The 112,635-nt window shown below is 70.0% G+C and carries 112 protein-coding genes and 4 pseudogenes (2 of these 116 cut by a window edge); 47 read left to right on the forward strand and 69 right to left on the reverse strand.

Features of this window, described 5'->3' with window-relative positions:
• A protein-coding gene (acnA, locus tag ACFWN2_RS15040) for an aconitate hydratase AcnA (protein WP_382427869.1) crosses the window boundary here: on the forward strand, window positions 1-2,393 show its 3' portion. It extends 436 nt beyond the left edge of the window; 2,393 of the gene's 2,829 nt are visible here — the last part of the coding sequence; its start codon lies beyond the left edge, outside the window; the stop codon is at window positions 2,391-2,393.
• A gap of 118 nt (window positions 2,394-2,511) precedes the next feature.
• On the forward strand, window positions 2,512-2,937 hold the full coding sequence (locus tag ACFWN2_RS15045; protein ID WP_382427871.1) for a DUF1761 domain-containing protein: 426 nt from the start codon (window positions 2,512-2,514) through the stop codon (window positions 2,935-2,937).
• Here ACFWN2_RS15045 and ACFWN2_RS15050 read toward each other — a convergent pair.
• From ACFWN2_RS15050 to ACFWN2_RS15110, 13 genes are all read right to left on the reverse strand, one after another.
• Window positions 2,934-3,365: a PH domain-containing protein gene (locus ACFWN2_RS15050; protein ID WP_382427873.1), complete on the reverse strand. Its 432-nt coding sequence runs from the start codon at window positions 3,363-3,365 to the stop codon at window positions 2,934-2,936. The two genes, ACFWN2_RS15045 and ACFWN2_RS15050, sit on opposite strands and share 4 nt — an antisense overlap.
• On the reverse strand, window positions 3,365-3,862 hold the full coding sequence (gene ribH / locus ACFWN2_RS15055; protein WP_382427875.1) for a 6,7-dimethyl-8-ribityllumazine synthase: 498 nt from the start codon (window positions 3,860-3,862) through the stop codon (window positions 3,365-3,367). Before ribH ends, ACFWN2_RS15050 begins: the two co-directional genes overlap by 1 nt.
• Window positions 3,859-5,121 (reverse strand): bifunctional 3,4-dihydroxy-2-butanone-4-phosphate synthase/GTP cyclohydrolase II, encoded by a 1,263-nt coding sequence (locus tag ACFWN2_RS15060; RefSeq protein WP_382427876.1) that lies wholly within the window; start codon window positions 5,119-5,121, stop codon window positions 3,859-3,861. The genes ribH and ACFWN2_RS15060 overlap by 4 nt, the downstream gene beginning before the upstream one ends.
• The gene (locus ACFWN2_RS15065; RefSeq protein WP_382427878.1) at window positions 5,118-5,738 is read right to left on the reverse strand and encodes a riboflavin synthase; all 621 of its coding nucleotides are present in this window, start codon (window positions 5,736-5,738) and stop codon (window positions 5,118-5,120) included. The genes ACFWN2_RS15060 and ACFWN2_RS15065 overlap by 4 nt, the downstream gene beginning before the upstream one ends.
• Window positions 5,739-5,746: 8 nt before the next feature.
• The gene (gene ribD / locus ACFWN2_RS15070; RefSeq protein WP_382428726.1) at window positions 5,747-6,730 is read right to left on the reverse strand and encodes a bifunctional diaminohydroxyphosphoribosylaminopyrimidine deaminase/5-amino-6-(5-phosphoribosylamino)uracil reductase RibD; all 984 of its coding nucleotides are present in this window, start codon (window positions 6,728-6,730) and stop codon (window positions 5,747-5,749) included.
• A gap of 14 nt (window positions 6,731-6,744) precedes the next feature.
• Window positions 6,745-7,410, reverse strand: a complete 666-nt coding sequence (gene rpe, locus ACFWN2_RS15075; RefSeq protein WP_382427880.1) for a ribulose-phosphate 3-epimerase — start codon at window positions 7,408-7,410, stop codon at window positions 6,745-6,747.
• 26 nt (window positions 7,411-7,436) lie between these two features.
• Entirely contained in the window at window positions 7,437-7,934 is a 498-nt protein-coding gene (locus ACFWN2_RS15080) for a flavoprotein (RefSeq protein WP_382427882.1), read from the reverse strand.
• A gap of 10 nt (window positions 7,935-7,944) precedes the next feature.
• The gene (locus ACFWN2_RS15085; RefSeq protein ID WP_382427884.1) at window positions 7,945-8,421 is read right to left on the reverse strand and encodes an AAA family ATPase; all 477 of its coding nucleotides are present in this window, start codon (window positions 8,419-8,421) and stop codon (window positions 7,945-7,947) included.
• 113 nt (window positions 8,422-8,534) lie between these two features.
• Window positions 8,535-9,971, reverse strand: coding sequence for an RsmB/NOP family class I SAM-dependent RNA methyltransferase (locus ACFWN2_RS15090; RefSeq protein ID WP_382427885.1), 1,437 nt, complete (start codon window positions 9,969-9,971; stop codon window positions 8,535-8,537).
• Window positions 9,968-10,450, reverse strand: coding sequence for a hypothetical protein (locus ACFWN2_RS15095; RefSeq protein WP_382427887.1), 483 nt, complete (start codon window positions 10,448-10,450; stop codon window positions 9,968-9,970). The genes ACFWN2_RS15090 and ACFWN2_RS15095 overlap by 4 nt, the downstream gene beginning before the upstream one ends.
• On the reverse strand, window positions 10,447-11,373 hold the full coding sequence (gene fmt, locus ACFWN2_RS15100; protein ID WP_382427889.1) for a methionyl-tRNA formyltransferase: 927 nt from the start codon (window positions 11,371-11,373) through the stop codon (window positions 10,447-10,449). The genes ACFWN2_RS15095 and fmt overlap by 4 nt, the downstream gene beginning before the upstream one ends.
• 2 nt (window positions 11,374-11,375) lie before the next feature.
• Complete coding sequence (gene def, locus ACFWN2_RS15105; protein ID WP_089912292.1) at window positions 11,376-11,924, reverse strand: peptide deformylase; 549 nt, start codon at window positions 11,922-11,924, stop codon at window positions 11,376-11,378.
• A 46-nt stretch (window positions 11,925-11,970) separates the two neighbouring features.
• The gene (locus ACFWN2_RS15110; protein WP_382427891.1) at window positions 11,971-12,120 is read right to left on the reverse strand and encodes a hypothetical protein; all 150 of its coding nucleotides are present in this window, start codon (window positions 12,118-12,120) and stop codon (window positions 11,971-11,973) included.
• A gap of 120 nt (window positions 12,121-12,240) precedes the next feature.
• On the opposite strand from ACFWN2_RS15110, the gene ACFWN2_RS15115 reads away from it, so the two are divergent.
• From ACFWN2_RS15115 to ACFWN2_RS15125, 3 genes are read left to right on the forward strand one after another with little or no spacing between them, the layout of a single operon-like run.
• Window positions 12,241-12,843, forward strand: a complete 603-nt coding sequence (locus ACFWN2_RS15115) for an RNA polymerase sigma factor (RefSeq protein WP_382427893.1) — start codon at window positions 12,241-12,243, stop codon at window positions 12,841-12,843.
• Window positions 12,843-14,000, forward strand: a complete 1,158-nt coding sequence (locus ACFWN2_RS15120) for a hypothetical protein (protein ID WP_382427895.1) — start codon at window positions 12,843-12,845, stop codon at window positions 13,998-14,000. Before ACFWN2_RS15115 ends, ACFWN2_RS15120 begins: the two co-directional genes overlap by 1 nt.
• Before the next feature lie 4 nt (window positions 14,001-14,004).
• Window positions 14,005-14,523: a DinB family protein gene (locus tag ACFWN2_RS15125; RefSeq protein WP_382427897.1), complete on the forward strand. Its 519-nt coding sequence runs from the start codon at window positions 14,005-14,007 to the stop codon at window positions 14,521-14,523.
• Between the two features lie 69 nt (window positions 14,524-14,592).
• Here the strand turns inward: ACFWN2_RS15125 and ggt are convergent, their stop codons facing one another.
• On the reverse strand, window positions 14,593-16,362 hold the full coding sequence (gene ggt / locus ACFWN2_RS15130) for a gamma-glutamyltransferase (protein ID WP_382427899.1): 1,770 nt from the start codon (window positions 16,360-16,362) through the stop codon (window positions 14,593-14,595).
• A gap of 65 nt (window positions 16,363-16,427) precedes the next feature.
• Between ggt and ACFWN2_RS15135 the strand changes: the two genes are divergently transcribed.
• The gene (locus ACFWN2_RS15135; RefSeq protein WP_382427900.1) at window positions 16,428-16,895 is read left to right on the forward strand and encodes a hypothetical protein; all 468 of its coding nucleotides are present in this window, start codon (window positions 16,428-16,430) and stop codon (window positions 16,893-16,895) included.
• On the opposite strand, the gene ACFWN2_RS15140 is transcribed toward ACFWN2_RS15135, so the two are convergent.
• The 3 genes from ACFWN2_RS15140 to ACFWN2_RS15150 are packed head-to-tail and all read right to left on the reverse strand — an operon-like array spanning window position 16,896 to window position 22,635.
• Window positions 16,896-19,445, reverse strand: coding sequence for a hypothetical protein (locus ACFWN2_RS15140; protein ID WP_382427902.1), 2,550 nt, complete (start codon window positions 19,443-19,445; stop codon window positions 16,896-16,898).
• 30 nt (window positions 19,446-19,475) lie between these two features.
• Window positions 19,476-20,678 carry a hypothetical protein gene (locus tag ACFWN2_RS15145; protein WP_382427903.1) on the reverse strand — a complete coding sequence of 401 codons (1,203 nt, stop codon included), beginning with the start codon at window positions 20,676-20,678 and terminating at the stop codon, window positions 19,476-19,478.
• 10 nt (window positions 20,679-20,688) lie between these two features.
• Entirely contained in the window at window positions 20,689-22,635 is a 1,947-nt protein-coding gene (locus ACFWN2_RS15150; protein WP_382427905.1) for a phosphocholine-specific phospholipase C, read from the reverse strand.
• Window positions 22,636-22,776: 141 nt separating this feature from the next.
• On the opposite strand from ACFWN2_RS15150, the gene ACFWN2_RS15155 reads away from it, so the two are divergent.
• The gene (locus ACFWN2_RS15155; protein WP_382427907.1) at window positions 22,777-23,265 is read left to right on the forward strand and encodes a calcium-binding protein; all 489 of its coding nucleotides are present in this window, start codon (window positions 22,777-22,779) and stop codon (window positions 23,263-23,265) included.
• Here ACFWN2_RS15155 and ACFWN2_RS15160 read toward each other — a convergent pair.
• The 13 genes from ACFWN2_RS15160 to pyrR form a co-directional block, all read right to left on the reverse strand.
• Complete coding sequence (locus tag ACFWN2_RS15160; RefSeq protein WP_382427909.1) at window positions 23,252-26,140, reverse strand: hypothetical protein; 2,889 nt, start codon at window positions 26,138-26,140, stop codon at window positions 23,252-23,254. The two genes, ACFWN2_RS15155 and ACFWN2_RS15160, sit on opposite strands and share 14 nt — an antisense overlap.
• Before the next feature lie 84 nt (window positions 26,141-26,224).
• Complete coding sequence (metK, locus tag ACFWN2_RS15165; RefSeq protein WP_382427911.1) at window positions 26,225-27,427, reverse strand: methionine adenosyltransferase; 1,203 nt, start codon at window positions 27,425-27,427, stop codon at window positions 26,225-26,227.
• Window positions 27,428-27,464: 37 nt separating this feature from the next.
• A complete protein-coding gene (gene coaBC / locus ACFWN2_RS15170) occupies window positions 27,465-28,718 on the reverse strand; it encodes a bifunctional phosphopantothenoylcysteine decarboxylase/phosphopantothenate--cysteine ligase CoaBC (protein ID WP_382427913.1) in 1,254 nt (417 codons plus the stop codon).
• A gap of 424 nt (window positions 28,719-29,142) precedes the next feature.
• A complete protein-coding gene (rpoZ, locus tag ACFWN2_RS15175; RefSeq protein ID WP_045313812.1) occupies window positions 29,143-29,421 on the reverse strand; it encodes a DNA-directed RNA polymerase subunit omega in 279 nt (92 codons plus the stop codon).
• Window positions 29,422-29,423: 2 nt separating this feature from the next.
• Window positions 29,424-30,020: a guanylate kinase gene (gene gmk / locus ACFWN2_RS15180; RefSeq protein WP_382427915.1), complete on the reverse strand. Its 597-nt coding sequence runs from the start codon at window positions 30,018-30,020 to the stop codon at window positions 29,424-29,426.
• Window positions 30,017-30,334, reverse strand: a complete 318-nt coding sequence (mihF, locus tag ACFWN2_RS15185; protein ID WP_030471603.1) for an integration host factor, actinobacterial type — start codon at window positions 30,332-30,334, stop codon at window positions 30,017-30,019. The genes gmk and mihF overlap by 4 nt, the downstream gene beginning before the upstream one ends.
• A gap of 295 nt (window positions 30,335-30,629) precedes the next feature.
• On the reverse strand, window positions 30,630-31,445 hold the full coding sequence (gene pyrF, locus ACFWN2_RS15190; RefSeq protein ID WP_382428727.1) for an orotidine-5'-phosphate decarboxylase: 816 nt from the start codon (window positions 31,443-31,445) through the stop codon (window positions 30,630-30,632).
• A gap of 5 nt (window positions 31,446-31,450) precedes the next feature.
• Window positions 31,451-34,753, reverse strand: coding sequence for a carbamoyl-phosphate synthase large subunit (gene carB, locus ACFWN2_RS15195; protein ID WP_382427916.1), 3,303 nt, complete (start codon window positions 34,751-34,753; stop codon window positions 31,451-31,453).
• A complete protein-coding gene (gene carA / locus ACFWN2_RS15200) occupies window positions 34,753-35,865 on the reverse strand; it encodes a glutamine-hydrolyzing carbamoyl-phosphate synthase small subunit (protein WP_382427918.1) in 1,113 nt (370 codons plus the stop codon). Before carA ends, carB begins: the two co-directional genes overlap by 1 nt.
• On the reverse strand, window positions 35,862-36,350 hold the full coding sequence (locus tag ACFWN2_RS15205; protein ID WP_382427920.1) for a transporter: 489 nt from the start codon (window positions 36,348-36,350) through the stop codon (window positions 35,862-35,864). Before ACFWN2_RS15205 ends, carA begins: the two co-directional genes overlap by 4 nt.
• Window positions 36,347-37,627, reverse strand: coding sequence for a dihydroorotase (locus tag ACFWN2_RS15210; protein WP_382427922.1), 1,281 nt, complete (start codon window positions 37,625-37,627; stop codon window positions 36,347-36,349). The genes ACFWN2_RS15205 and ACFWN2_RS15210 overlap by 4 nt, the downstream gene beginning before the upstream one ends.
• Window positions 37,624-38,556: an aspartate carbamoyltransferase catalytic subunit gene (locus ACFWN2_RS15215; RefSeq protein ID WP_382427924.1), complete on the reverse strand. Its 933-nt coding sequence runs from the start codon at window positions 38,554-38,556 to the stop codon at window positions 37,624-37,626. Before ACFWN2_RS15215 ends, ACFWN2_RS15210 begins: the two co-directional genes overlap by 4 nt.
• A complete protein-coding gene (pyrR, locus tag ACFWN2_RS15220; protein ID WP_382427926.1) occupies window positions 38,553-39,125 on the reverse strand; it encodes a bifunctional pyr operon transcriptional regulator/uracil phosphoribosyltransferase PyrR in 573 nt (190 codons plus the stop codon). The genes ACFWN2_RS15215 and pyrR overlap by 4 nt, the downstream gene beginning before the upstream one ends.
• Window positions 39,126-39,382: 257 nt before the next feature.
• On the opposite strand from pyrR, the gene ACFWN2_RS15225 reads away from it, so the two are divergent.
• Both ACFWN2_RS15225 and ACFWN2_RS15230 read left to right on the forward strand, forming a co-directional pair.
• The gene (locus ACFWN2_RS15225) at window positions 39,383-39,871 is read left to right on the forward strand and encodes a transcriptional regulator (RefSeq protein WP_030471611.1); all 489 of its coding nucleotides are present in this window, start codon (window positions 39,383-39,385) and stop codon (window positions 39,869-39,871) included.
• Window positions 39,872-39,969: 98 nt separating this feature from the next.
• Window positions 39,970-41,154, forward strand: a complete 1,185-nt coding sequence (locus ACFWN2_RS15230) for an MFS transporter (RefSeq protein ID WP_382427928.1) — start codon at window positions 39,970-39,972, stop codon at window positions 41,152-41,154.
• Here the strand turns inward: ACFWN2_RS15230 and ACFWN2_RS15235 are convergent.
• Both ACFWN2_RS15235 and ACFWN2_RS15240 read right to left on the reverse strand, forming a co-directional pair.
• Window positions 41,093-41,833 carry an RNA polymerase subunit sigma-70 gene (locus ACFWN2_RS15235; protein ID WP_382427930.1) on the reverse strand — a complete coding sequence of 247 codons (741 nt, stop codon included), beginning with the start codon at window positions 41,831-41,833 and terminating at the stop codon, window positions 41,093-41,095. The genes ACFWN2_RS15230 and ACFWN2_RS15235 overlap by 62 nt on opposite strands.
• Window positions 41,834-41,920: 87 nt before the next feature.
• On the reverse strand, window positions 41,921-42,730 hold the full coding sequence (locus tag ACFWN2_RS15240; RefSeq protein WP_382427931.1) for a sigma-70 family RNA polymerase sigma factor: 810 nt from the start codon (window positions 42,728-42,730) through the stop codon (window positions 41,921-41,923).
• 88 nt (window positions 42,731-42,818) lie between these two features.
• On the opposite strand from ACFWN2_RS15240, the gene ACFWN2_RS15245 reads away from it, so the two are divergent.
• The 3 genes from ACFWN2_RS15245 to ACFWN2_RS15255 all read left to right on the forward strand — a co-directional run bounded on the left by ACFWN2_RS15245 (window position 42,819) and on the right by ACFWN2_RS15255 (window position 44,127).
• Window positions 42,819-43,001 (forward strand): NAD-dependent epimerase/dehydratase family protein, encoded by a 183-nt coding sequence (locus tag ACFWN2_RS15245; protein ID WP_382427934.1) that lies wholly within the window; start codon window positions 42,819-42,821, stop codon window positions 42,999-43,001.
• A gap of 214 nt (window positions 43,002-43,215) precedes the next feature.
• Complete coding sequence (locus ACFWN2_RS15250) at window positions 43,216-43,485, forward strand: hypothetical protein (protein WP_382427936.1); 270 nt, start codon at window positions 43,216-43,218, stop codon at window positions 43,483-43,485.
• A 12-nt stretch (window positions 43,486-43,497) separates the two neighbouring features.
• Complete coding sequence (locus tag ACFWN2_RS15255) at window positions 43,498-44,127, forward strand: HD domain-containing protein (protein WP_382427937.1); 630 nt, start codon at window positions 43,498-43,500, stop codon at window positions 44,125-44,127.
• Window positions 44,128-44,173: 46 nt separating this feature from the next.
• Here ACFWN2_RS15255 and nusB read toward each other — a convergent pair whose 3' ends face one another.
• Genes nusB through ACFWN2_RS15270 form a run of 3 tightly spaced genes read right to left on the reverse strand, consistent with a single transcriptional unit; the run spans window position 44,174 to window position 46,264 of the window.
• The gene (nusB, locus tag ACFWN2_RS15260) at window positions 44,174-44,593 is read right to left on the reverse strand and encodes a transcription antitermination factor NusB (RefSeq protein WP_382427939.1); all 420 of its coding nucleotides are present in this window, start codon (window positions 44,591-44,593) and stop codon (window positions 44,174-44,176) included.
• Window positions 44,593-45,162, reverse strand: a complete 570-nt coding sequence (efp, locus tag ACFWN2_RS15265) for an elongation factor P (protein WP_382427941.1) — start codon at window positions 45,160-45,162, stop codon at window positions 44,593-44,595. The genes nusB and efp overlap by 1 nt, the downstream gene beginning before the upstream one ends.
• Window positions 45,163-45,193: 31 nt before the next feature.
• Window positions 45,194-46,264 (reverse strand): M24 family metallopeptidase, encoded by a 1,071-nt coding sequence (locus ACFWN2_RS15270; protein WP_382427943.1) that lies wholly within the window; start codon window positions 46,262-46,264, stop codon window positions 45,194-45,196.
• A 35-nt stretch (window positions 46,265-46,299) separates the two neighbouring features.
• Between ACFWN2_RS15270 and ACFWN2_RS15275 the strand changes: the two genes are divergently transcribed.
• Window positions 46,300-46,710: a B-4DMT family transporter gene (locus ACFWN2_RS15275; protein ID WP_382427945.1), complete on the forward strand. Its 411-nt coding sequence runs from the start codon at window positions 46,300-46,302 to the stop codon at window positions 46,708-46,710.
• Here the strand turns inward: ACFWN2_RS15275 and ACFWN2_RS15280 are convergent.
• Together ACFWN2_RS15280 and ACFWN2_RS15285 are read right to left on the reverse strand one after the other, a co-directional pair.
• Window positions 46,694-47,299, reverse strand: coding sequence for a hypothetical protein (locus tag ACFWN2_RS15280; protein ID WP_382427947.1), 606 nt, complete (start codon window positions 47,297-47,299; stop codon window positions 46,694-46,696). The two genes, ACFWN2_RS15275 and ACFWN2_RS15280, sit on opposite strands and share 17 nt — an antisense overlap.
• 19 nt (window positions 47,300-47,318) lie before the next feature.
• On the reverse strand, window positions 47,319-47,696 hold the full coding sequence (locus ACFWN2_RS15285) for a VOC family protein (RefSeq protein ID WP_382427949.1): 378 nt from the start codon (window positions 47,694-47,696) through the stop codon (window positions 47,319-47,321).
• A 70-nt stretch (window positions 47,697-47,766) separates the two neighbouring features.
• Here ACFWN2_RS15285 and ACFWN2_RS15290 point away from each other — a divergent pair, with 70 nt between their 5' ends.
• Window positions 47,767-48,702, forward strand: a complete 936-nt coding sequence (locus ACFWN2_RS15290; RefSeq protein ID WP_382427951.1) for a hypothetical protein — start codon at window positions 47,767-47,769, stop codon at window positions 48,700-48,702.
• Window positions 48,703-48,855: 153 nt separating this feature from the next.
• Window positions 48,856-49,044, forward strand: coding sequence for a hypothetical protein (locus ACFWN2_RS15295; protein WP_382427953.1), 189 nt, complete (start codon window positions 48,856-48,858; stop codon window positions 49,042-49,044).
• 140 nt (window positions 49,045-49,184) lie between these two features.
• Here ACFWN2_RS15295 and aroQ read toward each other — a convergent pair whose 3' ends face one another.
• The 7 genes and pseudogenes from aroQ to ACFWN2_RS15330 all read right to left on the reverse strand — a co-directional run bounded on the left by aroQ (window position 49,185) and on the right by ACFWN2_RS15330 (window position 53,688).
• The gene (gene aroQ, locus ACFWN2_RS15300) at window positions 49,185-49,616 is read right to left on the reverse strand and encodes a type II 3-dehydroquinate dehydratase (protein WP_382428728.1); all 432 of its coding nucleotides are present in this window, start codon (window positions 49,614-49,616) and stop codon (window positions 49,185-49,187) included.
• Window positions 49,613-50,677: a 3-dehydroquinate synthase gene (gene aroB / locus ACFWN2_RS15305; protein WP_382427955.1), complete on the reverse strand. Its 1,065-nt coding sequence runs from the start codon at window positions 50,675-50,677 to the stop codon at window positions 49,613-49,615. Before aroB ends, aroQ begins: the two co-directional genes overlap by 4 nt.
• A gap of 25 nt (window positions 50,678-50,702) precedes the next feature.
• Window positions 50,703-51,228: pseudogene (locus tag ACFWN2_RS15310) on the reverse strand (shikimate kinase); the annotation flags it as partial.
• On the reverse strand, window positions 51,225-52,424 hold the full coding sequence (gene aroC / locus ACFWN2_RS15315; protein ID WP_382427957.1) for a chorismate synthase: 1,200 nt from the start codon (window positions 52,422-52,424) through the stop codon (window positions 51,225-51,227). The gene aroC and the pseudogene ACFWN2_RS15310, both read right to left, overlap by 4 nt.
• Before the next feature lie 13 nt (window positions 52,425-52,437).
• A complete protein-coding gene (locus ACFWN2_RS15320; protein WP_382427959.1) occupies window positions 52,438-52,890 on the reverse strand; it encodes a prepilin peptidase in 453 nt (150 codons plus the stop codon).
• A gap of 109 nt (window positions 52,891-52,999) precedes the next feature.
• Entirely contained in the window at window positions 53,000-53,455 is a 456-nt protein-coding gene (locus tag ACFWN2_RS15325; protein WP_382427960.1) for a PTS glucose transporter subunit IIA, read from the reverse strand.
• Complete coding sequence (locus ACFWN2_RS15330; protein ID WP_355304106.1) at window positions 53,452-53,688, reverse strand: PTS glucose/sucrose transporter subunit IIB; 237 nt, start codon at window positions 53,686-53,688, stop codon at window positions 53,452-53,454. The genes ACFWN2_RS15325 and ACFWN2_RS15330 overlap by 4 nt, the downstream gene beginning before the upstream one ends.
• Window positions 53,689-53,799: 111 nt before the next feature.
• On the opposite strand from ACFWN2_RS15330, the gene ACFWN2_RS15335 reads away from it, so the two are divergent.
• From ACFWN2_RS15335 to ACFWN2_RS15345, 3 genes are read left to right on the forward strand one after another with little or no spacing between them, the layout of a single operon-like run.
• A complete protein-coding gene (locus ACFWN2_RS15335; protein WP_382427961.1) occupies window positions 53,800-54,555 on the forward strand; it encodes a GntR family transcriptional regulator in 756 nt (251 codons plus the stop codon).
• The gene (locus ACFWN2_RS15340) at window positions 54,552-55,832 is read left to right on the forward strand and encodes a PTS transporter subunit EIIC (protein ID WP_382427963.1); all 1,281 of its coding nucleotides are present in this window, start codon (window positions 54,552-54,554) and stop codon (window positions 55,830-55,832) included. The genes ACFWN2_RS15335 and ACFWN2_RS15340 overlap by 4 nt, the downstream gene beginning before the upstream one ends.
• Window positions 55,833-55,862: 30 nt before the next feature.
• A complete protein-coding gene (locus ACFWN2_RS15345; protein WP_159460507.1) occupies window positions 55,863-56,129 on the forward strand; it encodes an HPr family phosphocarrier protein in 267 nt (88 codons plus the stop codon).
• A gap of 198 nt (window positions 56,130-56,327) precedes the next feature.
• Here ACFWN2_RS15345 and ACFWN2_RS15350 read toward each other — a convergent pair.
• Window positions 56,328-56,864: pseudogene (locus ACFWN2_RS15350) on the reverse strand (phosphatase PAP2 family protein); the annotation flags it as partial.
• A 57-nt stretch (window positions 56,865-56,921) separates the two neighbouring features.
• Here ACFWN2_RS15350 and ACFWN2_RS15355 point away from each other — a divergent pair.
• From ACFWN2_RS15355 to ACFWN2_RS15365, 3 genes are all read left to right on the forward strand, one after another.
• The gene (locus ACFWN2_RS15355; RefSeq protein WP_382427965.1) at window positions 56,922-57,596 is read left to right on the forward strand and encodes a response regulator; all 675 of its coding nucleotides are present in this window, start codon (window positions 56,922-56,924) and stop codon (window positions 57,594-57,596) included.
• Window positions 57,593-58,945, forward strand: coding sequence for an ATP-binding protein (locus ACFWN2_RS15360; protein WP_382427967.1), 1,353 nt, complete (start codon window positions 57,593-57,595; stop codon window positions 58,943-58,945). The genes ACFWN2_RS15355 and ACFWN2_RS15360 overlap by 4 nt, the downstream gene beginning before the upstream one ends.
• Before the next feature lie 107 nt (window positions 58,946-59,052).
• The gene (locus ACFWN2_RS15365; RefSeq protein ID WP_382427969.1) at window positions 59,053-59,331 is read left to right on the forward strand and encodes a hypothetical protein; all 279 of its coding nucleotides are present in this window, start codon (window positions 59,053-59,055) and stop codon (window positions 59,329-59,331) included.
• A 34-nt stretch (window positions 59,332-59,365) separates the two neighbouring features.
• Here ACFWN2_RS15365 and ACFWN2_RS15370 read toward each other — a convergent pair whose 3' ends face one another.
• The 8 genes from ACFWN2_RS15370 to ACFWN2_RS15405 all read right to left on the reverse strand — a co-directional run bounded on the left by ACFWN2_RS15370 (window position 59,366) and on the right by ACFWN2_RS15405 (window position 66,590).
• Window positions 59,366-59,866 (reverse strand): DUF6985 domain-containing protein, encoded by a 501-nt coding sequence (locus ACFWN2_RS15370; protein WP_382427971.1) that lies wholly within the window; start codon window positions 59,864-59,866, stop codon window positions 59,366-59,368.
• 233 nt (window positions 59,867-60,099) lie between these two features.
• Window positions 60,100-60,915, reverse strand: coding sequence for a shikimate dehydrogenase (locus ACFWN2_RS15375; RefSeq protein WP_382427973.1), 816 nt, complete (start codon window positions 60,913-60,915; stop codon window positions 60,100-60,102).
• A complete protein-coding gene (mltG, locus tag ACFWN2_RS15380) occupies window positions 60,915-62,147 on the reverse strand; it encodes an endolytic transglycosylase MltG (protein ID WP_382427975.1) in 1,233 nt (410 codons plus the stop codon). Before mltG ends, ACFWN2_RS15375 begins: the two co-directional genes overlap by 1 nt.
• Window positions 62,144-62,632 carry a Holliday junction resolvase RuvX gene (ruvX, locus tag ACFWN2_RS15385; protein ID WP_382427978.1) on the reverse strand — a complete coding sequence of 163 codons (489 nt, stop codon included), beginning with the start codon at window positions 62,630-62,632 and terminating at the stop codon, window positions 62,144-62,146. The genes mltG and ruvX overlap by 4 nt, the downstream gene beginning before the upstream one ends.
• Window positions 62,619-65,288: an alanine--tRNA ligase gene (gene alaS, locus ACFWN2_RS15390; protein ID WP_382427980.1), complete on the reverse strand. Its 2,670-nt coding sequence runs from the start codon at window positions 65,286-65,288 to the stop codon at window positions 62,619-62,621. The genes ruvX and alaS overlap by 14 nt, the downstream gene beginning before the upstream one ends.
• A gap of 58 nt (window positions 65,289-65,346) precedes the next feature.
• The gene (locus ACFWN2_RS15395) at window positions 65,347-65,616 is read right to left on the reverse strand and encodes a hypothetical protein (RefSeq protein ID WP_382427983.1); all 270 of its coding nucleotides are present in this window, start codon (window positions 65,614-65,616) and stop codon (window positions 65,347-65,349) included.
• On the reverse strand, window positions 65,613-66,005 hold the full coding sequence (locus ACFWN2_RS15400) for a DUF948 domain-containing protein (RefSeq protein WP_382427985.1): 393 nt from the start codon (window positions 66,003-66,005) through the stop codon (window positions 65,613-65,615). The genes ACFWN2_RS15395 and ACFWN2_RS15400 overlap by 4 nt, the downstream gene beginning before the upstream one ends.
• Window positions 66,006-66,098: 93 nt before the next feature.
• On the reverse strand, window positions 66,099-66,590 hold the full coding sequence (locus ACFWN2_RS15405) for a DinB family protein (protein ID WP_382427987.1): 492 nt from the start codon (window positions 66,588-66,590) through the stop codon (window positions 66,099-66,101).
• Window positions 66,591-66,724: 134 nt separating this feature from the next.
• On the opposite strand from ACFWN2_RS15405, the gene ACFWN2_RS15410 reads away from it, so the two are divergent.
• Genes ACFWN2_RS15410 through ACFWN2_RS15420 form a run of 3 tightly spaced genes read left to right on the forward strand, consistent with a single transcriptional unit; the run spans window position 66,725 to window position 69,273 of the window.
• Window positions 66,725-67,303 (forward strand): GNAT family N-acetyltransferase, encoded by a 579-nt coding sequence (locus tag ACFWN2_RS15410; protein WP_382427989.1) that lies wholly within the window; start codon window positions 66,725-66,727, stop codon window positions 67,301-67,303.
• A 46-nt stretch (window positions 67,304-67,349) separates the two neighbouring features.
• On the forward strand, window positions 67,350-68,570 hold the full coding sequence (locus ACFWN2_RS15415) for an MFS transporter (protein ID WP_382427992.1): 1,221 nt from the start codon (window positions 67,350-67,352) through the stop codon (window positions 68,568-68,570).
• The gene (locus ACFWN2_RS15420) at window positions 68,557-69,273 is read left to right on the forward strand and encodes a MerR family transcriptional regulator (protein ID WP_382427994.1); all 717 of its coding nucleotides are present in this window, start codon (window positions 68,557-68,559) and stop codon (window positions 69,271-69,273) included. Before ACFWN2_RS15415 ends, ACFWN2_RS15420 begins: the two co-directional genes overlap by 14 nt.
• Here ACFWN2_RS15420 and ACFWN2_RS15425 read toward each other — a convergent pair.
• Together ACFWN2_RS15425 and ACFWN2_RS15430 are read right to left on the reverse strand one after the other, a co-directional pair.
• Window positions 69,270-69,905, reverse strand: a complete 636-nt coding sequence (locus ACFWN2_RS15425; protein WP_382427996.1) for a maleylpyruvate isomerase N-terminal domain-containing protein — start codon at window positions 69,903-69,905, stop codon at window positions 69,270-69,272. The two genes, ACFWN2_RS15420 and ACFWN2_RS15425, sit on opposite strands and share 4 nt — an antisense overlap.
• 20 nt (window positions 69,906-69,925) lie before the next feature.
• Complete coding sequence (locus ACFWN2_RS15430; protein WP_382427998.1) at window positions 69,926-70,831, reverse strand: alpha/beta hydrolase; 906 nt, start codon at window positions 70,829-70,831, stop codon at window positions 69,926-69,928.
• A 104-nt stretch (window positions 70,832-70,935) separates the two neighbouring features.
• On the opposite strand from ACFWN2_RS15430, the gene ACFWN2_RS15435 reads away from it, so the two are divergent.
• Window positions 70,936-71,343 (forward strand): MarR family winged helix-turn-helix transcriptional regulator, encoded by a 408-nt coding sequence (locus tag ACFWN2_RS15435; protein WP_382428000.1) that lies wholly within the window; start codon window positions 70,936-70,938, stop codon window positions 71,341-71,343.
• Window positions 71,344-71,459: 116 nt separating this feature from the next.
• Here the strand turns inward: ACFWN2_RS15435 and ACFWN2_RS15440 are convergent, their stop codons facing one another.
• Together ACFWN2_RS15440 and ACFWN2_RS15445 are read right to left on the reverse strand one after the other, a co-directional pair.
• Window positions 71,460-71,606 (reverse strand): hypothetical protein, encoded by a 147-nt coding sequence (locus ACFWN2_RS15440; protein WP_382428002.1) that lies wholly within the window; start codon window positions 71,604-71,606, stop codon window positions 71,460-71,462.
• Between the two features lie 31 nt (window positions 71,607-71,637).
• Entirely contained in the window at window positions 71,638-72,987 is a 1,350-nt protein-coding gene (locus ACFWN2_RS15445; RefSeq protein WP_382428004.1) for a replication-associated recombination protein A, read from the reverse strand.
• Between the two features lie 37 nt (window positions 72,988-73,024).
• Between ACFWN2_RS15445 and ACFWN2_RS15450 the strand changes: the two genes are divergently transcribed.
• The 8 genes from ACFWN2_RS15450 (at window position 73,025) to ACFWN2_RS15485 (ending at window position 79,629) form a co-directional block, all read left to right on the forward strand.
• Window positions 73,025-73,603, forward strand: coding sequence for a uridine kinase (locus tag ACFWN2_RS15450; RefSeq protein ID WP_382428006.1), 579 nt, complete (start codon window positions 73,025-73,027; stop codon window positions 73,601-73,603).
• 70 nt (window positions 73,604-73,673) lie between these two features.
• Complete coding sequence (locus tag ACFWN2_RS15455) at window positions 73,674-74,675, forward strand: YciC family protein (RefSeq protein WP_382428008.1); 1,002 nt, start codon at window positions 73,674-73,676, stop codon at window positions 74,673-74,675.
• A complete protein-coding gene (locus tag ACFWN2_RS15460) occupies window positions 74,662-75,261 on the forward strand; it encodes a DUF4129 domain-containing protein (protein ID WP_382428011.1) in 600 nt (199 codons plus the stop codon). Before ACFWN2_RS15455 ends, ACFWN2_RS15460 begins: the two co-directional genes overlap by 14 nt.
• Window positions 75,258-76,289 carry a DUF4350 domain-containing protein gene (locus ACFWN2_RS15465; protein WP_382428013.1) on the forward strand — a complete coding sequence of 344 codons (1,032 nt, stop codon included), beginning with the start codon at window positions 75,258-75,260 and terminating at the stop codon, window positions 76,287-76,289. The genes ACFWN2_RS15460 and ACFWN2_RS15465 overlap by 4 nt, the downstream gene beginning before the upstream one ends.
• Window positions 76,286-77,248 carry an AAA family ATPase gene (locus ACFWN2_RS15470; RefSeq protein WP_382428015.1) on the forward strand — a complete coding sequence of 321 codons (963 nt, stop codon included), beginning with the start codon at window positions 76,286-76,288 and terminating at the stop codon, window positions 77,246-77,248. The genes ACFWN2_RS15465 and ACFWN2_RS15470 overlap by 4 nt, the downstream gene beginning before the upstream one ends.
• Window position 77,249: 1 nt before the next feature.
• The gene (locus ACFWN2_RS15475) at window positions 77,250-78,539 is read left to right on the forward strand and encodes a DUF58 domain-containing protein (RefSeq protein ID WP_382428017.1); all 1,290 of its coding nucleotides are present in this window, start codon (window positions 77,250-77,252) and stop codon (window positions 78,537-78,539) included.
• 89 nt (window positions 78,540-78,628) lie between these two features.
• Entirely contained in the window at window positions 78,629-79,459 is an 831-nt protein-coding gene (locus tag ACFWN2_RS15480; protein ID WP_382428019.1) for a helix-turn-helix domain-containing protein, read from the forward strand.
• A gap of 14 nt (window positions 79,460-79,473) precedes the next feature.
• Window positions 79,474-79,629, forward strand: coding sequence for a DUF397 domain-containing protein (locus tag ACFWN2_RS15485; protein WP_382428021.1), 156 nt, complete (start codon window positions 79,474-79,476; stop codon window positions 79,627-79,629).
• Here the strand turns inward: ACFWN2_RS15485 and ACFWN2_RS15490 are convergent.
• On the reverse strand, window positions 79,626-80,633 hold the full coding sequence (locus tag ACFWN2_RS15490; RefSeq protein ID WP_382428023.1) for a stage II sporulation protein M: 1,008 nt from the start codon (window positions 80,631-80,633) through the stop codon (window positions 79,626-79,628). The genes ACFWN2_RS15485 and ACFWN2_RS15490 overlap by 4 nt on opposite strands.
• Window positions 80,634-80,652: 19 nt before the next feature.
• On the opposite strand from ACFWN2_RS15490, the gene ACFWN2_RS15495 reads away from it, so the two are divergent.
• The gene (locus tag ACFWN2_RS15495; protein ID WP_382428025.1) at window positions 80,653-81,384 is read left to right on the forward strand and encodes an RDD family protein; all 732 of its coding nucleotides are present in this window, start codon (window positions 80,653-80,655) and stop codon (window positions 81,382-81,384) included.
• On the opposite strand, the gene ACFWN2_RS15500 is transcribed toward ACFWN2_RS15495, so the two are convergent.
• Both ACFWN2_RS15500 and ACFWN2_RS15505 read right to left on the reverse strand, forming a co-directional pair.
• Window positions 81,381-82,286 carry a phosphotransferase gene (locus ACFWN2_RS15500; RefSeq protein WP_382428028.1) on the reverse strand — a complete coding sequence of 302 codons (906 nt, stop codon included), beginning with the start codon at window positions 82,284-82,286 and terminating at the stop codon, window positions 81,381-81,383. The two genes, ACFWN2_RS15495 and ACFWN2_RS15500, sit on opposite strands and share 4 nt — an antisense overlap.
• On the reverse strand, window positions 82,283-82,699 hold the full coding sequence (locus ACFWN2_RS15505; RefSeq protein WP_382428030.1) for a nuclear transport factor 2 family protein: 417 nt from the start codon (window positions 82,697-82,699) through the stop codon (window positions 82,283-82,285). Before ACFWN2_RS15505 ends, ACFWN2_RS15500 begins: the two co-directional genes overlap by 4 nt.
• A gap of 73 nt (window positions 82,700-82,772) precedes the next feature.
• Between ACFWN2_RS15505 and ACFWN2_RS15510 the strand changes: the two genes are divergently transcribed.
• Window positions 82,773-83,285 carry a TetR/AcrR family transcriptional regulator gene (locus ACFWN2_RS15510; protein WP_382428032.1) on the forward strand — a complete coding sequence of 171 codons (513 nt, stop codon included), beginning with the start codon at window positions 82,773-82,775 and terminating at the stop codon, window positions 83,283-83,285.
• Here ACFWN2_RS15510 and ACFWN2_RS15515 read toward each other — a convergent pair.
• The 4 genes and pseudogenes from ACFWN2_RS15515 to ACFWN2_RS15530 form a co-directional block, all read right to left on the reverse strand.
• Window positions 83,264-84,010 carry an energy-coupling factor ABC transporter ATP-binding protein gene (locus tag ACFWN2_RS15515; protein WP_382428729.1) on the reverse strand — a complete coding sequence of 249 codons (747 nt, stop codon included), beginning with the start codon at window positions 84,008-84,010 and terminating at the stop codon, window positions 83,264-83,266. The genes ACFWN2_RS15510 and ACFWN2_RS15515 overlap by 22 nt on opposite strands.
• A 30-nt stretch (window positions 84,011-84,040) precedes the next feature.
• Window positions 84,041-84,679: pseudogene (gene cbiQ, locus ACFWN2_RS15520) on the reverse strand (cobalt ECF transporter T component CbiQ); the annotation flags it as partial.
• Window positions 84,679-84,960 carry a PDGLE domain-containing protein gene (locus ACFWN2_RS15525; RefSeq protein WP_382428034.1) on the reverse strand — a complete coding sequence of 94 codons (282 nt, stop codon included), beginning with the start codon at window positions 84,958-84,960 and terminating at the stop codon, window positions 84,679-84,681. The pseudogene cbiQ and the gene ACFWN2_RS15525, both read right to left, overlap by 1 nt.
• Window positions 84,957-85,643 carry an energy-coupling factor ABC transporter permease gene (locus ACFWN2_RS15530; RefSeq protein ID WP_382428035.1) on the reverse strand — a complete coding sequence of 229 codons (687 nt, stop codon included), beginning with the start codon at window positions 85,641-85,643 and terminating at the stop codon, window positions 84,957-84,959. The genes ACFWN2_RS15525 and ACFWN2_RS15530 overlap by 4 nt, the downstream gene beginning before the upstream one ends.
• Window positions 85,644-86,008: 365 nt before the next feature.
• Between ACFWN2_RS15530 and ACFWN2_RS15535 the strand changes: the two genes are divergently transcribed.
• A complete protein-coding gene (locus ACFWN2_RS15535; protein WP_382428036.1) occupies window positions 86,009-88,039 on the forward strand; it encodes a glycoside hydrolase family 95-like protein in 2,031 nt (676 codons plus the stop codon).
• Between the two features lie 51 nt (window positions 88,040-88,090).
• Entirely contained in the window at window positions 88,091-89,440 is a 1,350-nt protein-coding gene (locus ACFWN2_RS15540; protein ID WP_382428037.1) for a pyridoxal phosphate-dependent decarboxylase family protein, read from the forward strand.
• Between the two features lie 257 nt (window positions 89,441-89,697).
• Here the strand turns inward: ACFWN2_RS15540 and ACFWN2_RS15545 are convergent, their stop codons facing one another.
• The gene (locus ACFWN2_RS15545; RefSeq protein ID WP_030474059.1) at window positions 89,698-90,273 is read right to left on the reverse strand and encodes a MarR family winged helix-turn-helix transcriptional regulator; all 576 of its coding nucleotides are present in this window, start codon (window positions 90,271-90,273) and stop codon (window positions 89,698-89,700) included.
• 303 nt (window positions 90,274-90,576) lie between these two features.
• On the opposite strand from ACFWN2_RS15545, the gene ACFWN2_RS15550 reads away from it, so the two are divergent.
• Window positions 90,577-91,926, forward strand: a complete 1,350-nt coding sequence (locus ACFWN2_RS15550) for a glutamine synthetase family protein (protein ID WP_382428038.1) — start codon at window positions 90,577-90,579, stop codon at window positions 91,924-91,926.
• 10 nt (window positions 91,927-91,936) lie between these two features.
• The gene (locus ACFWN2_RS15555) at window positions 91,937-94,423 is read left to right on the forward strand and encodes a DEAD/DEAH box helicase (protein WP_382428039.1); all 2,487 of its coding nucleotides are present in this window, start codon (window positions 91,937-91,939) and stop codon (window positions 94,421-94,423) included.
• Here ACFWN2_RS15555 and ACFWN2_RS15560 read toward each other — a convergent pair.
• On the reverse strand, window positions 94,401-99,467 hold the full coding sequence (locus ACFWN2_RS15560; RefSeq protein WP_382428040.1) for an NACHT domain-containing protein: 5,067 nt from the start codon (window positions 99,465-99,467) through the stop codon (window positions 94,401-94,403). The two genes, ACFWN2_RS15555 and ACFWN2_RS15560, sit on opposite strands and share 23 nt — an antisense overlap.
• Before the next feature lie 545 nt (window positions 99,468-100,012).
• Here ACFWN2_RS15560 and ACFWN2_RS15565 point away from each other — a divergent pair.
• The 5 genes from ACFWN2_RS15565 to ACFWN2_RS15585 all read left to right on the forward strand — a co-directional run bounded on the left by ACFWN2_RS15565 (window position 100,013) and on the right by ACFWN2_RS15585 (window position 104,762).
• Window positions 100,013-100,300, forward strand: a complete 288-nt coding sequence (locus ACFWN2_RS15565) for a hypothetical protein (RefSeq protein ID WP_382428041.1) — start codon at window positions 100,013-100,015, stop codon at window positions 100,298-100,300.
• A gap of 244 nt (window positions 100,301-100,544) precedes the next feature.
• On the forward strand, window positions 100,545-101,438 hold the full coding sequence (locus ACFWN2_RS15570; RefSeq protein WP_382428042.1) for a LytR/AlgR family response regulator transcription factor: 894 nt from the start codon (window positions 100,545-100,547) through the stop codon (window positions 101,436-101,438).
• Window positions 101,435-101,836, forward strand: a complete 402-nt coding sequence (locus ACFWN2_RS15575; RefSeq protein WP_382428043.1) for a hypothetical protein — start codon at window positions 101,435-101,437, stop codon at window positions 101,834-101,836. Before ACFWN2_RS15570 ends, ACFWN2_RS15575 begins: the two co-directional genes overlap by 4 nt.
• Complete coding sequence (locus tag ACFWN2_RS15580) at window positions 101,833-103,572, forward strand: cation acetate symporter (RefSeq protein ID WP_382428044.1); 1,740 nt, start codon at window positions 101,833-101,835, stop codon at window positions 103,570-103,572. The genes ACFWN2_RS15575 and ACFWN2_RS15580 overlap by 4 nt, the downstream gene beginning before the upstream one ends.
• A gap of 14 nt (window positions 103,573-103,586) precedes the next feature.
• Entirely contained in the window at window positions 103,587-104,762 is a 1,176-nt protein-coding gene (locus ACFWN2_RS15585) for a sensor histidine kinase (protein WP_382428045.1), read from the forward strand.
• 491 nt (window positions 104,763-105,253) lie between these two features.
• Here the strand turns inward: ACFWN2_RS15585 and ACFWN2_RS15590 are convergent.
• Window positions 105,254-105,661: pseudogene (locus ACFWN2_RS15590) on the reverse strand (transposase); the annotation flags it as partial.
• Window positions 105,662-106,407: 746 nt separating this feature from the next.
• Here ACFWN2_RS15590 and ACFWN2_RS15595 point away from each other — a divergent pair.
• Together ACFWN2_RS15595 and ACFWN2_RS15600 are read left to right on the forward strand one after the other, a co-directional pair.
• Window positions 106,408-107,226, forward strand: coding sequence for a metallophosphoesterase family protein (locus tag ACFWN2_RS15595; RefSeq protein WP_382428046.1), 819 nt, complete (start codon window positions 106,408-106,410; stop codon window positions 107,224-107,226).
• Entirely contained in the window at window positions 107,223-107,870 is a 648-nt protein-coding gene (locus tag ACFWN2_RS15600) for a 4'-phosphopantetheinyl transferase (RefSeq protein WP_382428047.1), read from the forward strand. Before ACFWN2_RS15595 ends, ACFWN2_RS15600 begins: the two co-directional genes overlap by 4 nt.
• Here the strand turns inward: ACFWN2_RS15600 and ACFWN2_RS15605 are convergent.
• Window positions 107,867-109,558, reverse strand: a complete 1,692-nt coding sequence (locus ACFWN2_RS15605) for a BTAD domain-containing putative transcriptional regulator (protein WP_382428048.1) — start codon at window positions 109,556-109,558, stop codon at window positions 107,867-107,869. The two genes, ACFWN2_RS15600 and ACFWN2_RS15605, sit on opposite strands and share 4 nt — an antisense overlap.
• A gap of 421 nt (window positions 109,559-109,979) precedes the next feature.
• Between ACFWN2_RS15605 and ACFWN2_RS15610 the strand changes: the two genes are divergently transcribed.
• Entirely contained in the window at window positions 109,980-111,458 is a 1,479-nt protein-coding gene (locus ACFWN2_RS15610) for a glutamate--cysteine ligase (protein WP_382428049.1), read from the forward strand.
• Between the two features lie 39 nt (window positions 111,459-111,497).
• Here ACFWN2_RS15610 and ACFWN2_RS15615 read toward each other — a convergent pair whose 3' ends face one another.
• Window positions 111,498-112,635, reverse strand: partial view of a cellulase family glycosylhydrolase gene (locus ACFWN2_RS15615; protein WP_382428050.1) — the 3' portion only. It continues 551 nt past the right edge of the window; 1,138 of the gene's 1,689 nt are visible here — the last part of the coding sequence; its start codon lies off the right edge, out of view; its stop codon occupies window positions 111,498-111,500.

The following is a 112,635-nucleotide window of genomic DNA, read 5'->3' on the forward strand; positions in this document are numbered from 1 at the left end:
GCCGTCCGGACGCGTTCGAGCTGAACGTCGACCTGGAGTACGAGCGCAACCGCGAGCGCTACCAGTTCCTGCGCTGGGGCCAGACCGCGTTCGACGAGTTCAAGGTCGTCCCGCCCGGCACCGGCATCGTGCACCAGGTCAACATCGAGCACCTGGCCCGCGTCGTCATGGTCCGGGGCGGCCAGGCGTACCCCGACACGCTCGTCGGCACCGACTCGCACACCACGATGGTGAACGGCATCGGCGTGCTGGGCTGGGGCGTCGGTGGCATCGAGGCCGAGGCCGCGATGCTCGGCCAGCCGGTCTCCATGCTGATCCCGCGGGTCGTGGGCTTCAAGCTCTCCGGTGAGCTGCCCCCCGGCGCCACCGCGACCGACCTCGTGCTCACGATCACCGAGATGCTGCGCAAGCAGGGCGTCGTCGGCAAGTTCGTCGAGTTCTACGGCGAGGGCGTCAGCGCCGTGCCGCTGGCGAACCGCGCCACGATCGGCAACATGTCGCCGGAGTTCGGCTCCACGGTCGGCATCTTCCCGATCGACGGCGAGACCATCGACTACCTGCGCCTGACCGGCCGTTCCGAGGAGCAGATCGCGCTCGTCGAGGCCTACGCCAAGGAGCAGGGCCTCTGGCACGACCCGTCCCGCGAGCCGGTGTTCTCCGAGACGCTGGAGCTCGACCTGGCGACGGTCGTCCCGTCCATCGCCGGCCCGAAGCGCCCGCAGGACCGCATCGAGCTGACCTCGGCGAAGGAGTCGTTCCGCTCCGCGCTGAGCGCCTACGTCTCCGGTGAGACCAAGGGCGAGGTCGACGAGGCCATCGACGAGACGTTCCCGGCGTCCGACCCGGCCGCGCTGCACGAGGGCATGACCAACGGCGCCCCCGTCCACTCCGCCGCCGAGGGCGCGCAGGGCCGCACGTCGAACCCGATCAAGGTCACCCTCGACGGCAACGAGTTCGAGCTGGACCACGGCGCCGTCGCGATCGCCGCGATCACGTCGTGCACCAACACCTCGAACCCGTCCGTGATGCTGGGTGCCGCTCTGCTGGCCAAGAAGGCCGTCGAGCGCGGCCTGGAGCGCAAGCCGTGGGTCAAGACGACCCTGGCGCCGGGCTCGAAGGTCGTCATGGACTACTACGAGCGCGCCGGCCTCATGCCGTACCTGGAGAAGCTCGGCTTCCACCTGGTCGGCTACGGCTGCACCACCTGCATCGGCAACTCGGGCCCGCTGCAGGAGGAGATCTCGGCGGGTGTGCAGGAAGGCGACCTCGCGGTCGTCTCGGTGCTGTCCGGCAACCGCAACTTCGAGGGCCGGATCAACCCGGACATCAAGATGAACTACCTCGCGTCGCCGCCGCTCGTCGTGGCGTACGCGCTGGCCGGTTCGATGGACAAGGACATCACCACCGAGCCGCTCGGCTTCGACACCGACGGCAAGCCGGTGTACCTCTCCGAGATCTGGCCGTCGCCGGCCGAGATCGCCGAGGTCATCTCGACCTCGATCTCCGCGGAGGGCTTCACCAAGGGCTACACGAACGTGTTCTCCGGTGACGAGCGCTGGCAGTCGCTGCCCACGCCGACCGGCAACACGTTCGAGTGGGACTCCGAGTCCACCTACGTGCGCAAGCCCCCGTACTTCGAGGGCATGGAGATGGAGCCGAAGCCGGTCACCGACATCTCGGGCGCTCGCGTGCTCGCGCTGCTGGGCGACTCGGTCACCACGGACCACATCTCCCCCGCCGGTTCGATCAAGGCCGACTCGCCCGCGGGCAAGTACCTGACCGAGCACGGCGTGGAGCGCAAGGACTTCAACTCCTACGGCTCGCGTCGTGGCAACCACGAGGTGATGATCCGCGGCACGTTCGCGAACATCCGCCTGCGCAACCTGCTGCTCGACGACGTCCAGGGCGGTTTCACCCGCGACTTCCTGGCCGACGGCGCCCCGCAGACCACCATCTACGACGCCTCGGTGTCGTACGCGGAGGCCGGCGTTCCGCTGGTCGTGCTGGCGGGCAAGGAGTACGGCTCGGGTTCGTCGCGCGACTGGGCGGCCAAGGGCACCTCGCTGCTCGGCGTCCGCGCGGTCATCGCCGAGTCCTACGAGCGCATCCACCGCTCGAACCTGATCGGCATGGGCGTTCTGCCGCTGCAGTTCCCGCAGGGCGACAACGCGTCGTCGCTGGGCCTCGACGGCACCGAGACGTTCGACTTCGGTGGCGTCACGGAGCTGAACAACGGCACCACGCCGTCGACGGTGCACGTGACCGCCACCAAGGCGGACGGCTCGAAGGTCGAGTTCGACGCGGTCGTCCGCATCGACACGCCCGGTGAGGCCGACTACTACCGCAACGGCGGCATCATGCAGTACGTGCTGCGCAAGATGGTCCGCAGCTAGTCACGCTGGACCGAAAGGGCCGTTCACCACCGGTGAGCGGCCCTTTCGCCGTCTATGGGTTCGTAACGGCGAACCTCCACCCCGCGATGCCAAGTCACCTGATCATTGCGGAGAACCCATGAACCTGAGCGTGCTCGGCGACCTCAACTGGCTGGCCGTCGTCGTTGCCACCATCGCGTACTTCGCGCTGGGCATGGTCTGGTACGCGGAGTTCGCCTTCGGCAGGGCCTACCAGCGCGCGTCCGGCCAGGACCTGAGCCCGCCGGAGAAGGTCAACGCGGCCGTCTACGCCATCCCGTTGCTGACGTGCTTCGTCATCACGCTCGCGACGGCGATGGTCGGCAACGCGTCGAACACCGACACCATCATGGAAGGCCTGCTGCTCGGCCTCGTCGTGGGTGTCGGCGTCGCGGTGCCCGTCCGGATGGTGACAGGTGCCTACGACATGACGAAGCCCGCTCCGATCACCTTCGCGGCCATCGGAGCGGGCTATCACGTCGTCGGACTCACGCTCGCGGGCGCGATCCTCGGTCAGTGGACCTAAACGCGCGCGGCCTTGTGCAGCTCACGCAACGCGCGCACGGACGAGACGGCGTAGTCGCGGTCCGTCGCCTGCACCGCCATGATCGACACGTACTCGTCGTCCGGCAGCTCCAGGCGGGCCCACGCGGCACCGTCCGGGAAGCTGACCGACAGCACGTCGTTCCAGTCGTAGTGGTGCGACGTCACGACGTTGCGCACGTCGACACCCGCCTCGTCGGCGGTGACGCGCGGACGGGTCAGCAGCAGCACACCGCCCGCCAGCAGGAAGCCCAGCAGGATCATGGCGACCTGGTCGGAGGTCCGGAAGATCACGCCGGTCGGGGTGTCGCCCAGCAGCAGGCCCACCACCGTGAAGACGGCGACGAGGCCGACCGCGCACGCCCACGCGACTCGGCGGATCTTCTTGGGGCGCAACACGATGGACGTCATCACTCGAAATCTCGCTCGGTCCAGGGCTGACGGAGGCCGCGCAGCACCAGTGCGGTGTCGATCGCGGCGACGGTCGCCTCGTAGCCCTTGTCCTCCACCGAGTCCGGCAGACCGGCGCGGGCCAGGGCCTGCTCCTCGGTGTCGGTCGTCAGCACGCCGTTGCCGACGGGCGTGGACTCGTCCAGCGCGACGCGCGTGAGCCCGTCGGTCACCGAGTCGCACACGTACTCGAAGTGCGGGGTGCCACCGCGGATGACGACGCCCAGCGCGACCACGGCGTCGTGGTGCCGCGCGAGTTCCTGCACCACGACGGGAAGCTCGATCGCTCCCGCCACGCGCACGACGGTCGTGTCGGCGCAGCCCGCGTCCTGCGCGGCCTTGAGGGCGCGCTCGACGAGCTGGTTGGTGATCTTGGTGTGCCAGCGCGTCGCCGCGATGGCGACGCTCAGGCCCTTGCCGTCGAGCTTCGTCTGCTCTGGACGGCCCTCGCCGCTCATTCCTGGTCCTCCGTAGCGGAAACAACGGCCTCGTACTGCTCCAGCTGAGACAGTTCGTGGCCCATCCGGTCGCGCTTGGTGCGCAGGTACCGCAGGTTCTCCGGGTTCGGGGAGATCGGCAGCGGCACCCGGTCCAGCACACGGAGACCGTATCCGGCCTCCAGTCCGACGCGCTTGGCCGGGTTGTTCGTCAGCAGCCGCATGGACTTGATGCCGAGGTCCACGAGGATCTGCGCACCCGTGCCGTAGTCGCGCGCGTCGGCGGGCAGGCCCTGCACGAGGTTCGCGTCCACGGTGTCCGCGCCCTGGTCCTGCAGCTGGTACGCCTGCAGCTTGTGCATCAGGCCGATGCCACGGCCCTCGTGACCGCGCATGTACAGCACGACGCCACGGCCTTGTGCCGCAACGGCTTCCAGCGCCGCGTCCAGCTGCGGGCCGCAGTCGCAGCGCAGCGAGCCGAGCACGTCACCGGTGAGGCACTCGGAGTGCACGCGCACCAGCACGTCCTCGCCGTCGCCGATCTCGCCGTAGACCATCGCGACGTGCTCGATGCCGTCGAGCAGGCTGTCGTAGCCGAACGCGGTGAACACGCCGTGCGCGGTCGGGATTCGCGCCTCGGCGGCGCGTTCGACCTGGGTCTCGACCCGGCGGCGGTACGCGATGAGGTCGGCAATCGTGATCAGCGCGAGGTCGTGGTCGGCCGCGAACACCTCCAGCTCGTCGCGGCGGGCCATGTCCTCCTCGACCTTCTGCGACACGATCTCGCAGAGCACGCCGGCGGGCGACAGGCCCGCGAGACGCGCCAGGTCGATGGACGCCTCGGTGTGGCCGGGGCGGCGCAGCACGCCACCGTCCCTGGCGCGCAGCGGAACCACGTGACCGGGCCGGTTGAAGTCGTTGGCCTTCGACGTCGGGTCGGCGAGCAACCGGATCGTGCGGGCGCGGTCGGCGGCCGAGATGCCGGTGCTGATGCCCTCGCGGGCGTCCACGGTGACCGTGTACGCGGTGCCGCGCTGGTCCTGGTTCGTGTGGTACATCGGCGGCAGGTCGAGGCGGTCGCAGTCGGAGTCCGTCAGCGCCACGCAGACGTAACCGGACGTGTAGCGGACCATGAACGCGAGCAGTTCCGGCGTCGCCTTCTCGGCGGCGAAGATCAGGTCGCCCTCGTTCTCGCGGTCCTCGTCGTCCACGACGACCACGGGCCGTCCGGCGGCGACGTCCTTGATCGCGCGCTCGATCTCGGCGAAGTCGGTGCTCACTGGGCCTCCTCGCCCGCGATGGCCCGCAGGTGCGGGATCGCCAGTCGTTCAACGTACTTCGCCAGCACGTCGACCTCCAGGTTCACCAGGTCGCCGGGCAGGCGGTGCCCGAGCGTGGTGAGTTCGAGGGTGGTCGGGATCAGGCTCACGGTGAACTGGTCCTCGGAGACGGTGACCACCGTCAGCGAGACGCCGTCGACCGTGATCGACCCCTTCTCCACGATGTAGCGGGCGAGGCTGGGCGGGAGTCCGATGTGGACCATCTCCCAGTGCTCGGCCTTCTCCCGCGCGAGGATCGAGCCCGTGCCGTCGACGTGACCCTGCACGATGTGGCCACCGAGGCGCTGGCCGACCGCGGCCGCGCGCTCCAGGTTGACCTTGTCGCCCTCGGCGAGCTTCGCGAGGCTGCTGCGGTTGAGGGTCTCGCGCATCACGTCGGCGGTGAACGCGCCGTCCCGCACCTCCACGACGGTGAGGCAGACGCCGTTCACCGCGATGGAGTCGCCGTGCTTCGCGTCGCTGGTGACGATCGGCCCGGCGATGCGGACCCGTGCCGCGTCCGGCAGGTCCTCCGTCGCTACGACGTGGCCGAGTTCCTCGACGATCCCGGTGAACACCGCTCCTCCTAAGTTTGCGGAACCGCGCTGATCCGCAAGTCCGGCCCGCTCATGGTGAACTCTTCCACGGCCAACCGGACAGCGTCCGTGATGGTCGACACGCCCGCGTCCAGCACCGCGGCGGGACCCGCCCCGAGCAGCGCGGGCGCGATGTAGGCGAGCACGCGGTCGACCCTGCCGGCCCGCCAGAACGCGCCTGCCAGCGTCGGGCCGCCCTCCAGCAGCACGTCGACCACCCCCTGCTCGGCGAGAGCGTCCAGCACGTCGTCCGGTTCGTGCGTCCGAAGGTGTAGCGCGGTGTGCTGGAGCTTCGCTCCAACCGGCAGGTCGCTCATGCCCACGACCACCGGCAACGGCTGACGGGCCAACGGCATTCCTGCGGCGTCCCTGGCGGTCAGCGCCGGGTCGTCGAGCCTGACCGTGTTCGAGCCGACGACGATCGCGTCGAGCTTCGCGCGCAGGTCGTGGACCTCCGTGCGGGAGGTCTCCGAGCTGATCCACTGGCTGGTGCCGTCCTGGGCGGCGATCCGGCCGTCGAGCGAGGCCGCGTACTTCCACGTGACGTGCGGACGGCCCGTGCGCGCGTAGTGCAACCACGCCCTGAGGGGTCCCCTGCTGACTTCCTGCGCGAGAACGCCGCTCTCGACCGTGACCCCGGACTGCCTCAGCAGGTCCGCGCCGCCTGACGCCCTCGGGTTGGGGTCGCTGATGGCGTGGACGACGTGCTTGATGCCCGCCGCGATGAGTGCTTCGGCGCACGGCGGTGTGCGGCCGTAGTGCGCGCACGGCTCAAGGGTGACCACGGCCGTGCCGCCCTGCGCCTTCGTGCCCGCCTCTTTGAGAGCCATGACCTCGGCGTGCGAACCGCCGACGGGCTGCGTGCCGCCGAAGCCGACCGCTTCGCCGCTTTCGTCCAGGATCACGCAGCCGACCGGCGGGTTGGGACTGGTGGTGCCCCGCACCCGTTCGCTCTCCGCGATGGCGAGCACCATCGCGTCCTCGGGAGTCACGTCGTCCGATCCCCTTGGGCACGGGCCGCCGAAGCACGCAGTGCCTCGACCGCCTTGCCGGGGTCGGCGGCGTCGTACACCGCGGAGCCCGCGACGAAGCAGTCCACACCGGCCTGCGCGGCCTGTTCGATCGTGTCGGCGTTGATGCCGCCGTCGATCTCCACGACCAGCTTGAGGTGCCCGGTGTCGACGAGGTGGCGGGCCTGGCGGACCTTGTCCAGCACGTCCGCCATGAAGCTCTGGCCGCCGAAGCCGGGCTCGACCGACATCACCAGCAGCGTGTCGTAGTGCTTGAGGACCTCGACGTACGGCTCCAGCGGGGTGCCGGGCTTGATGCTCAGACCGGCCTTGCTGCCCGCCGCCCTCAGGTTCTTGGCCAGTGCGACCGGGTCGTTCGCCGCCTCGACGTGCACGGTGACGTTGTACGCGCCCGCCTCCGCGTAGCCGATGGCCCAGCGGTCGGGGTCCTCGATCATCAGGTGGCAGTCGATCGGGATGTCGGTCACCTTGAGCAGCGACTTCACCACCGGCAGGCCGAGGGTCAGGTTCGGCACGAAGTGGTTGTCCATGACGTCGACGTGGATCCAGTCCGACGTGGGCACCGCGGCGAGCTCGTCGGCGAGGCGCGCGAAGTCGGCGGACAGGATGCTGGGGGCGATCATCGGCGTGTGGACCACAAGGGTGAAGTCTAGGTGTCCAACAGGTCGAGCAGCCTGCCGGGAGGCACGTCCGAGACCACGACGACACCCGCCTCGGTGAGCGTCGTGACGTGCGTCTCCCACATCGGGTGACGGCGCTTGTCCGCGTTGGCCTGGGGCAGGACGACGACCCTGCAGTCCTCGACGCCGATGGCCTCGTTCAGCGCGGTCAGGGCCTGGTTGTCGCCGATGCCCAGGGCCAGCTTGGCCACGGAGTTCGCGCTGGCGGGGGCGAAGATGAACGCGTCCGGCGTCCGGTAGGGCTTGGGCTGGCCGGGCATCCTCGGCTCCCAGCGGATCGGGAGGTCGGTGAGGGCTTGGAGCTTCTCCAACTCTCCGGCCTCCTCGAACCACGGGGCGACCGCCGGCGTGAAGGTGATGGCGAGCTGCCAACCCCTGTCCCTGGCCGGTTGCGCCAGTTCGGTGCGGAACCAGCTTTCGACGCCACCGCAGCCGCTGGCGACCAGTCCGAGCAGCCCACGTGTCATGTGGACGATCCTAGGCCGGGCGTCCCGGCGGCCCGGCGAGCGCTGCCAGACGGTCCGCGACGAGATCCGGTGGCAGCCGCGTGTCGATCTCGGCGGTGGCGGACTCGCGCAGCAACGGCTCGACCTCGCGGGTGTTCGCGATGATCCGTTCGCGGTCCTCGGCGGTGGTGCCGAACGGGTTGGTCGTCCTGGTCGCGACGCGGTCGAGGAGGGTGCCGATCGGTGCGCTGAGCAGCACGACCTCGTCGAACCTGGGGTAGAACACCGCCTGGTTGACCACCGTGCCCGCGAGGAACAACGGCTCCTTCGACTTCTCGTGCCCGGCGATCAGGGCGTCGATCCGGTCCTCGCGCCACCGCGGTTCGCCGGTGCGGTCGATCCAGTCGCCGTAGTCGGTGTCCACGGTGCGATATCCCCTGCGCGCCAACAGTTCCAGCGCGGTCGACTTCCCCGTGCCCGACATCCCGGTCACCAGGACGATGGGCATCCCGCACCCCCTGCCGTCACCCGACTCAGTGAATCCCGGAGCCGTAGTGCCCCTTTGCGGGCCGACGGGGCCCTTTGCTGTCAGACCCCGTCGCTAGCGTCCTTCACGAGCGCTCAAACAGGGCGTCGCAGCACCGCGCAGAACATCGCGTCGGTGCCGTGCAGATGGGGCCAGAGCTGGACGTGCGGGCCTTCCCCGAGGTCCGGAACTCCCGGGAAGAGCTCCCGCGTGTCCAGCACTTCGGCCCCGGTCCGCTTCGCGACGTCCGTCACCACCCCCACGGTCTCCGAGAGATGAGGTGAGCACACGACATAAGCCACGACGCCGCCAGGACGCACCAGTCGCAACGCCTCGGTGAGCAGCTCCCGCTGCAGCTTCGTGAGCGTGCCGACGTCGGCGGGCTGGCGCCTCCACCGCGCCTCCGGGCGCCTGCGCAGGGCACCGAGACCGGTGCAGGGCGCGTCGACGAGAACGCGGTCGAACGCCCCTTCCAGGAAGTCGGTCTCGCGGCCGTCGGCCACCTCCACGGTGACCGGCAGGCCGGAGGTGATCTTGCGCACGAGCTCGGCGCGGTGGGGCGCCTTCTCGACGGCGATCAGCTCGCCACCTTCGAGGCCGACCAGTGCGGCCAGCAGGGCGGCCTTGCCGCCAGGGCCCGCGCAGAGGTCCAGCCAGCGGTCATCAGTGCCCTCAAGCGACGCGCGCGTCAGGGCCAACGCACACAGCTGGCTGCCCTCGTCCTGGACGTTGGCGAGGCGCTCCCGGACGGGCTCGAGATCGCCCGGGTCGCCCGCGCCCGCCTCCAGGTGCACCCCGTAAGGCGAGTACGGCGCCACGTCGCCGCCCGTGATGGCGGCGAGCTCGTCGGAGCTCACCTCGCCGGGCCGTGCGACCAGATGCACGGCCGGGCGGGCGTCGTCGGCCTCAAGGGCAAGCTTCAGCGGCTCCTCGCGGCTGCCGAGGGCCTCCGCGAACGCCTGCGCGATCCAGCGCGGGTGCGCGTGGGTGAAGGCCAGGTTGCCGATCGGGTCGGTGTCCGGGTCCGGTGCCAGCTCGTCGACCCAGGCGGCCTCGTCCTGCTCCGCCACACGGCGCAGGACGGCGTTCACGAAGCCGGCGATGCCGGACCCGAGCTCGGCCCGCACGAGGTCGACGGTCGAGGCGACCGCGGCGTGGGACGGAATCCGGGTGCGCAGCAGCTGATACGCACCCAGCCGCAACGCGTCGAGCGCCGAGCCGTCCACTTCGGACAGCGGGCGGTCCGAGCAGGCCTCGATGACGGCGTCGAGCAGCCCCTGGGCTCGCGCCGCACCGTAGGTGAGCTCGGTGGCCAGCGCCGCGTCACGACCGGTGATGCGACGGTCGCGAAGCATCTGCGGCAGCACAAGGTTCGCGTACGCGTCACGCTGCCGCACAGCGCGCAAGGTCTCCAGCGCGGCAAGGCGCGCCGGGTCCTCCACGGGTGGCCGGGAGGGCCCGGTGCGCCGGCGCGGCGGGTGAGGCCTGCTCGGGCGGGACGGCTTGGAAGCGCCTCGCGAGTGGTTGGTCATGCGGTGTACTCCACTGTCTCGGGCTCCCCTGCGACGGCACGGTGCACCCATGCCGCATTCATGTCCTGCCGCTCACGCACAACGCGCACCACGGCCGTGTCCTGCAACTCCCGGCCAACACGCACCACGGCCGTGCCCCGCGGCTCTCGACCAACGCGCACCACGCCCGTGCCCTGCGGCTCTCGGCCGACACGCACCACGGCCGTGTCCTGCGCCACCCGCACCACACCCGTGCCCAGCCACTCGTTCGCGGCGCGCACCACGCCCATGTCCCGCAGTTCACGACCGGCACGGAGCACGTCCGCTACCCGGCGCCCACCAGCGACGCGCGCCGCGATCGTGCCCGGCCACCCGCGCGCAACGCGCACCAGGTCCGTCCCCAACCGCCCGGAGGCACCGTGCAACACGTCCGAGCCCCGTCTCACGTCCGCGCCCCGCCCACCGGCAACACCGGCCAGGCTCGGGCGGAGGGCCGTCATGCGATGCGCTCCCCTGCTTCGATCCGCACGCCACGCGCCCAGTCGGTGGCGGCCATGCGCTTCTTGCCCTGCGCCTGCACCTCACCGAGGGCCACAGCGGTGGTCGCGGTGCCGACGAGCACGCGCTTGCGCTCGACGAGCACCTCGCCCGCCGGCAGCGTCACGTCGGCCACGGGCGTCACGGGGCCGAGCTTGAGCCGCTCGCCGCGGAACTCGGCCCACGGGCCGGGGTCCGGCGTCACGGCGCGCGCCAGGCGGTCGACGGCCGTGGCGGGCGTGGTGAAGTCGAGGCGCGCGTCCTCGACGGCGATCTTCGCGGCGTAGGTGACGCCGTCGGAGGGCTGCTCGACGGCACGCAGAGTGCCGTCCTCAATTCCGTCCACAGTGGACAGCAGCAGGTCGGCTCCCGAGATCGACAGGCGGGTCAGCAGGTCGCCGGAGGTGTCGCGCTCGCGCACCTTCTCGGTCACCACGCCGAACACCGGGCCCGCGTCGAGCTCCTTGACGATGCGGAACGTCGAGGCGCCCGTGATGTCGTCGCCGTTGCGCACGGAGGCCTGCACCGGCGCGGCGCCGCGCCACGCGGGCAGCACGGAGAAGTGGAGGTTGACCCAGCCGAACTTCGGGACGTCGAGGGTGCGCTGCGGGAGCAGGTTGCCGTAGGCGACGACCGGGCAGAGGTCGGGTTCCAGCGCGCGCAGGCGCTCCAGGAACTCGGGGTCTCCCGCCTTGGCGGGGGTGAGGACCTCGATGCCGTGCTCGTCGGCGAGCGCGCCGACCGGGGAGCGTTCGAGTCTGCGGCCGCGGCCGGAGGGGGCGTCGGGGCGGGTGACCACGGCGACGACGTCGTGGCGGGAGGAGTCGATGAAGGCGCGCAGCGAGGGCAGTGCGACCTCGGGCGTGCCGGCGAACACGAGTCGCATGGTCAGCTGGACCTGCCGAAGAGTGGGTGCGGGCTCTGCTTCAAGGTGGGAACCGTACCGTCGAACCACTCGGCCTGCCGGATTTCCCGCATGGCCTTCTTGCGGGTCTCGGCGTCGAGGCGGTCGAGGAACATCACCCCGTCGAGGTGGTCCGACTCGTGCTGGATGCAGCGGGCCAGCGTCTCGGTGCCTTCGACCTCGACGGGCTCACCGTGCATGTTCCAGCCCTTGGCCACGACGTGCAGGTGGCGCTTGCAGTCCCACGACATGCCGGGGATGGACAGGCAGCCCTCGGAGCCGTCCTGCATCTCCTCGCCCACGACGTCCCACGTGGGGTTGACGAGGTGGCCGGCGAAACCGTCGCAGTGGTAGGTGAACACCCGCAGTCCGACACCGAGCTGGGGCGCGGCGAGGCCCGCTCCGCCCGCGTTCTGCATCGTGTCCCACAGGTCCTTGACCAGGGTGCGCAGTTCCTTGTCGAAGTCGACGACCTCGGTGGCCGCTGTGCGCAGCACGGGGTCGCCGAACAGGCGGATGGGTTGGACGGTCACGCAGTGCTCCTCGTGTGGACTGGGGGCCAGTCTACGAGGAGCGCGGTCAGTGCTCGGACGCGCTGCCGAGGAAGATCACGCCCACCAGTGCCAGGACGAAGTGGCCGGTGAAGCGCAGCGCCGTCAGCACGGGACGCAGCAGCGCGTGGAAGTCGATGTGGGCAACCGGGGCGCTGGAGGCGGTAGTCGTCGTCATGGCGTCAACTGTGCCGTTCGCGCAGGTCAGCCCACATCGTCTCGCAGTATCGAGACAGCATCAGCCCGAGGTAGGAAGATCGGGTGCAACACTCGGCCGGAAGGTGGACACCTCCAGGTCATGAGGCTGATGCGACCGATCTGGGAGGGGGCGGCCGGCGTGCGTGAGGACGCCCCGTCGGACGCCGACCTGTGGGCACGCGGCGACGAGCACGCGTTCAGCGTGCTCTACGACCGCTACGCCGAGGCGGTGTGGAACCACGCTTACCGGCTGACCGCGTCGTGGTCGACGGCGGAGGACCTGACGTCGGCGACGTTCATGACCGCGTGGCGCCGCCGCGCCGAGATGACACTCGTGCGTGACAGCGCGCTGCCGTGGCTGTTCACCGTCGCGGGTTTTTTGGCACGTTCGGAGTTCCGCCGCAAGGCGCGGTTCACCCGGCTGCTGCACCGCGTGCCGCGCAACGACGTGCAGCGCGACCACGCCGACGACGTCGCCGCGTCCCTCGACGACGAGGCCCGTCTGCGCGAGGTGCTGGAGGCCGTCGAACGCCTCCCCCGCGCCGAACGCGAGGCCGTGGAACTGGTCCTGTTCGGCGAGCTGTCCACCGCGCAGGCCGCCGAGGTTCTGGGGGTCGCGGAGGCGAGCGTCCGGTCCCGCATCTCGCGCGCCCGTTCCCGCCTGCGCAAGCAACTGTCCTACGACACCTTGGAGGTGCAGTGATGGCCTTCGACCTGCCACCCCGCCGCACACTGCCCGCCGACGTCAAGGAGCGCATGCGCCCGGACTTCACCGAGGCCGCCGGCTCCTCCGCACGCCGAGGCCGCGCCCCGCTGGCCGTGGCGGCCGTGGTGCTCCTGATCGCGGGCGGTGTCGCCGCCGCCCAGTTCGTCACGCAGCCGTTCATGCAGCACGCTCGTCCCGGCAGCGAAGGCGTGATCACACCGTCCGGCATGGACCTGGCGCGCTGCCGGACCGCCCTGGGTGACCAGGACTGGCAGTCCTCCGAGATGGTGGAACTCGGCCTGAGCAAGGTCCTGGCAGGCAGGGACGGGCGCTTCTGCGAGCTCACCCGGTCCAAGGCGTTCGTCGCGTCCCAGAGCTTCCGGCCCGCCGCTCTGCAGGAGGGCACGGTCACCTTCCGCACCTTCGGGATCATCGCGGGGGTTCCGCCGAAGGGCGCGCGAACGGTGCAGGCCCGCTTGAGGCAGGACATCGCCTCCCCAGGCGCCAAGACCACGGTCGGTGTGGTCACACCGCACTTCTTCGTCGTGGACACCAGTTACAAGGACATCTACACCGATCTCGTCTTCGACGACCGGATCATCCCCATGGCGGACGTCCCCGAGGGGTCTATGGCCCAGTCCCAGAGCTTCGAGAGCGGTGACCCCGATCCCTGGACGGCGACGAACGTGATCGCCAGGTGCACCGACTCCTCGTACCGGAGCGGAGCGAACGCCGAAGACCTCCAGAACTGGTCACCACTTCTGATATCGGGTCTCGATCAGCGAGAGGGCGTGCTGCTCGCCCACCGCGAGCACGACGCGTGGGCCACCTGCGTCTTCGGGCCCGGCGTTCCCGAGCCCCACTGGGAACACCTCCCCAGCCTCCCGAAACCCGAGAAGCCCGTCCTGATCACGTCCCACGGCTCCAAGTCGGCGCTTGTGGTCGTTGGACGCATCAAGCGTTCGATCGACACCGTCGAGGTGTCGATCGAAGAAGGAGAAGCGGTGACCGCGGACGTGGTGGACGGGCACTTCCTGGCTGCTGTCCCCGTCGTCGCGGGGGACAGCAGCCTCAACTACGAGGACCGTCTGCACCTCGTGGGGCGCAACTCCGCCGGAGAGGTCGTCTACGAGGGTGGTCTGGAGCGATCATGAGGTCATGACCTGGACGGCACCCGAAGTCGACATCACCGAGGAACCGCTCGTCGGTCCGGAGCGCCCGATGCTGGAGGCGTGGCTCGACCGTCATCGGGCCACGTTCCTGCACAACTGCGCGGGCCTCACCGGTGAGCAACTGGCCGAGGCGTCCGCGCCGCCGTCGAACCTCACCCTGCTGGGCCTGGTCCGCCATCTCGCCGACGTGGAGCGGATGTGGTTCCGCGTCCGCCTGGCCGGCCAGGACGTGAAGCCCCGCCACAGCGCGCCGGGCAGCCAGGACGGCGCCTTCGAGGACCTGGACCCGGCCCGCGCCGAGGCCGAGTACGCCGAGCTCGTCGCCGAGATGGCGGAGGCCCGCGTGGCGGCCGCCACGCGGGACCTCGACGACACCTTCGTGCACGCGAGGTGGGGCGAGATGTCGGTGCGCTGGCTCTACATCCACCTGATCGAGGAGTACGCGCAGCACAACGGCCACGCCGACCTCATCCGCGAACGCATCGACGGCCGCACGAACAACTGATCGCGACACAGCTGAAGGGGCCGGACCGACGTGCGGTACGGCCCCTTCGGCGTTCTGGAGTGCGGTGGCTCAGCCCACCTTCACCACGCGGGCCGCACCGCCTCCGCGGCGCGTCGGCTCGGCGACCGCGCGCCAGCGGCCGTCCTTGGTGCGTTCGACCGCGGTGGCGGCGCCGATCTCGGCGTTCTGGCTGAACCTGTGGCCGATGGCCTGCAGGCCCGCTGTGGTCGAGGCGGCGATGAACGCCGCTTCCGCCGGGGTGGTGGCGGCGTTGCGCTGGGAGGCTCGCGGGGCCGCCACGGCGTCGAGCAGGGACAGCTTGCGGTCCAGGCGTCCGGTCAGGATCTGGGTGACCGTGGTGAGGATGGTGGCGCCGCCCGGTGAACCGACGGCGAGCACGACCTTGCCGTGGTCGAGGACGATCGTCGGGGCCATGGACGAGCGCGGGCGCTTGCCGGGGCCGGGGAGGTTCGGGTGCGGGACGGCCGGGTTCGGGGCGACGAACTCGAAGTCGGTGAGCTCGTTGTTGAGCAGGAAGCCGCGGTTCGGCACGACGATGCCGCTGCCGCCCTCCGCCTCGATGGTCAGGGTGTAGGCGACGACGTTGCCCCAGCGGTCGGCCGTGGTGAGGTGCGTGGTGCGTTCGGCGTCCTCGCGCTGGGCGGACGTTCCGGCGGTGGCTTCGCAGGCCTTGGGGTCGCGCGGGTCGGCGGCGGGCTGCGGGGCGGGCAGCACGGCGTCGGGCTTGATCAGGCACGCGCGGCTGTCGGCGAACTTCTGCGAGAGCAGGCCCTCGGTCGGCACGCGGGAGAAGGCCGGGTCGCCGACCCAGCGCAGGCGGTCGGCGAAGGCGAGCTTGGTCGACTCGATGAAGCGGTGCAGGTACTGGACGTCGGAGGCCTTCGAGAGGTCGGTCGACTCCAGGATGTTGAGCGCCTCGCCGACGGTCGTGCCGCCGGACGACGGCGCGGCCATGCCGTAGACGTCGAGGCCGCGGTAGCGGGTGTGCGTCGGGTCGCGGCGTTCGACCTGGTAGCGGGCCAGGTCGGAGAGCTGCATGTCGCCGGCGCGGACGTTGCGGGTGGAGCCGGGCACGACCGGGGGCTTGCGCACCGTGTTCACCAGGTCGCGGCCGACCGCGCCGCCGTACAGCGACGCAAGCTCGGTGCGGGCGAGCTCTCGGTAGGTGTCGGCGAGCTGCGGGTTGCGGAACGTGCTGCCGACCGCCGGCGGCTGACCACCGGGCAGGTAGAGGTCGCGCGTCGAGGTGAAGTCGGCGAAGCGGGCGGCGTTGTTCGCGATCTGCGAGTTGAACGTCTGGTCGACGACGAAACCGCGCCGCGCCAACGCTTCCGCGGGCGCCATGGCCCCGCGCAGGTCGAGCGTGCCCCACTTGCGCAGCGCCTGCTGCCACGTCTTGGGCGTGCCGGGAACGCCGACGGACTTGCCGCTGGTCATGGCCTCGGCGAACGGCAGCGGCTGGCCGTTCTCCACGAAGAGCTGGTCGGTCGCGGAACGCGGCGCCGTCTCACGGCCGTCCAAAGTGGACACGCGGCCGGTGCGGGCGTCGTAGTGGACGAAGAACCCGCCGCCGCCGATGCCCGCGCTGAACGGGTCGGTGACGCCGAGCGCGGCGGCGGTGGCGACGGCGGCGTCGACGGCGTTGCCACCGCGGCGGAGCACGTCGATGCCGATCTGGGACGCGTCGGGGTCGACGCTCGAGACGGCGCCTCCCCAGCCCACCTGTTCGGGAACGCGTGGCGATGGTTCCGCCGCGCCTGCCGGAGCAGGAGCGACCATTACGACGGAGAGTGTCAACACAGCGACCGTTCGCAACATGCGGAAACTTCTACTCCGTTGTGACCGGATGGCAACACCCCTTGAGGAAGGCCTAAGGTGCGGGCGTGTCGATCGATCTTGACCAGTTGCGAACCGATTTCACGAACACCCCGCTCGACGAGGCCGACCGCGAGGAGGCGCTGCACCTCCTGCTGCGCGAACGCCGCGAGGGCGACGCCGATCTGCTGCGCCACCTCCTCGCCGAGGAGACCGCCTCGCACCAGGAAGGCTGGGGCGTGCGCGAGGCGTTGGTGCTCGCCGCGCTGCTCCTGGCCGAGTGCGGCCGCGAGGACGACGTCTGGACGCTGTGGGAGGCCAAGAACGCCTCCTTCGACACCATGGCGGGCCTCGACGGCTTCCTGCTGTTCCCGGCGGGCATCGCGGGCACGACGGCGCACGTGATCGCGGGCGAGCAGCACCCCGAGCGCAACGAGCTCATGACGTACATGAGCGAGTACCTCGAGTACGAGAAGCTCACCGACGAGGACATCCGCGAGAACGTCGCGGGCCTGCGCTCCCACTTCTGGAGCTGACTACAGCACCTCCAGCGGGTCGAGCTTGATCCGCACCAGCTCCTGCTCCTTGCGCGCCGTCCGCACGGCCTGCGCGTCGGCCAGCACGGCGGCCAGCTGACGGCCCTCGGCGCGCGAGACCCGGACCAGCGCGCGTTCCTTCGTCTCGTCGTCGCCCAGCGGCACGGGCCCGAGGACCTCGCCGGTGGGCGGCAGCCGCAGCTCGTCGAGCATGGCGTTCACCGCGTCCGGGGTGCCGTCGACGGTCGCCATCCTGACCGCCGGCGGAAACCCGAGCTCGGTGCGCGCGGCGAGCTCGGTGGCCGCGTGCCACACCGGGTCCCAGCGGACGAGGGCCTGCACCGGCGTCAGACTCGAGTCCGCGATCACGACCACGCGCCCGTTGCCGGGCCGCACCAGTCCCGCGGCCGTCATCCACCTCCGCAGCGCCTCCTCGGAGGCCCTGAGGTCGGCCCTGCCCAGCAACGCCCACCCGTCGAGCAGCAGGACCGCGCCGTAGCCGCCCTCGGCCACGGGTTCGGCGCCCGGCGTGGCAACCACGAGCGCGGGCTTGCCCGGCACCTTCGTCAGCACCTCGTCGGCACCGCTGGTCCGCACCGGATGCCCGGGAAACGCCCGCCCGAGCTCCTCCGCCGTGCGCCTGGCCCCGATGATCTGCCCGCGCAGCTTGCGCGACCCGCACGTCGGACACCGGAACCCGGCCTCCGTCGCGGCGCACCACCGGCAGTACGCGGGCTTCGGCAGCCCGTCCTGGGTCCCGCCGGGCAACGCCAGCGGCCCCGCGCACCGGCGGCACCGCGCCGGCCCCCGGCACTGACCGCAGGCGAGCGACGGCACGTACCCGCGACGCGGCACCTGGATCAGCACCGGCGAGTCGGCGAGGGCGAACCGCGCCGCGTCGAACGCGATGGACGGCAACCGCGCCGTGCGGGCGGCCGAGTCCTTGACGTCCTGCCACTCGTTGTCGCCCACCGCCACCACGCGCGGCGCCACGGACCTCAACGTCTCGCGCGACGCCACGATCTCGTGCGCCCAGCCCGTCTCGACCAGCAGCTGCGCCTCGGCCGTCCGCGCGAACCCGCCGATCAGCAACGCCGCACCCGTCATGTGCGCGCGTTGCACCAGCACGTCGCGCACGTTCGGATACGGCGACCGCTGCTCGACGTGCAGGTCGTCCCCGTCGTCCCACACGACGAGCAGCCCGGGATCCCGAACCGGCGCGAACGCCGTGGCACGCGTGCCGACCACCACCCGCGCCACACCGCGCCGCACGGCCAGCCAGCGCTTGTAGCGCTCCGACGGGCCGAGATCGGCCGACAGGGTCACCACGCCTTCGATGAGCCTGCCGCACGCCTCGGCGACACGGGCGAGGTCGCGGTGGTCGGGCACCACGATCGCGACACCACGCCCGGACGACGCGACCGCGGCGGCGGCCTCGGCCAGGCGGGCGGGCCAGTCCTCGGAGGGCAGGGCCTGCCAGACGGCGTGGGCGGGGCGGCCCTCGCGCAGGGCCTCCAGGTACTTGGGGCCGCGGGGGTAGCGGGACCAGGCGTCAGCGGGGACGGGCGGCAGCTGCGAGCGGGGAGGCGAGGGAAGGGAGGCGGTGTGCTCGGCGGCGGGCTCGGAAGCAGAGGTGGAGGGGGACTCGGTGGCGGGCTCGGGGGCGGCCGGGGTGGGCTGAGCGGCCGGGGTGGGCTGAGCGGAGTCGGCGGGGGTGGGCTGGGCGGCCGAGGTGGGTTGAACGGAGTCGGCGGCGGCCGATGTGGGATGGGCAGCCGGGGTGGGCAGGGCGGAGTCGGCGGGCAGGACGGGGTTGGGGGGCGGGGTGAGGGCGGAAGCTGAGGGTCCGGAGGCGGGGGCCGCCAAGTCTGGGGACTCGGCGGTGTGGGAGGACTCGGCGGTGTGGGACGAGTCGGCGGTGTGGGACGAGTCGGCGGGCGGGGTGGAGTCGGGAGCCGAGGGTCCGGCGGTCGAGGCTTCGGCGACGGAAGGCTCAGCGGGGTCGGCGGGCGGGCGCGCGTCGAGCGTCGGTGCGAGCACGACGGCAGCCGGCACCTCGTGCGGCGTGCCCTCCGCGGCCTCGTCCGACGGTGGCGCCAGGTCCGGCGTTTCGGGCACCCACGCCGGGAGTTGTGGGAGCGGAGGTGGTTCCGGTGACGCGGCGGCCTCCGCTCTGGCGTGGCGGGGCGGGATGGCCAGGCGCAGCACGTCGATCATGCCGCCCGCGTACCTGTCGGCGATCGCGCGGGCCAGTGCGGCGATCTCGGGGGCCAGCACCGGTTCCGCGGACACGACCTTCTCGATGAAGGCGAGTTTCTTGCCGTACTCGGACTTCTCGGCGCGCTGCAGGAGGTAGCCGTCGACCAGCTGGCCCGCGAAGCGCACTCGGACTCGGCAGCCGGGGACGGCGGTTTCGTCCAGTTCGGACGGAACCGCGTAGTCGAAGGGGCGGTCCAGGTGGGCCAGGGGGACGTCCACCACGATCCGGGCGACCGGCAGCGACTCCGCGGGGACCCGCTCCCCTTTTCTCGCTCCGGTCTTCGCGCTCATGCCTCCTGGTGTATCAGACACCCCCGACAGTCACGCGTTGCGCCTCACCAAACCGGTGAAGCCCGCCACGAACAGGGTGGCGAAGGCCCAGGCCAGGATCTGCAGCAGCCAGGTGACGCCGAGGACGAACTGGCCGGTGGGCGCGGCGGTGTCAACGGTGCAGCGGGCGGCGTCCACCTTGACCAGCGGCGTCGCCACGTTGAGGGCGTAGCCGACCTGCTCCACGACGGAGCAGCGGACGGCGCCGGAGGTCAGGACCACGCCGACCGCTGCGGCGAGCACCCCGGCCAGCCACACCAGGGCCAGGCCTGGTCGGTAGCCGTGGCCGACTGTCACGCCGCGGACCAGGTGCCAGAGGCGTCCCCATCGCGAGAGCTGGCCCCGGCGGCGCAGATCGCGTTGCTGGGCAACGCGGATCCGTCGCACGTCGCGCTCGTGGCCGGCCGCCTGGTGCGCCTGGGCCAGTTGTGCCCACGGCTGGGCCGAGTAGCGGAGGGTGCGTGACGACAGCAACGACAGCCATTCGTCCACAGTGGCGTCGCGCGGCAGGCCCTCGTAGGTCAGCCCTTCGAGCTGCACGTTGCCGTCGATCCCGCCGAACGGCATGAGCAGGTCCTTGCCGACGCGCAGGTGACGCAGGTCCAGCGCGACGCCGGAGGAGAAGCGGCCCTCGCGGAGGATGATCTGCCCGTCGATCCGGGTGCCGCGCAGCCGCACCGCCGCGTGCCTGCCGCCGCCGGAGACGTCGCAGCCCTCGTTCAGGAAGATGCCGTCGCCGATCTGCAGGTCGACCAGGGTCAGGCCCGCCTCGAAACGCCCGCTGCCGCACATCAGCACGCCGGAGATGCGGGATCCGCTCAGCGTCACGGAGCCGGCGGCGTGGAAGCCCTCGTCCAGGTAGACACTGCCGCCGATGCGCATGTGCAGCGCGTCGATCGACTCCCCGGCGCCGAGCCGGGCGCCGCTCAGCCTGAGGTGGTGGTCCACGGCGAGACCGCGGGCCTCGACGGACGGGGCGACGAGGCCCCGCAGGTCCAGCAGGGTGAACTGGGCGCGGCTGAGCAGCACCGGCTGTTCGGTGGTGCAGTCCCGCAGCACCAAGGGCTTCTTCGCCACCACGTCGGTCAGGTCGAGCTGACCGGTGATCGTCGCTCCGGTCAGGCGGAAGCCCGACGGGTCCAACGACTCGTGATCGACCATCCGCTTCCGGATCTCATCCCCCGTGATCTCCACGGGACAGACGTTAGCCTGAGATCGACTCGCGGCCGTTCTCGATGTGACCGCAGAGACGGCGGCGGAACTTCGGTTCCTCCTCCACGGTCACCGTGAGGTCGTACCAGCCGGAGTTCATGACTGTCAGCCACGGGATCACGTGCCGATGTCCTGGCCTCACGACGTAACGACGCCGCCCCAGCACGAACGTCAGGCGCGACGAACCGCTGTTCTCGAACGTCAACGTCAGCACACGGCTGTATCCGCGCACCGACGACGAGACTCGCGCATGACCGGAGGAGGTACCGGCGAACTCACGGCGGAAACCGTTGGGGCCCAGCAACACGAGGTCGTGGTCACCCGCGATCTCGAACGACTCGGACGAGGCGACGTCGAAGTGCTGCGGGAGCGCGAACTGGCCCGAGTACGGGTACAGCGCGAAGTGCGCGGACGCCGATCCGGAGTTCGACATCTCCAGCAGAGAGCCGCGCAACGAAGCGTCCGGTTGGTACGGAAGGGCGCGCGCACGCCGCCGTCCGGGCTCCTGCTCCGGCATCTTCTGGTCGGACGGAGGTGCGGGACGCCAGCGCGGTGTCGCGGACGGCACGGCGGCGGGCTCGCCGACCTCGGGCCACGTCCGGCGCCGGTCGAAGTCGAACGCCGAGGTCAGGTCTCCAGCGACGGTCCGGCGCCACGCGGAGATCTCCTCCGACCGCACGCCGGTCCACGTCTCAAGGAACCGCGTAATCGACGTGTGGTCGAACACCTGCGAGTTCACGTAACCGCCTACGGACCACGGCGAGACGACGGTCATCGGCACGCGCGCGCCGAGCCCCAACGGCCGGTCGCCCACGTACTCGTCCGTCACGGACAACGGCGGGCGCGGCGGCGGCACGTGGTCAAAGAAGCCGTCGTTCTCGTCATAGGTGATGAACAGGACCGTGGACTCCCACACCTCCTGGTTCGACGCCAGCGCGTCCAGCACCTGGTAGGTGATCGACGCGGAGGCGGCGGGCGACGACGCCCCGGGGTGTTCGGAGTCCACAGAGGACGGAACCAGGTACGACACAGCGGGCAACCGCCCCTCGGTGACGTCCGCGCGGAACGCCTCCCCGAGCCCGCCCGGCCTCACCCGCTGCAACCCGCGCGAGTACAACGACTTCTCGGCCGCGGAGAGCTTCGAGAGGTCGAGCGAGCCGATCAACGCCGGGTCGCCCGTGCCGTACAGCTTGTCGAGCGACTTGAACCCCGCCGGCAGCACCTTGCGCGCGATCTCCTTGAACCGCACGTAGAACTCCAGGTTGTTGTCCTGGAAGTTGTCCCACTCCTGGTAGACCCGCCACGACTTCCCCGCCGCCTCAAGGCGTTCCGGGTACGTCTTCCACGTGTAGCCGGTGTGCGTGTCCTCGCTGTAGGCCGCGTTGCCGGTCGCACGGCCACCCGACGGCTCGAAGCCCGTGTACCCGGACACCCAGTAGTTCCGGTTCGGCGAGGTCGAGGACGGCACCGAGCAGTGGTAGGCGTCGCACAGCGTGAAGGTGTCCGCGAGCTCGTGGTGGAACGGGATGTCCTGACGCGTGTAGAACGCCATCGTCGCCGCGGTCTTCGCCGGCACCCAGTTGTCGTTCCACCCACCGCGCAACGCCGAGTGCCCGCCGTTCCAGCTGTGGTCCAGGTCACCGATGTACTGGATGTCGCGACCGGACGCCGCCTCACGCACCGGGAACGGCAGTACACCCGACTGGTCGAACACACCCTTCAGCGCGTTGCGGTCCGAGAACCCGCGCACGCCGCGGAGGGTGCCGTAGTAGTGGTCGAACGAACGGTTCTCCTGCATCAGCATCACGACGTGCTTGATCGCCCGCAACCCTCCCGCACGGGGCTCACGGGCCAACGCGGCGTACACCGACGGTGGCAGCAGCGTGCCCGCACCTGCTGCGGCGACGGCAGCCATGAACCCACGACGAGAGAGCGACATGACCACAGTTTGTAGTCGTGGCACATGGCGGGGAACCGACTCTCGTATGAACAAAGCCTCCTGACCTCCGGTTAGCGTTCGGGCAACGCCCGGTTGTGACGCTTCTGCCCGTTGGCAAGACACGGAAGAGGGGAAGCAACCATGAGACTGCGCATCGCTGCCGCAGCGCTCGCCATCGGCCTGTGCACCGCGGGGGTCGCATCAGCCGACGAGGTGCCGCCGGAGTTCCAGAACAGACCGACGCAGGCGGACTGCTACAACGCCGTGCCCACGATCGTCGGCTCGGGTGTCATCTTCGGCGGCCCGGGACCGGACGTGATCGTCGGCAGCAACGGGCCGGACGTCATCTACGGGCTCACCGGTGCGGACATCATCCTCGGCCTCGGCGACAACGACGTCATCTACGGCGGCCAGGGCGACGACCTGGTCTGCGCCGGGGCGGGCGCGGACTACGTCCAGGGCGGCGGCGACCGGGACACCGTCTACGGCGAGCCCGGCAAGGACAACCTGTTCGGTGGCGACGGGGAGGACCTGCTGTCCGGCGACCTGCACCCCGACGACTACGGCGACGGCCAGGCCGGACTCGACTTCTGCACGCCGTCCACGGAGAACCCGGTCAGCTGCCCCTGACCGTCTGCCGCAGCAGGATCTCGGTGGCGGGATCGGGCCGAACTCCGATCTGCCGCAACGAGTCCAGCACGCGCGCACGGGTCTCCGAAGTCCTTTGTGGATTCCGTGCGCGCAACGCGGCCGCGAGCGCCAGCCGGTGCCCGCGCGGTTCGAACGGCTCCAGCTCCCACGCCCGATCGGCGAGCTGGTGCGCCTCGGCCGGATCTCCCGTGACGAGGCGGAGCTCGCCCAGTGCCAGCAGGTTGCGCACGTGCCGCGACCTGATCCGGGCGATCTCCGCCTCGCACACCCCTGCCAGGTCCGGCAGCGGATCTCCGCGCCACAACGCCACCGCGTCTCCCAGGTCCGCCTCGCCGAGCTCGTGGAACGACCACAGGTCCGCGGTCAGCAACCCGCCTCGGACCAGCCTGATGCTGTCGCCGTCGCTGCGCAGGCAGTAGCTGGCCTCCCCACCGGCACGTCCCGGCTCCAGCAGCCGCCGGAGGTGGGTCATGGTGACCCGCAGGTTCCGCGCGGCACCGGCGGGATCGTGGTCGGGCCACAGCAGGTCCACCGCCTGGTCGCGGGTGACGACGGGTCGCAGCACCAGCAGGCCCAGCAACTGGCGGACGCGGACGCGGCGCAGTTCCGGCGCGTCGGCGGCGAGGCCGTTCCTGGTGACCCGCATCGGCCCGATGACCTCGATGCCGATCGGGTGGTCCGGTGGTGCGGGCACGGTGGCGAGCAGCCTGGTGGCACCGGCGGCGAGGTCCGGATCCCGCGTGAGCTCGCGGAACCGGCGATGGACCGCCGGTCCCACGCGGTCGGCCAGCCAGGTGCCCAGCTTCGTCCTGCCCACCGCCGCGAGACGGGCCGCCAGTTCCACCGACCACGGCAGCGGCAGGAAGCACAGGGCGTGTTCCTCGTCGAGGTCGTCGCGGAGATCGCCTTGCCGTGCCTGGAGAAACGCTCGCCCGGCCGCCCGCGCCCTGCGGTGCGACGGGCCCAGATCCGTGTCGTCCCAACGCTCCCGGAGCTCGTCGCTGAGCACGTAGCCGAGCGTGAGGAAGCGCCTCAGGTGCCGTTCGGCGACCCTGATCTCCAGCGGCCACCGGGCCAGGTGCCGCGCGTAGACGTTGCGTGCCAAGTCTTCTTCGCCGCGCGTGACGGCGACGGCCGCGTGCGACGCGCAGGCTAGCACCGCGTCACGGGGGTTGTCCTGGCCGGCGGGCAGTTCGGTCGTGGTCTCGCCGAACGACGCGGCGATGACGGTGTGCAGGGCACGCGCCACGAACTCACCGCGCGCGGTGCTGTCGGCGTCCTCCCCTGGGAACTCGACGGCCTGACCGTCGAACCAGCGCGCCGCGGCAGCGTGCCGGCGGGCCAGGTCGTCGTCCAGCATGCGTTCGGCCAGCTCGGCCGCCTCCTGCCCGCGTCCGCACATCGACAGGCAGTGCACGTGGAACCTCGTGGTGGACACGGCGAACGTCTTCGGCACCTCGGTCGTGGGCGCCTGGACGAGGTGGGACAACGCCGTCTCCGGATCACCGGCCAGCTCGGCGACCACCGCGGCGGCGCTGTGCTTGAGCACCTTCAGAAGCGGGGTCGTGGCGTCGAGCTGTTGTGCGCGTTGAGCCACCAGGGCCAGCCTGACCAGATCTCCCCTGGAGTGCGCGGTGATCACGGCCTGGCCGAGCGCCGCGGCGGCCTGCTCGTGGTCGCCGGCGTCGAGCATGGCGGCGCAGGCCTGGTCCACCAGGCGGTCGATCGACGGGTCGGTGAAGTCGTCCGCGTGCACGACAGCCGCTTCGAGCAACAGGAACGCGGGCTCTCGCCGGTGCCGCGCGGGCACCGCGTCGAGCCACCGCCGGGCCGTCGCGCCGGGCAGCACCGACAGGGTCGTGCGCACCAGTTCGACCGCCAGGCGTGCCAGCAGGGGCCAGTCGTGCGCCTCGTAGGCCACCCGCCCTGCTGCTGCAAGGTCTCCTCGTGCCGTGAGCACCTCGACGGCCTTGTCCCGCAGGTGTTCGGTGGGCACGAGGCTCGTCCACAGGTCGTGGGCGCGATACCGGCCGTCGTCGAGCCGGTCGACCAACGGCACCTCGCGGACGAGGTGCTCCATCTCGGCGTTGGCCGCCAACGCTCCCACTTCCTCGGCGGTCGCGGACCTGAGAACCACCAGCGCGGCCAACGTGTCGCGCAGCCGTGGCGGCAGGCGGCTCAGCACCTCCTCGGCGGCGTAACGCCACGACGCGGCGGGCCCGGCCGTGAGGGACAGCCTGACGAGCGCGGGCCAGCCGTGGAGGTCTCCGGCGGGTTCGCGGCCGAAGCTCCTGGCCAGTGCGGCGGTCTCGGCGCCGGTGAAGGCGAGTTCGGCCGTCTCGATCGCGGCCACCTCCCCCGCCGCCTGCCTGCGGGCCAGTGGCAGCGCGGGCGTGGTGCGGCCCGACAGGACGAGGTGTGCGGTGTCCGGCAGTGCGCGTGCGACGGCCTCCAGCAGCTGTGCGCCCGGTGATCCGTCCGGAACCTCGTGCACGTCGTCGAGCAGCAGGCAGACGTCGAGCGGCGCTGTGCGGCGCAGGGCGACCAGGACCTCTCGTGCGCCGGGCTCGGAACCGGGGGCCGCGCCGAGGGCGTCCAGGATCGCGGTGGCGAGCCGAACGGCGTCCTCGTGGCCGGGACCGCACGTCACCCAGGCGTCGACGCCCTGTGGCTCCAGGAGGTTCGCACGGACCGCCTGCGCCAGCGCCGTGGTCTTGCCGAAGCCCGCGCCAGCCGTCACCAGGGTGATCGGACGGCACCACCGCGCGCTGAGCCGGTCCACAAGACGCAGGCGCGGCAGCTCGACGTCGAGCGGGCGCGGCACCGCGCGCAGACCGGTCGTGTTGTCCCCCACGCAGAGCGGAGACCCTCACCGGGACCGAAATACGCGGAACGGCCCGCCTCCCCGAAGGGACGCGGGCCGTTCGTGCGTGCTGGATCAGGCGCCGGCGGCGTTGCGCAGGGCCTCCGCGCGGTCCGTCGACTCCCACGGCAGGTCGACGTCGGTGCGGCCGAAGTGACCGTACGCGGCCGTCGGGCCGTAGATCGGGCGGAGCAGGTCGAGGTCGCGGATGATCGCGGCGGGCCGGAGGTCGAACACCTCGGTGATGGCCTGCTGGATCTTCTGCGGGTCGACGGTCTCGGTGCCGAACGTCTCGACGAACAGGCCCACCGGGGCTGCCTTGCCGATGGCGTAGGCGACCTGGACCTCGACGCGGGTGGCCAGGCCCGCCGCGACGGTGTTCTTCGCGACCCAGCGCATGGCGTAGGCGGCCGAGCGGTCGACCTTCGACGGGTCCTTGCCGGAGAACGCGCCACCACCGTGACGGGCCATACCGCCGTAGGTGTCGACGATGATCTTGCGGCCGGTCAGGCCCGCGTCACCCATCGGGCCACCGATGACGAAGCGGCCGGTCGGGTTCGTCAGCAGGCGGACACCCGAGGTGTCGATGCCCAGCTCGGCGATCTCCGGCGCCACGACGTGCTCGCGCAGGTCAACACCGAGCAGCTTCTCCAGGTCGATGCCGTCCGCGTGCTGCGTGGAGATGACGACGGTGTCGAGGCGCACGGGCTGGTCGCCCGCGTACTCGATGGTGACCTGCGTCTTGCCGTCCGGGCGCAGGTACGGGACCGTGCCGTCCTTGCGGACCGCGGTCAGACGACGCGACAGGCGGTGGGCCAGCGCGATCGGCAGCGGCATCAGCTCGGGCGTGTCGGTGCACGCGTAGCCGAACATCAGGCCCTGGTCGCCGGCGCCCTGCTTGTCGATCTCGTCGTCAGCGCCCTCGACGCGGTTCTCGAACGCCGTGTCGACACCCTGCGCGATGTCCGGGGACTGCGCGCCGATCGCCACGTTCACACCGCACGAGTGGCCGTCGAAGCCCTTCGCCGACGAGTCGTAACCGATCTCCAGGATCTTCTCGCGCACGATCGTCGGGATGTCCGCGTAGGCCTCAGTCGTGACCTCACCCGCGACGTGGACCTGACCCGTGGTCACCAGCGTCTCCACGGCGACACGAGAGCGCGGGTCCTTGGCGAGCAACGCGTCCAGGATCGAGTCGCTGATCGCGTCACAGATCTTGTCCGGGTGTCCCTCGGTCACCGACTCACTCGTGAACAGCCTGCTGCTGTGCTGGCTCACGGACACTCCTTCGTTGCGGGTTGGACTCGGGAAAATACTACTGAGGCTGAGTCAAGCGAGCGGTAACCGCGTCCCACACAGCGGACGCCACTTGAGTTTTCGGTCCGTGCGGTATAGGCGTCTCGGAACCGTCCGGGGACAGCAGCCAGCCGGCGTTGTCCTCCTGCTCGAACGCCTTGCCGTCCCCGACCGCGTTCAGCACCAGGAGGTCGCACCCCTTGCGCTTCAGCTTCGCCCGTCCGTAGTCGAGCACCGACGTCGTCTCGTCCCCGGTCTCCGCGGCGAACCCGACGATCAGCTGGCCGCTCCTACGTGCGGAAACGAGCTCCACGAGGATGTCGGGGTTCTTCGTGAGGGCGATCGGGTCGGGGTCGCCGTCGGTCTTCTTGATCTTGTGCCCGGTGAGCGACAGCGGCCGGAAGTCGGCCACCGCGGCGGCCATCACGACCACGTCCGCGTCCGCCGCGACCTCGTGCATGGCGTCGCGCAACTCGACCGCCGAGCCGACCTTCACGAGGTCCACACCCGCCGGCGTCGTGAGATCGGCGGTGTTTCCCGCGACTAAAGTCACGCGTGCGCCGCGCTGGGCAGCCACCCGAGCGAGTGCATATCCCTGCTTGCCGGACGACCGGTTGCCGATGAACCGCACCGGATCGAGCGGTTCCCGCGTGCCGCCGGCGGAGATCGCGACGTGCACGCCTTCGAGGGTCCGCTGAAGCCCGTCCGGCTGCACGAGGAGGAGCTTCGCCAGCTCGACGATCTCGGCCGGGTCCGGGAGGCGACCCTTGCCGGTGTCCTTGCCGGTCAGCCTGCCGGACGCCGGTTCCGCGACGACCACGCCACGGCCGCGCAGCAGCTGGACGTTGTGCTGGGTGGCCGGGTGCTCCCACATCTCTGTGTGCATCGCCGGCACCAGCAGGACCGGGCAGCGCGCGGTCAGCAGGGTGTTCGTCAGCAGGTCGTCCGCGAGGCCGTGCGCGGCCTTCGCGATGAGGTTCGCCGTCGCCGGCGCCACCACCACCAGGTCCGCGTTCTGCCCGAGCTTGACGTGCGGCACCTCGTGCACGTCGTCGAACGGGTCGGCGGACACGACCTGGCCGGACAGCGCCTCGAACGTGGCGGCGCCCACGAACTTGAGCGCGCCCTCGGTCGGGATGACGCGCACGGAGTGACCGGACTCGGTCAGGCGGCGCAGGACCTCACAGGCCTTGTACGCGGCGATGCCCCCGCCGACGCCCAGGACGATCTTGGGCTTGGCGGGGGCATCGGCGTCAGGTGCGGCGGGGTTCAAGGACTCTCCTGTGAGGAACGACCGGCCAGGGTCACGCCTCCGCGGAGGAGGAGCCCCGCTGGGGTCCGGGGACGGATCCCCGGTAGAGCTGTGGAGCCACGGGACTCGGCTGAGCCGAGGGCCCGTTGGAGCTGTGAGCCGCGAGTCTCGGCCTCAGGTGGGGCTGCAGGCCTTCGACCTGGGCCGAGGTGCGGGCCTTGGTGGAGCTGCAGGCCGCGAGCCTGGGCCAGGTGCGGCCCGAAGTCCCCATCAGACGAGGGAGAACCCCTGGTGGTTCGAGAGCCACGTCAGACGACGGAGCACCCGCCCTGGGGGTCCGGGGGCGCAGCCCCCGGCTGGGGTGTGGGGGCTTGGCCCCCACAAGACACGCCGAGACGACCCGGTTCGCGCTTTCCGCGAACACACGTCACCCCAGAGTGTCGGCTCACTCGCCCTCGGTGTGCTCCAGGAGACCGGCGTGGATCTCGCGGAGCGCGATCGAGAGGGGCTTCTCACGCGGGCCCGGCTCGACGAGCGGGCCGACGTACTCGAGCAGGCCCTCGCCGAGCTGCGCGTAGTAGTCGTTGATCTGGCGGGCACGCTTCGCGGCGTAGATCACCAACGCGTACTTCGAGCTCACCTGCTCAAGCAGGTCGTCGATCGGCGGGTTGGTGATGCCCTCCGGGGAACCGGTCAGGTGACCGAGCTCGGTGTGGGTGATCACTTTCAGACTCCTGAAATTCGTGGTCCGACCATCAAGGATAGCAAGTCGGCCGCGGCCGACTGCACGTCGGCGTTCACGACGACCTCGTCGAACTCCTTCTCGGCCGCCAGCTCCTCGCGGGCGATCTCGAGCCGGCGTGCGACGACGTCCGGGTGTTCGGTACCTCTGCCGGTCAGCCGGCCGACCAGGTGCTCCCAGGACGGGGGCGCCAGCATGACCAGCCGGGCTTCCGGCATGGCCACTCGGACCTGCCGCGCGCCCTGCAGTTCGATCTCCAGCAGGGCGGGGCGGCCGGAGGCCAGTGCTTCCTCGACGGGCCTGCGAGGGGTTCCGTAGCGGTTTCCGGCGAAGTCGGCGTGTTCGAGGAACTCGCCCGCGTCTACCATCTGCTGGAACTTCTCGTGGTCCACGAAGTGGTAGTGCACCCCGTCGACCTCGCCCGGCCTCGGCTTCCTGGTGGTCGCCGAGACGGAGAAGTAGACATCGGGCTGCTGCCTGCGCAGCTCCGTCAGGACGCTGGACTTGCCAACTCCGGACGGCCCGGACAAGACGGTGAGGCGGGGACGGGCAGAGCCCGCCCCCGCCTCGGTGCCAATCACTCTCCGCTGAACTCGGAGAGCAGGGCCTTGCGCTGACGGTCACCGAGACCGCGCAGGCGACGGCTGGGAGCGATCTCGAGGCGCTCCATGATCTGCTGCGCGCGAACCTTGCCGACGCCCGGGAGGGCCTCGAGCAGCGCGGACACCTTCATCTTGCCCAGGACCTCGTCGCTCTCGGCGGCCTTGAGCACGTCCGTCAGGGTCGTGCCGCCGCGCTTGAGGCGCTCCTTGAGCTCAGCCCGAGCGCGACGAGCGGCAGCAGCCTTCTCCAGCGCTGCGGCCCGCTGCTCCTCGGTAAGCTGGGGAAGAGCCACGATTTCCTCCGTGGTGTGGATTCTTTTCGGATCGGTGCCGCGACCGTACCGACCGCAATTGCCTGAGTACAACGTGACCCAGTCAGGTAAATCTTCAGCGGTCATGAGTGATGCGGCGGGTGGTAGTAGTACCAACACCCTCCGGCGGCCTGATCACCGCCCTCCGGCGACTCATCCCACACGTTACGTGTGCTATGAGGCCGGTGACCAGCGGGGCAGCCGGTGCGTGGACCCTACCAACACATGTTTCCCCAGGTGAGCGCGCCACACCCCAAAAGTTGTGGCGCGCCCCTCCTCAGAGGCTCTCCTGGACCCTCCGCACGGCGCTGACCAGCGAAGACACGTCCGGCCCGTGCTTGAGAACATCTCGTGAAGAAGTCGGAAAGACGTTGCGCATGTCGGGCCCGAAGAGCCGTTTTAGATCAGCCGCGGAGCCACCCTGAGCGCCGAAACCGGGCGCCAGAACCGGCCCGTTGAACCCGGCGAGGTCTACATCCGTTTCCCCGATCGTGGCACCCACGACGAGACCGACATCGCCGCACGGGGAAATGCCTGAATTCCGAGCGGAGGCGAAATCGATGATCGTCTGAGCCACGGTTCGCCCGTCCGGAGCAACCGACCGCTGGACCTGCGCACCCTCCGGGTTCGAGGTGAGGGCGAGCACGAACACGCCCCTGCCCGTCGCCCGCGCCGTGTCGAGCGCGGGCTGCAGCGATCCGAAGCCGAGGAACGGCGACACCGTCACGGCGTCACCGGCCAGCGGCGAGCCGTCACCCAGGTACGCCTGGGCGTAGGCGGCCATGGTCGAGCCGATGTCGCCGCGCTTGGCGTCCACGAGCACCAGCGTGCCCGAGTCGCGCAGCTCCGCGATCACCCGCTCCAGCACGGCGACGCCACGCGACCCGTGGGCCTCGAAGAACGCCGCCTGCGGCTTCACCATCGCCACGTTGCCGCCGAACGCCTCCACGGCCGTCAGAGCGAACCTTTCGAGGCCCTCCGCGGTCTGGGACAGGCCCCACGCCTCCAGCAGGCTCGGGTGCGGGTCGATCCCGACGCACAGGGGTCCGTGCGCCGCAACGGCTTTCGCGAGCTTCTCCCCGAAGTTCACCACCGGCGTCACGCGTCACCCCGCAGCGCCGCCTGGAGGGCCTGCAGCGGCTGGACCCCGATGTCACCCCGGATGAGCGCCTCGATGCCGTGCACGGCCGCGGCAGCGCCCTGGATCGTGGTCACACAAGGGATGTCCTTGGCCACGGCGGCGGTGCGGATCTCGTAACCGTCCACACGGGGACCGCTGTTGCCGTACGGCGTGTTGAAGATCATGTCGATCTCGCCGGCCAGGATCATGTCGACGACGTTGCCGTCGCCCTCGAAGTGCTTGCGCACCTCGGTGCACGGGATCCCGTTGCGCTTCAACACCTCCGCCGTGCCCGCGGTCGCCAGGATCTGGAAACCGAGGTCGGCGAGGCGCTTGACCGGGAAGATCATCGCGCGCTTGTCGCGGTTCGCGAACGACACGAAGACCTTGCCCTTGGTCGGCAACGAGCCGTAGGACGCCGTCTGCGACTTCGCGAACGCCTTGCCGAACGACGAGTCGATGCCCATGACCTCGCCGGTGGACTTCATCTCCGGGCCCAGCAACGAGTCCACGCCGTGGCCTTCCGGCGTGCGGAAGCGGTGGAACTGCATGACCGCTTCCTTCACCGCGACCGGCGCGTGCTCGGGCAGCCGGGCGCCGTCACCGGTGGCCGGCAGGATGCCCTCGACGCGCAGTTCGGCGATCGTGGCGCCGAGCATGACGCGCGACGCGGCCTTGGCCATCGACACGGCCGTCGCTTTGGACACGAACGGCACCGTGCGCGACGCACGCGGGTTTGCCTCCAGGACGTACAGAACGTCGTCCTTGAGGGCGTACTGGACGTTCAGGAGGCCCTTCACGCCGATGCCGCGCGCGATGGCCTCGGTGGAGCGGCGGACGTTCTCGATGTCCGAGGCGCCCAGGGTGATCGGGGGCAGCGCGCACGACGAGTCGCCGGAGTGCACACCGGCTTCCTCGATGTGCTCCATCACGCCGCCGATGAACACCTCCTCGCCGTCGCACAGCGCGTCGACGTCGATCTCGATGGCGTCGTCGAGGAACCGGTCGACCAGCACCGGGTGCTCGGGCGTCACCTCGGTCGCGCGGGCGATGTAGCCCGACAGCGACTCCTCGTCGTACACGATCTCCATGCCGCGCCCGCCGAGCACGTAGGAGGGGCGCACGAGGACGGGGTAGCCGATCTCGTCCGCGATCTCCTTCGCCTCGTCGAACGACGTGGCGGTGCCGAACTTCGGCGCGGGCAGCCCGGCCTCGGTCAGCACCTTGCCGAACTGGCCGCGGTCCTCGGCGAGGTGGATCGCTGCGGGCGTCGTGCCCACGACGGGCACGCCGGCGTCGGCCAGGCGCTTCGCCAGGCCCAGCGGCGTCTGGCCGCCCAGCTGCACGATGACGCCCGCGACGGTGCCGGAGCGCTGCTCGGAGTGCACGACCTCCAGCACGTCCTCGAACGTCAGCGGCTCGAAGTACAGGCGGTCGGAGGTGTCGTAGTCCGTCGACACCGTCTCCGGGTTGCAGTTGACCATGACGGTCTCGTACCCGGCCGCCCGCAACGCCATCGCCGCGTGCACGCACGAGTAGTCGAACTCGATGCCCTGGCCGATGCGGTTCGGGCCGGAGCCCAGGATCAGCACCTTCGGCTTCTCCCGCTGCTCCGCGACCTCCGTCTCGGCGTTCGGGTCGAGCTCGTAGGCGGAGTAGTGGTACGGCGTCTCGGACTTGAACTCCGCCGCGCACGTGTCGACCGTCTTGTAGACCGGACGCACGCCCAGACGGTGCCGCAACGCGCGCACACCGTCCTCACCGGCGAGCTCCGAGCGCAGGACGGAGATCTGCCGGTCGGACAGGCCGGCGCGCTTCGCCTTGCGCAGCAACGGTTCGTCGAGCACGGGAGCCTCCAGGAGCTCCGTGCGCAACGTGCCGAGCCAGGCGATCTGCTCGATGAACCAGGGGTCGATCTTCGACGCGTTGTACACGTCCTCAATGGACGCACCGAGCCGGAGAGCGCGCTCGACGGTGTAGATGCGGCCGTCGTGGCCGCGCTCCAGCTGCTTCAGCGTGGACTCCAGAGTAGAGCCCTCCGGGTCCGGCTGCGTCCAGAAACCGACCGATTTCGTTTCCAGCGAACGCAGCGCCTTGCCCAGCGCCTCCACGAAGTTCCGGCCGATCGACATGGCCTCGCCGACCGACTTCATCGTGGTCGTCAGCGTGGGGTCGGCACCGGGGAACTTCTCGAACGCGAACCGCGGCGCCTTCACGACGACGTAGTCGAGCGTCGGCTCGAACGACGCCGGGGTCTCCCCCGTGATGTCGTTGGTGATCTCGTCGAGCGTGTAGCCGATGGCGAGCTTCGCGGCGATCTTGGCGATCGGGAAGCCGGTCGCCTTGGACGCCAGCGCCGACGAACGCGACACGCGCGGGTTCATCTCGATGACGACCATGCGGCCGTTGTCCGGGTGGATCGCGAACTGGATGTTGCAGCCGCCGGTGTCGACGCCGACCTCGCGGATGACCTGGATGCCGACGTCGCGCATGTGCTGGTACTCGCGGTCGGTCAGCGTCATCGCGGGCGCGACCGTGACCGAGTCACCGGTGTGCACGCCCATCGGGTCGATGTTCTCGATCGAGCAGATAACGACCACGTTGTCGTTGCGGTCGCGCATGAGCTCGAGCTCGTACTCCTTCCACCCGAGCACGCTCTCCTCGATGAGCACCTCGGTGACGGGAGACTCCTCCAAGCCGATCGCCGCGAGCCGCTCCAGCTCCTCCGGCGTGTACGCCATGCCGGAACCCAGGCCGCCCATGGTGAACGACGGCCGGATGACGACCGGCAGGCCGAGCTCGGCGACGGTCGCGCGGACCTCGTCCATCGTCTTGCAGACAGCGGAACGCGGGACGTCGGAACCGATCTTGCGGACCAGGTCCTTGAAGATCTGCCGGTCCTCGCCGCGCTGGATGGCGTCGATGTCCGCGCCGATCAGCTCGACGTCGTACTTCTCCAGCACACCGCGCTCGTGCAGCGCGATGGCCGTGTTGAGCGCCGTCTGGCCGCCCAGCGTCGCCAGGATCGCGTCCGGGCGTTCCTGCGCGATGACCTTCTCCACGAACTCGGCCGTGATCGGCTCGATGTAGGTGGCGTCGGCGAACTCGGGGTCGGTCATGATCGTCGCCGGGTTGGAGTTCACCAGGCTGACCCTGATGCCCTCCTCCCGCAGCACGCGGCACGCCTGGGTGCCCGAGTAGTCGAACTCGCAGGCCTGACCGATGACGATCGGGCCGGAGCCGATGACCAGGATGTGCTTGAGATCAGTCCTCTTCGGCATCAGCGGGCCTCATTCATCATGGTCACGAAGTCGTCGAACAGGGGCGCGGCGTCGTGCGGGCCCGCCGCGGCCTCGGGGTGGTACTGCACGGAGAACGCCGGCGCGTCGAGCAGCCGGACGCCCTCGACGGTGCCGTCGTTCGGGCAGTAGTGCGACAGCACGGCGCGGCCGAACTCCGAGGAGAACTCCTCGCCCGGCGTGCCCTCCAGCGCGAACCCGTGGTTCTGCGAGGTGATGGCGACCTTGCCGGTGGTCACGTCGATGACCGGGATGTTGATGCCGCGGTGGCCGTAGCGCATCTTGTACGTCCCGCGGCCGACCGCGCGGCCGAGGATCTGGTTGCCGAAGCAGATGCCGAACAGCGGCAGCTTGCGGCCCAGTGCCTCCCTGGTCAGCGCGATGGCGTGGTCCTGCGTCGCGGGGTCGCCGGGGCCGTTGGAGAGGAACAGGCCGTCCGGGCTGACCTTCAGGACGTCCTCGAACGAGCTCGTGAGCGGCAGGACGTGCACCTCGATGCCGCGCGCCGCCATCATCCGCGGGGTGTTCGACTTGATGCCCAGGTCGAGCGCCGCGACGGTGAACTTCTTCTCGCCGATGGCTTCCACGACGTACGGCTTGTCGGTGGTGACGTCGACCGCGAGATTCGCGCCGACCATCTCGGCAGACGCCTTGACCTGCTCGACCATCGACGCGTCGTCGGTGAGGTCGGAGCCGGAGAAGACACCGGCGCGCATCGCGCCCTGCTCGCGGATGTGACGGGTCAGGGTGCGGGTGTCGAGGCCCGCGATGCCGACGACGCCCTGGTTCGCGAGCTCCTCGTCGAGACCGCGCTTGGACCGCCAGTTCGACGGCGTGCGCGCGGGGTCGCGGACCACGTAACCGGCGACCCAGATCTTCGACGACTCGTCGTCCTCGTCGTTCCAGCCGGTGTTGCCGATCTGCGGCGCGGTCTGCACCACGATCTGGCGGTGGTAGGAGGGGTCGGTCAGGGTCTCCTGGTACCCGGTCATGGCCGTGGAGAACACGACCTCGCCGAGCGAGACGCCGGTCGCTCCGTACGCCTCACCGCGGAAGACACGTCCGTCTTCCAGCACCAATGCCGCGTTCGTCACGCCTTGCCTCCCACTAGAGCTTCAAGCCATTCGTCGTAAACGTCTTTGTCGTCACCGCGAAAGCCAGTGTCGAACAGGTGGCCATCGTTTTCCCACTGCACCACCAACAAGCCCTCGTCGCTGAACATGACCTTCCCCGCGAGGCCTCGGTCCGTGCGGGCGTCCCGGATGGACTCGGCGGGGATGAACAGGGGCGAGGCACCGACGCGGTCGATCGCGATGCCCTCCGGCACCAGGCTCAGCGTGGCCTCCGCGCGGTGGCCGACGTCGCCGACCTGGATGCGGTCCTGCCAGTTGCCCGCGTTCGTCGTCCCGATGTAGACGCCCGTGGTCGCGAGCCTCGCCGCGCCGAGCTTGTCCGGTGTCGAGGGGAACGCGGGCAGGTCGGCCTGCTTGCGCTGGCGTCGCCTCCAGCCGTGCCACATGCCGTAGACGCACAGGGCGAAGAAGAGGAAGACCGCCAGGGAAAGGAGGATCCGGGTCATCGCGCAATCCTCCCCGCCAGCGCGGTCACCCGGCCACGCAAGATGGTGGCCGTCACCGCGGCGGGCAGCTCCATGCCCTCGAACGGGGTGTTGCCCGCGATGCTCGCGAGCTCGGCGCCGTTGACCGTCCAGGACGCGTCCGGGTCGACCAGCACGAGGTTCGCGGGCTCGCCGACGGCGATCGGACGGCCCTGGTCGGTCAGCCCGGCGATCTCGGCGGGCTTCTCGCTCATGACCCGTGCGACACCGCGCCAGTCCAGCAGGCCGGTCCTGACCATGGTCTCGACGACGATGCCGAGCGCGGTCTGCAGGCCGAGCATGCCAGGACGGGCCGCCGACCACTCGCAGTCCTTGTCCTGGATCGCGTGCGGGGCGTGGTCCGTGGCGACGCAGTCGATCGTGCCGTCTGCCAGCGCCTGGCGCAGCGCGTCCACGTCGGCCTGCGTGCGCAGCGGCGGGTTGACCTTGTTGACCGGGTCGTAGGTGGCGAGCCGGTCGTCGGTCAGGATCAGGTGGTGCGGGGTGACCTCGGCGGACACCTTGGTGCCGCGCGCCTTGGCCCACTTCAGGACGTCCGCCGTGCCGGTGGTGCTGACGTGGCAGACGTGCAGCCTCGCGCCGACCTGCTTCGCGAGGATGCAGTCGCGGGCGACGATCGACTCCTCGGCCGCGGCGGGCCAGCCCTGCAGGCCGAGCCTGGAGGCGTTCTCGCCCTCGTGCGCCTGGGCACCGACCGTGAGGCGCGGTTCCTCGGCGTGCTGGGCGATGACGGCGTTGAGCGCCTTCGAGTACTCCAGCGCGCGGCGCATGATCAGCGGGTCGTGCACGCAGTGGCCGTCGTCGGAGAAGACCCTGACGCCCGCCTTCGAGTTCGCCATCGTGCCGAGCTCGGCGAGCTTCTCGCCCTTGAGCCCGACGGTGACGGCGCCGACCGGGTGGACGTCGACCAGGCCGACCTCCTGGCCGCGGCGGGCGACGTGCTCGACGATGACGGCGTTGTCGGCGACCGGATCGGTGTTGGCCATGGCGAAGACGGCCGTGTAGCCACCGAGCGCGGCGGCCTTCGAGCCCGTCTCGATGGTCTCGGTGTCCTCGCGACCCGGCTCACGCAGGTGGGTGTGCAGGTCGACGAAGCCCGGAAGCAGAACCGCGCCGTTGCCTTCGATGATCTCGGCGTTCTCGTCCGATCCTTCTGCGATCACGCCGTCGCGGATCAGCAGGTCGATCGGTTCTCCCTCGCCGTAGGGCCTAACTCCCTTGAGAAGCAAGGGTTTCACGCGTTCTCCTCCTCATGGGCAAGCAGGTGGTACAGCACGGCCATGCGCACGTGGACACCGTTGCGGACCTGCTCGGTGATGGCGGCCTGCGGGCTGTCGGCGACGACGGAGGCGATCTCCATGCCGCGCAGCATCGGGCCGGGGTGCAGCACGACGGCGTGCTCTGGCAGCAGCTTGAGGCGCCGCTCGTTGAGGCCGTAGGCGATCGAGTACTCGCGCGAGCTCGGGAAGAACCCGCCGGTCATCCGTTCGGCCTGCACGCGCAGCAACATCACCGCGTCCTGCGAGGCCAGCTCGGAGTCGATCTCGTGCGAGACCGTGACCGGCCAGTTCTCGACGCCGGTGGGCAGCAGGGTCGGCGGCGCGACCAGCGTGACCTCGGCACCGAGCGTGGTGAGCAGGTGCACGTTCGACCGGGCGACCCGGCTGTGCAGGACGTCACCGACGATGGCGACGCGGCGGCCGTCGAGGCTGCCCAGGCGGTCGCGCAGCGTGGCGGCGTCGAGCAACGCCTGCGTGGGGTGCTCGTGCATGCCGTCGCCGGCGTTCACCACGGACGTGCTGGTGTGCTTGAGCCAGCCCGCGAGCCGGTGGGCGGCACCGGACGCCGGGTGGCGCACGATCACGCAGTCGGCGCCCGCGGCCTGCAGGGTCAGCGCGGTGTCCCGCAGGCTCTCGCCCTTGCTGACGCTGGAACCAGAGCTGCTGACGTTGATCACGTCCGCGGACATCCACTTGCCGGCGATCTCGAAGCTCACGCGGGTGCGCGTGCTGTTCTCGTAGAACATCGTGATCACCGTGCGGCCGCGCAGCGTCGGCAGCTTGCGGACCTCGCGGCCGAGCAGCGCCTGCTTCAGCCGGTCCGCGGTGTCGAGGATCGCGATCGCCTGGTCGCGGTCGAGGCCGTCGGTGGAGAGCAGGTGCTTCACTTCAGCACCACTCCGTCGCGGCCGTCGAACTCCTCGAGCATCACCACTACGTCCTCGGTCTTCGACGTCGGCAGGTTCTTGCCGACGTAGTCCGCGCGGATCGGCAGCTCGCGGTGACCGCGGTCGACCAGCACGGCGAGCTGGACGGCGCGGGGCCGGCCGTGGTCGCGCAGCGCGTCGAGGGCGGAGCGGATCGTGCGGCCGGAGAACAGCACGTCGTCCACGAGCACGACCAGCTTGTCGTCGATGCCGCCGTCGGGCAGCTTCGTCGCTTCGAGGGGCCTGGTGGGGCCTCTGCGCAGGTCGTCGCGGTAGAGGGTGATGTCGAGCGTGCCCTCGTGCACCGTCCGGCCGGAAAATTCGGCGATCTTAGCGGCAAGGCGCCGTGCGAGGGGGGCTCCCCGGCTGGGAATACCCATCAAGACGACGTCGGGTGCGCTGGGTGCATCGAGAGCGGTCTTCTCGATGATCTGATGGGCCATTCGGGCGACAGTGCGCGCGACGTCACCGGCCGAGAGAATCTCGCGATCCCCGGCCGGATCCGTCGCGCCACGTTGACGTGACGCCACGGCTGGACCTCCTTCCCCGCCTCACTGGACGGGTCCTTAAAGGACGTCGGACACCTAGCTGCAACTAGGCTGACCTGCACCGTATCACCTACGGACGGTCAACCATCCGAGTGGTAGGCCAGGCGTGGCGCGCGTCTCTCCTTGAGATCAGCTTGACCTGCCGACCACGGCGAGTAATCATTACTCTGCGTATCGATCTAAGCCTCCCCGCAGCACGCCCGTACTGCTGACGGGGCGAATGAACGGAGAACCGCCACATGGGCGACTACGCCAAGGCGCTGGGGGCCAAGCTCCGCGCTATCCGCCAGCAGCAGGGTCTGTCCCTGCACGGCGTCGAGCAGAAGTCCGGCGGTCGTTGGAAGGCCGTGGTCGTCGGCTCCTACGAGCGCGGCGACCGCGCGGTGACCGTGCAGAAGCTGGCCGAGCTGGCCGACTTCTACGGGGTTCCCGTCGCCGAGCTCCTGCCCGAGGGCCGCGTGCCCTCCGGCGCCGAGCCGGCCACCAAGATCGTGATCAACCTCGAACGGCTGCAGCAGCTGCCGGTCGAGAAGGTCGGACCGCTGGCCCGCTACGCCGCGACCATCCAGTCGCAGCGCGGTGACTACAACGGCAAGGTCCTCTCCATCCGCACCGAGGACCTGCGTTCGCTCGCGATCATCTACGACATGACGCCGGGCGAGCTCACCGAGCAGCTCATCGACTGGGGTGTGCTGCCTCCCGAGGCCCGTCCCGCGAAGGAAGACTGAACTCTTCCGTCCAGGAGCAGTGGCTCCCCTGACGTCCTGCCAGTCGCCCTGAGGACGTCGGGGGAGCCACTGCTGCTTTTGCGCCGGAGCGACGCCGCGTGACCGGGAGTCCGACCTACCGCCAGGTACTGCTGACGCCGCGGGTCGCGCCGTTGCTCGGCGCGGCGCTGTGCTCACGGCTCGCCGAGCAGATGTTCACGTTCGTGCTGGTCCTGCACGTGCTGGAGCTGTTCGACTCGGCCGCGCTCGCGGGTCTGGTGGTGTTCGCCGCCGTCGCGCCCGGCCTGCTGGTGAGCCCGGTGGCGGGCGCCCTGCTCGACCGCGCCGGGGTGGTCCGCTCGATCGTGGCCGACCTGGTCGCGAGCGCGGCGCTGGTGGCCGCGCTGGCGTTCGTCCCCGCCGCCGTCGTGCCGGTCGTGGTGCTGGCCGCGCTGTACTCGCTCACCAGTCCGCTCAACATCGCCGGTGTCCGCGTGCTGCTGCCCAGGCTGGTGCCGCGACATGCCGCCGAACGAGCCAACGCGCTCGACTCCGCCCTGTTCAACCTGGTCGAGGTGCTGGGGCCGGTGCTGGCCGGCACGGTGTTCCTGGTGGCCGGCGGGCGGACCGCCCTGCTGGTGATCGCCGCGCTCTACTGCGTGGCCTGCCCGCTCATGCTTTTGCTGCCTCCGGACCGTTCCGCGCGGGCCGGGCATCCGCCGCTGCTGCGGTCCACCGTCGACGGCGTGCGTTACGTCCTGACGCATCCGGTGCTGCGCGCGCTGGTCGTGTCCTACGGCCTCTACCAGGTCGCATGGGGTGTGCTGGTGGTGGCGGTACCGGCGGTGGCCGGTGAGGCGCGGGCGGGGTGGCTGTGGGGTGCGGCCGGACTGGCGGGTCTCGTCGGCGCGCTGGTCGCGGGGCACGTGCTGCGCGAAGGCCGGGAACGCGCGGCGATGATCGCCGGCACCGCGGCCACAGCGGTCGCGCTGCCGGTCGCGAGTGCCGGCGTCACCGGGCTCGCCCTCGGCCTGGCCCTGATCGGGCTGGTGTCCGGCCTGGTCAACGTGGGTCTGCTGACGCTGCGTCAACGCCGCACCGACCCGGCTCGGCTGGGACGCGTGCTGGCGGTGTCGATCAGCCTCAACGTGCTGGGCATGCCGATCGGGTCGGCCGTCGGCGGGCTGCTGTTCGAGAGGTCGCCCGCGCTGGCGTTCGCGGCCGCGGGGGTCGCGGCGTCGCTCAGCGCGGTGGCGGTGTGGGTGCTGGTGCCACGAGCCGCCGGACGTGCTCCCGGTCCGTGATCGCGTGGATCGCCGCGATCTTCTTGTCGCGCACCGTGAACGCCACCAGTGCGGCCGGCTGACCGTCCGCGGTCGACACCAGTCCCGCCTCGCCACCGACGACCGCCGGCTCCATGCACGGTGCCCGCAGCAACGCCGCCCTGGGCGCGACCATTCCGGTGCCGCGCAACCAGATCTCCTCCGACCGCAGCGTGACCTCGGCGTCCAGGACGTCCTCACCGGCCATGAACGCGTCGACGACCTCGCGCTGCCCCGCCAGGTCCACATCGGACACCGGCCTGCCCGCCACCCGTTGCCGCGCCCGCGCCCCGACCTGCGCCGCGCCGGGCGGTGTGCGGCCGATCAACGGCGCCACCTGCTCGAACGGCTCGCCGAACATGTCGTGCAGCACGTACGCGACGCGTTCGTCGGGGGTCAGCGCGTCGAGCGCGGTCAGCACGCCGAGGCCCGGTTCGTGGTTCGGCTCCCTGCTCACCACCGGGTCCGGCATCTCGAAGCCGTTCTTCGCCCGCGCGCGCAGCATCGTGAGACTCACGCGCGCGACCACCGTGCTCAGCCAGCCCGGCTCACCGGTCTTCTCGATCTTGCGCTGCGCCTGCCTGACCGCGTCGGCCGCGTCGGCGAACCTGCCGAGCATGCGGTAGGCGAGCCCGTCCCCCTGGTCCCACTGCCGGATCATCACCGGTTCCCCTGTCGATTCGTGCGCCCACCTCCCAATAGACACCCGATCGGCGTCCGATGTGACCAGCGACGGCAGTGGTACTGCTCACGGAACAAGCGCGGCCAGTTGTTGTTGGTCCTGGATCACGTGGATCGCGACGATCCGGCCGTCGCGCACGGTGAACGCCATGATCGAGAACGGCACGCCGTCCACCCGAGCGATGAAGCCGATCTCGTTGCCGACGACGGCGAACTGCTCCGTGGCCCTGGCCGCGAACTTCCGGAACAGGCTGGCGCGCCCGGCGACGTTCCGGCCGCCGATGACTTCGAGGGCACCCGCGCGCAGCACCACGTCCGGGTGCAGCACCGACACCAGTCCCTCCAGGTCGCCCTCCCGGGAGGCTTTCAGGAACGCCCGCACCACCTCGCGCTGCTTCGGCAGGTCGACGTCGGGCCGCGGCTTGTCCTGCACGCGCCTGCGGGCCCGCGACGCCAGCTGACGGGTCGTGGCCGGCGTCTTGTCGATCAACGGCGCGATGTCGTCGAACGGCACGGCGAACAGGTCGTGCAGCACGAACGCCAGCCGCTCGTCGGGCTTGAGCGAGTCGAGCACGATCAGCATCGCGAGCCCGACCTGGTCGTTCGCGACGGCCCTGTGCTCGGGTTCCTCGCTGACGTCGACCACGGGGTCGGGCATCTCGAACGCGTGCTCGCGCCGGTCGCGCAGCATGTTCAGGCACACCCGGCCGACCACGGTCGTGAGCCAGGCGGCCGGGTTGTCGACCTCGCTCGTGTCGGCGCGTTCGACGCGGAGCCAGGCGTCCTGCAGCGCGTCGTCCGCCTCGGCGAACGAGCCCAGCATGCGGTGGGCGATGGCACGCAAACGCGTGCGCTCCTGCTCGAACTGCGCGATCACGACTTCCCCCTGTGGCCTGGCACACACCCTGTCACGTTCCCGAGCGCTGCCGGGTCGAGCGGGCAACGGACTCAACCGGAGGGTAATCATGAAGATCGTCGTCACGGGTGGAACCGGCACTCTCGGCCGGCACGTCGTCCCGCTGCTGCGCGAGGCCGGTGCCGAGGTGACGGTGCTGAGCCGGCACGAGCGGGCAGAACTGTCAGACCTGCTCGCTATTGTTGATTTTGGGGGAACCCGGCGGGGTCGTGTGTGTGGTGCGACGCCATAGGGCGCACGACGCACATGCAGCATCCTGGCAGCACGCGAGGCTCGGCCAACGCGTCTCCGGCCTCGGCCGGCGTCGTCAGCAAGCCGCGACCCGAAGCGCGCACCGCAGGCGGGTGCGGCGCGCTCAGCCCGCCGCTCGTTCGCCGCCCAGGCCCTCGAACCGAGGTGGAGCAGGGCACGGTCTCGTCGAACTTCCGATCGGCCGGGCGCAGCGGATGCCACAGGTCACCCAGGGCGTGGCCGTCCGGCTGGCCGAACTGGCGCCGGGTCGGCCCGCCTGCCGGGTGACCGATCTCGCCGGGCCCGCCGACTTCGACCTCCGCGACCTCGTGCGGGGCTACCTGATCGCCGAGGGCAAGCGCCGGCTCACCGTGCCGATGCCGTTGCCGGGCAAGGCGGGGAAGGCCTACCGGGGCGGGCTCACCCTGAGCCTGGACGGCGACCGCGGCGCCCGCACCTGGGAGGAGTTCCTCGCCGCCCGGTAGCATCCTGGCACCGTGACGGAACTTCTCGCTGATCAGAACCCGCTGCCGTCCGGTGTGGACTCCCGGCTGCGCGACCACCTCACGTTCCTGATCGAGGTCGACCGGCTCAAGACCGTGCTGCGCGCATCCCCTCTCGCGGCGGCCGACAGGCGTGAGAACGACGCGGAGCACTCGTGGCATCTCGCGCTGATGGTCATGACGCTCGCCGAGTACGCCGACGAGCCGATCGACGTCGGGCACACCATGAAGCTCGTGGTGGTGCACGACCTCATCGAGATCTACGCGGGTGACACGCCGATCTACGACGCCGAACTGGCGGCGAGCCAGCAGGAACGGGAAGAGGCGGCCGCTGACCGGTTGTTCGGCATCCTGCCCGAGGACGCGGGGCGCACGATGCGGGCGTTGTGGGACGAGTTCGAGGCTCGTGCGACGCCCGAGGCGAGGTTCGCCAAGGCCATGGACCGGCTGCAACCGTTGCTGCTCAACTGGATGGCCGAGGGCGGGACCTGGCGGACGCCCGGTGTGACCGCGAACGACGTGCGGGCGCGCAAGGCCGTCATCGGCGAGGGGTCCGCGAGGCTGTGGGACGCTGCCCTGGAGATCATCAACGAGGGCGAGCGGCGGGGCTGGGCCCGGAGCTGAGACCGCAGGGCGTCACATCGGTCGACGTGACGCCCTGCGGGAAGTGCTACAGAACAGCGCGCAGCTGGTCCGCGATCACCGCGATCCGGCCGAGCACGCCGTTCACGAACCGCGGCGAGTCGTCCGTCGATAGGCCCTTGGCGAGCTCGACGGCCTCGTCGATCGCGACGGCGTCCGGCACGTCGGCCGCCCACAGCAGCTCGTACAGGCCGAGGCGCAGGATCGCGCGGTCGACCGCCGGCATGCGCTGCAGGGTCCAGCCCTCGGCGTGTTCCGAGATGAGGTCGTCGATGCGCGAGCGGTTCGCGGTGACGCCCTCGACCAGTGAGACGGTGTAGTCGTTCACCGGCGGGACGTCGGGCGAGCCGACCCGTTGGGCCAGCAGCGTCACCGGGTCGGTGCCCAGCAGGTCGGCTTCGTAGAGGAAGTCGACCGCGCGCTTGCGGGCCTTGCTCCGAGCACCCATCAGGACTTGTCGCTGATGCGGCCGAGGTAGCGGCCGTCGCGGGTGTCGACCTTGATCTTCTCGCCGGTCGTGACGAACAGCGGGACCTGGATCTCGGCGCCGGTCTCCAGCGTCGCGGGCTTGGTGCCGCCGGTGGAGCGGTCGCCCTGCAGGCCGGGGTCGGTGTGCTGGATGACGAGCTCGACCGACGTCGGGAGCTCGATGAACAGCGGGACGCCCTCGTGCGTGGCGACCATCGCTTCCTGGTTCTCCAGCATGTAGTTCGCGGCGTCACCGACGGTCTCGGTCGGAACCGGGATCTGGTCGTAGGTGTCACCGTCCATGAAGATGAAGTCGGTGCCTTCCTTGTACAGGTAGGTCATGCCGCGCTTGTCCACGGTGGCGGTCTCGACCTTGGTGCCCGCGTTGAAGGTCTTGTCGACGACCTTCCCGGTCAGCACGTGCTTGAGGGTCGTGCGCACGAAGGCGCCACCCTTGCCGGGCTTGACGTGCTGGAACGCGGTGACGGTCCAGAGCTGGCCGTCGAGGTTCAGCACCAGGCCGTTCTTCAGGTCGTTCGTGGTGGCCACGGTGGGATTTCTCCTGTGTAGGACGGGGGTGTCAGACGACCACGAGTTCTTTCGTGGTCAGGGTGAGGAGCTCCGGCCCGCTCTCGCGGACCACGAGGGTGTCCTCGATGCGGACCCCGCCCCGCCCCGACAAGTAGACGCCGGGCTCGACGGTGACCGCCATACCGGCCGAAAGTGTACCGGCACCCACCTTCGACAACGCCGGTGCCTCGTGGATCTCCAGCCCGACGCCGTGGCCGAGGCCGTGCAGGAACTCGTCGCCGTGCCCGGCCTTCTCGATCACCTCGCGCGACGCGTGGTCGACTTCGCTCACCTTCACGCCGGGCCGCAGGGCGGTGCGGCCCGCCGCCTGCGACCGCGCGACCAGGTCGTACAGGTCGCGCTGCCAGTCTGCGGGCTTGCCGAGGACCAGCGTGCGTGTCATGTCGGAGTGGTAGCCGTCGACCAGCGCGCCGAAGTCGAGCTTGATGAAGTCCCCGGTGTGCAGCGTCGCGTCCGTCGGCGAGTGGTGCGGCACGGCGGAGTTCGCGCCGAACGCCACGATCGAGGAGAACGACGGGCCCGCGGCGCCGTGGTCGAGCATCCGGCTCTCCAGCTCGCGCGCGACCTCGCGCTCGGTCCGGCCCGCACGCAGCCCGCCGTGCCCGATCAACGCGGCCAGCGCCCGGTCTGCCGCCGCGCACGCCATCCGCAGCGCCTCGATCTCGACCTCGTCCTTGACCAGCCGCAGCTTCTCCACCAGGCCACCCGCCTTGACCAGTTCGGCCTTGCCTGCGGCCGCGATCAGCTCGTCGAGGCCGTCGACCGTGACGTGGTGGCTCTCGAACCCGAGCCTGCCCTTGGCCCGCTTGGCGAGCGTGGTGTCGCACGGCCGGTCGATGAGGCGTTCCAGGTCGGGCACCTGCTTCGCCGACTGCGTGAGGTAGCGGCCGTCGGTGCAGAACACGTCGTCGCCGTCCGCGCCGACCAGCACGGCGGCGTTCGACCCGGTGAACCCCGTGAGGTACCGGACGTTCAGCAGGTTCGTCACGAGCAACGCGTCCAGGTTCGTGGCCTGGAGCGCCTGGCGCAGTGCGGTGCGGCGTGCGGCGTACGACGACATGTCTCGCAGCGTACGGCCAGTCCTAAGCTGTCCGCATGGCTCCTTGGTTCGTCCGTGCGTTGTGGATGGGGCTCCTGCACGGAGCCGTGCAGACCGGTGTGGCGGCCGTGGGCGTGCGCAGCCCCGAGGCTTCGTCGGTCCGGCCGATCGCACTCGTGCTGCTCATCGTCGCGGCCGTGCTGTGGGGCGCCGTCGACACGCTGCGCGAGCTGGACGGGCGCGGCATGCAGTGGTTCGTCGCGTCGCTGGTCGCGGGACCGTTCGCGGGCGCGCTGGGCGTGATCGGGGCGGCGTTGCTGGTGGACCAGACCGGTCAGGAGGCGCTGTGGGTCGCGCTGACGGGCGGGGCGGCGTTCACGGCGTTGCTGGTGCTCGCGCCCGCAGGGCTCGGAATGCTGCTGGGCGGGTTCCTCGCGAAGAAGGACTCGGCTAGTCCGCAGCCCTGACGGTGAGCAGGTAGCGCGCCGAGTTGCTGAACGTGCCCGAGTCCCCCTTGACCAGAAGCTCGTGCTCGCCGGGCTGAAGCGGCGGGATCCACGCCCACAGGCCGCACCCCTGCCCCGTCACGCGTCCCTCGCGCTGCCCCACCACGTTCCCGCGCGCGGCCTGGTAGGAGATCGCGATCGGCGCGATCCGCCGCACCTCGACCAGTCGCCCGTCGAGCGTCACCGAGCCCTTCGCGTCCTCCAGGAACCGCGCGCAGGCGTCGGACGTGGACGCGAGGGTGAGCGCGGGACCCGCGAGCGGACGACCGGCGGGTACCTCGCACCGGCGGTCGACGGCCCCGCCGAACGTGCCGGCGAAGAACCACACGCCCTCCGGCTGGTTCTCCGCGCACCACTGGCCGGTGTCGTCGAGGACGGGGTTGCGGTTCTCCGGGCTCGACGCCGCCCACGTCCACCACTGGGCCTGGAGGTCCTGATCGGACAGCCGCTCGCTCACCGCGGTCGTCGTGCCGCTCACGGGCGCGGGCTGCGGCGCGGCCGCGCACCCGGCCAGGAGCAGGGCGAACACGGCGATCACGGGTCTCGGCACGATCGGAATCTTTGCACGGTCAGGCGGCCACCAGCTCGATTTCGAACCCGTCCTCGTTCTCCATGAACGCCGCGTAATGGTCTGGTCCTCCCGCGTGAGGATGCCTGTCCGCGAACATGAGCTTCCAGCCGCGGGCCTCGGATTCCGCGGTGAGCCGGTCGACATCCGCGCGGGTACCGGCGTGCAGGGCGAGGTGGTTCAGGCCGGCCCTCATGCGGTCGTGCGGACCGGTGACGGCCGGAGACTGCTCGGCCACGACGTAGGTCCCGCCGAGCTTCCAGCTGACGCCGGCGGGCCAGCGCTGGTGTTCGGCCCAGCCCAGTTCGGTGAGGATCCAGCCGAGGGTGGCCTCGGCGCGGGCGAGGTCCGGAACCCATAGCTCGATGTGGTGAAGCATTCCCCAGGCCCCCTGCGGTGTCCGTTATTTGGCAATTGATCGACGTTCGATCCCTGCCGAAATCGAATACATGTGCAACCACGTCTCCGGTGCGGTCCGCGACGGTGGCACGGTGCTGCAGGTCCACGAGGTCACCGGCGACATCGTGCTCCACCCCGGACCGGTCCGTCGCGACCGGACCGCCCTGGCGAAGGCGGTGGCGGCGCGGTTGCTCGTGCTGCTCCTGGTCACCGGCGGCGAACAGCACGCCCTGACCGCGCTCGCCGACACCACGTTCCCCGACGCCGCGACCGTCAGGCCCATCGGAGCCGACGAGCGGGAGCTCAAGGCGCTGACCGACCTCAAGCTGCGGCAGTGCACCCAGGTGCCCGTCACGACACCCGTGAACTGCCCCCAGCGCAGCGCCGCTCCCCGCACGCACGGGCTGAAGTGGGCGATCGTCGGCGAACCGGTCGACGGCATGCGCGTGACCTGGCGCGGGAGGCGGGCCTACGTCACCGGCACCGCGGTCATGACCATCGGTTACGTGGGCCACGACAGCGTGGGCAACGACCTGGACGAGGTGCGGTTCACCGCCGAGGTGCGGTGGCGCGGCACCGGCGAGGAGACAACGCTCGCGGACGTGACGATGCTGCCGTCACCCCACACAGGCGAGATCGTCAAGCAGGGGTTCGCGGCGCCCGACGCGGTCGTCCTCCAAGCGGTCAAGAACCAGTTCGAGCTCTGCGCGGCGGGCACCGAGTCGCCGATGCCCGCCGGATGTCCCCGCGCCGACGACACGCCACGGCTCAAGGGCGTGAACTGGCGGATCAACACGAGCCCGCTGCCCCTCGCGAGCGTCGACGCGGACGCCGAGTTCGGGCTCGTCCGGGTCAGGGGGAACTACTCGATCACGGCGTCGCTGGTCGACGGGCAGAACTTCGCTCCGCCGCAGCACACGCAGAGCGGCAGCTACACGGCGACCGTGTTCCGGTCGCGGGTGCTGGAGATCAGGCACGTGTCGTGATGGGGCGATCGGGGCGCGAGCGGTGGGGGTGCTTCGGGGGCGAGGCTTCGACGCTGCCGGGATGGGGTGAGGAACGGCGGGGGCGGTGAGGAGTGACGGGGCGAGCGAACGGCGGCGGGTGGCGGGTGGCGGGCGACCGGTGAGGGGTGAGGGGTGAGGGGTGAGGGTGCCGTGGTCGCGGCCGGTACCGAGCACGGGGTGGGAGGTGCGGCGCGGGCAGTGCTGCCCGGCGCGGGTGGCGCACGCGGCCCGAGGCGGTCCGAGGGCGGGCGGAAGTGGCGCGCGGCGGAGGTGGCGTTGCCCGGCGGAGGTGACGTGGGCGGGAATGGCGCACGCGGCTGAGGTGGCGTCAGCGCGCCAGCTGGCGTGAGCGCAGCAGGTGGCGTGAGCGCAGCAGGTGGCGTGAGCGCAGCAGGTGGCGTGAGCGCAGCGGAGCCGGTTTCCCCTGGCCCCGGCCGCGCTCGCCGCCTGCCGGGCCCGCGCTACTTCTTCTTGAGCGACAGCCAGCGCAGGGCGAGGAGGTAGCCCTCCACGCCCAGGCCGACGATCACGCCGCTGGCGATCGCCGAGATGACGCTGTGGTGCCGGAACTCCTCGCGCTGGTGGATGTTCGAGATGTGCACCTCGACCAGGGGTGCGGTGAGCTGCGAGCAGGCGTCGCGGACCGCGATCGAGTAGTGCGTCCAGGCGGCGCCGTTCAGCACCACCGGGGTCTTGGCGTCGGCGGCCTCGTGCAGCCACCCCACCATCTCGCCCTCGTGGGCGGTCTGGCGGACCTCCACCTCGTAGCCGAGGTCGCGGCCCTCGGCCTCGCACATCTCGACGAGGTCGGCGTAGGTGGTGCTGCCGTACACGTCCGGCTCGCGGGTGCCGAGGCGGTCGAGGTTCGGGCCGTTGAGGACCAGGACCTTCACAGCAGCACCGTCCCGCCCGAGGAGGCCTTCGGCTCCGCGGCGACGGCCGAGTAGGCGGCGGCGATCAGGGCCGGGTCCGGGCCTTCGAGGCGGCCCGGCTTGGCGAGGCCGTCGAGGACCACGAAGCGGAGGACGCCTGCCTTGTTCTTCTTGTCGACCTTCATGCCCTCCATGAGCTGCGGGAGGGCGTCCGGGTCGTAGGTGGTCGGCAGGCCGAGGAGGTCGAGGACTCGCTTGTGGCGGTCTGCGGTCTCGTCGTCCAGGCGGCCCGCCAGGCGGGCGAGCTCTGCGGCGAAGACGAGGCCGACGCTGATGGCGGCGCCGTGGCGCCAGCGGTAGCGCTCGCGGCGTTCGATCGCGTGGCCGAGGGTGTGGCCGTAGTTCAGGATCTCGCGCAGGGACGACTCGCGCAGGTCGTTCGTGACGACGTCGGCCTTGATCTGGATCTTGCGGCGGACCAGTTCGGCGAGCACGTCGCCGGTCGGGTCCAGGGCGGCTTCGGGGTCGGCCTCGATCAGGTCGAGGATCACCGGGTCGGCGATGAAGCCGCCCTTCACGACCTCGGCCATGCCGGCGATGAGCTCGTTGCGCGGCAACGTCTCCAGCGTCGCGAGGTCCACGAAGACGACCTCGGGCTCGTAGAACGTGCCGACGAGGTTCTTGCCCGCGTCGGTGTTGATGCCGGTCTTGCCGCCGACGGCCGCGTCGACCATGCCCAGCATGGTGGTCGGGATGTTCACCAGGCGCACGCCGCGCATCCAGGTGGAGGCGACGAACCCGGCGAGGTCGGTGACCGCGCCGCCGCCGAGGCCGACCACGACGTCGCTGCGGGACAGGCCGATCTTGCCGAGCACGTCCCAGCAGAAGCCCGCGACGGCGAGGTCCTTGCCGTCCTCGGCGTCGGGCACCTCGACGCGGTGCGCGTCGATTCCCGTCGCCTTCAGCTCGTCGACCAGCACGCCGGCCGTGGCGGCCAGGGTCGGCTGGTGCACGATCGCGACCTTGCCCGTGCCTTCGAGGTGGCCGACGATCTCGCCCAGCAGACCGCGGCCGATCACCACGACGTACGGCTTCTCGGCGTTGACCTCGACGGTCAGCGGCTCGGTCATGCTTGCTCTCCCTTGATCACCGCGTCGGTCACCTGGTCCGGTTCGAGCGCGTCCGTCAGGACCTCGATCGTCGCGACCTCGCGGTACAGCGGCAGGCGCGCGTCCAGCAGCGCCTTGAACGTGGCACGCGGGTTGATGCCGGTCAGCAGCGGGCGGTTGGACGCCAGCCCGGTGCGGCGCACGCCCTCTGCCATGCCCACGTTCAGGAACACGACGGTGTGCTCGGCCAGGCGCTCGCGGGTGACGGCGGACAGCACCGCTCCCCCGCCCAGCGCGAGCACGCCCTCGTGCTCGACGAGCGCCTTGGCGACCGCTTCCTCTTCCAGGGCGCGGAAAGCGGGCTCGCCGTCGTCGGTGAAGATGTCGGAGATGGGCTTGCCGGCCAGCTCGACGATGTCCGCGTCGACGTCCCTGAACGGCACGCCGAGCCGGGCCGCCAGCAGCTCGCTGATGGTGGTCTTGCCCGCGCCGGGCGGGCCGACCACGACGAACCTGGGGCTCACATGCCCTCCCAGCGGGCTTCCAGCGCCTTGAGGTACGCGTGGGCGTTGCGGCGCGTCTCGTCGAGCGAGTCGCCGCCGAACTTCTCCAGCGCGGCCTCGGCCAGCACGAGCGCCACCACGGACTCCAGCACGACGCCGGCGCGCGGCACGGCGCACACGTCGGAACGCTGGTGGATCGCGACGGCGGGCTCGCCCGTGCGGGTGTCCACAGTGGACAGCGCGCGTGGGACGGTCGAGATGGGCTTCATCGCCACGCGGGCGCGCAGGATCTCACCGTTGGTGATGCCGCCTTCGAGGCCACCGGCGCGGTTCGAGCGGCGGGTCACGCCGACCGGGCCGCTGCCGCGGTCCATCTCGTCGTGCGCCTGCGAACCCCAGCGGCGGGCCGACGTGAAGCCGTCGCCGATCTCCACGCCCTTCATCGCCTGCACGCCCATCAGGGCGGCGGACAGGCGCGCGTCGAGGCGGCGGTCCCAGTGCACGTGCGAGCCGAGGCCCGGCGGCAGACCGTAGGCGAGCACCTCGATGACGCCGCCGACCGTGTCACCGGCCTCCTTGACGGCCTCGACCTCGGCGACCATCGCGTCGGTGCCGCGGGAGTCGAAGCAGCGCACCGGCGACTCGTCGATCGCGGCCAGGTCGTCCGGGGTGGGCAGCGCGGAGTCCTCCGGCGTCTCGGCCTTGCCGATGGACACCACGTGGCTGAGGATCCGCACGCCGAGCAACTGCTGCAGGAACTGGCGTGCGACCGTGCCCAGCGCCGTGCGGGCCGCGGTCTCCCTGGCGGAGGCGCGCTCCAGCACCGGGCGGGCCTCGTCGAAGCCGAACTTCTGCATGCCCGCGAGGTCGGCGTGGCCGGGCCGCGGGCGGGTGAGCGCCTCGTTGCGGCCGGTGGTCTTGAGCAGGCTCGGGTCGACCGGGTCCGGCGACATGACCGTCTGCCACTTGGGCCACTCGGAGTTGCCGATCGTCACGGCGACCGGTCCGCCCTGCGTCCTGCCGTGGCGCACACCGCCGAGGATCTCGACCTCGTCCTGCTCGAAGCCCATGCGCGGCGAGCGACCGAACCCGAGCCTGCGGCGCCCGAGCTGGGCGACGAGGTCCTCGGTGGTCACCTCCACGCCGGCGGGCATGCCCTCCAGTACGGCGACGAGGGCGGGGCCGTGTGACTCTCCAGCGGTGATCCAGCGCAGCACGTTCGGAATCCTTTCACAGGGTCGTCAACGCCCAGGTGGCGGCCAGCAGGCCCGGTCCGTGCGGAACCGCGCGCCGGCGCCGGAACGCCGCCACGAGAATAGTCACCGCGCTCGACGTTATGGCCGCAAACAAGAGCGATTGCGGCGGAAGTGCCGCACCCAGCCCGAAGGCGAGTTTCACGTCCCCGCCGCCCATGAACGCAGGTCTCCACCACCGCACGGCGAGATGCGCGCCCCCGAAGACGAGCGCCGACAGCACAGCCGCTCCCAGCCCGTGGAACTGCAGGAGCAGCAGCGCGGCGCCCAACGGGAGGGTCAGCGCGTCCGGCAACCGGTGGTGCCGCAGGTCGATCATCGCGAGCACGATGCCGAACCAGGCCAGCAGGTACGACGAGGGCGGTGCGTCCAGGACGGCGGCGACCGCCCACGAGGAACCCAGCACAGACGAGAGCAGGACCGTGGTCATGGCACCACGGTCCTGCTCGGCACGTCCAAGTCCAAATTCGGCGCCGGCGTGAACGGACCGTTCACGCCAAGCCGTCACACGGGGCGGGAAAACCGCCCTGACCTGCGGTTCAGCGAGACCAGTCGAACAGGGCGTCGTTCGCCGCCACGTCCACGTCCTGCGCCAGGTCGCCGAGCGCCTCGGCGGACGCGTCCAGCGCGATGACCGGGCAGATCGGCGCGAACCCGGCCGCCTCGACCTCGGCCGGGTCCCACGTCACGATCTTCTGACCGGCCTGGACCTGCTCGCCCTTGACGACGTGCAGCTCGAAGCCCTCGCCCTTGCGCTTCACGGTGTCGATGCCGAGGTGGACCAGGATGGCCGCCCCTTCACCGTTGGCGACCACGAACGCGTGGGGGTGCAGCGTCACGACCGTGCCGTCGAGCGGCGAGACCACGTCGGCCTTCGACCGGACGGGCTCGACGGCCACGCCGGGGCCGACCATCGCCTGCGAGAAGACCGGGTCCGGCACCTCGGAGAGCGCGACCGCCCGACCGGCGACGGGGCTGCCCACGCGGACGCTCACAGCAGGTCCTCGATGTCCGACGCGATGGTGTCCGCCTCGGGGCCGACGACGACCTGGACGACGTTGCCGGAACGCATGACTCCGTGCGCTCCCAACGCCTTCAGCGCCTTCTCGTCCACCACGGAACCGTCTTCCAACTCACACCGCAGGCGGGTGATGCAGGGCTCGATCTCGATCACGTTGTCGCGCCCGCCCAGCGCCGCGAGGATCCCCTGAGCCTTCTCGTCAGCCACGTCCGTACCTCTCGTTCCCGTAACAGCGGTTGACACCCGCTCGGTGCGCGGAGCATTCTCCCGCACCAACTGGTCTAGACCGGAAAGTACCACTAGCGAGGAGGTGACCGAGTGAACGAGATCGTGGAGGGGCCCAAGCCCAAGCACGCGCAGCTGCGCGAGATCCTGCGGAGGCTGGCCGAACAGGAACTCGCTCCCGGTTCACCGATTCCGTCCGAGCGCGATCTGGCCGAGCGGTACGGAGTCTCTCGCATCACCGTGCGGGCCGCAGTCGGCCAACTGGTGGCAGAAGGCCTGCTCACGCGGGCGAAGGGCCGTGGGACGTTCACCGCCAAGAGGCGCTACGACCTGCAGCTCTTCCTCGCCTCGTTCACCTCGGACATGAAGGCGCGCGGGGTCGAACCCAGCACCGAGGTGATCAGCTGCGGCCAGGTGCCACCCGGCTCGAAGGCCTCGCTGGGCCTGGAGGCCGACGAGTACGCGTACCGCGTCGTGCGGCTGCGCAAGGCCGACGGGGCACCGCTGGCGCTCGAAGCCGGCTGGTACAGCCCGCACATGCTTCCCGAGCTCGACCGATGTGACCTGACCGGGTCGATCTACGAGATCATCGCGACCCGGTACGGGATCCAGCTCGACCACGCGCGGCAGACCGTGTGGGCAGAGACCGCCGACGCGGAGACCGCGAAGGCGCTCGACGTCCGCAAGGGCAGCCCGCTCCTCGTGTTCAGGAGGGTCGCCAGTTCCGAGGGGCGGCCCTGCGAAGACGTGACCTCCTGGTACCGGGGCGATCTCTACCAGGTGACCATGCAACTGGACCGGACCGTCCCGGGTACCGGACCCAACTCCGCCAAGGGAGGAACCCGATGAGCACGGACGCCGCAACCGGTGGTCGTGAGATCAAGGGCCTCGCCACGTTGCAGCGCTTCGGTCGCAGCCTCATGCTGCCGATCGCCGTGCTGCCCGCGGCAGGCCTGCTGCTCCGCTTCGGTCAGGACGACCTGCTGGGCAAGGACGGTCTCGGCTGGAACGCCGTCGCCTCGGTGATCGGTGCGGCTGGTGACGCGCTGTTCAGCAACCTCGCCCTGCTGTTCGCCGTCGGCATCGCCGTCGGTTTCGCACGGCGCGGCGACGGTTCGACGGCGCTCGCCGGCGTCGTCGGCTACGTCGTGCTGACGAACGTCTTCAAGGCGATGTCTCCGCTGGTCCTCGACCAGCCGACCGACCCGGCCGCCAAGCCCGAGGTGATCAACTACGGGGTGCTCGGCGGTATCGTCGTCGGTATCCTCTCGGCGCTGCTGTGGCAGAAGTACCACCGCATCAAGCTGCCCCCGTACCTGGCCTTCTTCGGTGGCCGCCGGTTCGTGCCGATCATCGTCGCCGGTGTGATGGTGCTCGTCGGCGTCCTGCTCGGCCTGGTCTACCCGTGGTTCGACGCGGGCCTGACCGCGATCGGCGAGTGGGTCACGGGCAGCACGGTCATCGGCGCGTTCATCTACGGTGTCGTCAACCGCCTGCTGATCCCGCTGGGTCTGCACCACATCGTCAACAACGTCGTGTGGTTCCAGTTCGGCGAGTTCAACGACAAGACCGGTGACATCCCGCGCTTCCTCGCGGGCGACCCGACCGCCGGAACGTTCCAGACCGGCTTCTTCCCGATCTTCATGTTCGCGCTGCCCGCCGCCGCCCTGGCGATCGTGCACACCGCGAAGCCGAGCCAGAAGAAGATCATCGGCGGCATCATGGGCTCCGCCGCCCTCACCGCGTTCATCACCGGTGTGACGGAGCCCCTCGAGTTCGCCTTCATGTTCGTGGCGTGGCCGCTGTACCTGATCCACGCGGTGCTGACCGGTACCTCGCTCGCGATCTCGAACGCCCTCGGCGCCCACGACGGGTTCTCGTTCTCCGCCGGTGCGATCGACTTCATCCTGAACTGGAACATCGCGCAGAAGCCGTGGCTGCTCATCATCCTCGGCCTCGTCTACGCGGCGATCTACTACTTCCTGTTCCGCTTCGTCATCTCCAAGTGGAACCTGAAGACGCCGGGACGCGAGGATGACGAGTCCCCCGAGGCCGACGAGAGCGTCGCCGGCAGCACGGGTGACACCGCGGTGCGCGAGAAGCGCACCCGGAACGACCAGCAGTAAGTACAACCAGCTCTACCGGGAGGAACCATCATGGCCGAGCGACGGGTCACCGTGGCCAGCAAGGTCGGACTGCACGCCCGGCCTGCCGCACTGCTGGCGAAGGCCGCCGCCGACCAGCCGGTGACGGTCAGCATCGCCAAGGACGGCGGCGAAGCCGTTGACGCGGCGAGTGTCCTGGGTCTGATGACCCTGGGCGCTATGCATGGTGACGAGGTGGTGCTCAGCGCCGATGGGGACGGAGCGGACGCCGCTCTGGACGCCATCGCCGAACTGATCGCCACCGATCACGACGAGTGAGCCGGGCTGTGAGTGGTCCTGGTCGCCCCGATGGCCGGGACCACTCACCGCCCACCCGAAGTGCAGCACCACCCCCGCGGTCACGACGCCGGCGAGAGTCGACGGCGTGACCTGCGGGTTGTTCACCACCAGCCAGACTCCGCCCACGGCCAGCAGGGGCGGTGTGATCAGCCCCGCGGTCCACCTGCGCAGCAGCAGGAACGCGAGCGTCGAGACCAGCAGCGCCGCGCCGAGCGTGTCGCTGAACCGGTGCCAGCCGAGCGACACCGTCTCCGCCGCGACCGCCCCCGCGCCGATCGCCCCCGGTACCGCGACGAACAGCGCGAACCTCTTCGGCACGGCCATCGTCACCGCGATCACCGACGCCACCGCCGCGGTCGTGTGTCCACTCGGGAAGCTGTTGTGCACCAGCACGGCGTCGTCGTCCAGCGGCGGCCGCACCAGCACGTAGAGCTTCAGGACCTGCGCGCCCAGCACCGAACCGCCGAGCAGCAGCAACGGCGCGAGCGACTTCTTGCGCGCGAAGAGCACCACGACGACGGCGGCGACGAGGATCGCCATGTCCACGTTGGACGCCCACGAGCGTTGCAGTGACAGCTCGGGCAACGCGGCGTTCTCCGCCTTCTGCCCGAACGACGTCCACACCAGCGCGAAGTACGTGAAGAGGAATCCCAGCAAGCTTCCGGCCATGCGTTCGAGACTCCGTGCGCCGCTCCATGAGAACGTGCACGCCATGTCATGGTTCCGCTACAGAACCAGCGCCGGTGCCGTCTCCTGCCGATAATGGATCTCGTGGCGACGGTCCTGCTGGTGGAAGACGACCCCTCGGTGCGGGAAGGACTCGGGCTGGCGTTGCGCCGCCAGGGCCACGAGGTCCGGGCGGCGGGAACGGGCGAGGAGGGCGTGGAGAAGCTCCGCGAGACCCGTCCAGACATCGTGGTCCTCGACATCATGCTGCCGGGCATCGACGGCTTCGAGACGTGCCGCCGGATGCGCACGCACGCAGAGGTGCCGATCATCATGCTCACCGCGCGCGGTGACGACTTCGACGTGGTCGCGGGCCTGGAGGCGGGCGCGGACGACTACGTGGTCAAGCCCGTCGAACCCCGCGTGCTGGAGGCCCGCATCCGCGCCGTGCTGCGGCGGACCGTCTCCGAACCGTCGTCCGTCGAACGCCACGGCTCGCTGCTGATCGATCGGGCAGGCCTGCAGGTGCTCAAGAACGACGTGAAGGTCGCGCTGACCCCGACCGAGCTGAAGCTGCTGCTGGAGCTGTCCCGCACCCCCGGCCGCGTGCTGACCCGCCAGCAGATCCTGGAAGCCGTCTGGGAGCACGACTACCTCGGCGACTCCCGGCTCGTCGACGCGTGCGTGCAACGGCTGCGCGCGAAGATCGAGGACGTGCCCTCCGACCCCGGTCACATCCACACGGTGCGCGGCTTCGGGTACCGCTTCGGCCCGCGATGAGGTCGTTGCTGCGCGGCCTGCGTCCCCGGTTGATGGCCGCGTTCCTGCTGCTGACGGTGCTGGGCGCGGTCGGGGCGGCGGGTGCCTCCTACGCGACCGCGCGCACGTTGCTGCTGGAGGACGCGCAGGACGGCTTCATGAACCCGCTGGTGACGGACGTCCGCGAGTACGCGCAGCGGCTGACGGTGCCGCCGGCGCAGCAGGACCTGGACGACTTCGCCACGTACCTGCGCGGCTCGGCGGTCGTGCTGTACGAGAACCTGCGATCTCGCAACGGGCCCGATCCGTCGTTCGTCCCGCAAGAGATGCGCGAGATGCTGAAGTCCAGCCAGACCACGCTTTGGCAGCGCCGCACCGACCTGACCGACCCGTACGTCGTCGTCGGCATCCCGCTGCTGCGTCCGGACGGCTCTCCCACCGGCGTCGAGGTGTGGGCCCTGCAGTACCTCAAGGGCCCGCAGACCGCCATCGACAGCTTCTCCACCGCGGCGTGGGTGGGCGTCAGCCTCGTGCTCCCCCTGGCACTGGGACTCGCGCTGTTCACCGCCCGCGGCGTGCTGCGCCCCGTCCGCCGTCTCGGCGACGCCGCCCGCGCCCTGGGATCCGGCCGCCTGGACACCCGTGTCGACGAACGAGGCTCCGACGAGCTCGCGGACCTCGCCCGCACGTTCAACCGCGCCGCCGAGCAGCTGGAGGCCTCCCAGGCCGCCTCACGCCGGTTCGTGGCCGACGTGTCCCACGAGCTGCGCACCCCGCTGACGGCGATGAACGCGGTCACCGCCGTGCTGGACGAGGACGCGGACACGCTGCCCCCTGACACGGCCGTGGCGGCCCGACTGGTCTCGGCCGAGACCCGCAAGCTCACCCGCCTGGTCAACGACCTGATGGAGATCTCGCGCTTCGACGAGGGCCGCAACCTCCTCGAACTCGACGACTGGGACATCGGCACCGCCGTCCGCGACACGCTGGCCGCCCGCGGCTGGAGCAAGTCCGTCGAGGCGTCGCTGCCGGAGGGCGTGGTGGCGCGCGTGGACCGCCGCCGCCTGGACGTCATCGTGGCCAACCTCGTCGGCAACGCGCTGAAGCACGGCGGCGTCCCCGTGCGGGTGACCGTGCGGCCGGGCGTCATCCAGGTGACCGACCACGGACCGGGCATCTCCCCCGACGCCCTCCCGCACCTCTTCGACCGCTTCTACAAGGCAGACACGGCCCGCTCCCGTTCCGAGGGCAGCGGGCTGGGATTGGCGATCGCATGGGAGAACGCACGCCTGCACGGCGGCACCATCGAGGCGGCCAACGCGCCCTCGGGCGGCGCGGTCTTCACCTTGCGCTTGCCCTCGTCACCCTGACGGCGTGCGGCATCCGGCCGACGCCCGTCCTGACCGGTGCCGAGGCGCCGACGGTCTCGTCGCACTCGCTGACCGTCTACCTCGTCTCGCCCGAGCGCGACAGTCTCGTGCGCCGGACCCGCGAGTACACCGGCAGCGTCGACATCACGACCGCCATGAACCTGCTGCTGGCCGGGCTCACCGACGAGGAGAAGAAGCTCGGCCTGACCACCGAGCTACCCGCGACGTCGGGGAAGGCGGTGGCCGTGCTGGACGTGATCGTGATGCCCGAGGACGTGAAGCCGCCGGACTCCAAGTGGGGCGTGTTCCAGGTGCACTGCACGGCCCTGGCGAGCCGGGCGACGGTGGCGGGAGTGGCCCCGGTGCCCGACGGGTTGTGCCCCTAGGGTTTGTATCGCGGTTCAGGCTTCGACGCGGAACCTAGAAGCGTTCGTAGACGGTGTCTGTCCCGTTCGTGAGATGGCCGTCGTACGGGCCGACCTTCGTCACGCGCGCGCCCTCGCGGAACACGACCTGCAGCCCGTGCTCCTCCTCCCACTCGCATTCCGCCTCGACGGAGACGTAGACCGGTTCGCCGTCACCATCGCGGCTCACGGTGACCTGGTGCCGCGCGAACGTCACGTGGTCCCAGACGGTGCCGGGGCCGGCGATGCGGGGGAAGTCGTCCAGCTCGTCGCCGAAGATCTCGCCCATGTGCCGGTAGTAGTCGAAAACCGCCGGTGCCGCCGCGTCGAGCGCCGTGCGGTCCAGCGCCAGGAAGGCGCGGACGGCGGCGTGGAAGTCCTCCTGCGCCGGGTCGTCCTGGTAACCGTCCACGTGGAACGGAAGCGGGCAACCGCCCAGCACCGGCACCTCGATCGGCGCGCTGACCAGACCGTCGCAGTCGTCCTCGGTCACAGGACCCAACCCGGGAATCTCCACCGGGCCATCATAAAAAAGGCGGGGCGCACCGGCGGCCGTGGTGCCGGACCGGAGGGCCCACGCGCCCAAGCGGAGCCACCCGGCAGGCACACCCGTGCGCCCCACCTACCGGTCCACCGCAGGAAGACCGGCATGCGCTGACTCCGGCCGAGTGGCACATCGTCCGCAGTCAAACAAAGTCACGCGAAGACAATCACACGCGTGCTGCTCGGCGGTATTCCACGGACGATGATCTAGCCGAAAGTTACCGAGGACAACGCTTTCCGCATCACGTCCTGCGGCGCGGGCATGCCGGTGAACTGCTCCACCTGCCCGAAAGCCTGGTGCAGCAACATGTCCAGGCCGGTGGCCAGCCGGGTGCCCGAGGCCTCCACCGCCGCGGCGACCGGCGTGGGCCACGGGTGGTAGATCACGTCCAGCACGTACGGCGCCTTGGCCAGGTCGGCCGCCAGCGGCGCGGTGGCCTCGGCGGGCACCGTCGACACCACCACGTCCGACGAGCCTGCCAGCACGCCGAGGTCCACAGAGGACAGTTCGAGGACCTCGACGGAGACACCGACCCTGGACGCTGTCTCCACGGCCTCCCCCGCGCGCGAGGTGTCACGCACCACCAGGGAGGCGGAGGTGATGCCGAGCGCGGCGAACCCGGCCAGCGCGGCCGTCGCCGTTCCCCCCGCACCGACCACCAGGCCGTGGGTGCCGCCGGAGAAGCCCTTCTCCCGCAACGCTCCCACCACGCCGTCCACGTCGGTGCAGTCGGCGTGCCACTCGGAACCCTTGCGCACCAGCGTGTTCGCCGCACCGACCGCCGAGGCCCTCGGGGTCACGACGGACGCGAACGCCAGCGCCGCGCGTTTGGTCGGCATCGTGCACGACAGGCCGGCCCACTCCGGGCCGAGCGACGACACCAGAGCCGGAACGTCCGCCTCGGAGCACTCCAGTCGCGTGTACTCCCAGTCGAGGCCCAGCGCGGCGTACGCGGCGTTGTGCAGCACGGGAGAAAGGGAGTGCTCGATCGGCGAACCGATCACCGCCGCCTTGCGCACCACTAGTAGACGCCCTCCCGCTGGGCCTTCTTGTCGTTCGCGTCGTGCTCCTCGAACGTGTCCGCGAAGCACGAGTTGCCGTTCTTGTCGCACTTCACGAAGTACAGCATGTTGCCGCCCTCGGGCTTGATCGCGGCGGCGACGGCCTGCTGCGACGGAGAGCCGATCGGGGTCGGCGTCAGACCGCGCCTCATGTAGGTGTTGTACGGCCCGTCGGTGTTGCGGTCGTCGTCGGACGTGCGGATGTGGGGCTGGTTGTTCTTGTAGTTGATGGTCGAGTCGAACTGCAGCGGCATCGTCTGCGGCAGGTGCTTCAGGCGGTTGTAGATCACCTGGGAGACCTTGCCGAAGTCCGGCTCGATCGCTTCCTTCTCGATCAGCGACGCGATCACGAGGATCTGGTACGGGCGGTAGCCCGTGTTCACCGTGCCGCCGGGGATGCCCGCGCCCTGCAGCTTCTGCGCGGAGGACACGACGACGCTGCGGATCAGCTCGACCGCGCTCACACCCGGCTTGACCTGGTAGACGCCGCGCATGATCAGGCCTTCGAGGCGGAACTGCGGCTCGGCGGCCTTCACGTCCGCGAGCGCCCACTCCGGCACGCCGAGGGCGACCGGGTCGGTCTGCTCCGCGGCGGCCTTGATCTCATCGCCGGTCAGGCACTTCTTCTCGCCGTCCTTCTCCGTGCAGCTCGCGTCGGCCAGCAGGGAGTAGATGCCCTTGACGGTCTTGTCGCCCACCTTGATGTCGGTGAGCTTGATGCCGCCGACGACCTGGACGGCGGGAACGCGCGTCTTCGGGTCGATCATGCGGGCCACCGCTTCCTGACCCGACATCTTCGTCTTCATCAGGTAGAAGCCGGGCTGGATCGACGTCACGCGGGCGTCGGTCTTGCTGGCCTCGGTGAAGGCGCGCGCGGAGGCGATGACGCCGTTGTCGTACAGGGTCGACGCGATCTTGCTGACCACGTCTCCGTCCTGGACCTCGACGATGGCGTCGACCTCGCCGCTGCCCGCGAAGTCGTCGAACGACCCGATGCCGCGCAGCTCCTTGTAGCCGTAGTACGCGCCGCCCATGCCGACGGCGAGGACCAGCGCCACGACGAGCCACAGGATCGTCTTCTTGCGCTTCTTCGCCTTCGCCCTGGCGTTGTCCCGCTCGCGGTCGCGCTTTCTGACCGGGCGTCGCTCATCAACTTCGGGGTCGGTGAACAACCCGAGATCGTCGCCGCTCACGCCTCGTCCTTTCGGGCGGACACCGAACGTGCCCGTGCGTCCAGCCAAGATTGCAGGATCTCGACAGCGGCAGCCTGGTCGACCACGGCACGCTGCTTCTTGCCCTTCACACCGCGCTGCGCCAGCACGCGGCTCACCACGACGGTCGTCAGTCGTTCGTCGCTGAACCGCACCGGCACCGGGGCGATGCGCCCGGCCAAGGCCGCAGCGTACGCGGTCGCTGCCTCCGCAGCGGGTCCGTGCCTGCCTGCCAATGTCTTCGGTAAGCCGACCACGACCTCGACGACGTCATGCTCGGCCACGAGACGTACGAGCTCGGTGAGGTCCGAGCCGCGCTTCTCGTCACGCTGGAGGGTAACCAGCGGAGTCGCCAAAAACGCACTCGGATCACTGAGAGAAATTCCCACTCTCACCGATCCGACGTCGACGCCGAGCCTCCGTCCGAGGCCCGGATCGTCGACACCAGGAACATCAGCGCTGCTCAAGCACCTTGTCCAGTTCGTTGGTGAGAGCCGTGACGGCTTCCTGGACACCGGCGGGGTTCGTGCCGCCGCCCTGAGCCAGGTCCGGCTTGCCGCCACCGCGGGCGGCGATGGCCGGGCCGAACACCGGGACGAGCTTGCCGGCGGCCAGGCCCAGGTCACGGGCGGCGGCCGTGGTGGCCACCACGAAGCTGACCTTGTCGCCGTCGACCGAGAACAGGGCCACCACGCCGGGCTTGCTGCCCAGCCGGTTGCGGACCTCGCCGCCGAGGGTGCGCAGGTCGTTGCCCGACACGCCCTCCAGGCCCAGGGCCACCAGCGACAGGCCGCGCACGTCGAGGGCCTTGTCGGCCAGCGACCCGGCGTTGCCGAGCAGCTGGGCGGCGCGGACCTTCTCCAGCTCCTTCTCGGCGGACTTCAGCCGCTCGACCAGCGACTCGATCCGCTTGGGCAGGCCCTCGGAGCCGACCTTGAGCATGTCGGACAGGTTCTGCACGATGGCGCGTTCCCTGGCCAGGAACCGCATGGCCTCGATGCCGACGTAGGCCTCCAGGCGGCGCACGCCGGAACCGACCGAGGACTCACCCAGCAGGGTGATCGGGCCGATCTGCGACGAGTGCTCGACGTGCGTGCCACCGCAGAGCTCGCGCGACCACGGGCCACCGATCTCGATGACGCGCACGGTCTCGTCGTAGGTCTCGCCGAACAGGGCGACGGCACCCATGTCCTGGGCACCGGCCATGTCGGTGTAGACGATGCTGACCGGCAGGTCCTTGCGCACGGCGAGGTTCGAGACCTCTTCGATCTCGCTCTTGGCCTCGGTGGACAGGCCACCGGTCCAGGCGAAGTCGAGCCGCAGGTAGCCGGGCTTGTTGTACGAACCGCTCTGCAGGGCCGACGGGCCGAGCACCTGGCGCAGGGCGGCGTGCACGACGTGCGTGCCCGAGTGGCCCTGGCGGGCGCCGACGCGCCACTCCTGGTCGACGCGGGCCTCGACGTGCTCGCCCTCGGCGACCTCGCCGGACTTGACGCGGACCTGGTGCACCCACAGCTTGCGGGCGACCTTCTGCACGTCGAGCACTTCCAGCTCGGCGTTGCCGGTGACGATCGTGCCGGCGTCGGACTCCTGGCCACCGGACTCGGCGTAGAGCGGCGTGCGGTCGAGGACGACCTCGACGATGTCGCCTTCCTTGGCCGACTTGACCCGCTGACCGTTGAGCACGATGCCGCGCAGCGTGGCCTCGGAGGCGAGCTCGGTGTAGCCGGTGAACTCGGTCGGGCCCTGCTCCAGCAGCTCGCGGTAGACCGACTGGTCGCCGTGACCGGTCTTCTTGCCGGCGGCGTCGGCCTTGGCGCGGGCGCGCTGCTCGGCCATCAGGTTGCGGAACCCGTCCTCGTCCACGGTCAGGCCGGCCTCGGAGGCCATCTCCAGCGTGAGGTCGATCGGGAAGCCGTACGTGTCGTGCAGCTGGAAGGCCTTGTCACCGGGCAGCGTGGCGCGGCCGTCGGACTTCACCTCGGCGGCGGCGTTCTCGAAGATCCGCGAACCGGCGTCGAGCGTGCGCAGGAACGTGTCCTCCTCCGCCTTGAGCACCTGCTGGATGCGGGCGAACCCGCTGACCAGCTCGGGGTAGGCCTCGCCCATCGAGTCGCGGACGACCTCGGCGAACGTCTGCAGCACGGGCTCGGTGACGCCGAGCAGGCGCGAGCTGCGGACGATGCGGCGCAGCAGGCGGCGCAGCACGTAGCCGCGGGCCTCGTTGCCGGGCGTGACGCCGTCGCCCACCAGCAGCACACCGCTGCGGGCGTGGTCGGCGATGACGCGGAACCGGACGTCGTCGACCTCGTTGGCGCCGTACTTGCGGCCGGACAGCTCCTCGGCCCTGTTGATGACGGCGCGGACCAGGTCGGTCTCGTAGACGTTGTCGACGCCCTGCAGCAGGTAGGCGACGCGCTCGACGCCCATGCCGGTGTCGATGTTCTTCGACGGCAGCTCACCGATGACCGGGTAGTCCTTCTTGGCACCACCCTCGCCGCGGATGTTCTGCATGAAGACGAGGTTCCAGATCTCCAGGTACCTGTCCTCGTCGACTACCGGGCCGCCCTCCTTGCCGTACTCGGGGCCGCGGTCGTAGTAGATCTCCGAGCACGGGCCGCACGGGCCGGGGACGCCCATGGACCAGAAGTTGTCCTCGACGCCGCGGCGCTGGATGCGCTCCAGCGGCATGCCGGCGACCTTCTGCCACAGCTCGATGGCCTCGTCGTCGGTCTCGTAGACCGTGACCCAGATGCGCTCGGGGTCGAAGCCGTAACCACCGTCGTCCTGGGACTTGGTGATCAGCTCCCAGGCCAGGCGGATGGCGTCTTCCTTGAAGTAGTCGCCGAGCGAGAAGTTGCCGGCCATCTGGAAGAACGTGAGGTGGCGCGTGGTCTTGCCGACCTCGTCGATGTCGGGAGTGCGCACGCACTTCTGGATGCTCGTCATCCGCGGGGCTGGCGGCGGGGCCTCGCCGAGGAAGTACGGCTTGAACGGCACCATGCCGGCGTTGACGAACAGCAGGTTCGGGTCGTCGAGCAGCAGCGAGGCGCTGGGGATGTACTTGTGCCCGGCGTTCTCGAAGTGCTCGCGGAAGCGCTTGATGATCTCGTGGGTCTGCACGGGAAAGTTCCTAAGTGTGTTGCTGGGGAAGGTCAGGGCACGTCTGCGGGGCGAACGACTAGTGCTTGCCGTTCGCCTTGGGCGCTCGGCGCCCCGGCGTGAATCCCGTCTGACGTTCCACGGTGTCCTGCAACTCCTGTTCCCGTTCGGCCATCCCCTGGCGCACCTCGGCCCCGAAGGAACCGATGGCGCCGGCGAGTTCGCGCAGGCCTTCACCCACGTTAGCGCCGATACCGGCAGGAGTCGCCTGCTTTGTCACCTCGGCGGCCTTCTTCGCGACGAAGAGGCCGGCCGCGGCACCCAGGCCGAACCAGAAGAGGCGGCTCATCGCGAACCCCGCTTCGGACGGCGCTTGGCGTGCTTGTTCGGCTGCTCGGCGGCCTTGCGGCGGGCCTTGACGGCCTTGCTCACGCCGTAGGACAGCGCGGCGGCCTTGACCAGCGGACCGCCGAGCGTGGCGGTGAACAGGCTGGTGAGCGCGGAGACGTTGCCCGTCACGGCGCGCGCGTTGGCCGTGATGCCGTCAACGCGTTCGAGCTGCGTGTTGACGTGCGTCAGCGTCGTGTTGGCCTCGGAGAACAACGGGTCCGTGTTCTCGTGGGCCTTGCGCATCGCGATCGTCGCCTCGTCGAAGAAGCGCGCGGCCTTGAACGCCGGAATCGCCAGCAGCAGCACGAGCAGCACGAAGGCACCGGCGGCGAGCCACCCTGGCGACACAGATCCTCCTGGTGAACAGGCGTTCGGGCTTGGTTGCGGGTGAGATTACCGGGTGGGTCCGACACCCACATGAGGGGCCTGTTTTGTTGATCTTCAACGACCTGTGGTGCCGTCGATCTGCTCGCGGATGATGTCGGCGTGGCCCGCGTGGCGGGCGGTTTCGGTGTTCATGTGCGCGAGGAGCCACCGCAGCGTCTTGCGCACACCGTCGATCGGCACGGCCAGCAACGCCTCGGGATCACCCGCGGCCTCGATGGCCCTGTCGCTCTCCTCAGCGGTCGCGCGGTAGTCCTCGATGATCTCGGCGGCGCTCTGCCCCGCGGGCACCGCCATGTCCAGGTCGCCGTGCGGCTCGGGGCCTCCCGCGAGGTGGTGGGCGAACCACCCGCGCTCGACCTCGGCCAGGTGCTGGACCAGCCCCAGGATCGAGGTGCCGCTGGGGACGAGCGGCCTGCGCAGCTGCTCGTCGGTGAGGCCCTCGGTCTTCTTGAGCACGCAGTGCCGCTGGAACTTGAGGAACTCGTGCGCGACAGCGAGTTCACCAGTGTCGACCCTGGGCACGGGTTCGCGCTGTGTCTCCTGCATGACGAGAACGTACGGGACTGCTCATTGACGTGCGGCCGTCACCGCCTGTGAAATACCCGTCACACAGGGCTTGACAGCGGCAGCCTTGAGGCGTGAAGTAAGGCAACCCTAAGTTGATCGGCCCGGGAGGCCTCGTGAAGCCGGTGTCGCACCTGGACTCCTACCGCCCGCAGATCACGGCGGGCCCTCCCCCGGTCCCGGAGCTGTCGATGCCGTGGGACGCCCGCGTGGCGCGTTCGGACGGCTACGACCTGCACCTCGTCCACCGCTGGAACTCCGCGCCGCACGTCGCCGCGTTCTGGCGGCAGGCGTGGACGCTGCCCCGCTGGGAGACCGAGCTGCGCACGCAGCTCGACGGCGACGACGTGCGGCCGTTGCTGATCAGCTGGCACGGCCGCCCGGTGATCTACACCGAGGTCTACCGCGCGGCCAGGCACGCCGTCGGCCACTGCTACCAGGCACGGCCGCACGACCTGGGCCTGAACCTCGCGGTCGGCGAGCTGGCGATGACCGACCGCGGACTCGTGCGGGCGCTGCTGCCCCGGCTCACCGACGCGCTGTTCGAGGCCGACCCGCACTGCACGCGGATCGTGCTGGAGCCGGACGTGCGCAACACCCGTGCCATCCGGTCGTTCGAGGCGGGCGGGTTCGTGGCGGCGGACGAGATCATGCTGCCCGGCAAGGTGGCGCTGCTGATGGTGTGCAGGCGTTAGAACGCGTCCTTGACCCCGACGCGACGTCAGGGTTTTTCCTGGCCGCATGCCGCTGATCGCTGTCACCTACCTCGCGTCCCACCTCCTGAGCCTGCTCGGCAACGGCATCGCGGCGGTGGCTCTGCCGCTGATCGTGCTGCAGACGACCGGCAGCCCTCTCGGCACCGCGGCGCTGGCGGGCGCGACGGCGGTCCCGGCCGTGCTGGTCGGCCTGCTCAGCGGGGTGGTGATCGACCGGATCAACCGCAGGACGGCCTCGGTGCTCTCCGACGTCATCTCCGCCGCCTCGGTCGCCGCGCTGCCGCTCGTCGACCTCGTCTGGGGTCTCGACCTGGCGTGGTTCATCGCGCTCGGGATCCTCGGCTCGTTCGGGGACGTGCCGGGGACGACGGCCCGCGAGGTGCTGGCCCCCGCGGTGGCCCGGTACGCGGGTCTCGACCTGACGCGCGTGGTCGGTCTGCGCCAGACCCTGTCCTCCGCCGCCCTGGTGATCGGCCCGGCTGCGGCAGGCGTGCTGCTCGCCTCCCTCCCGGCGACGTCCGTGCTGTGGCTCACCGCCGCGACCTCGGCGGTCGCGGCGCTGCTGACGCGGACGCTGCCGCGCCGGCTGGGCGAGGTCGAGGCGGGCGGGGCGCCTCGGCGTTCGGTGCTGCGCGAGCTCGGGGAGGGCGTGTCGGTGGTGTGGCGCAGCCCGTTCCTGCGCGGCGCGTCCGGCCTGCTGATCGGTCTGGCCGTGGCACTGGGCGGGTTGCAGGGACTGGTGATGCCGCTGCACTTCGCCGTGATCGACCGTCCCGGCCTGCTCGGCCTCGTCCTCACGGCGCTGGCCGTCGGGATGCTCGGCGGTGCGGCGCTCTACAGCGCGTTCGGCGGGCGGATCCCGTCGCGGGTGTTGCTGCCGGCCGGACTGGTCGTGACCACCGCGGGATTCCTGCTGATGGCGTCGCTGCTCACTCCTGCCGTGGTGTTCGCGGGAGCCGCGTTGCTCGGGCTGGGCAACGCCGTGGTCGGCGCGGTCGTCGGGGTGCTGCAGGTGCAACGGACCACCGATGCCGTGCGCGGGCGGGTGTTCAGCGTGAACACGGCCCTGCTGATGGTCGCGGCGCCGGTGGGGATCGGTCTCGCCGGAGTGGTGGCGACGTACGGGACCCCGGTGCTGGCAGGGTTCAGCGTCGTCGGGGTGTGGGTCCTCGTGCTGCTCGCCGTGGTGCTCTCCCGCGCCCTGCGCGACCTGGAACCGAAGGAGCTGACCGGTGCTCAGCAGTGAGCTCGCCGACCTGGCCGGCGTCACCGTCCGGACGTTGCGGCACTACCACCAGATCGGGCTGCTGCCAGAGCCACCGCGTTCGACCGGCGGCTACCGGCACTACGACGTCGGGCACCTCGTCCGGCTCCTGCGCATCACGCGGATGACGGCGCTCGGCCTGCCGTTGTCCGCACTTCCCGCCGTCCTGGACGACCCGGCCGCCGCCGAGGCGCTGCTCGACGAGCTCGACCACCAGGCCGCCGCCGACATCGAACGGCTCACCGCCCGCCGGGCCGTCATCGCCGCGCTGCGCCACAGCGGCGCCCCGCCCGACCTGTCTCCCGAACTCTCGCGATGGCGCTCCGGCCCGGCGAGCACACCGGCGGACATGGCTCGCTTCGAACACGAACAGCTCGTGCTGGCCGGGCACCTGCTGGGCGAGCGGGGTCCGGCGGGGTTCGCCGCCCTCTTCGGCGACCCGGCCGAGTCCGCCCTGCTGACGGAGCGCTTCTACGCCTTGGGACCTGACACCCCGGACGACGAGCTCAAGTCGTTCGCCGAGGAACTGGCCGCGCGCCTGGAACCCCTGCTGGCGCGCGCCGCCGAACTGCTTCCGATCGACGCGCGCGCGTCGGCGTTGATGGACGAGCTGAGCAAGCGGACCCTCAGGCCCGCGCAGCACGACGTCCTGCGCCGGGTCCAGCAGCGGCTGTCTCAGGACTAGAACGCGGTGATGTCCTGAGGTGCGCGTTCCTTGCGGCTGAGCGCGCGCACCAGCTCGACCCCGCTGTGCTTGTTGAGCGCCATGCGGGTCAGCAGGTCGATGGCGGTTTCGTTGACGTGGCGCGGGAACTCGGGCGTCCGCACGCCGACGCTCACCGCGAGGTCGTCGGAGTGCACGACGAACTCCACCAGCCTGCTCACCAGGAACTCGTCCAGCGACACCGCCCACGGCCCCCAGTGCGGCATGCGCACACCCCGGTTCTCCAGGCCTGGCAACGACTTCCCGAGCTCCCCCAGCGCCTGCTCGAACCGGTCGGCCAGCGCGTCGGCGCCGTCGGCCGCCAGCTTCTCGCCGCCCGCGCGGATGCGGGTGTGGAACTCGGAGTCGATGTCCAGTTCGGTCCACTTCGCCCGCTCGTAGTGCTCCATCAGCGAGACGACCGGCTCGTCCCCGGCGGGCGTGGAGATCATGCCCGGCAACGGCAGAGCCTGGTAGGCCAGGTGTCCGGCGAGGCCGCTGACCCCGAACTCCGGCAGGGCGCTCGGCTGGTCCCAGTGCGCCGCGACCTGCTCGTGGCGCAGGAGGTCCAGTGCGATGCCGCCCGCGGTCAGGAAGTCTTCTCTGATCGTCACCCCGCCGAAGCTACGCGGCTCTACAGGTGCTCGGAGTAGAAGGCGGCGAGCCTGTCCGCCGCGGCGTCGACGTACTCGGGCACGTCGTACATCTCGTAGTGCCCCGCACCCTCGACCACCATGAGGTCGACGGGGTTGGGCGCGGTCTTCCAGAGCCGCATGCCCGCCTCGTAGCTGCCGGTGTTGCCGGGACGGCCGGCCAGGACCACCTGCAGCGGCTGGGTGAGCAGCGGGTCGACCAGGTGGAACGGGTCGTAGCCCAGCAGCAGCGCGTCACCGCGCGCCAGGCGGCGGTTCGTCGAGTGCTCGCTGCGGCCGCGTTCGGTGCGGTAGAAGGTGATCGCCTGGGTGGTGTCGAGGTCGGTCAGCCCCGCGGCCTCGGCGTCGGCGAGGGTGTCGGGCAGCCAGTTCAGGCGGGTCAGCTCACCGGTGCGGTTCTCCTCGGTGCGCGCCGCCGCCATGGCGTCGAGCGCCGCCACCGGGCCGTCCGGCTGGAACCCCCTGAACGACACGCCCATGTCGCCGGGGACGACGGTGCCGACGGCCTTGATGCGGTGGTCGGTGCGGGCGGTGTGCACGGCGTAACTGCCGCCGGCGCAGATCCCGAGCACACCGATCCGTTCCGGGTCGACGCCGGGCAGGGTGCTCAGCGCGTCGATCGCGTACGAGATGTCCTCGCCGCGGCGGTACGGGTCTTCGAGGTCACGCGGTTCGCCGCCGCTGCGCCCCTGGTGGGAGGGGTCGAAGACGAGGGCCGTGATCCCCCTGGCGGCGAGGCGCGACGCGTAGTTCGCGCCGATCTGCTCCTTGACGCTGCTGCCGGGCGTGGAGAGCACGACCGCGCGCGGCGAGGCGGTGCCGTCGGGCGAGTGGAGATCGGCGGCGAGCTCGATCGTCCCGCGCGGGATCGTGAGGTGGCGGATCACTGGTGACGACCTTTCGCGTAGGGTTCGTTCAGCTGTGGCCAAGTTCAAGACGCTACTAGTACATGACTGAACTAGTACCGAACTGTATCACTTTGGGAGCTCGCATGCCGGTCGACGCCGCTGAGCTGTGGACGCTGAACCACCGCCTGCTGACGGTCGTGCTCGACGCCTGCACGGCGGAGCTGACCGCGCTCGGCCTGGACCCGAAGGAGTTCTTCGTGCTCGCCGAGGCACCGGCCTCGCCCTACCCGGCCGAGCTCGCCGCGGCGCTGGTGATCCCCAAGGCGAGCATGACGGTCTACGTGCGCAACCTCGTCGCGAAGGGGTTCATGCGGCGCGAGATCGACGAGGCGGACCTGCGGCGCCACCGCCTCGTGCTGACCGCCGAGGGCGAGGACGCGCGAACCCGTGCTCTCACGGCGCTCGCGGCGGAGTTCGACCGCAGGCTGGCGAAGATCACGCCGCGCGACCGGAGCGAGCTGGAGCGCGTCCTGCGCGAGCTGCTCGCCTGAGTCAGCCCGCGGCGTCGGCCTCCGCGTACTCCGCGTCGCGCAGATGACTGGTGAGGCGCACGACGTTGTCGACGGTCATGCCCGCCGAGGCGAGGATCGCGCGGCTGCCGGCCAGATCAGGTCGAGCTGCCCGGCCAGGTCCGCACCGGCGTTGCCCGCCGGGTCGAGGCCATGGTGCCGGAGACGAACAGGAATCGTTCTGCGCCAAGGACCTCCATGGCGTGCACCCAGTCGCCGGCGGGGTTGTGCGGCACGAGTTCCATGCGTCGATCATGCGGGTGCCGCCAACCGGTTTTACTCGCCCCTGATCACCCGGCGCAGGCGCGGCAGCCGTTCCGCGACAGCGCGTTCGTTGCCGCGCCCGGTCGGCTCGTAGTAGTCGCGGCCCACCAGGTCGTCCGGCGCGTACTGCTGCGTGAGCACGCCCTCCGGCACGTCGTGCGGGTAGCGGTAGCCCTGGGCGTTGCCGAGCTTCGCCGCGCCCGCGTAGTGGCCGTCGCGCAGATGGGCGGGCACGGAACCGATGGCGCCCTTGCGCACGTCCTCGATCGCCGCGTAGATCGCGGTGGTGACGGCGTTCGACTTCGGCGCGGTGGCGAGGTGGATGGTGGCCTGCGCCAGGTTCAGCGCGCACTCGGGCAGGCCGATGAGCTGCACGGCCTGCGCCGCCGCCACGCACGTCTGCAACGCCGTCGGGTCGGCCATGCCGACGTCCTCGCTGGCGTGGATCACCAGGCGTCGCGCGATGAAGCGCGGGTCCTCGCCCGCCTCGATCATCCGCGCGAGGTAGTGCAGCGCCGCGTCGACGTCGGAGCCACGGATCGACTTGATGAACGCCGACGTGACGTCGTAGTGCTGGTCGCCGTCGCGGTCGTAGCGCACGGCCGCCTTGTCCACAGTGGACTCCAGCAGCGCCAGCGTGATCACGCCGCCGTTCGACGCCGTCGCCGAGTCCGCCGCCGCTTCCAGGGCCGTGAGCGACCGGCGCGCGTCACCGCCGGCCAGGCGGATCAGGTGGTCCTCGGCGTCGGGTTCGAGCGTCACGGAGCCGCCCAGGCCGCGTTCGTCGGACACGGCTCGCTGGATGACCGACCGCACGCCGTCGTCGGTCAACGACTTGAGCTGCAGCACGAGAGAGCGGGACAGCAACGGCGACACGACGCTGAAGAACGGGTTCTCCGTGGTGGCCGCGACGAGCAGCACGATCCGGTCCTCGACCGCGCCCAGCAGCGCGTCCTGCTGCGTCTTGGAGAACCGGTGCACCTCGTCGATGAACAGCACGGTCGACTCACCGGAACGGACCAGGCGGCGCCGGGCCTCGTCGATGACCGCCCGCACTTCCTTCACACCCGCGGACAACGCCGACAGCGCGACGAACCGCCGGCCGGTCGCCTTCGACACCAGCGTCGCGAGGGTCGTCTTGCCTGTGCCGGGAGGACCGTAGAGCATCACGGACGCCGGGGTGGCGCCCTCGACCAGGCGGCGCAGCGGCGCGCCCGGCCCGAGCAGGTGGTCCTGGCCGACGACCTCGTCCAGCACGGCCGGACGCATCCGCACGGCCAGCGGGGCGTTGGCCGCGATGCGCTCGGCCTTCTCCTCGTCGGTCGCGCCGAAGAGGCCCTCGTCGAACAGACCTTCGCTCATGCGTTCGAGCCTAGGACATGTGCGAGGATCGCGTTCCGTGCCCATCCCTCGTGCCGTGCTGCTCGCCGGACCCTCCGGCTCAGGCAAGTCGACACTCGCCGCCCACCTCGGCTGGCCCGTGCTGCGCCTGGACGACTTCTACCGCGACGGCGACGACCCGCTGCTGCCCCGCGACGAGCACGGCAGGGCCGACTGGGACGACATCGGCTCGTGGAACGCGGACAAGGCGTTGCGGGCGATCATCGAGCTGTCGGAGACGGGACGAGTCGAGGCGCCGGTCTACTCGATCAGCGAGGACCGCGCGGTCGGCACGCAGACGATCGAGCTCGGCGACGCGCCCGCGTTCATCGCGGAGGGCCTGTTCGCGGACCTGCTGGTCCAGGGCGCCCGTGAGGCGGGGGTGCTCAGGGACGCGATCGTGCTGGCGCCCAGTCCGCCCGTCACGTTCGTGCGCCGGTTCGCCCGTGACGTGGCCGAAGCCCGCAAGCCGGTTCCGACGCTGGTCAGACGCGGTCTGCGACTCATGCGCGAGCAGCCGCAGGTCGTCAGGAGGTGCGTCGCCGCGGGCATGCGACGCACGACACCGTCCAAGGCGCGGACCGAGCTCGTTTCGTGATCGTGTTGTCCGGTGGTGGTGGGGCTGATCTGGCAAGATGCCGCTCACACCACGACCGGGGGTAGCCGAGATGTCCGAAACGCCCGGCTGGTCGTCACCCGACCAGCCACAGAACCAGCCGCAGCAGCCGGGGCAGCAGCCACCGCCCGGACCGCAGTACGGCTACAACGCCCCTCCGCCGCCCGGAGCACAGCCGACGATCAAGCCCGGTGTGATCCCGCTGCGCCCGCTGGCGGTCGGCGAGATCGTCGACGGCGCCATCACGACGATGCGCCGCTACCCGAAGCTGATCATCGGCGCGGCCGCGATCGTCGCCGCGATCACGCAGATCGTCGGCCTGCTGGCGCAGCTGCCGTTCCTCGACGACCTCACCGCGGTCGCGACGCTCGACCCGAACACGGTCACGCAGGAACAGGCGATCGACCAGCTCACGAGCACGCTGGCCGGCATCTTCACGGGTGCGTTCCTGAGCATCCTGCTGCTGCTGATCGGCACGGTGTTCCTGTCGGGCTTCATCACCGTCATCGTGGGTCACGCCGTGCTGGGCAAGCCGGTGACGTTCCAGCAGGCGTGGGAGGAGTTCAAGCCGCGGCTGCTGCCGTTGCTCGGCGCGACGCTGCTCTCCGGCCTCGTGATCACGGTCGGCCTGATCCTCTGCGTCGTGCCCGGCGTGTGGCTGTGGGTGCTGTTCGCCCTGGTCACGCCCGCGCTGGTGCTGGAGCGCTGCGGCGTCACCGCCGCGTTCGGCCGTTCGAAGAAGCTCGTGGACGGCGCCTGGTGGCGCACGTTCGGCATCCTGCTGCTCACCGTCGTGATCGGCTGGGTCATCAGCTGGATCATCAGCCTCCCGTTCGGCCTGCTGGGCGCGGCGACGACCGGCTTCTCGGCCGACCCGACGGCGGCGCTGAGCATCGGTTCGCTGATCCTGTCGACCATCGGCGCGATCATCGCCTCGACGATCACGCTGCCGTTCAGCTCCGCGGTCACCGTGCTGGTCTACGTCGACCGCCGCATGCGCTCCGAGGGCATGGACATCGAACTCCAGCGGGCCGCAGGGCATGGCGGTCTCTGACGTACCGGTAGATCTCGGCCGCGACGAGGCGAGGGAGGCGGCCGTCCGGGAGCTCAGCGACCCGGCGTACGTCTCCGACGACCCGAACCCGCTGGAACGCGCCATCGACTGGGTGCTCACCCGCCTCGGCGAGCTCTTCGCCGGGGCGGGTGGCATGAGCGGCATCACCGCTCTGACGATCGTCGTGGCCGTGCTGGTGCTGATCGTCATCATCTTCAGGCTCCGCGTCGGCCGCACGGGCCGTGCGCGGCGGTCAGGTGACAAGGTGTTCGGCACCACCGTCATGACCGCCGCCGAGCACCGCGCCGCCGCCGAGAAGGCCGCCGGGGCCGGTGACTTCGCCGAGGCCGTGCGCGAACGCTTCCGCGCGGTGGTGCGGGAACTGGAGCATCGCGGCGTGCTCGACGCACGCGCCGGCCGCACCGTCGACGAGGTGGCCTTCGAGGCGGGCAGGGCACTTCCGGTGCTCGCCGACGACCTGCGCGGGGCGGCGGTGCAGTTCGACGACGTCTGGTACGGCGGCAGGCCCGCGACCTCCGAGGGGTACCAGCGGCTGGTGTCCGTGGACGGCAGGGTGCGCGGATGACGGCGGTCTCCCCCGACACGCGGCGGATCTGGACGGCCGCGCGCGGTCCGCTGCTGATCGGCGTGATCATCCTCTTCGCGGCGGTCGTGATCACGTTGCTGCGCGGCAGCGGCCAGGGCGGCGCGCTCGACCCCCGGTCGTTCCGGCCGGAGGGCAGTCACGCGGTCGCGGACCTGCTGGAGCAGAACGGTGTGCGCGTCGAGCTCACCGACAACGCGTCCTCAGTGGAGGGTGCGACGCTGTTCGTGCCGCAGCCGAACCTGATCGAGCCCGAACGCCTCGCGGACCTGAGCCGCCGGGCCGCCGCGACGGTGCTCCTCGCGCCCGCCACGGGGATCGCCCGGCTGGAGCCCGAGACCCGTCAGCCGGGCTGCCCGCTGGCCGCGAAGGCCGGTGCGGCGACCATGGGCGGGTTCGTCTACGAGGGCGAACAAAGCTGCTACGACTCGACGCTGGTGCGCACCGGCAGCGTGACGACGATCGGGTACGGCGGCGTCTTCACCAACCGCGACATCGACTCCGAGGGCAACGCGGCGCTCGCGTTGTCGTTGCTGGGCCAGCACGAACGACTGGTCTGGTACGTGCCGTCGGAGGCGGACAGGGCGCAGCAGAAGTCGCTGACCGACCTGATCCCGGACGGCTGGAGGTTCGCCGCCCTGCAACTCGGGATCGCCGCCGCGGTGATCGCGCTGTGGCGGGCGCGCAGGCTCGGCCGCGTGGTGCCCGAACCGCTCCCGGTCGTGGTGCGCGCCGCCGAGACCGTGGAGGGCAGGGCCCGGCTGTACCGCCGGTCGCACGCCGCCGAGCACGCCGCTTCGGTGCTGCGGCAGGCGACCAGGGACCGGCTGGCGCCGCTGCTGGGGGTGCCTCCCGGCGACGACCCGTCCGAGGAGATCGCCCGCAGGACTTCGCGTCCCGTCACCTCGGTGCGGGCGCTGCTCTACGACAACGGGCCGGTGGACGACCGGGGGCTGGTCGCGCTGGCTGCTGAACTGGACGCTGTGGAGAACGAGGTGCGCAAGGGATGACGGCAGTGGTCACCACCGAGGAAGCCCGCACGGCGCTGGTGGCGTTGCGCGCGGAGATCGGCAAGGCCGTGGTGGGCAACGACGCCGCCGTGACGTCGCTGATCATCGCGTTGCTGTGCAAGGGGCACGTGCTGCTGGAGGGTGTTCCGGGCGTCGCGAAGACGTTGCTCGTGCGTGCTCTCGCGCGCGCGTTGGACCTGTCCACGACGCGTGTGCAGTTCACGCCGGACCTGATGCCCGGCGACCTGACGGGGTCGTTGGTCTACGACTCGCACAACGCGGCGTTCTCGTTCCGCGAGGGTCCGGTCTTCACGAACCTGCTGCTCGCCGACGAGATCAACCGGACGCCGCCGAAGACGCAGTCGGCGCTGCTGGAGGCGATGGAGGAACGGCAGGTCTCCGCGGACGGCAAGACCCGGCCGCTGCCCTCGCCGTTCATCGTCGTGGCGACGCAGAACCCGGTGGAGTACGAGGGCACCTACCCGTTGCCCGAGGCGCAGCTCGACCGGTTCCTGCTGAAGGTGACGATGCCGATCCCGGCGCGGGAGCACGAGATCGACGTGCTGACGCGGCACGCGTCCGGGTTCGACCCGCGGGATCTCTCGTCGCTGAACGCGGTCGCGAGCGCGGCGCACCTGGAGGCGGGTTCGGCGGCCGTGCGCGCGTTGACCGTGGCGCCTGAGGTGATCGCGTACGTCGTCGACGTGTGTCGTGCGACCCGTCAGTCCCCTGCTGTGCGTCTGGGCGTTTCTCCGCGTGGCGCAACGGCTCTGCTGGCTGCCGCACGCGCGTGGGCGTGGCTCTCGGGCCGTGACTACGTGACGCCGGACGACGTGAAGTCGCTCGCACGGCCCGCGTTGCGGCACCGGCTGGAGCTGCGTCCGGAGGCCGAACTGGAGGGCGTGACGGCGGACGGCGTGCTGGACGGCGTGCTCGGCGCTGTTCAGGTGCCGCGCTGACGTGGCGCTCACGGGTCGCGCGGGCCTGCTCGCGCTCGTCGGGGTTCTCGTCGTCGGGCTGCTCTTGCCGTCGTGGCAAGGGATTCTCGTCGTGCTCGCGGTGTTGCTCGCGTGTGTGGCCGCCGACCTGTTGTTGGCGGCCGGTGTCCGCCGGCTGACGTTCTCGCGCGCGGGGGCGACCTCGGTGCGCACGGGCGAGCCTTGTGTGGTGCAACTGACCGTGCACAACCCCGGACGTCGGCTGCGTGGCGTTCTTCGGGACGGATGGGCGCCTTCAGCCGGTGTGGTGGAGGACCAGGTAGCTGTTGACGTGCCCGCTAATGGCTCGCGTGTGCTGTCTTTCGAGCTACGGCCCGTGCGTCGCGGCGATCGTGTTTCCGACCGTGTGACCGTGCGTTCCCACGGCCCGTTGGGCATCGCGGCACGGCAGGGCTCGCACGTCGTGCCGTGGACCGTGCGCGCGTTGCCGCCGTTCCACAGCCGCCGGCACCTTCCGCCTCTGCTGGAACGGCTGCGTGAACTGGATGGCCGTCGTGCGTCGTTGATCCGTGGCGCGGGCACGGAGTTCGACTCGCTGCGCGCGTACGTCATCGGTGACGACGTGCGGTCGATCGACTGGCGTGCGTCGGCCCGTTCGTCGGACGTGGTGGTGCGCACCTGGCGGCCGGAACGGGACCGGCAGGTGACGATCGTGGTCGACACCGCCCGCACGTCGGCGGGCAGGGTGGACGGCGCGCTGGGTGGCCTGCCGCGCCTCGACACGTCGATGGACGCCGCGTTGTTGTTGTCCGCCTTGGCTTCGCAGGCCCGCGACCAGGTCGACTTCCTGGCGTTCAGCACCAAGGTGCGCGCGTCCGTGCCCCGTGCCACGCTGCCGGTCCTGGTGCAGGCCATGGCACCGCTGGAGGCCGAGCTGGTCGAGTTCGACGCCCGTGCCGCCGTGGCCGAGGTCCTGCGCCGCTCGGGGCGTCGTTCGCTGGTGGTGCTGCTGACGTCGCTGGAACCGTCGGTCGAGCACGGTCTCCTGCCGCTGCTGCCCACGTTGGCCTCGCGACACCACCTGCTGATCGCCTCGGTGGCGGACCCGGCCGTGCACGCGATGGCGGCGGGACGTGGTGACCTGGAGGCGGTCTACGCGGCTGCTGCTGCGGAGCGTGTTCTGGCCGAACGACGCCGTCTCACCGCGTTGCTCGCACGACACGGTGTGGACGTCGTGGACGCACTGCCCGATGACCTGCCGCGCGCTCTCGCGGACCGCTATCTGTCGCTGAAGGCCGCGGGCAAGCTCTGAACTTGTACCGGCTCCAAGAAGTACTTCCTTCAGGGCTATTCGGGCGGAAACGATGGAGCGGAAGGGCTTGCTGCTCCTAGTTTCTTGCCATGCCACGACGAAACTCCAGTGTGGTGGGCCGGGAGTTCGGCAGCGGCGTTCGCCGCGCCATCGAGCAGACCCGGATGACCCACCGCAAGATCGCCGAAATGCTCGACTGGGACGAGTCCAAGCTGTCCGACGTGGTCCGGGGCAAGGGCGGTGTCAACGAGGCCGAGGTGCTGCGGCTGCTCGCCTTCTGCCGGGTGCCGCCGGCCGAGGTCCGCCACCTGCTGGCGCTGTACCGCGAGACGCGCGAGACCGGCTACCTGACGATCCCCGCGGACGGAGTTCCCGACCTGGTGCGCAGCCTGGTCGAACAGGAACGCCTCGCCAACGCCATCACCGTCTGGTCGATGAACCTGATCCCGGGCCGGCTCCAGACGGTCGACTACATGCGTGCCGTGGTGGAGGGGTCGGCCCGCTCGAAGTCGGTCGACTACGAGGAGGTCATAGCCGCGAAGGTCAAGCGGCGTGAACTCTTCCACTGGAGCCGCGAATTCGTGTTCCACGTCCACGAGCAGGCTCTGCACCTTCCGGTGGGAAGTTCGGACGTGATGAAGGACCAGCTCATCCATCTCCTCGTGATGGCACAGCGTTCGTACGTCACGATTCGAATCGTGCCGACATCCGTTGGCGCCCACGCGGGTCTCGGTGGCTCGTTCATGCATCTCGCTTACGAGAAGTTCGAACCGGTGGTCTACCTGGAAGGGGAGAACTCCAGTCTCTTCCTCGAAGACAAGGCATCGCTCGGGACCTACGCCGAGGTGTTGAAGCGGCTCGACCGGCAGGCGCTGGATGCGGAACAATCGAAGGAGCTGATCAACAGCATCCTGATCTGAGGAGATGTTTCCGCATGCCGACTTGGCGCAAGAGCAGCTACAGCGCGAACTCGAACGACTGCGTCGAGATCGGTCGTGGCATCGGCATCCGGGACAGCAAGGCCCCAGCCACCCACCTGACCGTGTCCACCGAGGCGTGGTCGGCGTTCCTCAGGCGCGTGAAGTCCTAGACGGCGAGGGGCGCGACGTCCTCGCGTTCGCTCGCGTCCACGTCACCGGTCTCGCCCTGCCGCGCGGCCCTGCGCCCGATCACGAAGACGTAGAGCAGGAACAGCACCTCGGCGACCACGCCGATGCCGACGCGGGCCCACGTGGGCAGCCCCGACGGCGTGACGAACCCTTCCAGCACACCGGACACGAGCAGCACCACGACCAGTCCGAGCGCCACCGCGACGACCGATCGTCCTTCCGCCGCAAGCGCTTGGGCGCGGGTGCGCTTGCCGGGGTCGATGACCTGCCAGCCCAGCCGCATGCCGATGCCCGCCGCGACGAACACCGCCGTGAGCTCCAACAGCCCGTGCGGCGCCAACAGTCCGAGGAACAGCTCTCCGCGTCCCGCGCCGAACATCAGCCCGATGCCGACGGCGAGGTTCAGGGCGTTGGTGAAGAGCAGGTAGATCGGCGGGATCGCGAGCAGGACGCCGAGCAACAGGCACGCGGCGGCGACCCACGCGTTGTTCGTCCACACCTTCGCCGCGAACGACCCGGCCGGATCGCTGGAGTAGTAGGACTCGTAGGCGCCGCCGGCCCTGGTCATCTCGCGCAGCTCCTCCGGCGCGGCGATGGACGCCTGCACGTCGGGGCTGGTGGCGATCCAGGCCGCGATGAGGCCGGTGACCAGGTAGAACGCGAGTCCGGCCGGCACCCACCAGCGCCAGCCGAGGTAGATGGCGGCGGGCAGCCGGTGCGTGAAGAAGCGCGTGAACGTGCGCCAGGCCGGCACGTGCGTACCCGTGAGCACCGACCGCGCCTGCGCGACCAGCGACGACAACCGTTCGACGGTGGCGGGGTCCGGGGTCTGGCTGCGCACGACCGACAGGTGCGTCGTGACCCGCTGGTACAGCTCGATCAGTTCGTCGGCCTCGGCGCCGCTCAGCCGGCCGGACCGCTTGACCAGCGTCTCCAGCCGCTGCCACGACTCGCGGTGCCGCTCGATGAACACGTCCAGATCCACGATGAGTCACACTATCCGCGTGGGGGACCTCGTCACGGGTGAAGCGGTAGTTCTGGACCTGCGCGTCGCACAGCTCGCCAGCAGGGCGGTGGCGTTCGGGTTCGACGTGGCCGTGCAGTTCGGCCTGCTGGTGCTGGTGTTCGTGCTCGCACCGGTCGACATCGACGGCGCGCTGCAGTCGGCGCTCGCGATCTCGATCCTGATCATCGTGATGATCGGCTACCCGACCGCCGTCGAGACGGCGACGCGAGGCCGTTCGCTGGGCAAGCTCGTCATGGGCCTGCGCGTGGTGCGCGACGACGGCGGCGCGATCCGCTTCCGCCACGCCCTGGTGCGCGCGCTCGGCGGCTTCATCGTCGACTTCTGGGTCCTCGGCCTGGCCGGCGCCATCGCCCTGTTCGTCTCCCTGTTCTCCCCGCAGGGCAAGCGGGTCGGCGACTACCTGGCGGGCACCGTCGTGATCCACACGCGCGTGCCCCGGCGTGAGGTGGAGCTCGCCACGATGCCGCCCCAGCTCGCGGAGTGGGCGTCCGGGCTCGACCTGTCGCAGCTGCCGGAGGAGCTGGTGCTGGCGGCTCGGCAGTACCTGAGCCGGTACGGGGAGCTGTCGGAGCAGGCCCGGTGGGATCTCGGGGCTCGGCTGTCGGACGACGTGGGAGCGGCTGTCCGGTCGCCTCGGGTCGAGTACACGCATCCGCACCCCTATCTGTCGGCGGTGCTGGCGGAGCGTCGGCGGCGGGCAGCGGGTTAGGCGCCCGCGAGCCGCAGGCGTTCTGCTCCTTGCTCGCGCACCGCGTCACCTGACGGCGTGGGATCGCCGTGCAGCACCTCCCACCGTGCGTTGTGCAAGGCGGTCCACAGGCTTCCGGCCCACGCGATCTCCATCTCCTCCTCGGAGAACGCCCGACCACGCATCCGCTGATAGGCCTCGATGAACGCCGCCGAGCTCTCGACAGGCACCAGGCTCGGCGGCGAAGCATTGGCGAACGCGCCGGACGCCGCCCCCACCAGGGCGGCTTCCGGTTGCCACGCCAGGCTGTCCCAGTCGTGCACGGCCAGTACCGAGCCGTGCTGCCACCGCAGGTTCTGCGCCTCGAAGTCGGCGTGGCCGAGCACGCACGGCAACGAGGTGGCCAGCAACCGCTTGCGCACCCGCAAGGCCATCTCGACGACGAGCGGCGGCACCGCGCTCTGGTCCCGCGCGTCGAGGAAGTCGATCTCCGGCCACAGCCCGGGATCCGCGTGGTCCCAACGGGCCCAGCGCGGTGAGGGCAGCGGCGGCGGCACCACGACGTCCTCCAGCAACGCCATGGACCGCGCGAACACCTCCGCGTACCGGACCGCCACGGCGGGAGAGGAACCCTGCAGCATCGAACCGCCGGGCAACGCGTCCTCGGCGTGCACCGCCAACCCGTCCACGACGACGACCGGCGTCAGAGGGCGCGGGCAAGGAAAGCCCCGTGCCGCCAGCGAGGCCTGCGCCGCCAGGCACGACGTGGCCCGGCCGTCGTCCTCACGTGCCTTCACGTAGACCTCGCGCCCGTCCGCCAGGCGCACGCCGAACACCGAGGAGATCGACACGCGTTCGTAGAACACCTCGGCCGGGGAACTGCCGAGTTCGGCGGCGCACCAGGCGGACAGGCCGAACGTCATGCGCCCAGGAGCTCGGTCAGCAGCAGCGGGTTCATGTAGTCGTCGTAGCGGACGATCTCGCCGTCGCGCAAGTGGATGATCGCGACGGCGGTGAACGTGTAGTAGTCCTGCTTCACCTTCGACCAGCCGCGGTGGGTGATCTCGGCGACGACGACGTCCGGGTCGTCGGTGAGTCTGGTGATCGCTTCGACGTGCTGGATCTCGATCTTCTCGCGGACGCGGGCTCCGCGCATGCGGTCGAAGTAGGCGCGGATGGCATCGCGGCCCTTGATCTCGGGCTCCTGGAACGGCGCCGGGAAGCGGTAGGCCATCACGCCGTCCTCGGTGAACAGGTCGGCGAACGAGTCGTGGCCCTGCTCCCCCGCGACCTGGCGGCGGACGTGTTCCACGATCTGTGCTGGTGTGCGCGTCATGATCGGCCCCTCGTAGAATCGGAACGGTGACCCCGGTTAGGACGATACGGAACGCGCGCCCCGGTTGGCAACGATGAGGGCCGATGCCGCGCGGAATCGCGAGAAGGTGCTGCGGGCGGCACGGGAGCTGTTCGCGGAACAGGGTTTCGACGTGCCGCTGGACGAGATCGCGGCGAGGGCCGGGGTGGGGCCGGGCACGGTCTACCGGCACTTCCCCACGAAGCAGGCGCTGTTCCAGGCCGTCACGGAAGCACGCGTGTCGGCCATGATCGAGTCAGCAGCGCCGTCCGGCGACCCCGGTGCCGACCTGGCCGCGTTCCTCACCAAGATGGCGGGTGAGGCGGCGGCCAAGCGGGACATGTCCGACGCGATCGCGGTGCCGTCGGACCTGCGCGACAGCCTGCACGCCGCGCTCGGCGAGCTGCTGGGACGAGCCCAGGAGGCCGGCGCGGTGCGCACCGACATCACGACCCAGGACCTGGTGGCGTTGATGAAGGGGATGTTGCAGAGCATGCACGAGGGCGCGAATCCCGGCGTGCTGCTGGAGATCGTGCTCCAGGGCCTTCAGTCGAGCCGGAAGCCGTAGGGCAGTTCGAGGCGGTGCCGTGCCAGGAGCTCGGCGTCGGCGAGGATCTCGCGGGTCGGGCCGTCCGCGACGACCACGCCGTCGTCGACCAGCACGCTGCGGGGACAGATCTGCAGTGCGAACGGCAGGTCGTGCGTGACCATGAGCATGGTGGGGGCCAACGAGAGCAGCAGCTCGGCGAGTTCGCGGCGGGCCACCGGTTCGAGGTTCGCCGAGGGCTCGTCCAGCACCAGGATCTCGGGCGCGCAGGCCAGCACCGACGCCAGCGCGACGCGGCGACGCTGGCCACCGGAGAGGTGCAGCGGCGAGCGGTCCGCGACCGACTCCATTCCCACGGCGCCCAACGCCTTCGCGACCCGTTCGTCCACATCGGACATTCCGAAGTTGCGGGGACCGAACGCCACGTCCTCGAAGACCGTGGGGCAGAACAGCTGGTCGTCGGGGTCCTGGAAGACGAGGCCGACGCGGCGGCGGATCTCGCGCAGGTTCTGCTTGCGGACCTCCAGCCCGGCGACCGAGATCGAACCCGAGCCACCGGACAGAACCCCGTTGAGGTGCAACGCGAACGTGGTCTTGCCGGCTCCGTTCGGGCCGAGCACCGCGACGCGTTCGCCACGCTCGACGCGCAGGTCGACGCCGAACAGCGCCTGGTGGCCGTCGGGGTACGCGAAGGCGAGCTTCGAGACCTCCAGCGCGGGCGCCGCCGCGGTCTCGGGCACGATCATCGCCGAACCTCCCGGCCTGCCCGTCCAGCCGCGCGACACCATCGCGAGGTGCACCCTCTCTCCGCGTTCGTAGGACCGGATGAACAACGTGCCGACCGACCGCGCCACCGCGCCCGCCTGCCACAGGAACCGCGGGTCGTCCCCGCGCGAGATGCGGGCGACGCGCATGCGTTTCGCTTCTCCCACGACGACCTCGCCGTAGCGGAGCATCAGCGTGGCGATCATGATCAGCGGCGCCGGCACCTTCAACGTCTGCAGGCCGCGCAGCAGGTCGCCGGGCGCCGTCGTGGCGGCCAGGGTCAGGCTGATCAGGACGCCGAGCGTGCCCTTGGCGAGGATGTTCCAGCCCGCCAGGGACCCCTCGACCGACACCGAGAGGCCGAGGAAGTCGGTGCGCGGGTCCGTGCCGAAGATCGGCAACAGGAACGCGAGCACCACGAACGGCGTCTCGATCACCGCGCGCTTCACGAACCACAGCACGGGAACCCGTGCCGCGAACCACACCGCGACGATCACCAGCAGGTAGACGCCGAACAGCGGGAACCACGTGCGCGGGGTCGCCACGACGCCCAGCACCGCACCGAACGCCACGAGGATCTTCACGTGGGGTGCGAGGCGGTGCACCGGCGAGTCGCCGGCGTGGTGCAGGACGTCGTGGGCGCCGCTCACTACGCGTCGGACTTCTTGCGCAGCACCCAGAACAGGCCGAACGAGAGCCCCAGCACGACGATCACGCCGAGGACGCCCGCGAGGCCGGTGAACTTGTCGTCACCGCCGAGCGCGTAGTCGGCGAACGTGCTGCCGGAGAACGAGTGGTCCTGCGCGTGCTCGGCGATCCCGGTGTCCTCGACGGTCTTGTCGAGGCCGTCCGGGTCGCCGGACGCGAAGTACGACAGCACTCCCGCGATCAGCAGCGACACGAACGCGAACCCGATGAAGAACTTCTTCACGACCGCACCTCCAGCGGCTTGGCGTTGCCCTTCAGCAGGTGGACGAGGTCGGGCCGGATCGACGCGACCGACGTGACCGTGACGGCGGTGATGAGGCCCTCGCCGATGCCGATCAGCGCGTGCAGGCCCCACATCAGCAACGCGACCTTGCCGATCTCGACGCCACCCGCGCCGCCGATCGCGTACTCGACGATGAAGCCGGTCGCGGCCAGCAACGTGTTCACGAACGCCGAGATGAACGCGACGGCCGCGAGCCCGCCCTTGCCCTTCTCGGCGAACCTGCGCAGCGCGACGGCGACGAGGAACCCGGCCGCGGTGCCGATCAACGCCATGTTGGTGACGTTCGCGCCCAGGGCCGTGAGGCCGCCGTCCGCGAACAGCAGCGCCTGCACCACGAGCACGATCGTCACGCAGAGCGCGCCGACCCACGGGCCGACCAGGATCGCCGCGAGCGCGCCGCCGAGCAGGTGGCCGGAGGCGCCGGGCAGGATCGGGAAGTTGATCATCTGGACGGCGAAGATGAACGTGGCCACCAGGCCCGCCATCGGCGCCGTGCGGTCGTCGAGGTCCGCACGGGCCTTGACCAACGCGAAGCCGACGCCCACCGCCGCGACGACGAGGAAGACGATCGACACCGGCGCGTTCAGGAGACCGTCGCTCATGTGCATGGCAACAGGTGACATGAGCTGAGACGCTAATTGCCACTCCCCCGCTGTGGCCAGCTTTGTGCAACAACATTTGGCTCACACATCTGTGTCATCGCCCAACTACCTCACTAGTCATCGGATGACTTCTGCGGTTGACTCCGTTCCGCCGCCGCCACGGCACGGAGGGACGAACAGTGACAGAGCTGTCGCGTAGAACCTTTTTGTACGGGACGGGCGCGGCCGTGGGGGCCTCCGCACTCGGGGCGGGCACCGCCGTGGCCGCACCCGAGACATCGGGTCACAGCGTGCACCGGGACGTCGTCAGGGACGCTCGTGTGGAATGGCGGCGGCTTCCGGCGAATTGGGGCGATAGTCCCTTTCTCGCCAACGGTTTCCTCGGCGTGCAGGTGTACGCGGGACGCACCGCGAACGAGCTGAAACTCATGCTCAGCCACTCCGAGGTGCAGGACCAGCGCGACCACTGGGAGGCCGCGGTCGGCCTGTCCCGGCTGCCGATCGGGTACCTGACCCTGCAGTTCGCCGGCGCGATCACCGCCGTCGACTGGACGCTGGACCTGTGGAACGCCGAGCTCACGGGCTCGGTGACGACAACTCAGGGCGCGGCCGCGTTCACGATGCTCGTGCACAACTCGCGCAGCACGTTCCTCGCCTCGGCCAAAGGTGACGTGACCTGGGGTTTCCAGCCGCTGGAGTCGTCGACGACCCGTCAGATCCGCAGGCCTTCCGACTACACGGCCAACCCCGCGCCGACCCTGGGCACCGCCGGCGGCGTCTCCTACGCCGCACAACCGCTGCTCGCGGGCGGTGGATACACAACGGCCTGGCAGACCCGCAACGGCCGGTTCGCGGCCCACGTGGCGTACACACACCCTGCGGACACGCACACGTCTGACGCGATCCGCGAGGTGCGTGAGGCGCTCGCGATCCCGTTCGAGGTGCTGACGCTGCAGCATCGTCGCTGGTGGAACGCCTACTACTCGAAGTCGCTGATCTCGGTGCCGGACAAGCTCGTGCAGCGCTTCTACTGGTTGCAGCTCTACAAGATGGCGGCGGCGACACGGGCCGACGCGCCCGTGATCTCCGAGTGGGGCCCGTGGTTCCCCGAGCAGGGAAACAGCTGGACGGCCGTGTGGTGGAACCTCAACGTCCAGATCTCGTACCCGCTGGTGAACGGCTCGAACCACCACGAGCTGGACGCGGTGACGACGACGTTGAAGCGGTTCGAGCACAACCTCGAACTCAACGTGAACCCCGCCTACCGCGACGGGAACTCGTACGCGATCTGCCACCCCGGCGACCGCACGCTGCGGTCGGGACCCCGCTACTGCGGGGTTCCGGGCGTCGCGCCGAACGACCATACGGGCAATCTTCTGTGGGCCTGTCACAACGTCTGGCTGGGCTACCGGCACACGATGGACCGCAAGATCCTGTCCGACGTCCTGTTCCCCATCCTGACGAAGGCGGTCAACTACTACGCGCGGTTCCTCGTCGAGGGAACGGACGGCAGGCTCCATCTGCCCGAGACGCGCTCACCGGAGTACGCGAACGCCACGGACACGACGTACGACCTCTCGCTGATCCGCTGGGGTGTGCGCACGCTGCTCTCCATCGAGGAGAACGCGCGTTGGCGCGATATCGCCAATCGGCTCGTGCCGTACGCACAGGGCCCGGACGGCGTGCTGATCGGCCGCGACGTCGCCCTGAACGACTCCCATCGCCACTTCTCGCACATGCTGTGGTTCTACCCGTTGCGCGAACTGACGTACGACATGCCGGAGCACCGCGCGCTCATCGACAGGACGTTCGACCACTGGGTCTCGCGGCGGGAGGCGTGGGCCGGCTACAGCTACGGCGCCGCGTCCGCGATGGCGTCGGCGATGGGCCGCCCGGAGGAGGCGCTGCGGTTCCTGCGCTACTTCCTCGACCGCAACCAGGTCGGTTCGAACGCCGTGCTCACCGAGAACACCTTCTACCGCGAAGGCGGCAACCTCGCGATCGAGTCGCCGCTGATGTCCGCCCAGGCCGTGCTGGAGATGATGGTCCAGTCGCACAACGGCGTCGTGCGCGTCTTCCCGTCGGTTTCGTCCACTTGGGCCGATGCCTCCATCTCGTCGTTGCGCACGCAAGGAGCGTTCCTTGTGGACGCTTCGCGCTCGTCCGGCCGCACCGACTGGGTGAGGGTGTTTTCCGAGGCGGGCTCGCCTTTGTTGCTGGAGCACGGAATCACGGGCGACATCGACGTCCGCGACACGTGGGGCCGCCGCCTGGACCACAAAATCCGTGGCACAGCCGTCGAAATCCCGCTTCGACGAGGTCAGAGCGCCGTCATCTCCCGCCGCGGCACACGCCCCGACGTCTCAGCACGTGATGTGAAAGCCAACGGCTCGTCAGCGCGCTGGGGTCTGCCGTAACGTCCAAATTCGAACATGAGGACGTGCGTGGCAACGAGTGGGGTGTGCGCGGTGGATCTTCAGCACTGGCTCAACGAGGCGCTGGCCAACCACGAGAAGTGGACGGCCGACTACGGCACCTTCACACCCCACTCGTCCCTGCAGGTCGACCCGGCCCTCTTCGGCTCGGCACTGGCCGAACTGCAGGACCGCCTCCGTGACAACTACCCGTTCTTCCACCCGCGCTACGCGGGCCAGATGCTCAAGCCGCCGCACCCGGCGGCCGTCGTGGGCTACCTGTCCGCGATGCTGATCAACCCGAACAACCACGCCCTCGACGGCGGCCCGGCCACAGCGGCGATGGAACGCGAGGTCGTCTCGGACCTCGCCACCATGTTCGGCTACGGCGACCAGCACCTCGGCCACCTCACCTCCAGCGGCACGATCGCGAACCTGGAGGCCCTCTTCGTAGCCCGTTCGCTCCACCCGACCCGTGGCGTCGCCTACTCCTCCGAGGCGCACTACACGCACTCACGCATGTGCAACGTCCTCGGCATCGAGGGTTTCCCTGTAGCCGTGGACGGCCTCGGCCGCATGGACCTGGACGCCCTGGAAGACCTCCTCCGCACCGGCAAAGTCGGCACGGTCGTGGTGACCCCGGGAACTACCGCTTTGGGTGCCATCGAACCGGTGCATCTCGTTCTGGACGTAGCACGCCGCTACGACGCACGGGTGCACGTGGACGCCGCATACGGCGGCTTCTTCACCCTGCTCGCAGGCACCGACCTGGCCCCAGAGCCGTGGGAGGCCATCGGCTCGTGCGACTCCGTGGTGGTGGACCCGCACAAGCACGGCCTACAGCCCTACGGCTGCGGCGCGGTCCTGTTCCGAGACGCCTCCGTGGGCCGCTTCTACCTGCACGACTCCCCGTACACGTACTTCACGTCCGACGAGATGCACCTGGGCGAGATCAGCCTGGAATGCTCCCGGGCCGGCGCGGCGGCAGCGGGCTTGTGGCTGACCCTCCGCCTGCTCCCGCTGACCCGCGAAGGCCTCGGCGAAGTCCTGGCGACCGGCCGACGCACGGCCGTCCGGTGGGCGTCGATGATCCGGGAGTCGGAGGCGCTGGAGCTCTACCAGGAGCCGGAGCTGGACATCGTCACGTACTTCCCGCGCACCGACCCGCTGACGCTCTCCGCCGTGGACGCGGCCTCGCACCGCGTGATGGACACCGGCATGAACGCGCCCGTCGACCCGATCTTCCTGAGCGTGGCGCGGGCCTCGAAGTCGGCCTTCAGCGCACGGCACCCGGAGGTGACGGCCGATGCGGACGGCGCTCGGGTGCTGCGGAGCGTTCTGATGAAGCCGGAGTCCGAGGACTACCTGGACACGCTCCACGCGCGGGTGCTCAGCCTGCTCTGAGCGTGCGGCGGGGCAGGTAGGGCGAGGCGGGGTGCGGGGGGCGACCACCCCGCGAAGCCGAAGGCGAGCCGTCCCTGCACAACGGCCAACGGCGAAGCCGAAGCACCCCTGCCACCAACCCAAGCCACCCGCACAAGCCGACCCGAACAGCCGAAACGGCCTGGTCAGCCCACCACCCTCTGCCCACCCAGACCCGAACCGAACGCCAAATTGGGCGACTCACCCCCGGTGAGTCGCCCACGGACCACGCGCCAACCTCAGCCGTGCTTGGCCCGACGCCCGGACCGCCGAGGCGGCAACGGCGTGTCGCCGCGCAGATCCAGCCGGCGCTGCTCGCCGTTGGCCTCCAGGTGCGTCACCATCCGGCGCAGCATCTCGGCCAGCGACTGAGCCTCCGACGACTCCAGCGGGTCGGAGACGAACACCTCTTCCTCGTTGAACTTGGGGAAGAGGTCGGCCATCAGCTCTTCACCCTCAGGGGTGAGTCGCAGCACTGCCAGCCGTCCGTCGGTCGGGTGCCCGAGGCGCTCCAGCAGGCCCCGTGACTGCAGCGTCTTGGCGACGCCGGTCAGGGTGCCCTTGGAGATCCCGGCCTCCTCGGCCACGTAGCGCGTCTCCATCTCGCCCCAGATCCACACGACCCAGAGCACGACGAAGCCGGTCCAGGTCAGATCGCTGGTGCGCAGCACCGAGTTCTCGAGGTGCTGGCGGATCGCGGTGGCGGCGCGGTGGATGTTCGACACCGCCGCCATCTGCTCGCGATGCAGCGGCACCGCACCGAGCTTCGCCTGGACGGCTTTCTCGGTCTCGGCAATCGTGTGGTGACCAGACAACTCAAAGTCTCCCGTGCTCGAGCTCAGGTGTTCCCGGCACAATACTTGCGGTTCCGAACTATGTCTGTGATGTGGTGCGAGTCGATCCGCAACCTCTTTGATCACGATCCCACATCGTGCATGATCTCGTGACGGTCGTCACCCGTCCAGTTACGGACTGTTGCCCAGTGGTGGACGATGAGTGTGGAGCACCCCGACTGGGACCAATGACGGTCTTCGCTCCACGGACGGGTCGATAGCGTTTGCCCCACAACGTTATCCCCTCCGCGTCAGCGACACACAGTGCCGGAAAGGTAGTTCGACGTGGCCGGAGAACAGGTGACACGGGAACTCGCGGCAAGACTCGGCGAGGACGGGATCGACGTGGTGCGCGTCGTCTTCCCCGACCTCCTCGGCACCGATCGGGGCCGTGACGTCCTCGTAGAGCACCTACCTGCGGTTACTCAGCGCGGTCTGTCGTTCTGCCGTGCTGTCTACAGCACGACGCCGGGCGGCAAGACCACCGAGAACGGGGGTGTGCTCGACGCCGGGCTGCCGGACGTGATCGTGGTCCCGGACCTCGACACGCTGCTCCCGATCCCGTGGGAGCCAGGCGTGGCGTGGTGCATCGGCGACGCGGTGAGCCCCGCCGACGAAAGACCGGTGGACGAATCGCCGCGGCAGGTGCTTCGGAGGGCGCTGGAAATATTCGACGCCACCGGGCTGTCCCCCGTGATCGGTCCCGAGCTGGAATATTTTCTCTGCGAACCCGACGAAGATCGCCCGAACGGGTGGCGGCCGTACTGCGACGAGCCGGGCAACGTGTACGCGACTGGTCGCCGCGGCGATTCCGACGGTCATCTGTTGAGAACTCTTCGCACGCTCAGCAGCGCGGGTCTCCAAACGACCGGCGGCAACCACGAGTACGCCGGCGGGCAGTTCGAGATCAACCTCGTCCACTCGCCGGCGATGGACGCCGCCGATCGCGCGTTCCGTTTCAAGACGAGCGTCAAGGAGCTCGCGCGGCGCGAGGGCCGGATGGCCACCTTCATGGCCAAGCCGTTCAACGACGGCGGCGGCAGCGGGTTCCACCTGCACCTGTCGTGCCACGAGAAGGACGGCCGCAACGCGTTCCAGGCGGCGGGCACGTCGAGCGGCCTGTCCGACGAGGCGCGCTGGGCCATCGGGGGGATTCTCAAGCACGCCCCGGCACTGGCCGCGCTGCTCAACCCCACGGTCAACTCCTACAAGCGGTTCGGGCCGGACTCGCTCGCGCCGTGGCTGATCGACTGGGGCCTCGACAACCGCAGCGCGATGCTCCGGGTGCCTGCCGAACGCGGTGACACGACCCGGCTCGAACTGCGGCTCGGCGACGCGAGCGCGAACCCCTACCTCGGCATCGCGGGCCTCATCGCCGCCACCTACCTGGGCATGCGCGACCAGATCGAGCCGCCGCGGCCGTCCGCCGGGTACGGCTACGACCCGTCCAAGGCCCCGACGCTGCCCGCCACGCTGCCGGACGCCCTCGCCTACCTGGAGGAGGACACGGCGATGGTCGACGTGCTGGGCAAGGACTTCGTGCGGTCCTATGTGGACTTCAAGTGGGAGGAGGTGGCCCGGTTCCAGCGGTTCGTGACCGACTGGGAGTTCACCGAATACGCGTACCACCTATAGTTCACCTGCGATGACTGCACTCACGGACCGGCTCACCTCGATCGCCGACGAAGACGAACTGTTCGACGCTTTCTCCCACTGGGCGACCGAGCGCGGCCTGGCGCTGTACCCGGCGCAGGAGGAAGCGGTCATCGAGCTCGTCTCGGGGGCCAACGTCATCCTCAGCACCCCCACGGGGTCGGGCAAGAGCCTGGTGGCCATCGGCGCGCACCTCGTCGCGATGGCGGGCAACCAGCGCAGCTTCTACACCGCGCCGATCAAGGCGCTGGTCTCGGAGAAGTTCTTCGCGCTGTGCGAGGTCTTCGGGCCGGAGAACGTCGGCATGATGACCGGCGACGCCTCGGTCAACGACCAGGCGCCCATCATCTGCTGCACCGCGGAGATCCTCGCGAACATCGCGCTGCGCGACGGCCACACGGCCGACGTGGGCCAGGTCGTGATGGACGAGTTCCACTTCTACAGCGAGCCCGACCGCGGCTGGGCCTGGCAGGTGCCGATCGTCGAGCTGCCGCAGGCCCAGTTCCTGCTGATGTCGGCGACGCTGGGCGACGTCTCGTTCTTCGAGAAGGACCTGACGCGCCGCACCGGCAGGCCGACGGCGGTGGTCCGTTCGGCGCAGCGCCCGGTGCCGCTGAACTTCCAGTACGTCACCACGCCGTTGCACGAGACGATCGAAGACCTGCTGCACGGCCGTGAGGCGCCGATCTACGTCGTGCACTTCACGCAGGCCGCGGCTCTGGAGCGCGCGCAGTCGCTGATGAGCGTCAACGTCGCGACGAAGGCCGAGAAGGAGGAGATCGCCTCCACGATCGGCAACTTCCGCTTCTCCTCCGGGTTCGGCAAGACCCTGTCGCGGCTGGTCCGGCACGGCATCGGCGTGCACCACGCCGGCATGCTGCCGAAGTACCGCCGCCTGGTCGAGCAGCTCGCGCAGGCGGGTCTGCTGAAGGTCATCTGCGGCACGGACACCCTCGGCGTCGGCATCAACGTGCCGATCCGCACGGTCGTGTTCACCGCTCTCTCGAAGTACGACGGCACCCGCACACGCATCCTCAAGGCCCGTGAGTTCCACCAGATCGCCGGGCGGGCGGGCCGCGCGGGCTACGACACGGTCGGCACGGTCGTCGTGCAGGCGCCCGAGCACGAGGTCGAGAACATCAAGGCGCTCGCGAAGGCGGGCGACGACCCGAAGAAGCGCCGCAAGGTCGTGCGCAAGAAGGCCCCCGACGGGTTCGTGTCGTGGGGCGAGTCGACGTTCGAACGGCTCGTCGGCGCCGAGCCCGAGCCGCTGACGTCGTCGTTCCAGGTCTCGCACGCGATGCTGCTGAACGTGATCGGCCGGCCTCTCGGTGGCGCGTTCCAGGCGATGCGGCACCTGCTGGAGGACAACCACGAGGACCGCCCGAAGCAGCTCCGGCACATCAAGCGCGCCCTGGCGATGTACAAGGCGCTGGTCGCGGCCGGTGTCGTGGAACGCGACGGCGACGACTTCCGCCTCACGATGGACCTGCAGTTCAACTTCGCGCTGAACCAGCCGCTGTCGCCGTTCGCGCTGGCCGCGATCGAGCTGCTCGACCGCGAGGCGCCGGGCTACGAGCTCGACGTGCTGTCGGTGATCGAGTCGATCCTGGACGACCCGAGGCAGATCCTGGGCGCGCAGGAGCACAAGGCGCGCGGCGAGGCGATCGGCGCGATGAAGGCCGACGGCATCGAGTACGACCAGCGCATGGAGCTGCTGGACGAGGTCACGTACCCGAAGCCGCTCAACGAGCTGCTGGAAGCCGCGTTCTTCACCTACCGCCGCGGCCACCCGTGGGTCGGCGACTACCACCTGTCCCCCAAGGCCGTCGTGCGCGACATGTACGAGCGCGCGATGACGTTCTCGGAGTACGTGGCGTTCTACGGCCTGGCGCGTTCCGAGGGCCTCGTGCTGCGGTACCTGGCCGACGCGTACAAGGCGCTGTCGCAGACGGTGCCGGACGAGGCGAAGACCGAGGAGCTGCAGGACCTGATCTCGTGGCTCGGCGAGCTCGTCCGCCAGGTCGACTCGTCGCTGATCGACGAGTGGGAGAAGCTCACCAACCCGGACGCGCCCGAGCAGGAGGTCCGCGTCGACCTGCCGCCCGCCGTCACCCGCAACGTCCGCGCGTTCCGCGTGCTGGTCCGCAACGCGCTGTTCCGCCGCGTGGAGCTGGCAGCGAAGCGCGACTGGTACTCCCTGGGCGAGCTCGACCACGAGTCGGGCTGGACGGCCAAGGAGTGGATGGACGCGCTGGAGCCGTACTTCGAGGAGCACTCGGACCTCGGCGCGGGCCCGAACGCGCGCGGCCCGGCGTTCCTGATCATCAACGTCGAGCGCGAGCGCTGGGTGTGCCGGCAGATCTTCGAGGACCCGGCCGGGGACAAGGACTGGGGCTTCAACGCCGAGGTCGACCTGGCCGCGTCCGACGAGCTGGGCGAGGCGGTCGTGACGATCACGGACGTCGGGCGGCTCTGAGCCAGGCCCTGGCCTCCTCCAGCCCGAGATCGCTCCACCGCGCGAGGTCGCAGGCAGCCCTGCGGCGGACGTGCCACGGCGCGCTCTCGTCTCTGAGGACGTCTCGCGCGGTGACCGCGGCCGGTTCCCGGTAGTCGCGCCGCAACGCGAGCATGGCCTCGGCGGCCCTGATCCGCACCAGCGGCGTGCCCGTCTCGGTCATGGCTCGCAATGCTCGAGCGCCTTCCTCCGGCTCGAACTCTCCCAACATCTGGTGCAGCCTGATCTGCTGCGGCTTCAGGCTCCGAAGGAACCTCACGATCTCAGCACGCAGGTCAGGCCTGGTCCTGCCCACGACGGTCGCGGCCTCTGCTCGAGCCGTCACAGGCAGTCTTTCGTCTCCCATGAGGTGACGCAGCACGGCAACCCCGCGCTCACGGCCCTTCGCCCCAAATCGGGTTAGCTCCTCTCCCGCCCGCCACCGCAATGCCGCCCTGATCCCGGCGTCACGAGCAATCGCCTCCAGCACTCCCGCAGCCTCCGCTCGGTCTATTAAGTCGTACTCACGTAAGCGTTTCGCCGCGCTCCAGCGAGTTGCCGGTCGCGCATCCCCCAACATCATTCGTAATGTACCGATCTCACCTCGCGCGTCGGCTCGTTCCATCCGCTGCTCTGCCGAACGCGGTTCAATCGTCCATTCGAAGCGCGAGGCCTGCCAGCGTTCGCGCCAAGGCTTGGTCTCATCATCAGCGATCGCCCTCGCTGCAGCTCGTACCCGGCTGCTCGAGCGATGGCCGAGCTGGGCCAATTCCTCTTGCGCACACCAGCCCATGCCGTTCAACAGCACTGCGGCCTCGTCTACGAACTTCGACGACAACTGGGCGAGCGCTGCCGCTGCTGCTACTCGATCGCGATTAGTGCTTTCCGGAGCTGCGAGAACATCACGGATCACAGCTTCCGTCTCATGCCGCAACGGCTGAAACCCAGCAATATCCAGAGCTGGCAAACGTTGTTTTATCGGAATCGAGCGATCGGCGAGCATCGTCCGCTGCTCAGTCAACCTCCCTTTGCGCTCCCGATATTGCAGCGCGGACCGCCTCTCCTCAGGTCCGCATTCCGGATCATGTGCGATCGCCTGAGCCAGCGAGTCAATGGTGACTGTGGGCTGATATGCCGTGTCACGCAGATACGGAAGTGCAGAAGCCCGTTCGGCTGCAGTCAGTTCAGGGTTCGTCGCTACCTTGAGCCACAGCTCCAGCACGGCCGAGGTCACCATTAGGTCGAGCGACCGGACGCACCCCGCCGACGCACAGCGATCGGAAATGGCCGCGGTCCGTTCGTCCCACACCAGCTGTTGGTGCTCGATCACTCTGGCGAGTTGATCGCTACCGCTCTTGGCGAGCGTCACCACTGCAAACACACGGACCCGGTGATCGAGATACTCGTCATCAACAAGCCGCACAAGCGTCTCCACGACCTCACCTCGACCAAGATGAATCAAAGCACCGATGGCTCGTACCCTATGCCTAACTCGAACGTCCATGTCACGCGCTATCTCATACAACGATGAAGCAGGATCGGCCCCCAACTCCGCTAGAGTGCTCAGCGCCGAATTCCACGATAGAGTTCGATCCCGGTGGTCGCAGATCAACACTTCTGCCGCCTGGCCTGCAAGTTCTGGCTGCAAAGAAGCGAGCAGGACCGCAGCGTCGATGCGTATGTGGGGATGGACTGCTTCATCTAGCAGGGTCGCGCGAAGCACGACGGCAAGTTCAGACCCTTGTAACCCCAGCAGCGTCTGTATCGCCTTCGCAGCGTTCACCACAACGGCGGGAGTGCTGCGAGCCGACAAAATCACGGACCGAAGCACCGCCACGATCTCTGCCTTGAACATGGCCGCGACATCAGTGAAGTCCCTGATCCGCGCACTCAGGTTCGTCTGTGATATGGCGTCGCTCTCGATCAGCCTGATCAGGCCGTTCACCGCGACTCGATGAAAGGGCTGGCCGAGCAGGACTAGGTTGGCAGCCGCAGATCCACGCCAGCGTTCGTCCCGTTTGCTGTCCAAGAGTGTCTTCGACAGGATCTCTCCCGCCGATTTCACATCGTTAATCAATGATGTAGTGATCAACTGGATCGGCTCAGAGTTATCCTCACCTCCACTCTCCATCAGGTCAACCAACACGGCCGCTGCGGATGCGCGGTAACGCGTATCCAAGCTGGCGAGCTTTCGCCAAGCAGACACCATCATCGAGAGACTGAACCGCTGGGCCGCATGCTCGCGTAGGCGGCCAATAATCTCATTGTGGCACTCCGGGCCGAGTTCGACAAGCTGGAATGCCGCTTGATCGCGACGACTCAGGTCTATGCCCTCATCCGCGAGAGTCTTCCTCAGTTCAGCGACCGCTCGTGATCGAAACGGCTCTCCGCGCGTAGCCAGATAACCGAGAGCGCTCTCACGTTCCCAACTTCCCGCATGCCGATCGGCCAGCGCCTCGCAAAGTCGGATGAGGTGGCCTGTCGCCTCATGCTGATAATCCGGTCCCAGTCCGCTCAACTCTCTGGCCGCCCAGTAAGTCGCGTTGGCGGAGGCCATCGGATCATTGAGCGCCCTACGCAGCAGCGACGCCGCCTGCTTGCGATACTTCCACCCACATCGCTTGAGAAAGTCACCGTACCTCCAGAGGTAGTTCGGTGCGATGCTGGATTGGTTTGCCAGCTGCAAGATCCACCTCGCCGCCAACGCCTGATGAGATGGCCCCAAGTCAGCTAGTACAGCGGCTGTGGCGACCCTTTCCCACTGGGGCGACCACGCCTCAGTGACGCGACTGGTGAGCGCGACCACCCCTACGGCGACATGTGTCGCCCCAAGCGCGCAGAGAGTCTCGACCGCCATTTGAGGCGACGCCGTCCCGTACCAGAAGGAATGGGTCTTCAGAAACTCGACGACAACTTCGGCACAACGGCCCGCGTGCTCCATAGTGATCTCTACTAGACCGTTGGCAGCCGCCACCTGCTGATGCGGAGAGGCTTCAGGATCGTTGAGGGTCGCCAGGAGAACTGACGCCGCATGAACGCGCGCCTGTCCGCCCAAGGCTGCCATAACCAATGCCGCATCGCGGTGTTCAAAGGGTTTCGCGAACGGATCCGCGAGAATCGCACGCAGGGCGGTCTCAGCCGCTGACCGATGTACTTCGCCACATTCGGACAGTGCTTCGGCAGCGACGAGACGGCGCGCCGTCTCGCCCTCCACATCACTGACCACGGTGTTCAGCAGCGCGAGACCCGCCTGTTCGTGGCGGCCGCGCAACCGGGTGGCCAGGGCGGCGGCTGCCTCGGCCCGGCTCGTCCAGGGAGCCCGCGGATCGTTCATGAGGTCCGCCAGCCAGTCCGGCAAGCCGGGGTGGTGGGTGGCGCGGCTGGCGCCCGCGAGGATGTCGTAGGCGTTGTAGTGCGTGGTCATGGCCCAGCCGCGGGCGGTGGCGAGGAAGGTCTCGACCACGCCCGGAGAGGCAGGCAGGTGGCCTGCCAGCAGGCGGGCGGCCAGGAGGTGTTGTTCGGAGTCGCCCGCGTCGAGGGTGCGGAGGAGCTCGTCGGCCTGGGACGGGTGCAGGCGGCCGTAGTGGAGCAGGACGCGGCGGGCGTGGCGGCCGTGTTCTCGTGGGCGGGCCGCGTGCAGGAGGTGGGCGAAGTCGTTGTGCTCTGCGGAGAAAGCAGTGGGGAGGCTGCGGGCCTTGGCTGTGGCGGCAAGGTGGTCGGCGAAGCTGTGGTGCAGGAACTGGACGTCGTCGGCGCGCAGGGTGAAGGGGCCCACCGCGGTCAGGAAGCGGACCAGGTCGTCCTGCCAGTCGCCTGGGACGTGCTGCGTCGCCCACGAGCGCGCGGCGTCCAGGAGCGACGTGTCGGCGTCGACCCGGACGAGGCCGAGGTGTTCGAACAGGGGCTCGCGGTGGGCGTCGAGCGGGCTCGGGTGGCGTTGGTGGCCTGCTCGCAGATACCTGAGGTAGGCCTCGTAGAGCTCGTACTGGTTGTCGGGCAACGGGTGTGCTCGCCGTTGCTCGAAGATGATCGCCGCGATGGTGGCCAGCAGGGGGACGCGCACCAGTTCGTCGAGATAGGCCTTGCGGATCTGGCGCAGGAAGTTCGCGGCGGCGTCGCCGTCCTCGGAGAACCAGCTCTCCGCGAACGTGCGCAGCGCCTCCTCGTCGAACGGCTGCAACTCGTAGCGCATGGCGCCGATGCGTTGCAGTGGCGCCAGAACGCCGCCTTCGATCGGACGCGTGGTCAGGACGATGCGGTAGACGTCGCCGGAGGCCGCCCAGCCGGCGAGCGCGTGCACCAGGTCGTCGCGGTCGGCGGGCGAGGTGACCTCGTCCAGGCCGTCGACGAGGAGCAGCCAGCGGCAGCCGGAGACGCGGTCCTCGAAGTGCGTCGAGTCGATCGCGTACTTGAGCCGCAGGTTGTACTCGGCCCGCACGCTCGCGGCCAGTGCCTCCGCGAACGGGGAGTCCAGGCGTGCGGCCAGTTCTCGCGCGGTCAGGCGCAGCGGCACCACGCGTTCGGTCGTCTGTTCCGTCCCGCCGCCCGACCAGCCGAGCGCCAGGTCGGCGGCGAGCCTCAGGGTCAGGGTGGACTTGCCCTGGCCTGGACCTCCGGTGATGACGAGGTGGTCGTCGGACTCCAGTGCTTCGCGCACTGTTCGCGACGGTGGCCGCACCGACGTCCGCACGCGCGGGGTCGTGGACACGTCGACGAGCTGGCCGTGACCGTCGACCATCGGCCGCGGTCTGGCGTCGCCGGACGTGAGCTCGTCGCCACCGGTGCCGAGGTCCTGCCGCACGTAGACGGTGGACAGCGACGGCGTTCGCGCGCCACGCAGTTGATACGGCAGCTGCTCGGCCATCAGCACGTGGGCTCGCATCAGGGAGTCGATCTCGACCGGTGCGGCACGGCGGGTGGTGCCGCCCACGTGCAGGTCACCGTGGACCTCGCCCACCTGGACGACGTTGGCCGCTTCGCCCACCCGAGCGATGTTGGTGACGTCGCCGTCCCGCTCCGCGGTCATGCCCGGACCTCCCGCAGCACTCGTTCGGCCTCGAAGGTCTGGTCACGGTACCTGCAAGCGGGCTCCGCGTGGCCGATGTCGCGCACCGCCACCAGAACCGGGATCGATCCCTTGGAATCGTCGGATCTCTTCGCACGAACCCGAACGACCCCGGACTGGACGCGATCGCCGGCTTCCCACTTCGAACTGTGGCGAAAGTGTCAATTCGCGCAGGGAGAGGTCGTCTGACGGACAACTCGGCGATGGGATTGCCGCGACGCGTAGGCGTTCGGATTCGACCTGATACTTCGAGCACCACCCCTGTTCACCAGGCGTGGAGGAGTTGCGGGCATCGGCAAACCGCTGTGGCAGCTCGAACCGACGCGCAATTCGACCTGCAGTCACACACGCAGACCAGTTGAGACGACACCAACTGAGACGGAATGTGCAATCGATTGATCGCGGGGCTCCGTTGGGGGCAAAATCATTGCACTGGGCCACAGTGGTCGGGATATGGTGATGCCCAGTGGCTGAAATGCCTGGCGCAGCCCGTCTGGAGGAGTGAAGTGGACCCGGCACTGGACGCCTTGCGCGACCGGCTGGCGGAGATCGTCGCGTCGCCGCCGGACAACACCGAGGAGCTCGTGGACACGCTGAGCGGTCTCGCCAAGCTCTCGAACCAGTGGTCTGAGGCCATCGGGGCGCTGCGTGCGCCGACCCGCAGACTGGTCGGCTCAGCCGCCGCCGCCTCCGTGAGCGTCGCCGCCCGTCGTGCCGAGGAGTCGTTCATCGAGCTGGAGATCACTCTCGGTGACGCGCTGGCCGCCCAGCCTCGCGCGATCCGGCAGTCCTGACACCCGATCGGAGGGTTCCGGCACCTCCTCCGCCTGGCGGATGATGCGGCCAATCGGGTTCACGGGCGGGAGGGGGTGCTGGTCGTGTGCACGCCCCGCAACCGGACCCCCGCAGCGGGTCACCCTCCGTGAGCGGGCATGATCGCGTATCCGACGCCCTCGGCTCACCAGGCGCGCGCTGACCGAGCGTGGTCCACTCGCTCCACGTGAGGATCGGCCGCACACAGTTTGGACTCGATCTCGAATGACCTCAGGTCTGCCCTGCCCCATCTGCGAGGGGCCGGATCGACGTGGCAGCCTCGAACGCTCCCTGCGGGTGCTCGCCGTCGACGACGAGGCGCCGGCGCTGGAAGACCTCGTGTACCTGTTGCGCTCCGATCCGCGCATCGCCCACGTGGAAGCGGTCACCGACGCCACCAAGGCGCTGCGGGTGCTGCACCGCGCGATGGACGCCGGTCAGCCGTTGGACGCCGTGTTCCTCGACATCCGCATGCCAGGGCTCGACGGTCTCGACCTCGCCCGCGTGCTGTCTCGGTTCGCGCAGCCGCCGCCCATCGTGTTCGTGACGGCGCACCAGCAGCCCGCCGTGGAGGCGTTCGAGCTCAAGGCTCTCGACTACCTCCTCAAGCCCGTCCGCCAGGAGCGGCTGGCCGAATCCGTGCACCGCATCGTGCACGAGGTCTGGGACTCGAAGACCGCCGCCGAACCCACCGCCCCGGTGCCCGCGCAGCCCGCGAACGCCACGCCGCCGGAGATGGGTGACGAGGTCATCCCCGTCGAGCTCGGTGGCGTCACGCGCTTCATCCGCCTCGCCGACATCCGGTACGTGGAGGCGCACGGCGACTACGCCCGCCTGCACACCGCGACCGGCAGCGGCCTGGTCCGCGCCGCGTTGAACGGTCTTGAGGAGCGCTGGCGCAGCGCGGGGTTCGTCCGCATCCACCGCAGCCACCTGGTGTCGCTGGGCCACATCGACGAGCTGCGCCTGGAGGAAGGGCATCTGAGCGTCACGATCGGCGGCACGGTGCTGCCGGTCAGCCGCCGGCACGCGCGGCACCTGCGGCAACTGCTCGTCCGGCGTGCGCGGCCCACGCCCGTCACCGGCGCCCTGCAACCGAGGAACGGGCTCGGGTCGTGACGACGTCACCACCTCCCAGGCCGGACCCCAAGCCGACCCAGCGCGTGGTGGTGACGAGCCCGCGCACGCGGGCTCCCCGTGCGCGCCGCCCCTACTCGGGCACGCGCGAGATCAACGAGCAGAGCGAACTCGGCGCCGTCTACATGCGTACGCTGATCCGGGCGCAGCGGCGGCTCGGCCTGTCCGTGTGCCTGGTGGCGTGCGGCGCGCTGGCCATGCTGCCGCTGCTGTTCGCGATCGAGCCCGAGCTCGGCAAGTTCCGGATCCTCGGGCTCGGTCTGCCGTGGTTCCTGCTGTGCGTGGCGACGTGCCCGATGCTGCTGCTGGCCGGCTGGTTCTACGTGCGGCAGGCGGAGCGCAGTGAGCGCGAGTTCGCGGAGCTGGTCGAACGTCCATGACGAGTGGTTATGCCATCGTGGCGGTGGTGGTCGTCGTACTGGGCACGATCCTGGTCGGTGCGTACGGACTGCGCGTCTCCCGCACCACGTCCGACTTCTACGTCGCCTCGCGCACCGTTTCGCCGTGGTGGAACGCGTCGGCGATCGGCGGCGAGTACCTGTCGGCGGCGTCGTTTGTCGGCATCGCCGGGCTGATCTTCGCCTACGGGCCGGACATGCTGTGGTTCCCCGTCGGCTACACCGCCGGGTACCTGGTGCTGCTGACGATGGTCGCGGCGCCGTTGCGGCGTTCCGGTGCCTACACGCTGCCGGACTTCGCCGAGGCGCGCTTCCGTTCGCGGGGGGTGCGCGCGGTCGCGTCGATCCTGGCGCTGGCGATCGGCTGGCTGTACCTGTTGCCGCAGCTGGAAGGCGCCGGCCTGACGCTGAACACGGTGACAGGCGCGCCGGACTGGGTGGGCGCGCTGATCGTGACGGCGGTCGTGACGGCGAACGTGATGTCGGGCGGCATGCGGTCGATCACGTTCGTGCAGGCGTTCCAGTACTGGCTCAAGCTCACCGCCATCACCGTGCCGATCGTGTTCCTGGTGATCGTGTGGCAGGTGCACGGCGCCGAGTCGCTGACGAAGCCGGAGTTCCCGGCGTTCCGGCAGGACACCGAGGTCTCGTTCCAGCGCCAGACGACGATCCACGTCGAGAAGTCCGTGCTGGTCAAGGGATCCGGCTCGGTCGACGGCGTGCAGGTCGGTGACACGGGCCTGGTGCTGACCGAGGGCTACCACCGCATCGCGCAGGGCGCGGAGCTCACGTTCCCGAAGGACGCGCCGGTCCCGCATCTGTCCACAATGGCGCACAACACCAACGAGATGTGGTCGCTGCCGATGTCGAGCGGCGCGGACTTCCCGTTGTACGGCGCGTACTCGCTCATCATCGCGACGTTCCTGGGCACCATGGGCCTGCCGCACGTGATCGTGCGCTTCTACACCAACCCGAACGGCACGGCCGCGCGCCGCACGACGTTGATCGTGCTGGGCCTGCTGGCCTTCTTCTACCTGATGCCGCCGATCTACGGCGCGCTCGGCCGCGTCTACACGCCCGAGCTGCTGATGACAGGCCAGACCGACGCCGTGGTGCTCGTGCTGCCGACGCGGATGATCGACGGCGTCGGCGGCGAACTGCTCGGCGCCCTGGTGGCGGGCGGCGCGTTCGCGGCGTTCCTGTCCACGTCGTCGGGTCTGGTGGTGTCGCTCGCGGGTGTGCTGTCGCAGGACGTGCTGCGGCTGGGCGGGGTGCGCGGCTTCCGGTTCTCCACGGTGCTGGCGGGTCTCGTGCCGCTGGCGATGACGTTCGTCTCCACCGGCATGCCGGTGGCGGACATGGTCGGCCTGGCGTTCGCCGTCGCCGCGTCGTCGTTGTGCCCGTTGCTGATGCTGGGGATCTGGTCGAGCCGCATCACGACGGTCGGCGCCATCGCGGGCATGCTCGCGGGCGGCGTGCCGGCCCTGACCGCGGGCCTCGTGACGATGTTCGCCGACACCGGCGACGCCTGGTACCAGATCCTGCTCTCCCGCCCCGCCGCGTGGACGGTCCCGCTCGGCTTCACGGTGATGTACGTGGTCTCGCTGCTCACCCAACGGCACGTGCCGCCGGGAGTGCAGCGCACGATGGTCAAGCTCCACGCGCCCGAGAACCTCGGGCTGGACGGCTCCGGTTCCTCGTCGGACGACCGAAGCTAGAAGGTGACGCGCTCATGCAGGACTTCCTCACCGCAGCCGCGATCCTGATCGTGGGCGGCGCGGCCGTCCTCGTCCTGTGGCGAGGCACGCGCAACAAGCACCAACTCTCCACCGAGGCCCAGCGCGTCACCTACGAAACACTCCACACGGCCTGGTCAGCCGCACCCCCGCTCCGCGCGGGCCTGGTCCCGGACGCGGCGAAGAAGTCGGCGCGCCACCTCCGAACCCTGCTCGACACCCCCGCTCTCGCCCTGACCGACGAGACCGAGGTGGTCGCCTGGGAGGGCGTCTCCGACCACCACGCGGCCGACGCCATGACGCAGGCAGAGGACGTCTTCCTGACGGGCCGCACCCAGGCGTTCGACATAGGTTGCAACGAACCCAACTGCCCGATCAACTGCGCCGTGGTCGCCCCGCTGACCGTGGAGGGCAGGGTCGTGGGCACCCTGGCCGCCTACTCACGCGAAGCCTCAGCGGGCCTCGTCCGAGCCACGAACCAGGTAGCGCGCTGGGCAGCGGGCCAACTGGAACTGGCCGAACTCGACCGCTCCCGAACCCGCCTCGTGGAAGCCGAAGTGCGAGCGCTGCGAGCCCAGATCTCCCCGCACTTCATCTACAACTCGCTGTCCGCCATCGCCTCCTACGTCCGCACCAACCCGGAACGAGCCCGCACCCTGCTGCTCGACTTCGCGGACTTCACCCGCTACTCCTTCCGCCGCCACGGCGACTTCACGACCCTCGCCGAGGAGCTCCGCTCCATCGACCAGTACCTGGCCCTGGAACGGGCCCGCTTCGGCGAACGCCTGAAGGTCACGCTGCAGGTGGCCCCCGAGGTCCTCCCGGTGACCGTCCCGTTCCTGTGCCTGCAACCGCTGGTGGAGAACGCCGTCCGCCACGGCATGGAGGGCAAGGTGGAGCCGGGCCACATCCAGATCTACGCCAACGACGGCGGCGCCGAGGCCCACATCACGATCGAGGACGACGGCATCGGCATGGACCCCGAAAAGCTCCGCCGCACGCTGGCCGGGCAGGTCGACGAGTCCGCCGGGATCGGGCTGGGCAACATCGACGAGCGGCTGCGGCGCGTGTACGGGGACGAGTACGGGCTGGTGGTGGAGACGGCGTTGGGGTTGGGTACGAAGATCACCGTTCGGGTGCCGAAGTACCACGCGGGGATCAGCGACATGTGAGGGCGAGGCAGGGGCGCGCGAGGCTGGCGAAGCCGAAGGCGGGCCACCCCTGCCGCCAACGCAATGGCGAAGCCGAGGCGTCCACACCTCGTCGGGCTCTGATCAGCGGTGATGACTCAACCCCGACGGCGATTGGGGCTTGACTTTGGGTGCGAGGCCTTAAACTTGACCACTCGGCCGGGCTTCACAGACCGGCCTTTTCTAGGCCGAGGAAGGCCTCGCAAGGGCCCCGAAGTCAAGCCCCAATCGCGATCGTCGCGAAGCGGCGATGACGCAACCCGGCTCGACAAGGCCCACGCAACCACCCGCCCAAGGCGACCACCCGCACGCAAGGCGACCACCCCGCTGGAACCGGCGCCAGCCAACGCAAGCCGACCCGCGCCGCAAGCCGACCCGCGCCACAGGCCGACCCCGCACGGCAACCGGCAACAAAAACGCCGGAGCCACCCTTCTTCAGGATGACTCCGGCGAAGCCGAAAACCAGCGAATCAGCTGGCAGCCTTGGCCGCCCGCCGGTCAGCCGCGTCCAACACAGCCCGAATCCAGTCGAGCTCCTCGGTCCCGCAGGCCCCCTCAGCCGCGGCACGCCGAAGCCGCACCCACAACCCGAGGTCCGTCCACTCCTGGAACCGCCGGTGCACGGTCGGCACGGTCACCCCGAACGACGCCGGCAGGTGCCGCCACGCGCACCCGGACGACAGCACGAACACGATCGCGGTGAACACGGCCCGGTTGGACACGCGGCCGCGGCCGCCGCCCTGGCGCCTCACCTTGGCGGGCGGGATGAGCGGCTCGACGACGGACCACAGGGTGGCCGAGACGAGGCGGGCGGAGAGTTGTTCGATGACGTCGCCACGGCCGGACTCCACGCTGGTCTCCGGCCAGGCCGAGGTGCGCATCCAGGCGTCTGCCCGCGGCGTCACGTCGGCGGGGCGGGGGTCCTGGCGGGCGGACTCGGCTCGCTGGCGGGAGCGGAGCAGGGTGGCCAGGGCCGTGTCCTCGGCGGTGGTACGGCGCTGCGGGACGGCGTAGGCCTGCTGTTGCTGGGCGTGGCGGGCGATCTCGGCGCCCACGGTGCGGCGGAACGACGGGTTCGCCGCCAGGCGGGGGTCCACCGGCTGGCCGTAGCGGACCGGGGTGGCCTGGCGTGGCGCGATCTGGCCTGCCGGGGTGGTGGCCTGGCGCGGTGCGATCTGGCCCGCCGGGCGCGGGGTCTGGCCCGTGAGCGGGCGGCCGGGGACCGCGGTCTGGCGCGGGGGGACCGCCTGACGCGCCTGGCCCGTGACCGGGGCCTGGCGTGTGGGGTGGCCGGGGGCCTGACGGGGCGGGACCTGGCGCGCGAGGCGCGGGTCCGGGGTGCGAGCGAACTGGGAGTCGGTCATGGTGTGGTCCTCCGCCAGGACTTTTCCGTCTGGTGACAGCGCTCACAGTAAGAAGCCGGTTACAGAACAGGTAAGTGCGCAGACGCTCCGAGGCGATGAGCGGACGTGCCGTGGCGATGCGCGGCACGTCCTGTTGAGACGAGTGGCACACTGTCTGCGACGAACGGATAACCGGTCGTGGTACCGCTCTCACGAACGAGTGAGAGCGCGATCACCGGGAGGTGGTGATCGCGCTCCGTTGACTCCGGGGATACCGTCGAACCGTGAAGCTCTTGGCCACCAGCGATCTGCACGTCTCCTACCAGGACAACCGCGACGTCGTGGAGGCGCTCACCGCTCCCGACCCGGCCGACTGGCTGATCATCGCCGGGGACATCGCGGAGAAGTTCGACTCCATCGAATGGACGCTCTCCAAGCTCCGCCCGCGGTTCGCGAGGGTGATCTGGTCGCCGGGCAACCACGAGCTCTGGACCACCAAGGACGACGTCAACCAGTCGCGCGGCGAGGTGCGCTACAAGCAGCTCGTGGAGCTGTGCCGCAGCCTCGACGTGATCACTCCCGAGGACCCGTACGTCACGTTCCCCGGGCCGAACGGGCCGGTCACGGTCTGTCCCCTATTCCTCGGCTACGACTACTCCTTCCGGCCGACGGGTGCCACGGACGTGGAGTCGGCTCTCGCCATCGCGCACGAGGCCGGCGTGGTGTGCACCGACGAGTACTTCCTGCACCCCGACCCGTACCCGTCGCGCCAGGCGTGGTGCGAGGCGCGCGTGCGGGAGACCGAGGAACGGCTCGCGCAGGTCAGCGGGCCGACCGTGCTGATCAACCACTACCCGCTCGTCCGCGACCCCACGTTCGTGCTGCGCTACCCGGAGTTCGCGCTCTGGTGCGGCACGACCCTCACCGCCGACTGGCACACGCGGTTCAACGCGGTGGAGATGGTCTACGGCCACCTGCACATCCCCCGCACGACGCACTACGACGGCGTGCGCTTCGACGAGGTCTCGCTCGGCTACCCGCGCGAGTGGAAACCACGCGGCACCACCCAGGTGAAGCTGCACGACGTGCTTCGGGAGTCATGAGCGTGCTGGAACAGCTTCTTCCTCCCCCCATCGCGGCGGTGGAGCGGTACGACGACGACGAACCGGTCGAGCTCTTCCCCGAGGAGGAGGCGCAGATCAGCAACGCCGTCGAGAAGCGCCGCTTCGAGTTCGGCACGGTCCGCGCGTGCGCCAGGGAGGCCATGCGCCGCCTGGACGTCGAGCCCGCCCCGGTCCTGCCGGGCCCGAAGCGCGAGCCGATCTGGCCGGCGGACGTCGTCGGCAGCCTCACGCACTGCAAGGGCTACCGCGCGGCCGCGCTGGCCAGGGCGTCGGACTTCGAGACGATCGGCATCGACGCCGAACCGCACCAGCCCGCGCCGGAAGGGGTGCTGGGCGCGATCGCGATCGAGGCCGAACTGGACCGGATGGCGGGCCTGCAGGCCGCCGACCCGAAGATCTGCTGGGACCGGTTGCTGTTCAGCGCCAAGGAGTCCACCTACAAGGCCTGGTTCCCGATCACGAAGCTCTGGCTCGGGTTCGAGGACGCGGACATCACCCTCGGCGCCGACGGCACGTTCCACTCGCGCATCCTGCTGCCCGGCAGCCCGATCGCCGGGTTCGACGGCCGCTGGCTCGTGCAGGGCGACATCCTGGTCACGTCGATCGCCGTGCCCGTGGCCTAGGCGGGAGCGGTCAGCGCCAAGCTCGCACGCGCGAGCTTGCGCAGTGCCGTCCTGCGCACGCCGACGGCGTCGTGCTGCTTCGCGCGTTCCCTGCCGTACAACCGGATCAGCTCGTGGAAGCGGTAGCGCCCGTCGCCGCGGGTCTCCAGCAGGTGCGCGTCCACGAGGCCGTCGACCAGCTCCTCCGACTCCCGCACCGCGACGCCGAGCATCGGGGCAGCGACCCAGCCGGGGAAGTCCGGCAGATCCAGCAGGCTCAGCAGCCGGAACGCCCGCTGCTGGTCGGGGTTCAGGGCGTCGTAGCCGGGTGCGAGGCTCGCGCGCACCTCCAGGTCGTCGATGCGCAGCTCGTCCAGCCGGGTGTCCTCGGCCGCGAGCCGGGTGGCCAGCCGCCCGGCCGTCCAGTGCGCGCGGCGCGCCAGCCGTGCCCCGGCGATGCGCAACGCCAGCGGGAGGTGGCCGCAGAGGTGCGCCACCTCGGCGGCCGCCGAAGGCTCGGCCGACGTTCGTGCGTCGATCGACGCGAGCAGCCGCACCGCGCACGGGGCGTCGAGCACGTCGAGCTCGACCGTGCGCTCCTCTGCCACCTCGACGAGCCGCACGCGACTGGTGACGAGCACGGCGGAGCCTGCCGTTCCCGGCAGCAACGGGCGCACCTGCGCCATGCCCGCGGCGTCGTCCAGCAGGACGAGCACCCGACGCGAGGCGAGCTGCGACCGGTACAGCGCGGCACGGGCCTCGACGTCGCGCGGTACCGCGTGCGGGTGCACGCCGAACGCGACGAGCAGCTCGGCGAGCACCTCCGCCGGGTCGCGTGGCGCCGCCGCACCGCCGAGCCGGACGTAGAGCTGCCCGCTGCCGAAGTGGCCGCTGACCTCGTGCGCCACCCTCGTCGCCAACGCCGTCTTGCCCACCCCCGCCATGCCGGTGATCACGGTGACGGCGCCCGGCTTTCCCAGCGACCGCGCGAGCCGGGCCAGCTCGCCCTCCCTGCCGACGAAGTCCTCGACGTCGGGCGGCAGCTGCATCGGCGGCGCGGTCTCGGTCCGCTCGCCCCGCAGCACCTCCTGGTGCAGCTCCTGGATCTGCGCGCACGGCTCCACGCCGAGGGTCTCGACGAGCACCTCGCGCAACGCCCGGTACGCCTCCAGCGCCTCCGCCCGCCGTCCCGCGCGGTGCTGGGCGAGGATCAGCCGGCGCCACAGCCCCTCCCGCAGCGGTGTCTGCCGCACGAGCGCGGTCAGCTCCGTGATCGCGGCGCCGCACTGCCCCGCAGCCAGCCGGGCGTCCGCGAAGTCCTCCCGCGCGTGGACCTCCACCTCCTCCAGCCGCACGGCCTCGTACGCCAGCCACCCGAAGCACGTCACGTCCCCGAGCGGCGAGCCCCGCCACAGCGCGAAGGCCTCCTCCCACAGGGCGACGGCCCCCGATGCCCGTCGTGCTTCGTCGGCGAGGCACTCGAAGCGCGCGAAGTCGAGCTCGTCCGCGGCCACGTCGAGGAGATATCCACCGCCTTCCGTGACAACGCTGCCGGAAAGCCCCATTTCCGCGAGATCGCGGCGCAACCGATTCACGTAGGTGTGCACGTTCGCCACAGCGGACGCGGGCGGGAATTCGCCCCACACCGCCTCGACGATCTTCCCGAGGCCGACCGGTCTGCCCGCTTCGACGATCAGGGCGGCGAGCACGGCACGCTGCCTGTGACCAGCGCATTTCAACTTCTGACCGGCGTGGACGACACGCAACGGCCCCAGAATCCCGAACGTCGTACCCAAGGCTCCCCCACCTGAGTGCGCAACGAATGGGGAGCGTAGCAGCGGGCGCGTGTCCTGAAGACGGGGGCGAGGTTGTCAATTCGTGGACAGCGCGAACGGAATTCACGGCGGAGCGGAATTGTTTCGCCAGGGCGTTATACAGCTCGTGTAGGTCGCGTGTAGAGCCGCCGAATAGATTCGCCGATGCCGGGAGACCGCGTCGCCCGATGAGGTGGTGGGCCGTGCGAGGGGGCGGCCCACCACCGGAACGTTCCGGAACAAGACACACGAGTGTCGGATTGATCAACCGTGGTGCACGATGGTGGGGTGAACCCTCGACCGCCGGGAGGCCATCATGGGCGAGGACGTCGCGAAGCACGAGTTCACGCGCGAGGACCGCACGCGGTACCGCACCAAGGTGCGGCGGTGCCTCGACGTTTTCGCGCGGATGCTGCGTGAGGCTCGCTTCGACTTCGAAAGGCCGATGACCGGTCTGGAGATCGAGATCAACCTCATCGACGAGAACGCCGATCCGGCGATGAAGAACCACGAGGCTCTGAAGGTCATCGACGACCCGGACTTCGTGACCGAGCTCGGCCAGTGGAACATCGAGATCAACGTCGCCCCGCGCCGGCTCGCGGGCGGCGGCATCACGTCGTTCGAGGAGACGGTGCGCCGCAGCCTCAACGACGCCGAGCAGAAGGCGCGCGAGGTCGGCGCGCACATGGTCATCAACGGCATCCTGCCGACCCTGCGCTCCAGTGACATCGCACCGGACCTGCTGTCGAGCAACCCGCGCTACGCGTTGCTCAACGAGCAGGTGCTGGCGGCGCGCGGCGAGGACCTGCAGATCTCCATCGACGGCGTCGAACGCCTGCACCTCACGTCGAGCTCGATCGTCCCCGAGGCCGCCTGCACGAGCACGCAGCTGCACCTGCAGGTGAGCCCCGAGCAGTTCCCCGCCTACTGGAACGCGGCCCAGGCCATCGCGGGCGTGCAGGTGGCGGTGGGCGCGAACTCGCCGTTCTTCCTCGGCAAGGAGCTGTGGCGCGAGACGCGCATCGCGTTGTTCCAGCAGGCCACCGACACCCGCGGCGACGAGCTCAAGGCCCAGGGCGTGCGACCGCGCGTGTGGTTCGGCGAGCGGTGGATCAACTCGATCTTCGACCTGTTCGAGGAGAACGTCCGCTACTTCCCCGCGTTGCTGCCGATCACCGACGACGAGGACCCGCTGGCGGTGCTCGACAAGGGCGACACGCCGTCGTTGAACGAGCTGAAGCTGCACAACGGCACCATCTACCGCTGGAACAGGCCGGTCTACGACGTCGTCCGCGACCGCCCGCACCTGCGCGTGGAGAACCGCGTGCTGCCCGCCGGGCCGACGGTGGTGGACACGCTGGCCAACGCCGCCCTGTACTTCGGGCTGGTGCGGGCGCTGGCCGAGGACGAACGCCCGCTGTGGTCGCAGATGAGCTTCCAGGCGGCCGAGGAGAACTTCAACGCCGCCTCGCGCAACGGCATGGACGCGCAGATGTACTGGCCGGGCGTCGGCACGGTGCCGGTGGTGGAGCTGGTGCTGCGCAGGCTGCTCCCCCTGGCCCACGAGGGGCTGATCCGGTGGGGCGTCGACTCGGCGGAGCGCGACCGGCTGCTGGGCGTGATCGAACAGCGCTGCCTGAGCGGCGTGAACGGCGCGACCTGGCAGGCGCGGGAGTTCCACCGGCACTACGACCACACGCACCTGGATCGTGCCGACGCGCTGCGCACGATGCTGCGGACCTATGTGGACCTGATGCACGCCAACGAACCCGTGCACACCTGGCCGCTGACGTGAGCGAGGGGTGGCCGCGTCCGCGACCACCCCTCGGTCAGCTCAGGACGTCGGGAAGTTGTCCGGGGTGCGGATGCGTTCGCGCACCCACACACCGGCCGGCTTCAGGACGTTCGTGCCCGCGAACGTCGTACCCGAGCACGTTCCGGTCTTGAACACCGCGCCGGTCAGGCCGTCGTCGGAGAAGTTCCAGTTGGCCCACGAGATCTTCTTGCGGTCCATCAGATCGATGTACTTCTGCGACATGGTGAAGTCGTTCGACCCACCACCGGACGCGGCCTGCGTGCCGAACTCGGTCACGAACACGGGGACCTGGCTCGACACCTGGTCCAGGACGCTGAGGTACGCGTCCTTGTGGGCCTGGGCGTAGAAGTGGAACGAGTACATGAAGTTGGTCGCGTTGACCTTGTTGTTCAGCACCTGCGACGGGCTCTGGCCGTCGGAGTGGCCGAAGGTCGACCAGCCGTTCGTGCCCGAGACGATGAGGCTGTCCGGGTCGATGGCGCGGATGACCGGGATCATCTGCTCGGCGTAGGACTTGACGCTGGCCCACGACGTGCCGTTCGGCTCGTTGGCGATGTCGTAGATGATGTTCGTCTTGTCCTTGTGGCGCTGGGCGATCTCCGTGAAGAACGTCTTGGCGCGCGCCAGGTTGTAGTTCGGGTCACCGGGCGAGAGCTGGTGCCAGTCCACGAGGACGTAGATGCCGCGACGCGTGGCTTCCTCGATGTAGCCGTGCATCATGTCGGTGAACTTGCGGGGGTCCGTCTCGTACCCGTCCTCCTGGATGTACATGGCGACGCGGATGAAGTCCGCGTTCCAGTCGTTGACCAGGGCGTCCCACCACTGGGACTTGGAGCACTGGTGGTACCACTGGATGCCGTGCGTGCTCATGCCGCGCAGCTGGATCGGGTTTCCGTACTGGTTGCAGAGCTGCACACCGCACACGCGCAGCAGGCCGTTGACGTCGTGCGGCCTGGTGCCGCCGGGCGTGCCCGGCTGGGTGCGCGCGGAGATCGAGCTCGACGCGCCGGACAGGTTGCCCGCCGCGTCCCGTGCCTGCACGGTGAACGTGTACGAGGTGTCCGGCGTGAGGCCGGAGACGGTGTGCGTGGTGCCGGTCGCCGTCTGCCCGTTGGACAGCACGTAGTCCGTCACGCCCACGTTGTCCGTGGACGCG

The organism is Lentzea sp. NPDC058436 (assembly GCF_042721515.1).
Lineage (GTDB): Bacteria > Actinomycetota > Actinomycetes > Mycobacteriales > Pseudonocardiaceae > Lentzea.

Coding starts and splice junctions, on each gene's coding strand:
- ACFWN2_RS15455 (WP_382428008.1), top strand. CDS start 73,674: ATGTCCGAAACGCCCGGCTGGTCGTCACCCGACCAGCCACAGAACCAG.
- ACFWN2_RS15360 (WP_382427967.1), top strand. CDS start 57,593: ATGAGGTCGTTGCTGCGCGGCCTGCGTCCCCGGTTGATGGCCGCGTTC.
- ACFWN2_RS15470 (WP_382428015.1), top strand. CDS start 76,286: ATGACGGCAGTGGTCACCACCGAGGAAGCCCGCACGGCGCTGGTGGCG.
- ribD (WP_382428726.1), bottom strand. CDS start 6,730: ATGGTGCTCGCCATCGCGGAGAGCGAACGGGTGCGGGGCACCACCAGT.
- ACFWN2_RS15555 (WP_382428039.1), top strand. CDS start 91,937: ATGACTGCACTCACGGACCGGCTCACCTCGATCGCCGACGAAGACGAA.
- ACFWN2_RS15560 (WP_382428040.1), bottom strand. CDS start 99,467: ATGACCGCGGAGCGGGACGGCGACGTCACCAACATCGCTCGGGTGGGC.
- ACFWN2_RS15320 (WP_382427959.1), bottom strand. CDS start 52,890: ATGACCACGGTCCTGCTCTCGTCTGTGCTGGGTTCCTCGTGGGCGGTC.
- ACFWN2_RS15095 (WP_382427887.1), bottom strand. CDS start 10,450: ATGACGGCCCTCCGCCCGAGCCTGGCCGGTGTTGCCGGTGGGCGGGGC.
- ACFWN2_RS15115 (WP_382427893.1), top strand. CDS start 12,241: ATGAGGCTGATGCGACCGATCTGGGAGGGGGCGGCCGGCGTGCGTGAG.
- ACFWN2_RS15290 (WP_382427951.1), top strand. CDS start 47,767: ATGTGCAACCACGTCTCCGGTGCGGTCCGCGACGGTGGCACGGTGCTG.
- ACFWN2_RS15345 (WP_159460507.1), top strand. CDS start 55,863: ATGGCCGAGCGACGGGTCACCGTGGCCAGCAAGGTCGGACTGCACGCC.
- ACFWN2_RS15250 (WP_382427936.1), top strand. CDS start 43,216: ATGCCACAGGTCACCCAGGGCGTGGCCGTCCGGCTGGCCGAACTGGCG.
- ACFWN2_RS15505 (WP_382428030.1), bottom strand. CDS start 82,699: ATGACGCGCACACCAGCACAGATCGTGGAACACGTCCGCCGCCAGGTC.
- rpe (WP_382427880.1), bottom strand. CDS start 7,410: ATGATCGCCCCCAGCATCCTGTCCGCCGACTTCGCGCGCCTCGCCGAC.
- ACFWN2_RS15580 (WP_382428044.1), top strand. CDS start 101,833: ATGACGAGTGGTTATGCCATCGTGGCGGTGGTGGTCGTCGTACTGGGC.
- ACFWN2_RS15090 (WP_382427885.1), bottom strand. CDS start 9,971: ATGACCAACCACTCGCGAGGCGCTTCCAAGCCGTCCCGCCCGAGCAGG.
- ACFWN2_RS15460 (WP_382428011.1), top strand. CDS start 74,662: ATGGCGGTCTCTGACGTACCGGTAGATCTCGGCCGCGACGAGGCGAGG.
- nusB (WP_382427939.1), bottom strand. CDS start 44,593: ATGGGTGCTCGGAGCAAGGCCCGCAAGCGCGCGGTCGACTTCCTCTAC.
- ACFWN2_RS15600 (WP_382428047.1), top strand. CDS start 107,223: ATGAGCGTGCTGGAACAGCTTCTTCCTCCCCCCATCGCGGCGGTGGAG.
- ACFWN2_RS15080 (WP_382427882.1), bottom strand. CDS start 7,934: ATGACACGTGGGCTGCTCGGACTGGTCGCCAGCGGCTGCGGTGGCGTC.
- ACFWN2_RS15510 (WP_382428032.1), top strand. CDS start 82,773: ATGAGGGCCGATGCCGCGCGGAATCGCGAGAAGGTGCTGCGGGCGGCA.
- ACFWN2_RS15270 (WP_382427943.1), bottom strand. CDS start 46,264: ATGTCGTCGTACGCCGCACGCCGCACCGCACTGCGCCAGGCGCTCCAG.
- ACFWN2_RS15445 (WP_382428004.1), bottom strand. CDS start 72,987: ATGAGCGAAGGTCTGTTCGACGAGGGCCTCTTCGGCGCGACCGACGAG.
- ACFWN2_RS15570 (WP_382428042.1), top strand. CDS start 100,545: ATGACCTCAGGTCTGCCCTGCCCCATCTGCGAGGGGCCGGATCGACGT.
- ACFWN2_RS15405 (WP_382427987.1), bottom strand. CDS start 66,590: ATGCAGGAGACACAGCGCGAACCCGTGCCCAGGGTCGACACTGGTGAA.
- ACFWN2_RS15245 (WP_382427934.1), top strand. CDS start 42,819: ATGAAGATCGTCGTCACGGGTGGAACCGGCACTCTCGGCCGGCACGTC.
- ACFWN2_RS15435 (WP_382428000.1), top strand. CDS start 70,936: ATGCCGGTCGACGCCGCTGAGCTGTGGACGCTGAACCACCGCCTGCTG.
- ACFWN2_RS15120 (WP_382427895.1), top strand. CDS start 12,843: ATGGCCTTCGACCTGCCACCCCGCCGCACACTGCCCGCCGACGTCAAG.
- ACFWN2_RS15125 (WP_382427897.1), top strand. CDS start 14,005: ATGACCTGGACGGCACCCGAAGTCGACATCACCGAGGAACCGCTCGTC.
- ACFWN2_RS15275 (WP_382427945.1), top strand. CDS start 46,300: ATGGCTCCTTGGTTCGTCCGTGCGTTGTGGATGGGGCTCCTGCACGGA.
- ACFWN2_RS15140 (WP_382427902.1), bottom strand. CDS start 19,445: ATGAGCGCGAAGACCGGAGCGAGAAAAGGGGAGCGGGTCCCCGCGGAG.
- ACFWN2_RS15465 (WP_382428013.1), top strand. CDS start 75,258: ATGACGGCGGTCTCCCCCGACACGCGGCGGATCTGGACGGCCGCGCGC.
- ACFWN2_RS15340 (WP_382427963.1), top strand. CDS start 54,552: ATGAGCACGGACGCCGCAACCGGTGGTCGTGAGATCAAGGGCCTCGCC.
- ACFWN2_RS15530 (WP_382428035.1), bottom strand. CDS start 85,643: ATGTCACCTGTTGCCATGCACATGAGCGACGGTCTCCTGAACGCGCCG.
- ACFWN2_RS15440 (WP_382428002.1), bottom strand. CDS start 71,606: ATGGAACTCGTGCCGCACAACCCCGCCGGCGACTGGGTGCACGCCATG.
- fmt (WP_382427889.1), bottom strand. CDS start 11,373: ATGCGACTCGTGTTCGCCGGCACGCCCGAGGTCGCACTGCCCTCGCTG.
- ACFWN2_RS15610 (WP_382428049.1), top strand. CDS start 109,980: ATGGGCGAGGACGTCGCGAAGCACGAGTTCACGCGCGAGGACCGCACG.
- ACFWN2_RS15485 (WP_382428021.1), top strand. CDS start 79,474: ATGCCGACTTGGCGCAAGAGCAGCTACAGCGCGAACTCGAACGACTGC.
- ACFWN2_RS15205 (WP_382427920.1), bottom strand. CDS start 36,350: ATGACCCGGATCCTCCTTTCCCTGGCGGTCTTCCTCTTCTTCGCCCTG.
- ribH (WP_382427875.1), bottom strand. CDS start 3,862: ATGAGCGGCGAGGGCCGTCCAGAGCAGACGAAGCTCGACGGCAAGGGC.
- ACFWN2_RS15395 (WP_382427983.1), bottom strand. CDS start 65,616: ATGAGCCGCCTCTTCTGGTTCGGCCTGGGTGCCGCGGCCGGCCTCTTC.
- ACFWN2_RS15235 (WP_382427930.1), bottom strand. CDS start 41,833: ATGATCCGGCAGTGGGACCAGGGGGACGGGCTCGCCTACCGCATGCTC.
- ACFWN2_RS15515 (WP_382428729.1), bottom strand. CDS start 84,010: ATGATCGTGCCCGAGACCGCGGCGGCGCCCGCGCTGGAGGTCTCGAAG.
- ACFWN2_RS15110 (WP_382427891.1), bottom strand. CDS start 12,120: ATGACGACGACTACCGCCTCCAGCGCCCCGGTTGCCCACATCGACTTC.
- ACFWN2_RS15480 (WP_382428019.1), top strand. CDS start 78,629: ATGCCACGACGAAACTCCAGTGTGGTGGGCCGGGAGTTCGGCAGCGGC.
- ACFWN2_RS15155 (WP_382427907.1), top strand. CDS start 22,777: ATGAGACTGCGCATCGCTGCCGCAGCGCTCGCCATCGGCCTGTGCACC.
- ACFWN2_RS15050 (WP_382427873.1), bottom strand. CDS start 3,365: ATGACGTCCATCGTGTTGCGCCCCAAGAAGATCCGCCGAGTCGCGTGG.
- carB (WP_382427916.1), bottom strand. CDS start 34,753: ATGCCGAAGAGGACTGATCTCAAGCACATCCTGGTCATCGGCTCCGGC.
- ACFWN2_RS15285 (WP_382427949.1), bottom strand. CDS start 47,696: ATGCTTCACCACATCGAGCTATGGGTTCCGGACCTCGCCCGCGCCGAG.
- ACFWN2_RS15085 (WP_382427884.1), bottom strand. CDS start 8,421: ATGCCCATCGTCCTGGTGACCGGGATGTCGGGCACGGGGAAGTCGACC.
- ggt (WP_382427899.1), bottom strand. CDS start 16,362: ATGTTGCGAACGGTCGCTGTGTTGACACTCTCCGTCGTAATGGTCGCT.
- ACFWN2_RS15225 (WP_030471611.1), top strand. CDS start 39,383: ATGGGCGACTACGCCAAGGCGCTGGGGGCCAAGCTCCGCGCTATCCGC.
- ACFWN2_RS15585 (WP_382428045.1), top strand. CDS start 103,587: ATGCAGGACTTCCTCACCGCAGCCGCGATCCTGATCGTGGGCGGCGCG.
- ACFWN2_RS15500 (WP_382428028.1), bottom strand. CDS start 82,286: ATGACGTTCGGCCTGTCCGCCTGGTGCGCCGCCGAACTCGGCAGTTCC.
- ACFWN2_RS15045 (WP_382427871.1), top strand. CDS start 2,512: ATGAACCTGAGCGTGCTCGGCGACCTCAACTGGCTGGCCGTCGTCGTT.
- ACFWN2_RS15415 (WP_382427992.1), top strand. CDS start 67,350: ATGCCGCTGATCGCTGTCACCTACCTCGCGTCCCACCTCCTGAGCCTG.
- ACFWN2_RS15150 (WP_382427905.1), bottom strand. CDS start 22,635: ATGTCGCTCTCTCGTCGTGGGTTCATGGCTGCCGTCGCCGCAGCAGGT.